General features: G+C 64.4%; 110 protein-coding genes (2 of these 110 only partly in view). 61 read left to right on the top strand and 49 right to left on the bottom strand.

The window, feature by feature from the left end; translation table 11 throughout:
* The 3 genes from EOD29_RS04630 to uxuA all read right to left on the bottom strand — a co-directional run.
* Nucleotides 1-172, bottom strand: partial view of an MFS transporter gene (locus EOD29_RS04630; protein ID WP_067326274.1) — the start only. 1,073 nt of this gene lie to the left of the window's left edge; only the first 172 of its 1,245 coding nucleotides appear in the window; its start codon is at nt 170-172; its stop codon lies off the left edge, out of view.
* A gap of 139 nt (nt 173-311) precedes the next feature.
* Complete coding sequence (locus EOD29_RS37015; protein WP_206628220.1) at nt 312-449, bottom strand: MaoC/PaaZ C-terminal domain-containing protein; 138 nt, start codon at nt 447-449, stop codon at nt 312-314.
* A 71-nt stretch (nt 450-520) separates the two neighbouring features.
* Nucleotides 521-1,705, bottom strand: a complete 1,185-nt coding sequence (gene uxuA, locus EOD29_RS04640; RefSeq protein WP_127246029.1) for a mannonate dehydratase — start codon at nt 1,703-1,705, stop codon at nt 521-523.
* Nucleotides 1,706-1,895: 190 nt separating this feature from the next.
* Between uxuA and EOD29_RS04645 the strand changes: the two genes are divergently transcribed.
* The 4 genes from EOD29_RS04645 (at nt 1,896) to EOD29_RS04660 (ending at nt 5,995) form a co-directional block, all read left to right on the top strand.
* Nucleotides 1,896-2,627 carry an FCD domain-containing protein gene (locus tag EOD29_RS04645; RefSeq protein ID WP_066994028.1) on the top strand — a complete coding sequence of 244 codons (732 nt, stop codon included), beginning with the start codon at nt 1,896-1,898 and terminating at the stop codon, nt 2,625-2,627.
* A 17-nt stretch (nt 2,628-2,644) separates the two neighbouring features.
* A complete protein-coding gene (locus tag EOD29_RS04650; protein WP_095823341.1) occupies nt 2,645-3,430 on the top strand; it encodes an SDR family oxidoreductase in 786 nt (261 codons plus the stop codon).
* 661 nt (nt 3,431-4,091) lie between these two features.
* On the top strand, nt 4,092-4,772 hold the full coding sequence (locus tag EOD29_RS04655; RefSeq protein ID WP_245307597.1) for a WecB/TagA/CpsF family glycosyltransferase: 681 nt from the start codon (nt 4,092-4,094) through the stop codon (nt 4,770-4,772).
* Nucleotides 4,769-5,995, top strand: a complete 1,227-nt coding sequence (locus EOD29_RS04660; protein WP_127246030.1) for an NAD(P)/FAD-dependent oxidoreductase — start codon at nt 4,769-4,771, stop codon at nt 5,993-5,995. The genes EOD29_RS04655 and EOD29_RS04660 overlap by 4 nt, the downstream gene beginning before the upstream one ends.
* Nucleotides 5,996-6,094: 99 nt before the next feature.
* Here the strand turns inward: EOD29_RS04660 and EOD29_RS04665 are convergent, their stop codons facing one another.
* Entirely contained in the window at nt 6,095-7,126 is a 1,032-nt protein-coding gene (locus tag EOD29_RS04665; RefSeq protein ID WP_245475218.1) for a GNAT family N-acetyltransferase, read from the bottom strand.
* A gap of 406 nt (nt 7,127-7,532) precedes the next feature.
* Here EOD29_RS04665 and EOD29_RS04670 point away from each other — a divergent pair, with 406 nt between their 5' ends.
* On the top strand, nt 7,533-9,008 hold the full coding sequence (locus EOD29_RS04670; RefSeq protein ID WP_095823344.1) for a hypothetical protein: 1,476 nt from the start codon (nt 7,533-7,535) through the stop codon (nt 9,006-9,008).
* On the opposite strand, the gene EOD29_RS04675 is transcribed toward EOD29_RS04670, so the two are convergent.
* Nucleotides 8,994-10,088: a glycosyltransferase family 4 protein gene (locus tag EOD29_RS04675; protein WP_127246031.1), complete on the bottom strand. Its 1,095-nt coding sequence runs from the start codon at nt 10,086-10,088 to the stop codon at nt 8,994-8,996. The genes EOD29_RS04670 and EOD29_RS04675 overlap by 15 nt on opposite strands.
* Complete coding sequence (locus tag EOD29_RS04680; RefSeq protein ID WP_245475220.1) at nt 10,085-11,497, bottom strand: lipopolysaccharide biosynthesis protein; 1,413 nt, start codon at nt 11,495-11,497, stop codon at nt 10,085-10,087. Before EOD29_RS04680 ends, EOD29_RS04675 begins: the two co-directional genes overlap by 4 nt.
* A gap of 238 nt (nt 11,498-11,735) precedes the next feature.
* On the opposite strand from EOD29_RS04680, the gene EOD29_RS04685 reads away from it, so the two are divergent.
* From EOD29_RS04685 to EOD29_RS04695, 3 genes are all read left to right on the top strand, one after another.
* Entirely contained in the window at nt 11,736-13,886 is a 2,151-nt protein-coding gene (locus tag EOD29_RS04685) for a GumC family protein (RefSeq protein WP_127246032.1), read from the top strand.
* Between the two features lie 20 nt (nt 13,887-13,906).
* On the top strand, nt 13,907-15,013 hold the full coding sequence (locus EOD29_RS04690; protein WP_067326246.1) for a cellulase family glycosylhydrolase: 1,107 nt from the start codon (nt 13,907-13,909) through the stop codon (nt 15,011-15,013).
* 66 nt (nt 15,014-15,079) lie between these two features.
* Nucleotides 15,080-16,597, top strand: coding sequence for a hypothetical protein (locus EOD29_RS04695; protein ID WP_127246033.1), 1,518 nt, complete (start codon nt 15,080-15,082; stop codon nt 16,595-16,597).
* A 41-nt stretch (nt 16,598-16,638) separates the two neighbouring features.
* On the opposite strand, the gene EOD29_RS04700 is transcribed toward EOD29_RS04695, so the two are convergent.
* Nucleotides 16,639-17,523 carry a hypothetical protein gene (locus EOD29_RS04700; protein ID WP_245475222.1) on the bottom strand — a complete coding sequence of 295 codons (885 nt, stop codon included), beginning with the start codon at nt 17,521-17,523 and terminating at the stop codon, nt 16,639-16,641.
* Between the two features lie 512 nt (nt 17,524-18,035).
* On the opposite strand from EOD29_RS04700, the gene EOD29_RS04705 reads away from it, so the two are divergent.
* Genes EOD29_RS04705 through EOD29_RS04715 form a run of 3 tightly spaced genes read left to right on the top strand, consistent with a single transcriptional unit; the run spans nt 18,036 to nt 20,880 of the window.
* Complete coding sequence (locus tag EOD29_RS04705) at nt 18,036-18,590, top strand: MaoC family dehydratase (RefSeq protein ID WP_127215205.1); 555 nt, start codon at nt 18,036-18,038, stop codon at nt 18,588-18,590.
* Nucleotides 18,587-19,744 (top strand): CaiB/BaiF CoA-transferase family protein, encoded by a 1,158-nt coding sequence (locus EOD29_RS04710; RefSeq protein ID WP_127246034.1) that lies wholly within the window; start codon nt 18,587-18,589, stop codon nt 19,742-19,744. The genes EOD29_RS04705 and EOD29_RS04710 overlap by 4 nt, the downstream gene beginning before the upstream one ends.
* Nucleotides 19,745-19,758: 14 nt before the next feature.
* Nucleotides 19,759-20,880, top strand: a complete 1,122-nt coding sequence (locus EOD29_RS04715) for an extracellular solute-binding protein (protein WP_095800397.1) — start codon at nt 19,759-19,761, stop codon at nt 20,878-20,880.
* 25 nt (nt 20,881-20,905) lie between these two features.
* On the opposite strand, the gene EOD29_RS04720 is transcribed toward EOD29_RS04715, so the two are convergent.
* Both EOD29_RS04720 and EOD29_RS04725 read right to left on the bottom strand, forming a co-directional pair.
* Entirely contained in the window at nt 20,906-21,742 is an 837-nt protein-coding gene (locus EOD29_RS04720) for an amidohydrolase (protein ID WP_127217259.1), read from the bottom strand.
* Between the two features lie 120 nt (nt 21,743-21,862).
* On the bottom strand, nt 21,863-22,648 hold the full coding sequence (locus EOD29_RS04725) for an IclR family transcriptional regulator (protein ID WP_127246035.1): 786 nt from the start codon (nt 22,646-22,648) through the stop codon (nt 21,863-21,865).
* A 156-nt stretch (nt 22,649-22,804) separates the two neighbouring features.
* Between EOD29_RS04725 and EOD29_RS04730 the strand changes: the two genes are divergently transcribed.
* From EOD29_RS04730 to EOD29_RS04775, 10 genes are all read left to right on the top strand, one after another.
* Nucleotides 22,805-24,118: a sugar ABC transporter substrate-binding protein gene (locus tag EOD29_RS04730; RefSeq protein WP_127246036.1), complete on the top strand. Its 1,314-nt coding sequence runs from the start codon at nt 22,805-22,807 to the stop codon at nt 24,116-24,118.
* Nucleotides 24,119-24,217: 99 nt separating this feature from the next.
* Nucleotides 24,218-25,114 carry a sugar ABC transporter permease gene (locus EOD29_RS04735; protein ID WP_095777216.1) on the top strand — a complete coding sequence of 299 codons (897 nt, stop codon included), beginning with the start codon at nt 24,218-24,220 and terminating at the stop codon, nt 25,112-25,114.
* 2 nt (nt 25,115-25,116) lie between these two features.
* Nucleotides 25,117-25,983 (top strand): carbohydrate ABC transporter permease, encoded by an 867-nt coding sequence (locus EOD29_RS04740; RefSeq protein ID WP_127241884.1) that lies wholly within the window; start codon nt 25,117-25,119, stop codon nt 25,981-25,983.
* 4 nt (nt 25,984-25,987) lie between these two features.
* Nucleotides 25,988-27,085 (top strand): sn-glycerol-3-phosphate ABC transporter ATP-binding protein UgpC, encoded by a 1,098-nt coding sequence (gene ugpC, locus EOD29_RS04745; protein ID WP_095777214.1) that lies wholly within the window; start codon nt 25,988-25,990, stop codon nt 27,083-27,085.
* A gap of 2 nt (nt 27,086-27,087) precedes the next feature.
* Nucleotides 27,088-28,209: a mandelate racemase/muconate lactonizing enzyme family protein gene (locus EOD29_RS04750; RefSeq protein WP_127241883.1), complete on the top strand. Its 1,122-nt coding sequence runs from the start codon at nt 27,088-27,090 to the stop codon at nt 28,207-28,209.
* Nucleotides 28,210-28,211: 2 nt separating this feature from the next.
* Nucleotides 28,212-28,541: an L-rhamnose mutarotase gene (locus EOD29_RS04755; protein ID WP_095800403.1), complete on the top strand. Its 330-nt coding sequence runs from the start codon at nt 28,212-28,214 to the stop codon at nt 28,539-28,541.
* On the top strand, nt 28,534-29,607 hold the full coding sequence (locus tag EOD29_RS04760) for a Gfo/Idh/MocA family oxidoreductase (RefSeq protein WP_127246151.1): 1,074 nt from the start codon (nt 28,534-28,536) through the stop codon (nt 29,605-29,607). The genes EOD29_RS04755 and EOD29_RS04760 overlap by 8 nt, the downstream gene beginning before the upstream one ends.
* Nucleotides 29,608-29,615: 8 nt before the next feature.
* Nucleotides 29,616-30,068, top strand: coding sequence for a MaoC/PaaZ C-terminal domain-containing protein (locus EOD29_RS04765; protein ID WP_067326205.1), 453 nt, complete (start codon nt 29,616-29,618; stop codon nt 30,066-30,068).
* A 15-nt stretch (nt 30,069-30,083) separates the two neighbouring features.
* Complete coding sequence (locus tag EOD29_RS04770; RefSeq protein ID WP_095800405.1) at nt 30,084-30,815, top strand: SDR family oxidoreductase; 732 nt, start codon at nt 30,084-30,086, stop codon at nt 30,813-30,815.
* Between the two features lie 13 nt (nt 30,816-30,828).
* Entirely contained in the window at nt 30,829-32,106 is a 1,278-nt protein-coding gene (locus tag EOD29_RS04775; protein WP_127246037.1) for an L-fuconate dehydratase, read from the top strand.
* A gap of 61 nt (nt 32,107-32,167) precedes the next feature.
* On the opposite strand, the gene doeB is transcribed toward EOD29_RS04775, so the two are convergent.
* From doeB to EOD29_RS04825, 10 genes are all read right to left on the bottom strand, one after another.
* Nucleotides 32,168-33,169 carry a N(2)-acetyl-L-2,4-diaminobutanoate deacetylase DoeB gene (gene doeB / locus EOD29_RS04780; protein ID WP_127246038.1) on the bottom strand — a complete coding sequence of 334 codons (1,002 nt, stop codon included), beginning with the start codon at nt 33,167-33,169 and terminating at the stop codon, nt 32,168-32,170.
* A gap of 5 nt (nt 33,170-33,174) precedes the next feature.
* Nucleotides 33,175-34,353, bottom strand: a complete 1,179-nt coding sequence (doeA, locus tag EOD29_RS04785; protein WP_127246039.1) for an ectoine hydrolase DoeA — start codon at nt 34,351-34,353, stop codon at nt 33,175-33,177.
* A 37-nt stretch (nt 34,354-34,390) separates the two neighbouring features.
* Entirely contained in the window at nt 34,391-35,383 is a 993-nt protein-coding gene (locus EOD29_RS04790) for a cyclodeaminase (RefSeq protein ID WP_067326190.1), read from the bottom strand.
* Nucleotides 35,380-36,375, bottom strand: coding sequence for a hydroxyectoine utilization dehydratase EutB (gene eutB / locus EOD29_RS04795; protein WP_127246152.1), 996 nt, complete (start codon nt 36,373-36,375; stop codon nt 35,380-35,382). Before eutB ends, EOD29_RS04790 begins: the two co-directional genes overlap by 4 nt.
* A 12-nt stretch (nt 36,376-36,387) precedes the next feature.
* Nucleotides 36,388-37,164, bottom strand: a complete 777-nt coding sequence (eutA, locus tag EOD29_RS04800) for an ectoine utilization protein EutA (protein WP_067327080.1) — start codon at nt 37,162-37,164, stop codon at nt 36,388-36,390.
* Nucleotides 37,165-37,169: 5 nt separating this feature from the next.
* Nucleotides 37,170-37,829 (bottom strand): ectoine/hydroxyectoine ABC transporter permease subunit EhuD, encoded by a 660-nt coding sequence (gene ehuD / locus EOD29_RS04805; protein ID WP_067002307.1) that lies wholly within the window; start codon nt 37,827-37,829, stop codon nt 37,170-37,172.
* Between the two features lie 16 nt (nt 37,830-37,845).
* Complete coding sequence (gene ehuC / locus EOD29_RS04810; protein ID WP_095781183.1) at nt 37,846-38,505, bottom strand: ectoine/hydroxyectoine ABC transporter permease subunit EhuC; 660 nt, start codon at nt 38,503-38,505, stop codon at nt 37,846-37,848.
* A gap of 187 nt (nt 38,506-38,692) precedes the next feature.
* On the bottom strand, nt 38,693-39,544 hold the full coding sequence (gene ehuB / locus EOD29_RS04815) for an ectoine/hydroxyectoine ABC transporter substrate-binding protein EhuB (RefSeq protein WP_067326181.1): 852 nt from the start codon (nt 39,542-39,544) through the stop codon (nt 38,693-38,695).
* A 103-nt stretch (nt 39,545-39,647) separates the two neighbouring features.
* Entirely contained in the window at nt 39,648-40,433 is a 786-nt protein-coding gene (gene ehuA / locus EOD29_RS04820; protein ID WP_067326178.1) for an ectoine/hydroxyectoine ABC transporter ATP-binding protein EhuA, read from the bottom strand.
* A gap of 136 nt (nt 40,434-40,569) precedes the next feature.
* Entirely contained in the window at nt 40,570-41,955 is a 1,386-nt protein-coding gene (locus EOD29_RS04825; protein ID WP_127246040.1) for a PLP-dependent aminotransferase family protein, read from the bottom strand.
* Nucleotides 41,956-42,039: 84 nt separating this feature from the next.
* Here EOD29_RS04825 and EOD29_RS04830 point away from each other — a divergent pair, with 84 nt between their 5' ends.
* The 4 genes from EOD29_RS04830 (at nt 42,040) to EOD29_RS04845 (ending at nt 46,736) form a co-directional block, all read left to right on the top strand.
* Nucleotides 42,040-42,525, top strand: a complete 486-nt coding sequence (locus EOD29_RS04830) for an Lrp/AsnC family transcriptional regulator (RefSeq protein WP_127216188.1) — start codon at nt 42,040-42,042, stop codon at nt 42,523-42,525.
* Nucleotides 42,526-42,654: 129 nt separating this feature from the next.
* On the top strand, nt 42,655-44,148 hold the full coding sequence (locus EOD29_RS04835) for an NAD-dependent succinate-semialdehyde dehydrogenase (RefSeq protein WP_127246041.1): 1,494 nt from the start codon (nt 42,655-42,657) through the stop codon (nt 44,146-44,148).
* A 36-nt stretch (nt 44,149-44,184) separates the two neighbouring features.
* Entirely contained in the window at nt 44,185-45,564 is a 1,380-nt protein-coding gene (locus EOD29_RS04840; RefSeq protein ID WP_127246042.1) for an aspartate aminotransferase family protein, read from the top strand.
* Between the two features lie 68 nt (nt 45,565-45,632).
* Complete coding sequence (locus EOD29_RS04845; protein WP_095800413.1) at nt 45,633-46,736, top strand: alcohol dehydrogenase family protein; 1,104 nt, start codon at nt 45,633-45,635, stop codon at nt 46,734-46,736.
* Nucleotides 46,737-46,772: 36 nt separating this feature from the next.
* On the opposite strand, the gene EOD29_RS04850 is transcribed toward EOD29_RS04845, so the two are convergent.
* The 3 genes from EOD29_RS04850 to EOD29_RS04860 form a co-directional block, all read right to left on the bottom strand.
* Nucleotides 46,773-47,534: an SDR family NAD(P)-dependent oxidoreductase gene (locus EOD29_RS04850; RefSeq protein WP_127246043.1), complete on the bottom strand. Its 762-nt coding sequence runs from the start codon at nt 47,532-47,534 to the stop codon at nt 46,773-46,775.
* A gap of 34 nt (nt 47,535-47,568) precedes the next feature.
* The gene (locus tag EOD29_RS04855) at nt 47,569-48,339 is read right to left on the bottom strand and encodes an SDR family oxidoreductase (RefSeq protein ID WP_095800415.1); all 771 of its coding nucleotides are present in this window, start codon (nt 48,337-48,339) and stop codon (nt 47,569-47,571) included.
* 132 nt (nt 48,340-48,471) lie between these two features.
* Nucleotides 48,472-48,885 carry a hypothetical protein gene (locus EOD29_RS04860; RefSeq protein ID WP_127246044.1) on the bottom strand — a complete coding sequence of 138 codons (414 nt, stop codon included), beginning with the start codon at nt 48,883-48,885 and terminating at the stop codon, nt 48,472-48,474.
* 229 nt (nt 48,886-49,114) lie between these two features.
* Between EOD29_RS04860 and EOD29_RS04865 the strand changes: the two genes are divergently transcribed.
* Complete coding sequence (locus EOD29_RS04865) at nt 49,115-49,981, top strand: hypothetical protein (RefSeq protein ID WP_095800417.1); 867 nt, start codon at nt 49,115-49,117, stop codon at nt 49,979-49,981.
* Between the two features lie 189 nt (nt 49,982-50,170).
* Here EOD29_RS04865 and EOD29_RS04870 read toward each other — a convergent pair whose 3' ends face one another.
* From EOD29_RS04870 to EOD29_RS04920, 11 genes are all read right to left on the bottom strand, one after another.
* On the bottom strand, nt 50,171-51,685 hold the full coding sequence (locus EOD29_RS04870) for an aldehyde dehydrogenase family protein (protein WP_127246045.1): 1,515 nt from the start codon (nt 51,683-51,685) through the stop codon (nt 50,171-50,173).
* 184 nt (nt 51,686-51,869) lie between these two features.
* Nucleotides 51,870-53,144, bottom strand: coding sequence for an RNA polymerase sigma factor (locus EOD29_RS04875; protein WP_095800418.1), 1,275 nt, complete (start codon nt 53,142-53,144; stop codon nt 51,870-51,872).
* The gene (locus EOD29_RS04880; protein ID WP_067002334.1) at nt 53,141-53,515 is read right to left on the bottom strand and encodes a YciI family protein; all 375 of its coding nucleotides are present in this window, start codon (nt 53,513-53,515) and stop codon (nt 53,141-53,143) included. Before EOD29_RS04880 ends, EOD29_RS04875 begins: the two co-directional genes overlap by 4 nt.
* A 106-nt stretch (nt 53,516-53,621) precedes the next feature.
* Entirely contained in the window at nt 53,622-54,713 is a 1,092-nt protein-coding gene (locus EOD29_RS04885) for a DNA topoisomerase IB (protein ID WP_127246046.1), read from the bottom strand.
* Nucleotides 54,714-54,787: 74 nt separating this feature from the next.
* On the bottom strand, nt 54,788-55,531 hold the full coding sequence (locus EOD29_RS04890) for a hypothetical protein (RefSeq protein WP_127246047.1): 744 nt from the start codon (nt 55,529-55,531) through the stop codon (nt 54,788-54,790).
* Nucleotides 55,528-56,400, bottom strand: coding sequence for a glycosyltransferase (locus tag EOD29_RS04895; protein ID WP_127246048.1), 873 nt, complete (start codon nt 56,398-56,400; stop codon nt 55,528-55,530). The genes EOD29_RS04890 and EOD29_RS04895 overlap by 4 nt, the downstream gene beginning before the upstream one ends.
* Nucleotides 56,400-57,335, bottom strand: a complete 936-nt coding sequence (locus tag EOD29_RS04900) for a glycosyltransferase family 2 protein (protein WP_127216947.1) — start codon at nt 57,333-57,335, stop codon at nt 56,400-56,402. The genes EOD29_RS04895 and EOD29_RS04900 overlap by 1 nt, the downstream gene beginning before the upstream one ends.
* A gap of 105 nt (nt 57,336-57,440) precedes the next feature.
* The gene (locus tag EOD29_RS04905) at nt 57,441-58,316 is read right to left on the bottom strand and encodes a transglutaminase family protein (RefSeq protein ID WP_067326134.1); all 876 of its coding nucleotides are present in this window, start codon (nt 58,314-58,316) and stop codon (nt 57,441-57,443) included.
* Entirely contained in the window at nt 58,317-60,728 is a 2,412-nt protein-coding gene (locus EOD29_RS04910) for a circularly permuted type 2 ATP-grasp protein (protein WP_127246049.1), read from the bottom strand.
* Between the two features lie 6 nt (nt 60,729-60,734).
* Nucleotides 60,735-64,094: a transglutaminase family protein gene (locus EOD29_RS04915; RefSeq protein WP_127246050.1), complete on the bottom strand. Its 3,360-nt coding sequence runs from the start codon at nt 64,092-64,094 to the stop codon at nt 60,735-60,737.
* Between the two features lie 105 nt (nt 64,095-64,199).
* Nucleotides 64,200-65,390 (bottom strand): acyl-CoA dehydrogenase, encoded by a 1,191-nt coding sequence (locus tag EOD29_RS04920; protein WP_067002729.1) that lies wholly within the window; start codon nt 65,388-65,390, stop codon nt 64,200-64,202.
* A gap of 106 nt (nt 65,391-65,496) precedes the next feature.
* Here EOD29_RS04920 and EOD29_RS04925 point away from each other — a divergent pair, with 106 nt between their 5' ends.
* Nucleotides 65,497-66,408, top strand: coding sequence for a LysR family transcriptional regulator (locus tag EOD29_RS04925; RefSeq protein ID WP_067326124.1), 912 nt, complete (start codon nt 65,497-65,499; stop codon nt 66,406-66,408).
* Here EOD29_RS04925 and EOD29_RS04930 read toward each other — a convergent pair whose 3' ends face one another.
* The 8 genes from EOD29_RS04930 to EOD29_RS04965 all read right to left on the bottom strand — a co-directional run bounded on the left by EOD29_RS04930 (nt 66,409) and on the right by EOD29_RS04965 (nt 77,055).
* Nucleotides 66,409-68,730 (bottom strand): Tex family protein, encoded by a 2,322-nt coding sequence (locus EOD29_RS04930; RefSeq protein WP_127246051.1) that lies wholly within the window; start codon nt 68,728-68,730, stop codon nt 66,409-66,411.
* A gap of 123 nt (nt 68,731-68,853) precedes the next feature.
* On the bottom strand, nt 68,854-70,032 hold the full coding sequence (locus EOD29_RS04935) for a serine hydrolase (RefSeq protein ID WP_127246052.1): 1,179 nt from the start codon (nt 70,030-70,032) through the stop codon (nt 68,854-68,856).
* 30 nt (nt 70,033-70,062) lie between these two features.
* Entirely contained in the window at nt 70,063-71,259 is a 1,197-nt protein-coding gene (locus tag EOD29_RS04940; RefSeq protein ID WP_127246053.1) for a serine hydrolase, read from the bottom strand.
* Nucleotides 71,260-71,324: 65 nt separating this feature from the next.
* A complete protein-coding gene (locus EOD29_RS04945; RefSeq protein ID WP_164763689.1) occupies nt 71,325-72,353 on the bottom strand; it encodes an extracellular solute-binding protein in 1,029 nt (342 codons plus the stop codon).
* 47 nt (nt 72,354-72,400) lie between these two features.
* On the bottom strand, nt 72,401-73,213 hold the full coding sequence (locus EOD29_RS04950) for an ABC transporter permease (protein WP_095777180.1): 813 nt from the start codon (nt 73,211-73,213) through the stop codon (nt 72,401-72,403).
* Complete coding sequence (locus EOD29_RS04955; protein ID WP_082953946.1) at nt 73,206-74,153, bottom strand: ABC transporter permease; 948 nt, start codon at nt 74,151-74,153, stop codon at nt 73,206-73,208. The genes EOD29_RS04950 and EOD29_RS04955 overlap by 8 nt, the downstream gene beginning before the upstream one ends.
* Nucleotides 74,153-75,253, bottom strand: a complete 1,101-nt coding sequence (locus EOD29_RS04960; protein ID WP_127246054.1) for an ABC transporter ATP-binding protein — start codon at nt 75,251-75,253, stop codon at nt 74,153-74,155. The genes EOD29_RS04955 and EOD29_RS04960 overlap by 1 nt, the downstream gene beginning before the upstream one ends.
* Nucleotides 75,254-75,396: 143 nt before the next feature.
* Nucleotides 75,397-77,055: an amidohydrolase gene (locus EOD29_RS04965; protein ID WP_127246153.1), complete on the bottom strand. Its 1,659-nt coding sequence runs from the start codon at nt 77,053-77,055 to the stop codon at nt 75,397-75,399.
* A gap of 169 nt (nt 77,056-77,224) precedes the next feature.
* On the opposite strand from EOD29_RS04965, the gene EOD29_RS04970 reads away from it, so the two are divergent.
* From EOD29_RS04970 to EOD29_RS04980, 3 genes are all read left to right on the top strand, one after another.
* Nucleotides 77,225-78,256, top strand: coding sequence for a histone deacetylase family protein (locus EOD29_RS04970; protein WP_095800428.1), 1,032 nt, complete (start codon nt 77,225-77,227; stop codon nt 78,254-78,256).
* Between the two features lie 427 nt (nt 78,257-78,683).
* A complete protein-coding gene (locus EOD29_RS04975; RefSeq protein ID WP_127215190.1) occupies nt 78,684-79,394 on the top strand; it encodes a helix-turn-helix transcriptional regulator in 711 nt (236 codons plus the stop codon).
* Nucleotides 79,391-80,161, top strand: a complete 771-nt coding sequence (locus tag EOD29_RS04980) for a helix-turn-helix transcriptional regulator (protein WP_095800429.1) — start codon at nt 79,391-79,393, stop codon at nt 80,159-80,161. The genes EOD29_RS04975 and EOD29_RS04980 overlap by 4 nt, the downstream gene beginning before the upstream one ends.
* Before the next feature lie 35 nt (nt 80,162-80,196).
* Here the strand turns inward: EOD29_RS04980 and EOD29_RS04985 are convergent, their stop codons facing one another.
* From EOD29_RS04985 to motA, 6 genes are read right to left on the bottom strand one after another with little or no spacing between them, the layout of a single operon-like run.
* Nucleotides 80,197-80,634: a hypothetical protein gene (locus tag EOD29_RS04985; protein WP_067002370.1), complete on the bottom strand. Its 438-nt coding sequence runs from the start codon at nt 80,632-80,634 to the stop codon at nt 80,197-80,199.
* A 19-nt stretch (nt 80,635-80,653) separates the two neighbouring features.
* Nucleotides 80,654-81,736: a flagellar biosynthesis protein FlhB gene (flhB, locus tag EOD29_RS04990; RefSeq protein ID WP_095800430.1), complete on the bottom strand. Its 1,083-nt coding sequence runs from the start codon at nt 81,734-81,736 to the stop codon at nt 80,654-80,656.
* Nucleotides 81,737-81,760: 24 nt separating this feature from the next.
* A complete protein-coding gene (locus EOD29_RS04995) occupies nt 81,761-82,777 on the bottom strand; it encodes a flagellar motor switch protein FliG (RefSeq protein ID WP_067326099.1) in 1,017 nt (338 codons plus the stop codon).
* Between the two features lie 43 nt (nt 82,778-82,820).
* Nucleotides 82,821-83,207, bottom strand: coding sequence for a flagellar motor switch protein FliN (gene fliN / locus EOD29_RS05000; RefSeq protein ID WP_095800432.1), 387 nt, complete (start codon nt 83,205-83,207; stop codon nt 82,821-82,823).
* 30 nt (nt 83,208-83,237) lie between these two features.
* Entirely contained in the window at nt 83,238-84,173 is a 936-nt protein-coding gene (locus tag EOD29_RS05005) for a FliM/FliN family flagellar motor switch protein (RefSeq protein ID WP_095800433.1), read from the bottom strand.
* 34 nt (nt 84,174-84,207) lie between these two features.
* Nucleotides 84,208-85,083, bottom strand: coding sequence for a flagellar motor stator protein MotA (gene motA, locus EOD29_RS05010; RefSeq protein WP_095781161.1), 876 nt, complete (start codon nt 85,081-85,083; stop codon nt 84,208-84,210).
* A 144-nt stretch (nt 85,084-85,227) separates the two neighbouring features.
* On the opposite strand from motA, the gene EOD29_RS05015 reads away from it, so the two are divergent.
* The 31 genes from EOD29_RS05015 (at nt 85,228) to EOD29_RS05165 (ending at nt 112,777) form a co-directional block, all read left to right on the top strand.
* Nucleotides 85,228-86,004, top strand: coding sequence for a DUF1217 domain-containing protein (locus tag EOD29_RS05015; RefSeq protein WP_067326092.1), 777 nt, complete (start codon nt 85,228-85,230; stop codon nt 86,002-86,004).
* A gap of 7 nt (nt 86,005-86,011) precedes the next feature.
* Entirely contained in the window at nt 86,012-86,734 is a 723-nt protein-coding gene (gene flgF, locus EOD29_RS05020; protein WP_067002386.1) for a flagellar basal-body rod protein FlgF, read from the top strand.
* Between the two features lie 4 nt (nt 86,735-86,738).
* A complete protein-coding gene (fliI, locus tag EOD29_RS05025; protein WP_127246055.1) occupies nt 86,739-88,145 on the top strand; it encodes a flagellar protein export ATPase FliI in 1,407 nt (468 codons plus the stop codon).
* Entirely contained in the window at nt 88,126-88,785 is a 660-nt protein-coding gene (locus tag EOD29_RS05030; RefSeq protein ID WP_095830734.1) for a hypothetical protein, read from the top strand. The genes fliI and EOD29_RS05030 overlap by 20 nt, the downstream gene beginning before the upstream one ends.
* An 89-nt stretch (nt 88,786-88,874) precedes the next feature.
* Entirely contained in the window at nt 88,875-89,255 is a 381-nt protein-coding gene (gene flgB, locus EOD29_RS05035; RefSeq protein WP_095823386.1) for a flagellar basal body rod protein FlgB, read from the top strand.
* A 2-nt stretch (nt 89,256-89,257) separates the two neighbouring features.
* Complete coding sequence (flgC, locus tag EOD29_RS05040; protein ID WP_067326083.1) at nt 89,258-89,674, top strand: flagellar basal body rod protein FlgC; 417 nt, start codon at nt 89,258-89,260, stop codon at nt 89,672-89,674.
* On the top strand, nt 89,674-90,003 hold the full coding sequence (locus EOD29_RS05045) for a flagellar hook-basal body complex protein FliE (RefSeq protein ID WP_095800438.1): 330 nt from the start codon (nt 89,674-89,676) through the stop codon (nt 90,001-90,003). The genes flgC and EOD29_RS05045 overlap by 1 nt, the downstream gene beginning before the upstream one ends.
* A gap of 9 nt (nt 90,004-90,012) precedes the next feature.
* Nucleotides 90,013-90,801, top strand: coding sequence for a flagellar basal-body rod protein FlgG (flgG, locus tag EOD29_RS05050; RefSeq protein ID WP_067002397.1), 789 nt, complete (start codon nt 90,013-90,015; stop codon nt 90,799-90,801).
* A 6-nt stretch (nt 90,802-90,807) separates the two neighbouring features.
* Nucleotides 90,808-91,350, top strand: coding sequence for a flagellar basal body P-ring formation chaperone FlgA (gene flgA / locus EOD29_RS05055; RefSeq protein ID WP_127246056.1), 543 nt, complete (start codon nt 90,808-90,810; stop codon nt 91,348-91,350).
* The gene (locus EOD29_RS05060) at nt 91,347-92,588 is read left to right on the top strand and encodes a flagellar basal body P-ring protein FlgI (protein ID WP_127216564.1); all 1,242 of its coding nucleotides are present in this window, start codon (nt 91,347-91,349) and stop codon (nt 92,586-92,588) included. The genes flgA and EOD29_RS05060 overlap by 4 nt, the downstream gene beginning before the upstream one ends.
* A gap of 62 nt (nt 92,589-92,650) precedes the next feature.
* Nucleotides 92,651-93,184 carry a MotE family protein gene (locus EOD29_RS05065; RefSeq protein ID WP_245457146.1) on the top strand — a complete coding sequence of 178 codons (534 nt, stop codon included), beginning with the start codon at nt 92,651-92,653 and terminating at the stop codon, nt 93,182-93,184.
* Nucleotides 93,181-93,885 (top strand): flagellar basal body L-ring protein FlgH, encoded by a 705-nt coding sequence (gene flgH / locus EOD29_RS05070; protein WP_067002405.1) that lies wholly within the window; start codon nt 93,181-93,183, stop codon nt 93,883-93,885. Before EOD29_RS05065 ends, flgH begins: the two co-directional genes overlap by 4 nt.
* A gap of 17 nt (nt 93,886-93,902) precedes the next feature.
* Nucleotides 93,903-94,397: a flagellar basal body-associated FliL family protein gene (locus EOD29_RS05075; RefSeq protein ID WP_127216562.1), complete on the top strand. Its 495-nt coding sequence runs from the start codon at nt 93,903-93,905 to the stop codon at nt 94,395-94,397.
* Nucleotides 94,394-95,125, top strand: a complete 732-nt coding sequence (gene fliP / locus EOD29_RS05080; RefSeq protein WP_095777164.1) for a flagellar type III secretion system pore protein FliP — start codon at nt 94,394-94,396, stop codon at nt 95,123-95,125. Before EOD29_RS05075 ends, fliP begins: the two co-directional genes overlap by 4 nt.
* 228 nt (nt 95,126-95,353) lie before the next feature.
* Entirely contained in the window at nt 95,354-96,238 is an 885-nt protein-coding gene (locus EOD29_RS05085) for a flagellin (protein ID WP_067002410.1), read from the top strand.
* Nucleotides 96,239-96,519: 281 nt separating this feature from the next.
* On the top strand, nt 96,520-97,404 hold the full coding sequence (locus tag EOD29_RS05090) for a flagellin (RefSeq protein WP_067002412.1): 885 nt from the start codon (nt 96,520-96,522) through the stop codon (nt 97,402-97,404).
* Nucleotides 97,405-97,591: 187 nt separating this feature from the next.
* Nucleotides 97,592-99,250 carry a flagellar basal-body MS-ring/collar protein FliF gene (gene fliF, locus EOD29_RS05095; protein ID WP_095823391.1) on the top strand — a complete coding sequence of 553 codons (1,659 nt, stop codon included), beginning with the start codon at nt 97,592-97,594 and terminating at the stop codon, nt 99,248-99,250.
* A 3-nt stretch (nt 99,251-99,253) separates the two neighbouring features.
* Nucleotides 99,254-99,880 carry a hypothetical protein gene (locus EOD29_RS05100; RefSeq protein ID WP_127241319.1) on the top strand — a complete coding sequence of 209 codons (627 nt, stop codon included), beginning with the start codon at nt 99,254-99,256 and terminating at the stop codon, nt 99,878-99,880.
* A complete protein-coding gene (locus EOD29_RS05105; protein ID WP_127246057.1) occupies nt 99,877-101,322 on the top strand; it encodes a MotB family protein in 1,446 nt (481 codons plus the stop codon). The genes EOD29_RS05100 and EOD29_RS05105 overlap by 4 nt, the downstream gene beginning before the upstream one ends.
* On the top strand, nt 101,319-102,731 hold the full coding sequence (locus EOD29_RS05110) for a chemotaxis protein MotC (protein WP_127246058.1): 1,413 nt from the start codon (nt 101,319-101,321) through the stop codon (nt 102,729-102,731). Before EOD29_RS05105 ends, EOD29_RS05110 begins: the two co-directional genes overlap by 4 nt.
* Nucleotides 102,728-104,125 carry a flagellar hook-length control protein FliK gene (locus EOD29_RS05115; RefSeq protein ID WP_127246059.1) on the top strand — a complete coding sequence of 466 codons (1,398 nt, stop codon included), beginning with the start codon at nt 102,728-102,730 and terminating at the stop codon, nt 104,123-104,125. The genes EOD29_RS05110 and EOD29_RS05115 overlap by 4 nt, the downstream gene beginning before the upstream one ends.
* Nucleotides 104,055-104,645: a transglycosylase SLT domain-containing protein gene (locus tag EOD29_RS05120; RefSeq protein WP_245475224.1), complete on the top strand. Its 591-nt coding sequence runs from the start codon at nt 104,055-104,057 to the stop codon at nt 104,643-104,645. Before EOD29_RS05115 ends, EOD29_RS05120 begins: the two co-directional genes overlap by 71 nt.
* 223 nt (nt 104,646-104,868) lie before the next feature.
* A complete protein-coding gene (locus tag EOD29_RS05125) occupies nt 104,869-105,537 on the top strand; it encodes a response regulator transcription factor (RefSeq protein ID WP_067002421.1) in 669 nt (222 codons plus the stop codon).
* A gap of 91 nt (nt 105,538-105,628) precedes the next feature.
* Nucleotides 105,629-106,885 (top strand): flagellar hook protein FlgE, encoded by a 1,257-nt coding sequence (locus EOD29_RS05130; protein ID WP_067002423.1) that lies wholly within the window; start codon nt 105,629-105,631, stop codon nt 106,883-106,885.
* A 32-nt stretch (nt 106,886-106,917) separates the two neighbouring features.
* Nucleotides 106,918-108,372: a flagellar hook-associated protein FlgK gene (gene flgK / locus EOD29_RS05135; protein WP_127246060.1), complete on the top strand. Its 1,455-nt coding sequence runs from the start codon at nt 106,918-106,920 to the stop codon at nt 108,370-108,372.
* Between the two features lie 3 nt (nt 108,373-108,375).
* The gene (locus EOD29_RS05140) at nt 108,376-109,425 is read left to right on the top strand and encodes a flagellar hook-associated family protein (RefSeq protein ID WP_095823399.1); all 1,050 of its coding nucleotides are present in this window, start codon (nt 108,376-108,378) and stop codon (nt 109,423-109,425) included.
* Between the two features lie 31 nt (nt 109,426-109,456).
* On the top strand, nt 109,457-109,804 hold the full coding sequence (gene flaF, locus EOD29_RS05145) for a flagellar biosynthesis regulator FlaF (protein WP_127246061.1): 348 nt from the start codon (nt 109,457-109,459) through the stop codon (nt 109,802-109,804).
* Nucleotides 109,801-110,238, top strand: a complete 438-nt coding sequence (flbT, locus tag EOD29_RS05150; protein ID WP_095800447.1) for a flagellar biosynthesis repressor FlbT — start codon at nt 109,801-109,803, stop codon at nt 110,236-110,238. The genes flaF and flbT overlap by 4 nt, the downstream gene beginning before the upstream one ends.
* 2 nt (nt 110,239-110,240) lie before the next feature.
* Entirely contained in the window at nt 110,241-110,651 is a 411-nt protein-coding gene (gene flgD, locus EOD29_RS05155; protein ID WP_095800448.1) for a flagellar hook assembly protein FlgD, read from the top strand.
* A 21-nt stretch (nt 110,652-110,672) separates the two neighbouring features.
* Nucleotides 110,673-110,939 (top strand): flagellar biosynthesis protein FliQ, encoded by a 267-nt coding sequence (gene fliQ / locus EOD29_RS05160; protein WP_027165133.1) that lies wholly within the window; start codon nt 110,673-110,675, stop codon nt 110,937-110,939.
* Nucleotides 110,940-111,136: 197 nt separating this feature from the next.
* Complete coding sequence (locus EOD29_RS05165) at nt 111,137-112,777, top strand: MFS transporter (RefSeq protein WP_127246062.1); 1,641 nt, start codon at nt 111,137-111,139, stop codon at nt 112,775-112,777.
* 34 nt (nt 112,778-112,811) lie between these two features.
* Here EOD29_RS05165 and EOD29_RS05170 read toward each other — a convergent pair whose 3' ends face one another.
* Entirely contained in the window at nt 112,812-113,168 is a 357-nt protein-coding gene (locus EOD29_RS05170; RefSeq protein WP_164763690.1) for a cupin domain-containing protein, read from the bottom strand.
* 105 nt (nt 113,169-113,273) lie between these two features.
* Nucleotides 113,274-113,706 carry the final stretch of an FAD-binding oxidoreductase gene (locus tag EOD29_RS05175; RefSeq protein ID WP_067326030.1) on the bottom strand. Its footprint extends 953 nt past the window's final position, so only the last 433 of its 1,386 coding nucleotides appear in the window; the start codon falls outside the window, past its right edge; it ends in the stop codon at nt 113,274-113,276.

Consider the following 113,706-nt stretch of genomic DNA (forward strand, 5'->3'; position numbering starts at 1 on the left):
AGGCCTCCCCGCCGGCGCCGAGCGCAAGCTCCTGCCTCAGTTCGGGCAGGATGGCGGTCGCCGAAAACCAGGTGGTCAGCGACAGAACGACCGCCAGGCAAAGCAGCGACAGCACGCGCCAGCGGCCGCTGTCGGCGGCCATGCCAAGCGGGCTGCCGCTCACCGCGCTCATGCGCCTTGCAGCGGGACGGTCAACACGGTCGCCGCGCCGGTGGGACAAAGCTCCCCTGGCCGTTGCGTAGGCTGGTCTCGATCTTGCAGATCGGCTTGTCGGGGCGCAACTTCTTGACCTCCACGCGTCCGATGATCGCCTACTCAACGCCGACCGCCTTGACGAACTTCCATGCGATTTCGAGAAAGACGGTCCCGGGCCCGGGCAAATCCTCCGCGACCAGGGCATTGAGAATACCAGAACTGACGCCGCCGTGGAGGATCGGCTTGCCGAACACCGATTCTCGGCCAGCGCGGTCATTATGCAGCGAATTGCGCTCGCCGGTAATGTGGGTGGAGAGTTTCGATTCTATGCCAGCCCGAACCGTTCGACGGCCCGCATGATGCCGCGCAGTTCGGCGAGGCCCTTCAGCCTGCCGATCAGCGAATAACCGGGATTGATCCTGGTCTTGCCGATGTCGTCGGCGAGCAGATGTCCGTGATCGGGTCGCATCGGAATGCGCCAGTCGGCGCGGCCTTCCTTTCGACGGCGCGCTTCCTCCTGCATCAGGGCGAGGATGACATGCGCCATGTCGGTGCCGCCCTCGAGATGCTCGGCCTCATAGAAGGAGCCGTCATCCTCGATGGTGACGTTGCGCAGATGGACGAAATGGATGCGGCCCGCGAACTCCTTGACCATGGCGACGATGTCGTTGTCGGCGCGCGTGCCGTAGGAGCCGGTGCAGAATGTCAGCCCGTTTGCCGGGCTGTCCACGGCATTGAGGATGAATCGCGCATCGTCAGCTGTCGAAACGATGCGCGGCAGGCCGTAGAGCGAGAAGGGCGGATCGTCGGGATGGATGCACATGCGCACCCCTTCCTGTTCGGCGACCGGAATAATCTCGCGCAGGAACCAGGCGAGATTGTCGCGCAATTCCCTTGGCCCAATCGAATCGTACTCGGCCAAGGCCTCGCGAAAAGTGTCCCGGTTGTAGCTGCGCTCGGTGGCGGGCAGTCCGGCGATAAGGTTACGCTCGATCCGGTCGATTTTCTCGTCGCTGAGCTCTTTCAATCGCACTTCCGCTTCGGCGATGCGCGCGGCGCTGTAGCCGGCCTCGGCATTCCGTCGCTTCAGCACGAACAGGTCGTAGGCCGCGAAATCGATCGCGTCGAAACGCAATGCATAACCCGTCGTCGGAAGGCGATACGCCAGATCGGTGCGGGTCCAGTCGACCACAGGCATGAAATTGTAGCAGATCGTCGCGATGCCGGCCTTCGCCAGCGCTCGGATCGTATCCTTGTAAAAGCCGACATAGCGCAGCCGTTCCGGCGAGCCGATCTTGATCGAGTTGTGGACGGGGATGCTCTCGACGACCGACCAGGTCAGCCCCGCCGCCTCGATGATCCGCTTGCGCTCCAGGATGTTTTCTAGCGGCCAGGCGCGCCCGTCATAGATGTCGTGCAGCGCCGAGACGACGCCCGTCGCCCCGGCCTGCTTGACGTGATCCAGCGTCACCGGATCGTCCGGGCCATACCAACGCCAGCACTGCTCCATTTGCTGCCTTCCTTTGAGAGAGAGCGGAAACTTATTGTTGGACCAGGATGAGAGTCAATCGACAATTTCGGCTTTCTCGAACGCCTGACGGCCGACAGGTAGCGCGGTAAACTGATCGAAACGGCGTCCAACTCGATTGTTTTCCCGGAATCTTGGGATATCCTGGTCCAACAATTTGGGAGATTCGTCATTGGAAAATTCTCATGCCGCGCGCGAGAGCGGCGCCCGCCGCCACGCCGGCGGCAGCTCGGCGGTCGATGCCGCGGCCGGGCGGATCCTCGATCTCATCCGCTCGCGGCAGCTGAATGTCGGCGACGTGCTGCCGACAGAGCGCGAGCTCAGCGAGATCACCGGCGCCAGTCGCAACACCGTGCGCGAGGCTTTGCGCGCTATCCGGACCTACGGGCTGATCGAACCGAAACCCCGCGTCGGGGCTGTGCTCGCGGACGGGCATAGCATCGCCATCCAGAATTTCTTTGCCGCGCATATGGATGTCTCGCGCTCCTCCTTCGCCGACATTCAGGGCTTCAGGCGCATCATCGAAGTCGGCATCGGCGACCACATCGTGCTCAACGCCACCAACGAGCAGATCGAAGCGCTCGACGCGGTCAACGCGCGGATCGTCGAGAGCCGCTCGATCCAGGAGGCCGCCGAGAATGATTTCGATTTCCACATGGCGTTGATCGGGCTGGCGGACAACCGCATGCTGTCGGACATGTATTCCTTCCTTTCCCCGGTGATCCTGCGGATCATGACCATCGGCAAGGAGATGCGCCCGGTCCTGGCCGACACCCGCGCCGCGCATGGCGAGATCGTCGCCGCCCTGCGCGCGCGCGACAGAGTGGCCTACGCCTACCTGATGAGCCGCCATCTGGATTTCGCCCTGCGATTCCTGCCGGAAGAGCCGGGTTCCGACACGTGACTGAAGGAGTTCCCGCAATGAAGGATTTTGTTGGCAAGGTCGCCCTGGTGACGGGGACGACGGGAATCGGTCTGGCAACCGCCAGGCGCCTCGCCGCAGGGGGTGCTGCGATCATCGCCTGCGGCATCGACCGCTCGGCCAATGCGGCAATGAGAGCGGAGCTGGAAAGTTCCGAAGCCGGCGCGCTGGTCGTCGACACCGACGTCTCCGTGGCGGACCAGGTCCGCGATGCCGTCGCTGCCGGGGTCGCACGGTTCTGCGGCCTCGACGTGATCGTCAATTCGGCGGCCGTCCATCCCTACGGAACCGCGACCACGACCGACTGGGAAACATGGAACAAGGCCATGACGGTCAATGTCGGCTCGATCTACCTGACGGCGCATTACGGCATCCCCGAAATGATCCGCCGCGGTGGCGGCGCCATCGTCAATGTCGCCTCGGTGCAGGGTTTCGCCTGTCAGCAGAACGTCGCCGCCTATGCCACGACCAAGGGCGCAATCCATACGCTGACGCGTTCGCTGGCGCTGGATTACGCGGCGGCTGGCATCCGGGTCAATTCGGTCAGCCCAGGCTCGATCCGCACACCGATCCTGGAGAAGGCCGCGCGTGGCGAAACCGGCAGCGATGCCGATGTCGAGGAAGCGTACAGGCGCTTCGGTGCGGCGCATCCGCTTGGCCGCATCGGCGAACCAGAAGAAGTGGCCGAACTCATCGCCTTTCTGTGCTCCTCCAGAGCGAGCTTCTGCACCGGCGCGGATTACAAGATAGACGGCGGCCTGACCGCCGGCATCGGTGTGAAATAGAGGCATGAAGATCGGTCTTGGCCTTTGCCGGAGTAGCTGACGCCGGACGATTTCCGCTTTGCCCGTCAGGCGGCGCCATGAATGTCGCTCCCCGCCTCACAACTGATTTTCGTGGCCCCGACGATCACCCAGGATAGATCAGGAGCTCGTTGGCATTGCAATGTGGTCGCACCAGTGGCGATCGCATCGCATTCGTGTTGAAAACGCAGGTTCAAAATCACCCAAAAGCAAGTGAAGTCGAGGTCAAAAGGTTTAAACTGATTTATATTTCGATTCAAATTGTCCATATTAACTAACTATTAACATGTCGCTTAACTTTTTGATTTTTTTACGTATGGTGCCATGAAGGAGGTAGTTCGAACTACCGGAGAATGGGGCGACTTCTCCTATGCGAAAAGTTTTAGAAACTTCAAAAAGAGATTTTGAACAACACAGCGTTACGACCGGCGGATCGGATCCGCTCCACTCCAGCCAACATCTGAACCATGAGACCTCTCGTTTTCCGCGGCTGCAGCACCAGACTTCGACCGGACGTCCAAGCGTGACCGCCGTGGCAGCGCTGGAAGCAGCCCCTTCCCGGCAGGACCTGCCTGCATTGCCGACGGTGCAGCTTGGCGGGCTGCCTGTCACCGTGATCGATCGGCAGGGCGCCGCCCGCCTGATGCTCGCGGCGGCGCGGCAGCACCGCCATGGCAGCCGTCCCTACTACTTCACCTCCGCCAACGGCGACGTCATCGCCCAGGTTCGCGCGAAATCTGAGATCGCCGCCCTCTTCCGCGAAGCCGACCAGATCTTCGCCGACGGCCAGCCGCTTGTTCTCGCCTCGCGCCTATTGTGCCGCACGCGGTTGCCGGAACGGGTGGCCACCACCGATCTGTTCCACGATGTGGCGAAGCTCGCCGAGAACGAGGCCGCGACCTTCTATCTGCTTGGATCGACTGAGGCCGGGAACGCCAAGGCCGTGACCGCCATCAAAGCCAGCTATCCGCGCCTGCGCATCGTCGGCCATAGCCATGGCTACCTCACCGGCGAAGCGCTCGAGAAAAAGCTCGAAGAGATCGACGCGCTTGCACCGGACATATTGTGGCTCGGCCTCGGCGTGCCGCGCGAGCAGATCTTTGTCCGCGATTTTGGCTCGCGGCTCTCGAATGTCGGTGTGATCAAGACTTCCGGAGGGCTGTTCGACCATATTGCCGGCAAGGTCCGGCGCGCGCCCCTCTGGGTCCAGAAGGCGGGTTTCGAATGGCTGTGGCGCATGTTGATGGAGCCGCGCCGGCTGTTCTGGCGCTACTTCACCACCAATCCGCGTGCCCTTTATGCCCTGTTGAGGTATTCCCAATGACAGCCGAACATTCGCTTCGTCCGCTGCCGGAGGGAACCGACACGGAGATCGCTGTCGTCGGCGGCGGGCTCTCCGGGACACTTGCCGCGACTCTCCTCGGCCGGTCGGGCTACCGTGTCACATTGATCGACCGCCACCCCGTTTTTCCGCGCGAGTTCCGTGTCGAGAAGATCGCCGGCGACCAAATCGACAAGCTGCGCCGGATCGGCCTCCTCGACAGTCTTTCCACGGCGGCCGCGGCATTCGACGAGATCGTCAACGTGCGCAAGGGGCGAGTACTCGACCGCACGCGAGCCCGCCACTACGGCATTTTTTACGACGACCTCGTCGCGGCGATGCGGGCCGAACTGCCCAAGGCCGTACGCTTCGTCGCCGGCAGGGTGAGCGCTGTGGAGGCCGGCCCAGAGCGGCAGCGTGTGTCGATCATCGGGCAGCCGGATGTGACGGCTCGCCTGCTTGTGCTCGCCACCGGCATGGGCGACATCCTGCGGCGCGACGTCGGCATCGAGCGCCGGTTCGTCCACCAGCGCCAATCGCTGACTTTCGGTTTCAATGTCCGGCCGGCGGGAGCAAGCGCGTTCAAGCATCCGGCGTTGACCTATTACGGCGAACGCGTTTCGGACGGCATCGATTACCTCAACTTCTTCCCGGCCGGCGGCGTTACCCGCGCCAACCTCTTTGTTTTCCGGGAGCATACCGACCCGTGGGTCAAGGCGCTGCGCGACCGCCCGCGCGAAACGCTCATTGAAACGCTTCCGGGACTCCTCAAGACCTTTGGCGATTTCGAGGTCATCGACCGCGTTTCGAGCTGGCTCACCGACATCACCGTCGCCGAAAATTGCAAGCGCGACGGCGTCGTCCTGATCGGAGACGCTTATCAGACATCCTGTCCGGCCGCCGGAACAGGCGTCAGCCGCCTCCTCACCGATGTGGAGCGCCTGTGCATGGTGCACGTGCCGCAGTGGATGGCCTCGCCCGGCATGGCGGCGGCGAAGATCGCCACCTTCTATGATGATCCCACGAAGCAGGCGATGGATGAACGGGGGCTCGAGTTGGCGAATTTCCGCCGCAGCTTGACCATCGACACGGACCTGCGCTGGCGCGCGCGCCGGCAGGTTCATTTCAGCCGTCGCCGCATCCTGCACGAGATCGACAAGTTCAGCCCGAGCTTTGCCGCGCGGCTGCGCGGTCTCAAGCGGCCGCAAGTGGAAGCCGTGACCTGATTGCGGGTAAGCCGGCGCATTTCGTTCAAAGTACGCTTCGGCATAGGCGTGCGCGACCGCCTGAAGCTAGCGTAAGGCGTCCGAACCGACCCGCTTCAACTAGGACGACTCGGCGGCTTCATCGGCAGCCGGCGGCACGATGACAGCCGAAGGCTTGGCCTTCTTGACATGCGCGGCCTCAAGGATATGCCGCGCCAGCGCCTTGGCCGCCGGCAATTTCTGCACCGTTAGATGCGCCGCATAGCCGAGCGGACTCCCTGCGCGGTAGATTTGCCACATCGGTGAAGGCCGGCCGCCGAACACGCGCTTGTAGGGCTCGTCGCCGATGGTGAAATCGAGGTGTTGATCGCCGCGCTCGATGCAATCGCGGGCGATCTGCTCGAACATCAGGCTGCCGATCGACTGCTTCCGGTAGCCGGCCTCGTCGAAACCGCCGAGGATGACCAGGAGCGAGCCGCGGTGCTCGAGCCCGAGCGCGCCGGCGATCGGCTGGCCGTTCATCCAGAATGCATAGGTGCGGGCGAAGCCGCCGCACCCTTCATTGGCCACGGCCAGGTAGAAATCGAAATAGGAAGGCAGCTGCAAAAGGTCGGCCGGACCGTTGCTGCCGTCGAAGCGTTTGCCGCGATAGAGCTTGAGGGCATCGAATGTCGTGCGGACCGCGGCCGGGCCGTCAACGCATTCGAAGCGCGCCTCCCCGATGCGGTTGAGCTGCCGGGATTTCTTGTCCAGCTCCTTGCGATAGGACTGGTCCAGCCGCTGCTCGCGCCAGCCGGCGAATGTCGGCTCCAGCTTGCTGGAATAGGCGCTCATGCCCATGCTGTCGCGCTTGTCGACGCCAAGCAGGCGCTCCATCGCCAAGGAGCGGTCCGCCAGCTTGCCGATGCGCAGGAGATCGTATGGCCGCAGATGCTTGCGGATGGCGGCGACGGTGCGGGCGTCGGCAAGAATGCGGGAGAAGGTCTCCTCGTCGGCGACGGGCGAGACATAGTCCGAAACCCGCATATCCGCGAATTCCACGACCTTCAGCAGCGTGTAGCGGCGCCTCACCAGCGGCAGGACCATCGCGAGCCTTCCGCTCGCACGCACGCGGACGACGATGATCAGTGGCGTGGCGGCGCCTCGCCGCACGAGCCTCTCATAAAGTTGCGCGAGCCAAATCGGATGCTGAAAAGCGGTTGCCGCCGAGCTGGCGAAGAGCTCGGCGTACTCCGTCGAACGGAAATCGAACGCATCCTCGGCAGTGACTTCAAACATGTGATCCGAACCGGCAGGGACAGCGGCTATCCACGACTTCTTACGTTCCAGGTCAAGACCGGTCGCCGCGATTGTTGGAATCTTGGTATATGCCGAAACCGCTAATCTTGCGTTGCATGGCAGGCCGGGCGGACGACCACAACCGCTTCGGGATCGCAAGTCGAAAATCATGCCGAAAAAGTAGAAATCCGGTTTTGCGTGTAACGCCGATGTAAGTATTTTCGGCCAGTCTCTCGTTCCTCATTGTTGGAAATCCGAGCAGGACATAGTCGCGCAAGACATGCTGGCGATCGAGGTCATCGTTCCGCAATCGGCGCCCCGCCATTGGCAGCAGCTCGCCATAGAGCGGCTGGAGGCGGACGGCCACGATGTCGCGGTGGCGCATCAGCCCGGGCCGTCGACCTGGCCGGCCGCGGCAAAAGCCGCCTTCCAGTTCGAGCAACGTCTTTTCCGCCGGCGCGGACCCCTTCTCGGCTCCGCGCTGCAAGCAATCCCGGCACGGCCCGGCGGGCGCCCCGCCGCGCTGAGGCTCGATCTTGCCGGCGATGCGGCCTTGTCGAATGTCCCCACCATCGGCCTTCGCTTCGACGGATCCAGCGCCGATCTGTCGGCTGCAATCGCCGTCGCGGCCGGCAGGCTCCCGGTGATCGAGGCCGTGCTCGACAGGAAGACGGTAGTCGGCCAGGCGCGGCCCATGGTCGACAAGCGGGAATCCACCGCACTCGGCACCGAGGACGTGTTCGCCCGCGCCATTACTCTGGTTCAGTCGGTCACCCGCGCGTTCGCGGCGGACCGGCTGCCACGAGAGGCCGTGGCTGAAATCCATGGTCGTGGCGAGCGAGGCGGGTTCACATCCGCCTATCTCGGCGCGGCGCTGCCGCGGCTCGGCCGGGAAGCGCTTCGGCGCGCGCGCTTCCGCCACGCGCATTGGCGTGTCGGCTATCGCTTTACCGATGCCCTGGGCGTCGCCGATACCGGCAAGCTCGGCACCGGCTGGTCGGTGCTGCCGGACCCGGGCGATCATTTCTATGCCGACCCGTTCCCCTTCTGGTGGCAGGGTCAGCCCTTTGTGTTCGTCGAGGACTATCCGCACGCGACCGGAAAGGCGGTCATTTCCGTTGTCCCGTTCGACGCGGATGGCGTTCCTGGCGAGCCTCGGGTCGTGCTGGAGGAGGCTCACCACCTCTCCTACCCGCAGGTATTCGAGCGCGACGGCGCGATCTGGATGCTGCCGGAGGCGAGCGCCGGCGGCAAGCTCACACTCTACCGCGCGTCGGGCTTCCCGGACAGCTGGCTTGCCGAGACCGTGCTGGTCGAAGGCGAGATTTCCGATGCCACCTTGTTCGAGCATGAAGGCATGCTCTGGCTGTTCGCCACGGATCGTGACGGCCATGGAAGCACTTCCGACACGCTGGTGATTTTCTCCGCCCCCGCGCTTGCCGGTCCGTGGCGGCCGCATCCGGCGAACCCGATCCTGATCGACCACCGCATGGCCCGCCCCGGCGGAGCCTTCGTGCGCAACCGCGACGGCCGCGTGCTTCTTCCGGTCCAGGACGGAACGCTGGGCTATGGCGGCGGGCTGGGCCTGTCGAAGCTGCTGGAGCTCAACCAGCAGACGGTGCGGCTGTCGCCGCCGCGGCCGATCGATGCGGCTGGCGACTTTCCTTATCCGAAAATCCACACACTCAATCGGGCCGGGCGCCTGGAAGTGATCGACGGGATCGCCGCCGTGCGCAAGCGGTCAGGCAAGCAGTAGCGCCTCGTAGCCCGCGCACATCCTGGCCGGCGAATACTTATCCCGCAGCTGCCGTCCCGCCTCTGAAAGCCTGGCCTTGGCTTCCGGCCGCGCAAACAGATCGCCAAGGCCCCTGGCCATGCCGGCAGCGTCGGCCTCGACGAAGAGTGCGGCGGGAGAGCCGTCCTCCGCGGTCAGCACCTCGCGCAAGACGTCGAGGTTGCTGGCCACAACCGGCAGCCCGGAAATGGCTGCTTCGACGCAGGCGAGGCCGAAGGTCTCCGTCATCGAGGCAAACGCATAGGCATCCCCGGCCGCGAGGAATTCGAAGATGCGCGTCGGCGGAACCTCGCCCACGAGATGCAGGCGGTCGGCAACGCCGCGGCTTTCGGCAAAGGCGACGAGCGCTTCGCGCTCCGGCCCCGCGCCTGCCAGCGCGACATGGACGTCGGGCAGTCGATCGAGCGCGCCGACAAGCGCGATCTGGTTCTTCATCCGCGTCAGTCGGCCCGATGATACGGCCAGCCAAACGTCCTGCGGCAGGCCGAAGGCGGCGCGCGCCGCTGCCTTGTCGAATTCCTCGCCCGGCGCGGGTACGCCGTGATCGATGCGACGCATGCGCCGCCGATAGGAGCGCGGATAGCGATCGAACTGCGCTTGAGTCCAGCCGGAATTGACGACATTCGCCTGGTAAAGGCCGACCGTGCCCATCAGCTTGTCGATTTGGGAGAGCAGCCCCATGACGCCCATGCTTTGCGGGGCGCCGCTTTGGTTTGCGACGATGTGCCTGACGCCGGCCAGCCGGGCGCCGATCGTGCCGAAGATATTGCCATAGTGTTGGTAAGTGATGACTGCGTCGGGGCCTGCCGCGCGCAGATATCGCGCCAAGCCGACGGTCGCCCGGATCTGCCCGGGCAATCCGCGCGGTCTGTCCGTCAGGACGAAATCCACATTGGGATCGCGGTCATAGGCTTCGGTCTTGCGGTACATGAAGACGGTGCGCACCTCGTGCCCGCGCGCCCGCAAGCCCTCGCCCACCATGTCGGAGATGCGCTGCGCCCCCGCTGCTTCCGCCTGGGTCTGCACTTGGACGATCTTCACGTGCGCCCCTTCAGGAGGGCATGAGGCACCAGCCCGATCCTGTCCAGGGACAAGCCGAGGATCGACGGGTTGATGCCGATTCTGCGCCGGGCGATCAATACCCCGAAAGCCGTCCATGCGATGACGGTTCCGGCAATGCTGAGGGCCGCTCCTATGGACCCGAGGTAGTAAGTTGCCACGGCCGTCACGCAAAGTCCGACAACGTTGACGATGACCAGCACCTTGAAGAGCGCATGCTGCAGACCCGTCAACTGCAACAGGACTTCGATCGGGCCGCAAGCGGTGCCGAACGTTGCCCCGATGCCGAAGATGACGAGCGTCGCCCTCATGGTCGGCGTCGCATAGGCCGGATTGAAGATGGACAGGATGAAGTCGCCGAATATCCAGAAGGACGCCAGCACGCACAGCGCAATGGCCGAGCCGCCAAGCGCGGCGAGGCTGGTGATGCGCTGCACGTGAGCCCTGTCGCCGCTGTAGAAGGCCGCCGATATCTGCGGCGCCAGCGCCTGGTTGATGCCGTTGAGGGCAAGGGTCACGAAGCGCGTGGTCCGGTCCGCCACGAAGATCGCGCCTGCCGCCTCTGGCCCCAGGATCATCGCCACGAGCAGGGTGCTGACCTGGCCGAGCGCGGGCGGCAGCGAGGTGACGCCCCACAGGCCAAGCGTCACCGTCTTGAATTCCTGCTTTTGCCCTTCCGTGAGACCACCGCGATCTGCCCGCGCCGTGTCGCGCAACAGCACAATTGTTTGCGGGACGACCGACAGGATGAGCAGCAGCGCCGTCAGATATGTCGCCGCGATCGCATCGATCTTCACTTGCATGAAGTGCAGCGCCGCAACGGCGGCGATTGTCGCCGCGCGCCAAATGATGTCCCGCGGCAGCAGGCCCGATATCAGCGCGTTCTTGGCCCGGAAGGCGCCCGAGGTAAACTCCGACCAGCCGAGCGAGAACGACAGCACCGCCGCCGCCACGCATAGCGGCAGCCATTCCGGCGTTCCCCTGCCGACGAAGGGCAGGTATCCCACCACGATGATGAGCAGGCTGGTGCCGACAAGCCCGGCCAGCGCCACGAGAATGGCACGCGCCATCAGCCCGTGAGCCGAGCCGAGATCGCCCAGCCCGGCATATTGAGGCCAGAACCTGAGCACGGTGCTCTGCTGGCCCACCGAAGCGAAGAAGGAAACCAGGCTCGCGCCGGCATAGGTAGCGCTGTAAAGACCGAACTCGCGTTCGTTCGTCACCATCGCCACGGCCACGAACATCAGGAAGGACAGGCCCGCGCTGGCAAGCTTGATGATGCCGGCCACGGCGCCGCTCTTGGCAAGCGCCGTGACCGACATGCGCATGTCGGTCGCCGGGCTGGCCCCTGCCCCGGGGGCGGCCTCGCGGTTCCCTTTAGTGTCCTTCAACCTCGCCTCCTGAGACGATCGGCGATGGGCTACCCGCACCTACGACGACGCTCAAAACCCGATCCTGCATAAGCAAAATGCCGCAACCGCGCCAGCGCGAACGCTTCGCATGGTTACCGGCATCGCCAGCGCCGAGCGCATCGTCACGCCGCCAAGCTTAACGGATGGCTAACGATAATCCTTAATACTGTGGAGACGAGTGAGGTCGTGAAGTCGCGGCTCTCGACGAGGAAAATCGATGAAGCCAGCCAGTATCGACGAGCGCACTCTTACGCCGTTGTTCGACATAGGTGCAGTGTGGGCCATCCTTTGGGCGCGACGCGTGATGGTGCTTGCCATCGCCGGCGCGGCAGTGCTGCTGGCGCTCTCCTATCTTGCGGTGACCAAACCAAGCTATACCGCAACGGCCTCGATACTGATCGACCCCCGCGACACGCGCGCGACCAATTTCAACAACGTGCTTCCGGGGATCGGCTCCGACAGCGCCGCTATCGCCAGCCAAGTCTTCGTCATCCAGTCGCCAGACCTGCTCGGCGCCGTCTTCAAAAGCCAGAAGCTCGACAGCGATCCGGAATTCGCCGGCGGCGGCCTTGCTTCACGTCTGTTCGGAGCCGGCGCCAGCGCGCCGCAGGACGCCGCCTTCAAGCGCTTCCAGAGCAAGGTTTCTGTCGAGCGCGAAGGGCTGACCTACGTCATCAATGTCAGCTTCACGTCGCCGTCGCCGGAAAAGGCCGCGCGCATCGCCAATGCCATCGTCGATCAGTACCGGGCAGGCCTGGTGGGAGAACGCGAGAGCGCCAACAGCGACGTGAATACGCTGCTCACGGACAGGATCTCCGGCCTGCAAAAGGACGTCAGCGACGCCGAGCGGACGGTCGAAGACTTCAAGACGAAACACAATATCGTCAATTCGACGGACGGCGGCACGCTGCAGTCGCAGCTCGATCAGCTGACGACGCAGCTGATCGCCGCCCAGGGCGACGCCGACCAGGCCAAGGACCGCTACAATCAGGCGCTGGCTGCGGGCAGTTCGCCGGCCGGGCTCGCCAAGCTTGCGGATATTCTTACCTCCACCTCGGCCATCAAATTGCGCGACGACTACAACCAGCGCGCCACCGAGCTTGCCAGCCTGCAAACCATGTACGGGCCGCGCCACCCGACCATCGGGCGGCTGCAGTCCGAGCTGGAGCGGTTGAAGCGGCTGATGTCCGCCGAGGCGGATCGCATAAGGCAGCAGTTGAAGGCCAGCTATGATCTCGCCGTGCAGAATGTCGGCAAGCTGCAGGACAAGCTCGAAGCCCTGCGCCAACAGTCGACGAACTCGAACATCGCGCAGGTACAGCTGCGGCAGCTGGAATCGAAAGCCCAGGCGGCCCGTGCCGTGCTCGACGACTATCTCAAGCGTGCACAGGAAACGTCGCAGATGCAGGGCGTGCAGACTTCCGAAGCGCGCAAGATCGGCGTGGCTTCGCCGCCTGTCCAGCCGACATGGCCGAAGCCGGTCCTGCTTCTCTTGGTGAGCGCCGTTCTGGGGCTCCTCGCCGGATGCGGCCTCGCTCTGGCGCTTGGTCCGGTCCCGCAGCCGCAAGAGGACCCGCAGGCGCCGAAGGCGGCCGTGCCGGAGCCGGTCGTGGACCGTAAGGACAGCGCGCCGGTCAGCCCCCGGCCATTGCCGATGCCAGCCAATTTCGGCGAGTACCGTCTGCCCGGCGTCGCCGGTGGGACCGCCTACTCAAACATCAAGGCGATCAGGAAACAGCTCTTCCAGACCGGAAACGAAACGCTGTCGCTCGCCGTCCTGAAGATCATGCGGCAGATGGTCTTGCACCTGAACGACCACGGCAAACCGTTCGTCATCCTCGTGTCTTCGATCCACAGCAGTTTCGAGGCAAGGATTGCGGGCGCGATGCTGGGCATCGGAATGCAACGAGCCGATCAGAACGTGCTGATGGTGGAAATTGGCGATCGTCTGTCCAGCGCGACGACAGACGGAGCCGGATTGTTCATCGATGGCGCGACCGGTCTGCAGACTGTCGTGTGCAGCTCAGTGGCGGAAAAAAGTCCTGGCGTTGCCGATCGCAACTCGTTCCGTGGCATTCTGGCCGAAGCCGGGAGCGCGTTCGATTTCGTCGTCGTGATCACGCCCTCGCTCAATGAGAACGGCTGGAATCCGGAGCTCTTCGCCAAAGCCGATCTTGCGCTTCTGGCGCTCAGCCCCTCCGAGCAGCCTTCGGAAGCCGCCAGGCTGCTCGCGCAAAAATTCGGTGCCGGCCAGATCGGCCGCAGTGGCACTCTTGTCGTCGCGGCGGAAAGCGCGCGGCCAGCCACGGCGATCGACAGTCCGCGAGCGGCCGGCGAGCAGCGCCGCAGCGCCACCGTTCGGGGCTAGACCGTGGAGGCGGTGCATCGATGACATCGCCGCCCAAGGTGTCGAGGCGACAGGCGCTGGCCTTTGCCGCCGGAGCCGTTTTCGCCGCCTCCCCTCTGCCGCAATCCGCTGCGCTCGCGACGGCCGGCCAAGTTCCGTCGCGCGGCTTCAACCTTCCCGGATGGCTCGACCGAAACGATGGGCTTGCTCCCGCCACGGCCACGCTTGAGAAGCTGCGCCAATCAGGCTTCGAAACGATCCGGCTGCCGGTCAACGGCGATCTCGTCTCCAGCGGCGACCCGGCAACGCTTCGCCGCATCCAGAACGGGATCAGGGATCTTGTCGGGCTGGGCTTTTCGGTCCTCCTCGACATGCATCCTTCTGGCGAGCTTGTAGGAGTTTTTCGAAACGATCCCGAGGCGGCTGCAGGAAGAGTGCTTCAGGCCTGGACGGCGTTGCGTGCCGTCGTTGCCGATCTGCCTGCGGAGTGGGTCTATCCCGAGCTGCTGAACGAGCCACCGATGGAACGGAGCGCCTGGCTGGCGCTGCGGGAACGGATCGCCGCGGCGCTGCGGGCGAAATGTCCGCGCCACACGCTGGTCTGGGGACCGGCACGGTTTCAGGGCATCTGGGAAATCGCCGACGCGCCGCCGCTCGCCGACGACAACCAGATTGCCGCCGTTCACTATTACGCCCCCTTGGCCTTCACCCACCAGTGCGAGACCTGGGATGCCTCGCCGCTCGCCCGCATCGCGGACCTGCCCTTTCCCGCAAGCAAGGGAATGGCCCAGGTGAGCCGGCTTATCTCCAAACTGCGGTCGGCCGGCGACGAAGAAGCCGCCAACCTCGTTGAAGAGGAATTGTCGGCGCCTTGGACGGCCGCGCGGATCGGCTCCGATTTTGCCGATCTGGCGCGCTGGTCCACCACCAACGGCTGCCCGGTCATGCTGAACGAATTCGGTGTGCTCAACTTCTGCGTGGATGCTGAAAGCCGCGCCTCCTGGGTGCGCGCCGTGCGCAAGGCGGCTGAAGCGAACCATGTGGCATGGACCTATTGGGAGCTCGATCAGGGCTTCGGCTTCATCAGGAGCAGGCAGAGCGTCGAGGGCTTCGACGGCTCGATGATTGCCGCGCTCCTTGGAGGTTAGGCCGGAAATGGACGACAGGCGCCGTCTACGCTTGCTGGGACAAGTGACGAGCGGAGCGGATCAGCGATGAGCACGATGCAGGTCTCTTCGCCCGTCAGACTGGGTTTGCCGGGCAGGGATACGCCCGAAACCTTGCTGCATGTCGGCACGGCCTTGCTTGTCGTTGCGCTCGCCGTCTCCGCATTTGCCGTGTGGACGCCGTTCGGGATTGCCGCAACATTCGTGCTGACGCTGATCGTTTCGAACGCGATGCCGGCGGGCGTTCCGGTGCTGATCATCTGCGCCTTTCTCTTTCAGAACCTCGTGGTCGCCTGGTTCACCCCCTACATTCCCGACAACGACACGTTCGACGCGCTGCGCGGCACCAACTTCATCATCCTGATGACAGCGTTCGGCATTTTCCTGGCCGCCTCATTTCAGTACCGCGTCCGCGCGCTGACCGAGTTGCGCCCGTGGCTGCTGCTGAGCATGGTCCTGTGCGGAACGATTTGTTTCTATTTCGCTCTCGGCGTCGTGCATGGCGACCCCAAGGACGCGGTCGTCTATTTCCGCAACACGATCACGCCGCTCGCCTGCTTCCACGTCGCGGTCCTCGCCGCCAGCCTTTATCCCGTCGATCTGCGCAAGAGCATGCTGTGGCTCGGCGCCGGCGCGATCGTCTATGGCTATGCGGAACTGACCTTCACCATGGATTTCCTCGGACTGTTCCACGGCGACCAATATGTCGAGCGCAGCATCTCGCGGCAGGTCGAGACCGGCGTGTGGGAAAAAGCGCTTCAGGAAACCGGTTTCGTTTACCGTGGGATCGAAGACGTGATGACCACGACCTTCTTCAACACGCCCCTGTTCAACGACATCCTGCCAAGCGTCTTCCGCATCGGCGGCCCGAACTTCCATCCGATCAGCTATGCTTACGCCTTAAGCATCATTTCGGCCTGGCTGCTCTTCAAAGGACGATGGGTGCTGCCTCTCGCGGCTCTGCCGCTGCTGCTCGTCATCGGCTCCAAGGGCGCGACCTTCATGCTTTTCGTCGCAATTGCCGTGCGGCTGATCTACAGTCCCTCCCGCGCCGGTCTGGCGCTCATGGCCGCGATGGCCCTGGCCGTGGTCTGGACGACGGCGGCGATCGGCTATGGCGCCACCCATGGCGACTATCACGTCCTCGGTCTGATTGCCGGCATGCGCGATTTCCTGGCCGATCCGCTCGGCCAGGGCTTGGGTCTCGGCGGCAACCTGTCGAGCACCAGCATCAATCTCAACTGGCAAACCGCCCAGGCCGAAGGCGCCGCCTCCGTGCCGGTCGAGAGCGCGGTCGGTGTCATGCTTTACCAGATGGGCGTGGGGAGCCTCGTCTTCTTCGGCTTCCTGGCGGCGCTGGCCGTGGCATTGCGACGGCAGCTTATCCAGACCGGCGACCCGGATTTCCTGTTCGGCTTTGTCGGCATCGTCACCATTTCGGCCAATGCCGTATTACAGGAGGAGGCTTTCTACTCCCCTCTTGCCCTCGCCTTCTGTCTGCTGCTCGTGGGCGTCTCGCTGGGAACACGCTGGCGCATGGCGGCAAGAGCCGAAGCGGCGGACTGACTTCGGATCGGCTGGGCTCCAGACCGGCTTCACGATTTCGTTCAGGAACCGAACAGCACCATTTCGGTGAACGTCAGGTCTCCCGGAGAAGGCGATTTCGGACCCTTGAAATACTTGATCCCCTTGTTCGGAAAATACCTGCCGGACAGACCGGGAACCGGGCCCATCGCATCGACGAGGCAAAGCAGCTGTCCGCGCCGCAGGAGAAAGCGGCCCACGACCCCGGCGCACCTGACCAGATCCGCGTGGGATCGGCAGTAGACGACCTGGCAGCACGACACGTGCCCATGCAATATCCGGCGCGGCTTCAGCACAAGCGGCAACGCCAGACCGTCGCAGACGCAGATCAGCGAAAGACAGCCCAACGCGGCGTGCTCGAGCAATATGTATCTTTCGTTGTCGGTGAGTTCAGCCATTTCGGCGAGGTCCGCATGGGCTTCCAACACCTGGTCCGGACGCGGCATACCATTCAGAATGGGCAAGAAGGCGATCTGTCCGCCGGAAAACAGGCGAAAACCGAAGGCTTTGTTGAGCCTCACTGTCCCGGGCGATGGAGAAATATTGGTGTAGACCACATCCTTGCGCAGGATAACCGTCGCGATCATCCGACTGGCATAGGGCCGGAATTCCGCGTCCACGGACCAGCTCGAGAGATTGCAGCGGATTTCATCGCCTTCCAGGCTTCTGTGTTTGGCATAGAGCGTAAGCACTGCGCCGACGATCCGGCCCGACTTCTCCAGGACGAACCCATATCGCGGAAAATCGACGACCGCTGGCCGCTGCGCCAGGCGGGTCAGCGCTTCTATCCAATAGCTCCTGCTGCGCTCCGGAAACCCCCGGTGCAGGCAATCCGCCACGCCTCCCCAATCCCTCTCGTCGAAGGGCCGGCAGCCGATACCGGGAGGGAATGCGCCGAGAACCGCCATAATCGACTCAAGAAAAAGGCACCAAATATGTCGAGGTCCGGGTTATCCTGACGATCGATTACTAACGAATTACACCGCTATCGAAGCTAATTTTATTGGCCGGATTTGACGGGATCGTGCAGTGCTCCTCCGCCTACAATTTATCGTCGCATTACCCTTAGGCGGGTTACAATTGTGGAATTGACTAAAACAATCATTGGTTTTGTATGATTCGGGCCGGTGGCGGTCCTTCCTGGCAGAAGCGCCTCGCCATCCCGGCCGGCACAGCGGCGTTCGCCGTGACCCGGAAGTCCGCTGGCAACTGCCGGAAGTAGCCGCGCCTGGCGCTGTGCCTGCTGCATCCAAGGCAACTCCGAGTTCGATCGTGCAGGCAAAATTTCACCGGACCGGCTTGTGCGCAAATCTCATATGTGAATATAGTATTCACAAAAGAAGATTTGGAGGATCGATCGCGTCCGACTCCGGCTTGCCGGAGCGGTGCGGCCATTCTCCCGGAGCGGACGAACAGCGCAATGACCAGCTTCCCGCCCACCGTCGGCGTCGCTTCGACCTGCCCTGCCGACATGCCGCCCGATCACGCCTTGCTGCCGGTATGGAATGCCGAAAACTGGTTCTATGAAGATTGGCCAATCGGCCAGAAAATCCGCTCGCTCCGGCGCACTATGGCCGAAGGCGACAGTCATCTCTTCAACACCCTGGTGCTCGACATCCACCCTTATGTGCAGGACCAGATGTTCGCCGAGCGCGAAGGTATCTTCGGCAAGCGCCTCGTGGCGGGCGCGTTCGTTTTCTCGGCCGGGCTCGGTCTAGTCGCCACCAACTGCGTCAATGCCTTTTCCTACGGCTATGACAAGCTCCGCTTCATAAAGCCGGTCTTCATCGGCGACACCATCTATTCGATCCGCACCAACATGGAAAAGAAGCCCCGCTACAAGGAAATGGGGCTGATCCGCGCCAGCTATGAAGTGTTCAAGGGCGAAGGCGAGCTGGTGCTCTACTGCGAGCATCTGCAGACGGTGAAATACAAGGACCCGGCCGACTTCGCCGGCAAGACGGAGAAGCAATGATGGCCGCCGACCTGCCGCTGTCCGGCCTTGTCGTCGTCGACATGAGCCAGTTCCTGTCGGGACCTTACTGCTCGCTGAGGCTCCTCGACCTCGGTGCCCGCGTCATCAAGATCGAGCGGCCCGATGGTGGCGACCTGTCGCGCCGGCTCTATCTCAGCGACACCGAGATCGGTGGTGATTCCACCATCTTCCACGCCATCAACCGTGCCAAGGAAAGCTTTGCGGTCGATCTGAAGAACGAGGACGACCTTAAAGCGCTGCGCGGGCTGCTCGCCAAGGCCGACGTGCTGATCCAGAACTTCCGGCCCGGCGTCATCGAGCGGCTCGGCCTCGATTACGAGCATGTGCGGACGCTCAATCCGCGCCTGGTCTACGCCTCGATCAGCGGCTATGGCGAGGAAGGCCCGTGGGTAAAGCGTCCGGGTCAGGACCTGCTTGCCCAGGCGCGCTCCGGCGTCATGTGGCTGAACGGCGACGAAGATCAGGGTCCGGTGCCGTTCGGCCTGGCAATCGCCGACATGCTGGCCGGCGCGGCCTGCGCGCAAGGCATCCTTGCAGCACTGGTCCGGCGCGGCATCACCGGCGCGGGCGGCCATATCGAGACCAGCCTCTTCGAGGCGCTGATCGACCTCCAGTTCGAGGTGCTGACGACGCATCTCAATGACGGCCGGCGGCTGCCGCGCCGTTCGTCGTTCCATAGCGCCCACGCCTATCTGGCGGCGCCCTACGGAGTCTATCCGGCCAAGGACGGCTTCCTGGCGATCGCCATGACGCCGATCCCGAAGCTCGCCGACCTGCTCGAGATCGAGGGGCTGGCGCCCTATCGCGACAAGCCGGCGACCTGGTTCACGGCGCGCGACGAGATCAAGGCGATCATCGCGCAGCGCATCGCGCAGAAGTCGGTCGACGAATGGCTGGCGATCCTCGAGCCCGCCGACATCTGGTGCGCGAAGGTGCTGAACTGGAAAGAGGTGCTGGAAAGCGACGGCTTCAAGGCGCTCGACCTGCTGCAGACCGTGACGCGCGAGGACGGTGTTTCGATCGACACCACCCGGTCACCGCTCAGGATCGACGGCATGCGTGCCAAAGTCGAGCATGCGGCGCCGCGCGTCGGCGAGCACAGCGCAAAAATCCGCAAGGAGTTCGGCCTGTGACGACACTCAAGGGCATGACCTGGAACCATCCGCGCGGCTATGATCCGATGGTCGCCTGCTCCCGGCTTTGGCGGGAAAAGACCGGAGTCTCTATCGAGTGGGAGAAGCGCTCGCTGCAGGACTTCGAGTCCTTCTCTGTCGAAGAACTCGCCCGCGCCTACGACCTGATCGTCATCGATCATCCGCATGTCGGCCAGATCACCGCCGAGAAGTGCCTGGCCCCGCTCGACGTGCCCGGCCGCGAGGCGGAGCGCGAAGCGCTGGCGAAGGCAAGCGTCGGCCGGTCCTATCCGAGCTACACTTGGCAGGACCGGCAATGGGCCTTTCCGATCGACGCCGCGACGCAGGTGCAGGCCTGGCGACCCGATTTGATAGACGCCGCGCCGAAGATCTGGACCGAAGTGCTGGAGCTTGCCCAGCGTAGCCGCGTGCTCTTGCCGCTCAGGCCGCCGCACTCGCTGATGTGCTTCTTCACGCTTGCCGCCGATCTCGGCCGGCCATGTGCAGTCGAAAGCCCGAGCGATCTGATCGATCCCGATACCGGCGAGACCGTCTTCGAAATGCTGCGTGAGATCGCGGCACTCCTCGATCCCGAGTGCCTGACGATGGATCCGATTGCGGTGTTCGAAAAGATGGCCGAGGCCGGCTCGCGCATCGCCTGCGCGCCGCTGATCTACGGCTACGTGCCCTATGCCGCTGCAGGCTTCCGGCCGAACCGGCTCTTCTTTTGTGACATGCCGACTGTGGGCGGCAACGGCCCGGTCGGCTCCGCGCTCGGCGGCACCGGCATCGCCGTCTCCGCCTTTTCCGCTGCCGGCGAGGAAGCGATCGACTTCGCCTACTGGATCGCCAGCGGCGACGTGCAGCGCGGCCTCTATGCCGCCGCCGGCGGCCAGCCCGGCCATGCCGCCGCCTGGGAGGACGAAGCCGTGAATGTCGCGACGGGCGACTTCTACCGCGGCACGCGGGCGACGCTGGAAGGCGCCTGGGTGCGCCCGCGCCACGACGGCTATATGGCGTTTCAGCAGGCGGCGTCCGATCGCCTCAACGAGGGTCTTGCCGGCCGGCAGGACGCCCCCCGCGTCGTCGCCGACATCAATCGCCTGTTCCGGCAGAGCTTCGCGGCGCCCGGCTAATACAGTCGGGCATCGGCCTTGCGGCTCACAGCCGCCAGAGCTTCTTCGCGTTGCCGGAGAGCAGTTTCGCGCGCTCGGTTTCGCTCGCCCCGGCAAGGAGCGCGTGCGTCGCCGCTACCCAGCCGAGCAGCCCGCCACCGAGCGTGCAGACCGGCCAGTCGCTGCCCCACACGACGCGATCCCAGCCGAAGCTGCCGATCGTGTGCTCGACATAAGGCCGCAGGGTCTCGACGGTCCAGCTCGCCGGATCGGCATAGGCGACGACGCCGGAGATCTTGCCGACGACATTGGGGCGCCGGGCGATCTCGGCGATCTGCTCGCGCCAGGGATGCTCGGCCTTGCCCTGGATGTCGGGCACGCCGCAATGATCGAGAACGAATTGCACGTCAGGCGCCAGATCGACCAGCGCGATCGCTTGGCTCATCTGTCGCGGCAGGACGCAAAGATCGAAGGTCAGCCCGCTGCCGGCGATGCGCCCGACGTTCTCGCGGAACAGGGCGCCCTCGGAGACGTCGTCGGGCACGACATGCAGCACGCGGCGGAATCCTTTGACAAATGGATCGGCCTTCACCTTGTCCAGCCAGGCGGCGAAGCCAGGTTCTTCCGGCCGGCACGACACGATCGCGCCCCGCACCAGGCTGCCCGGCTTCTTCGACAGTCCTTCGACAAGGGCTGTCTCAGCCGCGATATCTGCCGGGTGGACGTCGACCTCCATATGGAGCGCCAATTCTATGCCCGCGCGGCGCGCCTCGGTGGCGTATTCGTCGTGGGAAAAATCGCGGTCGAGGGCCGGCACGCCGGACAGCCAGGGATAGCGTAGCGCCGCCCTGTCGATGAGATGCAGGTGGGTATCGACGATCATGGCTTCCTCCCTTGTCGCGCTATCCACGTGGCCCGAATTGCGCAGCGGCTTTTGCGCAAACGACATGCTTCAGACATGGACTCGATCATCTCACCTGAGAATTCGCCATTCAAATAAGAATTATTCCTTTGACCTGACATCCGACCCGGCGAGTTGCGACAGGCGGGCCGCTGCTGCCTGGAGCAGCGTGATGGTCCTGGTGATATCGGGCGCTGCCGGCGCGTTGACCAGAGTGATATAGGGTATGGTGAGCGCGGCGATGCCGTGCCCGTCGGAACCGAGCACCGGCGCCGACAGATTGTAGACGCCGGCCGTCTGCAACGAAGCCATCATCTCGTAGCCACGATCGCGCACCTGGTCGAGGCGGGCGAAGAAGTCGGGCGACAACTTCATCTCCTCGTTGCTGCGCAAATGCTCGGCGATCATCATCTCGCGCTCTTCCGGCGAGCGGAAGGCCAGCAGCACATGTCCCGAGCCGGTGTCGAACAGGCTGATATGCGAGCCGACGCGGATCGAGATGCCCCAGTATCGCGGCGCTTCCTGCTGGGCAATGACCACGGCGCTGCCACGGTCGAACACGACGAGCTGGTTTGCCTGCCAGGAGGTCTCGGCCAGCTCGCGCATGATCGAGGTGGCGTAGGAGACCAGCCTGCGCACCGGTGCATGCAGCTGGCCAAGCCCGAAGAGCTTCAGCGTCAGCGAATAGCGGTCGCCGTCTGACCGGGTGACGTAGCCGCGTTTCACCAGACGGTCGAGCATCCGGTAAAATTCGTTCGGGCTGCGGTCGAGCCGCTTGGCTATCTCGGCCTGGGTCAGGCCGCCATCGACGCTGGCGAGCAGTTCCAGAATGTCCAGCCCTTTGTCCAGTGCCGGCGCGCGATAGCGGTCTTCCTCGTCGTCCTGCACCCGATGCCCTCTGGTGAATTCTGATCTTCATATACGCAAGACAGCCTTCATAGGGAAGAAGTTTCGGCTTGACGACTTATGAATAATTTGTTTGCATATGAATGAAGCATGGAGCTTCAGCCACGACGGCCTACAGCCGTTCCAGGGAGGATATTCATGAACAGACTGCTTTCCGGCGTCGCCGCCGGCGCATTGCTCATGGCATCGGGTGCGGTCTTTGCTGCCGACCTGCCGGGCAAGTTCACCGGCGTCACGATCGACGCCAAGCTGATCGGCGGCCAGCAATACGAAAAACTCTACGCGCGCATCGGCGAGTGGGAGAAAGCGACTGGCGCCAAGGTCAACGTCGTATCCAAGAAGAACCACTTCGATCTCGACAAGGAGATCAAGTCGGACATCGCCTCCAACTCGATCACCTGGTGCGTCGGCTCCAACCACACCTCGTTCGCGCCGCAATATCCGGGCATCTACACCGACCTCGCCAAGCTGCTGCCGAAGGAGGAGATCGACGCTTTCGTCCCGGCCAACATCGCCGCCGGCACGCTCGACGGCAAGCTGGTGATGCTGCCGCGCGCGCAGTTCGACGTCTCGGCGCTCTACTACCAGAAGAGCCTCTACCAGGACGAAGCCAAGAAGAAGGCCTACAAGGAGAAATACGGCGAGGAGCTCGCCCCGCCGGACACCTTCGACGAGATGGCCCAGCAGGCGGAATTCTTCGCCAACCCGCCCGACTTCTACGGTACGCAATATGCCGGCAAGGAAGAGGCGATCAACGGCCGCTTTTACGAGATGCTGATCGCCGACGGCGGCGAATATCTCGACAAGGACGGCAAGCCTGCCTTCAACTCCGAGGCCGGCGTCAAGGCGCTCGACTGGTTCGTCAAGCTCTACAAGGCCAAGGCTGTGCCCGCCGGCACGACCAACTATTTGTGGGATGATCTCGGCCAGGGGTTCGCGTCCGGCACGGTGGCGCTCAATCTCGACTGGCCGGGCTGGGCCGGCTTCTTCAACGACCCGAAGTCGTCCAAGGTCGCCGGCAATGTCGGCGTCAAGGTGCAGCCGAAAGGCTTGTCCGGCAAGCGCTCGGGCTGGTCCGGCGCGCATGGCTTCTCGGTGACCGAAAACTGCGCCAACAAGGAGGCCGCCGCCTCGCTCGTCTGGTGGCTGACCAACGAGGACAGTCAGAAGCTGGAAGCCGCGGCCGGCCCGCTGCCCACCCGCACCAAGGTGTGGGAATGGGACCTCGAGCAGGCCAAGTCCGATCCTTACAAAACCGAAGTGCTGCAGGCATTCCAGGAAGCCGCCAAGAACGCCTTCCCGGTGCCGCAGACGCCGGAATGGATCGAGATCTCCAACGCGGTCTATCCCGAACTTCAGGCCGCCATCCTCGGCGACAAGACTTCCAAGCAGGCGCTCGACGACGCTGCCGCCAAGGCGACGCAGATCCTCGAGGACGCCGGCAAGCTCTAAGGGACTATCCTCCCAGCGGCGTCGGTCTTCGCGACCGGCGCCGCTTTGACCGAGGCGGCCGCCCCATCGCCGGCCGTGCAAACAATTTTGGGACTTTGCATGACGGCCAAGCGGCTTTCCGCGCCAACGCTTCTTCTGCTGCCGGCCGTGCTCGTTCTGGCGGCCGTGGTGGTCGTGCCGCTCTGCCTGTCATTCTATTCAAGCTTCACGCCGTTCAGGCTGACACGGCCGGAAACCTTCTTCACCTTCATCGGCCTGCGCAACTATCGCAACATTCTGTCCGACGCGAATTTCTGGTGGGCCTTCGGCCGCACCGTGCTCCTGCTCACCATCGCGCTCAATCTCGAAATGCTGCTCGGTCTCGGCCTCGCGCTGCTGGTCGAGAAGGCTAGCCGCGGCCAGCGGTTGCTGCGTACCATCATGATGTTCCCGATGATGTTTTCGCCGATCCTGGTCGGCTTCCAGTTCAAGTTCATGTTCAACGACAATATCGGCTTGGTGAACAACGCGCTGCAGTCGCTAGGCATCACGCGGGACGCCATTCCCTGGCTGATCGAAGGCCATCTCGCCTTCATCGCCATTTCAGTCGCGGAGATCTGGTCGTCGACCTCGATCTTCGCGATCCTGATCCTCGCCGGCCTGCTCGCCATGCCGAAGGAGCCGGTCGAAGCGGCGCGCGTCGACGGCTGCACGCCGTGGCAAACCTTCCGCTATGTGACCTGGCCCTTCATCATGCCCTTCGCCTATATCGCCATGACCATCCGCTCGCTCGACGTTGCGCGCGCCTACGACATCGTCAAGATCATGACCGATGGCGGCCCAGCCGGCCGCACGGAACTGTTGTGGACGCTGGTCGCGCGCACCGCCTACAGTGACGCGCGCATGGGCGTGGCCAATGCGATGGCCTATTTTTCGATCCTGCTGTCGATCGTCTTCACCGTCTATTTCTTTAAGAAGCTCGCCGCGGCACGGACCCAGATCGGCGCGGAGTGGTGAGGATGGACGCCAACACATCCGCCCGCCTGAAGCGCCGCGCCGGCGTCGTCGCCCACCGCGTCGGCCTGTTCCTCGCCATGCTTTTGATCTGTCTGCCCGGCATCTGGATCGTGCTGTCCTCGCTGCGGCCGACGGTCGAGATCCTGGCCAAGCCGCCGGTCTGGATCCCGCAGCAGGTCTCGCTCGATGCCTACGTCGCCATGTTCAGCGGTGTCGGCAAGGGCGGCATCCCCGTCTTCGACTATTTCCGCAATTCCCTGATCATCTCGGTGACCTCGACCGTCATTGCCATCGCCATCGGCATGGCCGGTGGCTACGCTTTCGCGCGCTACCGTTTCCGCGGCAAGTCGGCGATGTTCCTCGGCCTGATGCTGACCCGCACCGTGCCCGGCATCGCGCTGTCGCTGCCGCTGTTTTTCGTCTATGCGCGGCTCGACATCATCGACACGCATTTCGGCCTGATCCTCGCCTATGTCGCGCTCAATGTGCCGTTCACCATCTGGCTGATCGACGGCTTCTTCCGCCAAGTGCCGAAGGATCTCGCCGAGGCCGCGCAAATCGACGGCTGCACGCGCTGGCAGGCCTTCTGGCAGGTCGAGTTTCCACTCGCCGGGCCAGGCATCGCGTCGGCCGGCATCTTCGCCTTCCTTACCTCTTGGAACGAATTCGCGCTCGCCTCGCAGCTGACGCGCTCGATCAATTCCAAGACGCTCCCCGTCGGGCTGCTCGACTACACCGCCGAATTCACCATCGACTGGCGCGGCATGTGCGCGCTGGCGGTGGTGATGATCATCCCGGCGCTGCTCCTTACCTTCATCGTCCAGAAACACCTCGTCGGCGGCCTGACTTCCGGCGCGGTGAAAGGTTGATCCGATGGCGATTGTCTCGCTCAAGAAACTGACCAAGCGTTACGGCAACATGGAGATCGTGCACGGCATCGACCTCGATGTCGCCGACCGCGAATTCATCGCGCTGGTCGGGCCGTCCGGCTGCGGCAAGTCGACCACGCTGCGCATGATCGCCGGGCTGGAAGACATCTCCGGCGGCACGATCGAGATCGGCGACCGCATCGTCAACGATCTGCCGCCGCGTTCGCGCAACATCTCGATGGTGTTCCAATCCTACGCGCTTTATCCGCACATGACGGTCCGCGAAAATCTCGGCTTCTCGCTGAAGATCGCCGGCGCGCCCAAGGAAGAGATGGACCGTCGCGTCGCCGAGGCCTCGGCCATTCTCGGCCTCGACGCGCTGCTCGAGCGCCGCCCCTCCCAGCTTTCCGGCGGCCAACGCCAGCGCGTCGCCATGGGCCGCGCCATCGTGCGCGATCCGGACGTCTTCCTGTTCGACGAGCCGCTCAGCAATCTCGACGCCAAGCTGCGCACGCAGATGCGTACCGAGATCAAGAAGCTGCACGCCAAGGTGAAGTCCACCGTCATCTACGTCACTCACGACCAGGTCGAAGCGATGACGCTCGCCGACCGCATCGTCATCATGCGCGACGGCAACATCGAGCAGGTCGGCACGCCGGACGAGGTCTTCCAGCGGCCGGCGACGCGCTTCGTGGCGGGCTTCATCGGCTCGCCGCCGATGAACCTGCAGGAGGCGACCGTGGACGACGGCAAGATCGTCTTTTCCGGCGGACAGAGCCTGCCGCTGCCCGGCCGCTTCAAGGCCAAGGTGAACGCCGGCGACAAGGTAGTGTTCGGCCTGCGTCCCGACGACCTCTACCCCGTGGGCCACGGCCTGCATTCGGGCGATGCCGCTGACGTCCACGAGATCGAGCTGCCGGTGACGGTGACCGAGCCGCTCGGCAACGAGACGCTGGTGTTCGCCGAATTCGACCGCCGCGACTGGGTTTCGCGGATGCTGAACCCGAGGCCATTGCGGGCGGGCGATCGCGTGGCGATGAGCTTCGACCTGTCGCAGGCGCATCTCTTTTCCGCGGAAACCGGCAAATCCTTGAGGGCCTGACGATGGCGAAGATCGAGAAAGTCGAGCTTGCAATGGTTGATCTGGTGCCGAAGGTGAAGCGCACCGACGCCATCCAGAGTTTCGTCAGCCAGGAGACGCCGATCGTCACCATCACCGACGTCGACGGGGCGGTCGGCATCGGCTACAGCTACACGATCGGCACCGGCGGCTCTTCGGTGATGCGGCTTCTGGCCGACCACCTCGCGCCGCGCCTGATCGGTGAGGATGCCGACCGGATCGAGGCCATCTGGCACGATCTCGAATTCGCCACGCACGCCACCACCATCGGCGCCATCACGGCCATCGCGCTCGCCGCCATCGACACTGCGCTCTGGGACCTTCGGGCGAAGAAGCAGAAGCTGCCGCTCTGGAAGCTCGCCGGCGGCGCCAAGGACCGCTGTCCGCTTTACACCACCGAAGGCGGCTGGCTGCACATCGAGACTGACGCGCTTGTCGAAGATGCGCTGGCCGCCAAGGCGAAAGGCTTCACCGGCTCGAAGGTCAAGATCGGCAAGCCGCACGGCGCCGAGGATTTTGCCCGGTTGTCGGCCGTGCGCAAAGCGGTCGGCGACGGCTATGAGATCATGACCGACTGCAACCAGGGTTTTACCGTCGACGAAGCCATCCGGCGCGCCGAGCGGCTGCGCGATCTCGATCTCGCCTGGATGGAGGAACCGCTGCCGGCCGACGACATAGACGGCCATGTGCGGCTATCGAATTCGACGGCGACGCCTATCGCCGTCGGCGAGTCGCTCTATTCGATCCGCCATTTCCGCGAATATATGCAGAAGGGCGGCTGCAGCATCGTCCAGGTCGATGTCGGCCGCATCGGCGGCATCACGCCCTGGCTGAAGGTGGCGCATATGGCGGAAGCCTTCGACATGCCGATCTGCCCGCATTTCCTGATGGAACTGCATGTCAGCCTGGCCTGCGCGGTGCCGAACGGCAAATATGTGGAATATATTCCGCAGCTGGATGAGTTGACGGGCAAGAAGATGGTGATCGAAAACGGCCACGCGCTGGCGCCGGACGAGCCGGGCCTCGGCATCGACTGGGATTTCGATGCGATCAGGGCCCTGAGCATCGCCGAATTCAGCGTCACCGTCACGGAACGGAGGAACTGAGAATGCAGCGAATGGGCATGGTGCTTGGCCTGAAGCCGGAAAAGGTCGAGGAATATGTGCGCCTGCACGCCGCCGTCTGGCCGGACGTGCTCGAGATGATCGCCGCCTGCAACATCAAGAACTACTCGATCTACCTCAAGCGGCCGGAGAACCTGCTGTTCTCCTATTTCGAGTATCACGGCACCGACTATGCCGCCGACATGGCCAAGATGGCCGCCGATCCGAAGACCCAGGAATGGTGGTCGGTCTGCATGCCATGCCAGGAACCCTTGCCGACAAGGCAGGAGGGCGAGTGGTGGGCGACGATGGATGAAGTCTTCCACCATGACTGATGCCTTCGATCCCGCCTCGCTGGCGCAATCCTGGCCGATGCCTGCAAAGCCGCGTCCGATCGTCACCTTCGGCGCCGGCTCGATCGTTGGCGATGCGCATTTCCCGGCCTATCGCAAGGCTGGTTTTCCAGTGGTGGGTCTCTACGATCCGGACCAGGCCAAGGCTCGGAAACTGGCCGAACAATGGGGCGTGACGGCATTCGGCTCGGTGGACGAAGCGGCTGCCGTCAAGGATGCGATCTTCGATCTCGCAACGCCGCCCGGCCGGCACGCCGAGGTGCTGAAGGCCCTGCCCGACGACGCGGTCGCATTGATCCAGAAGCCGATGGGCAACTACCTTGGCGAGGCAACCGAGATCCTTGAAATCTGTCGCGCCAAGAAGCTCAAGGCTGCAGCGAATTTCCAGCTTCGCTTCGCGCCGATGATGCTGGCGCTGAAGGACGCGATCGCCAAGGGCTGGCTTGGCGAGGTCGTCGACTTCGATGCCTGGCTGGCGCTCGCAACGCCGTGGCAGCTCTGGGAATTCCTGCTCGCGGCGCCGCGTGTCGAGATCGCCATGCATTCGATCCACTATCTCGACCTGATCCGGCAGCTTCTCGGCGACCCGAAGGGCGTGCATGCCAAGACGCTCGGCCATCCCAATCACAAGGTCGCGCAGACCCGGACAAACGCCATCCTCGACTATGGCGACACGGTGCGCTGCGCGCTCTCGATCAATCACGATCATAAGTTCGGACGGCGGCATCAGGCCTGCGAGTTCCGTATCTGCGGCACCGAGGGCGCCGCCTACGTCAAGCTTGGCCTCAATCTCGACTATCCGCGCGGTGAGCCCGACGTGCTGGAAATCCACCCTAAAGGCGGCTCCGATTGGGTCGGCGTGCCGCTCACCGGCGAATGGTTCCCCGACGCCTTTGTCGGGCGCATGGCCAATGTGCAGCGCTTCGCCTCCGGGGAAGACAAAGAGCTGGTCAGCTCCGTCGAAGATGCCTGGAACACCATGGCACTGGTGGAAGCCGCCTATCGTTCGAGCGCCGCGCCGGCGACGCCGCTCACCGCAAATCCGTAAGGAACGGCATGGAACAGGTCACCTATTTCGACGACTACGAGATCGGTTCGTCGCGGCTGACCAGCGGCCGCACCATCACCGAGACCGACTTTGTCGTCCATGCCGGCCACACCGGCGATTTCTTTCCGCATCACATGGACGCCGAGTTCATGAAGACGACGCCCTTCGGCCAACGCATCGCGCATGGCACGCTGGTGTTCTCGGTCGGCGTCGGCCTGACCGCGAGCGTCATCAACCCGGTCGCCTTCTCCTACGGTTATGACAGGCTGCGCTTCATCAGGCCGGTCTTCATCGGCGACACGATCCGCACGCGCACGACGATCGCCGCGAAGGAAGACGATCCGAAGCGGCCCGCCTCCGGGCGCGTCATCGAACGCGTCGAGGTTTTGAACCAGCGCGACGAAGTCGTGCTGGCCGCCGATCACATCTATATCGTCGAGCGGCGCCCCCGGCTCGGCTGAAGATGGAGACACAACATGGCTGATCTGACAGGCAAGGTGGTGGTCGTAACGGCCGCTGCGCAAGGCATCGGTCGGGCTAGCGCGTTGGCTTTCGCCAAGGCTGGCGCGATCGTCCACGCCACCGACATCAATGAAGCGGCGCTGGCCGATCTCGGCGGCCACAAAGGCATCGTCAGTCGCAAGCTCGACGTGCTGAACGACGACGCCGTGAAGGCCGCCTTCGCCGAAATCGGCCGCGTCGATGTGCTTTTCAACTGCGCCGGCTTCGTCCACTCCGGCTCGATCCTGGAGATGAAGGACGAGGACCTCGACTTTGCCTTCAACCTCAATGTGCGCGCCATGATCCGCACTATCCGCGCCGTGCTGCCCGGCATGCTGGAGCGCGGCGATGGTTCGATCATCAACATGGCATCGGTCGCCGGCGCCCCGAAAGGCGTGCCCAACCGCTTCGCCTATGGCGTGACCAAGGCGGCCGTGATCGGGCTGACCAAGTCGATCGCCGCCGACTATGTCGGCACAGGCATTCGCTGCAACGCGATCTGCCCCGGCACGGTGGAGAGCCCCTCGCTCGAAAGCCGCATGCGGGCGCAAGGCGACTATGAGGCCGCCCGTGCCGCCTTCATCGCCCGCCAGCCAATGGGAAGGTTGGGCACGGCGGAGGAGATCGCCGACCTTGCCGTCTATCTCGCCGGCGCCACCTATACCACCGGGCAGGCCTATAATATCGACGGCGGCTGGTCGATCTGATGAGGCACCGAGCATGACCCGCATTACCGATCTTCGCGTCTTCGATCTGCGCTTCCCGACGTCGCAGAGCCTCGACGGGTCGGACGCGATGAATCCGGACCCCGATTATTCGGCCGCCTATGTCATCCTCGACACCGATAGCGAGGGGCTTAGCGGCCACGGGCTCACCTTCACCATCGGCCGCGGCAACGAGATCTGCTGCGCGGCGATCGAGGCACTGCGCCATCTCGTCGTCGGGATCGACCTCGACTGGGTGAAGCACGATCCCGGCCGCTTCTGGCACCACGTGACCGGCGACAGCCAATTGCGTTGGATCGGCCCGGACAAGGGCGCCATGCACCTCGCCGTCGGCGCGGTTGTCAATGCGGTCTGGGATCTTTGGGCCAAGGAAGCCGGCAAGCCGGTCTGGCGCCTTGTCGCCGAGATGAGCCCGGAAGAGATCGTGCGCATCGTCGACTTCCGCTATCTCACCGATGCGATCACGCCGGCCGAAGCGCTGGAGATCCTGAGGAAGGCCGAGGCCGGCAAGGCCGAGCGCATCGCCAGCCTCGAGCGCGAAGGCTATGCCTGCTATACCACATCGGCCGGCTGGCTCGGCTATCCCGACGACAAGCTGAGGCGCCTCTGCCAGGAAGCAGTCGACGAGGGGTTCAATCACATCAAGCTGAAGGTCGGCCGCGATCGCGCCGACGACATCCGCCGCCTCAGGATCGCCCGCGAGGTGATCGGTCCGGACCGTTACCTGATGATCGACGCCAATCAGGTCTGGGAGGTCGACCAGGCGATCGACTGGCTGCGCCATCTTGCCTTCGCCAAGCCCTCCTTCATTGAGGAGCCGACCAGCCCGGACGATGTCGCCGGCCATGCCAAGATCCGCAAGGCGGTGGCGCCGATCAAGGTTGCGACCGGCGAGATGTGCCAGAACCGCATCATGTTCAAGCAGTTCATCGCCGGCGGCGCGATCGACGTCGTGCAGATCGATTCCTGCCGCATGGGCGGCCTGAACGAGGTGCTGGCCGTGCTTTTGATCGCCGCCAAGTTCGGCTTGCCGGTCTGGCCGCATGCCGGCGGCGTCGGCCTGTGCGAATATGTCCAGCATCTGTCGATGATCGACTATATCGCGGTGTCGGGCACCAAGGATGGACGGGTGATCGAGTATGTCGATCACCTGCACGAGCATTTCCTCGAGCCCTGTGTCATTGAGAATGCGGCCTACATGCCGCCGACGGCGCCGGGCTTCTCGATCGAGATGAAGCCGGACTCGATTGCCGCCTACCTATTCCACAGTTGAATGCGAGCCGTAACGCAGGTGGCCTTGGCGGCGTTACGGCGTCGCTTCTACCTGGCGCGCTTCAGTCAACCTCGACGGCAAGCACCGCAACACAATCGCCGGCCTTGACCAGGCCGGGGAAATGGCGCGCGGCCAGGAGCCCTGACATCCTGGCCTTGATCTCCTTGGGCGCGGTGCCGGTGCGACCGGTCGAATGGATGCGCGCCACGACCTGGCCTTCCTCCACCTTCTCGCCGAGATCGATCATGGTCTCGATCATGCCCTCGTCCTCGGCAAACGCAAAGCAGTCCCCCGAGGGCATGTCGAGCCATTGAGTTCGATTTTTCTCGATAGCACCATCAACGATGCTGGCATGGCGAAGCACATTGAGGATGCCACGGCGAGCGATGCGCACCGTCTCGGCCCGGGCCGTGCCGCCACCGCCGAGCTCGGTAGTGACGAAGACCTTGCCCATCTGCTCGGCCGCGGTGTCATACATGCCAACGGTATCGATCTCGGTCATGCGCATCGAGAACGGAGCCGCGAAGGCCTCGACCGCGGCGAAGGCCTTTTCCTCCTGCTCCTTGTCCAGCAGCGTATGCGCGGCGCAGAACGGCACGAAGTCCAGCGTCTTTCCGCCGGAGTGGAAGTCGAACACGATGTCCGCCCGCGGCAACAATTCGCGCTGGAAATAGTCGGCGATCTTTTCCGTCACGCTACCGTCCGGCCGGCCAGGAAAGCTGCGGTTCATGTTGCCCTTGTCGATCGGCGAGGTGCGGCTGCCGGCGCGGAACGCCGGATAGTTCATCGCCGGCACGATGATGACGGTACCGGTGACATCCTTCGGGTCGAGCGTGCGGGCGAGCTCGTAGAGCGCCAGCGGGCCTTCATATTCGTCGCCGTGATTTCCCCCGGTGAGCAGCGCCGTCTGCCCCTTGCCGTTACGGACGACACAGATCGGAATCATCACCGACCCCCAGGCGGAATCGTCGCGGCTGTAGGGCAGGCGCAGGAAGCCGTGCTGGACACCGTCGCGCTCGAAATCGACCGTCGGCGTGATCGGCGATGGAGGCAGAGCTGACATCGGGCTCAATCCTTGACGAACAGCTTGCGCGGCACATTGGCCAGGCACTCGACGCCGGTCTCGGTGATCAGGATCGATTCGGTGATTTCAAGTCCCATTGTCTCGAGCCACAGACCCGTCATGAAATGGAAGGTCATGCCGGGCTTGAGCTCGGTGCGATCGCCGGGGCGCAGGCTCATCGTGCGCTCGCCCCAATCCGGCGGATAGGAAAGACCGATCGAGTAGCCGGTGCGGTTGTCCTTGACGATGCCGTACTTCTTCAGCACGGCGAAGAAGGCATTGGCGATGTCCTCGCAGGCATTGCCCGGCTTGGCGGCGGCAAGGCCCGCCTCCATGCCCTCGAGCGTCGCCTTCTCGGCGTCGAGGAAGGCTTGCGTCGGCTTGCCAAGGAAGACGGTGCGCGACAGCGGGCAGTGGTAGCGGTTGTAGCAGCCGGCGATCTCGAAGAAGGTGCCCTCGCCCGCCTTCATCGGCTGGTCGTCCCAGGTGAGATGCGGCGCCGAGGCGTCGGCGCCCGATGGCAAGAGCGGCACGATCGCCGGATAGTCGCCACCGATGCCCTCAACGCCGCGCGTGCCGGCATCATAGATCTCGGCGACCAGATCGCATTTGCGCATGCCGACCTCGATCTTGTCGACGATACGCTGATGCATGGCCTCGACGATGCGGGCGGCCTTGCGCATATAGTCGATCTCGGTCGGGCTCTTCACGGCGCGCCGCCAGTTGACCAGAGCGGTGGCGTCGACGAAGCGGGCGTTGGGCAGGTGCTTCTGCAGCGAGGCGAAGGCCGCCGCCGAGAACCAATAGTTGTCCATCTCGACGCCGATGGTCAGCTTGTCCCAGCGGCGATCGGCAAGCACGCTGGCGAGATAGTCCATCGGGTGCCGCTCGGTCGACTGCACGTAGTGGTCGGCGTAGCCAATGATGTTGTCATGCGCGAGATAGGCGGTGCGCTTGGCGCCGTTGGCGTCCTGGCCGCGGCCATACCAGACCGGCTCGCCCGAAGGCGGCACGATGACCGCCTGATGCACATAGAAGGACCAGCCGTCATAGCCGGTCAGCCAGGCCATGTTGGAGGGATCGCTGACGATCAGCAGATCGACCCGCTTGGCCTCCATGGCTTTCCGCGTCTTGGCAAGGCGATCGGCAAATTCGCTTCGCGAGAATTTCAGGTTTGGCTGCATTTTGTTGGTCCTCGTTTGTTGGGCCTCGCGGCCATATTCAGCTTTCGAAAATCGTTCCCGCTTTCGCTGCCCGCGCGCGGTCGCGGGCTAAAGTGGCGATCGCGGTGTCCTGCACGCCGGTGCCAGTGAGATCGGCGAGGGTGATGTCACCGGCCGATCGTCGTCCGTGCTTTTTCCCGGCGATGATCTGGCCGAGCTCGGTGACTTCCGCGTCGGCCGCCATCGCCCCTGCCTCGATGGCGTGGTGAAGCTCGCCCAAGCGCCGCGTCTGCTTCGCGCTGTCTGCGACATAGAGATCTGCCAGGCGAAGGATCGCCGGCGCGATCTCGTTCTTGTGCTCGGCATCCGAGCCCATCGCGGTGATGTGCTGGCCGGCCGAGACGAACCCGGCCTTGATCAGCGGCTCGGTCGAAGGCGTGGTGGTGACGATGATGTCGGCGCCCGCTGCCGTCCTCGCCGCATCCGGCTCGGCACGCACCATGATGCCCAGTCTCTCGCGCAAGCGGGCCGCGGTCGCCTCGGCCTTGGCCGCATCGCGCGCCCAGACGCGCGCCTCCGCGATCGGCCTGACGAGACGCAGCGCTTCCAATTGCAGGCCGGCCTGCAAACCGGCGCCGAAGATCGCCGCTATGCTGGAGTCTTCGCGCGACAGATGCTTGGCCGCGACTGCGCCGGCTGCGGCGGTGCGCACATCGGTCAGATAGCCATTGTCGAGCAGCAGCGCCTCGACCACACCGGTCTTGGCCGAAAGCAGCACTATCATGCCGCCGCCGCTCGGCAGGCCGAGCTTCGGATTGTCGAAGAAGCCGGAGCTTATCTTGACGGCGAAGCCATCTATGCCGGGCACGTAGGCGGACTTCACGTCGACCTCGCCGCGATGCTCGTGAATGTCGAGCCTCAAGATTGGCGGCATCGCCACCGGCATTGTCGCCAAAGCCCGAAAGGCGTTCTCGACGCAGGCGACCGCATCCAGATCGAGCGTCACGACCTTGCGCAGGTCTGTTTCGGTGAGGATGGTCATGCGGCTCATCTGGGGCGCTCCGTCAGTGCAGCGTCGCCGCAGACGATGCGGCGATGCAGGCTCATGTCGATGTTGCGGCCAGACAGGATGGCCACCACCGGTCCTTTCGCAGTGACCTTCCCAGCAAGCAGCGCGCCGATGCCGACCGCGCCTGCGCCTTCGACGATCTCGCGCTCTTCCTCATAGGCATGCCGGATGCCGGCGGCGATCTCGTCCTCGGAAAGCAGGATGACGTCGTCGAGCAGCTCACGGCACATGGCAAAGGTCAGCCGGTTATCGAGGCCGATGCCGCCGCCGAGTGAGTCCGCAAGCGTCGGCAATTCCTCGACCTGCACGGGGCGGCCGGCATCGAGACTCGCCTTCATCGCGGCACCGCGCGCCATCGAGACGCCGACGACTTTGGTGGCCGGGCTCACCCCCTTGACCGCCGCGGCAACGCCGGCCGCCAGGCCGCCGCCGGAGAGCGGCACCAGCACACTTGCTGCTTCCGGAACCTGCTCCAAGATCTCCAGCCCCAGCGTGCCCTGCCCGGCGACGATGTCCGGATGGTCGAAGGGCGGCAGCATGACCAGCCCCTCCTCCGCAACCAGCCTGTCCACCTCCTGCTGGGCATCGTCCTGGCTGTTGCCGACGATGCGAATATCCGCGCCAAGGCGGCGGATTGCATCGAGCTTGTTTTCGGGCACCAGCTTCGACAAGCAGATCACCGCGCGCATGCCCTCGAGCTTCGCCGCATGGGCCAGCGCGCGGCCGTGATTGCCGGTCGATGCCGCGACCACCCCGCGCAATCTTTCTCGCGGACTCAACGCGGCGATCGCGTTGGACGCGCCGCGCAGCTTGAACGCGCCGGTCGTCTGGTGATGTTCCAGCTTGAGGTGAACGGGATGGCCCGCCCGATCCGAGAGGCTTTGCGACAACACAGTCGGCGTCCGCTCGACCTTTCCGGCAATGCGTTCGCGCGCAGCGCGGATATGCTGAAGCGTGACTTCCGTTTTGGTCATTGGCATGCCCGCTCACCGGGCCAATGGCTTCGTCATCAGCCGGCCGAACTGCGGCCGCGCCGTGTCGTCGCCGCAAAGCCGCAGGCAGTTCCAGGCGCTCGCCTGGTTGCTGGTGACGACCGGGCGGCCGATTGCCTCCTCCATGCCTGGAACGGCGAGCGCCGCGCGTAGCGCGGTGCATGAAACGAACAGCGCATCCGCCTGCGCATGCGTCGCCTTGCGCGCCAGATCGACGAGCGAGGTAGGCTCGATGCGTGCCATCTCCCGATCGTCCTCGAAGCCGAGGCAGGTGACGCTCTCGATGTCGAAGCCGTGCGCGGCGAAATAGGCGGCCATCGGCCGGCTGGTCTCGACAGTGTAAGGGGTGAGAATGCTGATCCGCTTCACGCCAAAAGCGTTGAGGCCGCGCACGCCGGCCATGGGCGGCGTGACCACGGGAACATTCGGCTTGGCCGCCTGGATCGCCTGCTCGATCTCGGCGTCGCCGATCACCACGGAAGCAGACGTGCAGGAATAGCAGACGGCATCGAGCGTCTCGTCCGGCAGGATCAGTGCCGCGCCCGCCGAAAGCGAGGGCTGCATCTTGCGCAGATTGTCCGGCGTCGTCGGATTGGCGTAGGGGATGCGCGCGACATAGACGCCGATCCGCTCGCTCGCCACCATGCGGCGGAAGTCGACCTCGCTGGTATGATCGGTGGCCAAAGCAATCAGCCCGACGCGCTTTTCGAGCGGACGCGCATCGAGTGCGGGCCGGGTCGATGCCAGCTCGATTTCGGGCAACAGTTTCATGACTTTCATCTCTCGATCCTGCCGTAACGACGCTCCAGCCAGCGCAACAGCACGACGGAGCAGAGGCTGATGACGAGGAAGAAGGCGCCAACCAGCGTCATCGGCTCGATGTAGCGGTAATAGGTATTGGCGACGCTCTTGGCTTGGTTCATCAGCTCCAGCACGGTGATCGCCGAAAGCAGCGGCGTCTCCTTGAACATGGCGATGAAGTAGTTGGCCAAGGCCGGGATCATCGGCGGGATCGCCTGCGGCAGGATGACATGCGTCCAGGTGTGGCGGCCGTTAAGATTGCAGGCCTTGGCAGCCTCCCACTGGCCGCGCGGCACATTGTCGATTCCGGCGCGATAGACCTCGGCCGTATAGGTGCCGTAGTGCAGTCCAAGCCCGATGACGCCCGCCACCAAGGGCGGCAGCAGGATGCCGATATCGGGCAGCACGTAGAAGATGAAATAGAGCTGCACCAGAAGCGGCGTGCCGCGGATGAATTCGGCGAACCAGCCGACGCTGCGCGACACCGTGCGGTTAGGCGAGCGCCGCGCCAGCGCGATCGCCAGACCGACGATCCCGGCCAAGATCGAGCCGAGCACGGTCGCCAGGATCGTGATCTTCACCCCCTGGATCAGGGTCGGCATGATCTCCCAGACAAAGTTCCAATCCCATTCCATTAGCGGGCCCATTCCATCAGACACGCACTCCGTCGAGACCGCGCGCCATGCGGCGCTCCAGCGAGCGCACGCCCCAGGAGATGATCAGCGCGAGCGCGAAATAGATGACGAGAACGGAGACGAAGGGCATCAGCGTGCTGCCGGTCTGCGAGCGAACCACCTGCGCCTGGAAGGTGAGATCGGCAAGCGAGATCAGCGATACGACCGAGGTCGCCTTGAGCAGCTCGATCGCGTTGTTGCCGAAGGTTGGCAGCATGATGAGCAGCGCCTGCGGCAGGATGACGTGGCGCATGCCTTGCCAGCGGCCGAGATTAAGCGCGGTGCAGGCCTCATATTGCTCACGGCCGATCGACAGGATGGCGCCGCGCACAACTTCCGCCGCATAGGCCCCGACATTGAGCCCCAGCGCCAGCACGCCGGCCTGCAAAGGCGTCAGCGACAGACCGGCGAAGGGCAGCACGAAATAGGCCCAGAACAGCTGCACGAAGATCGAGGTGCCGCGGAAGAACTCGATATAGGTCGTGGCAATCGCGCGCACGATGAAGAAGCGCGATACGCGTCCCATGCCGGCGAGAAAGGCCATGACGAGCGCGAGCACCGACCCCATCAGCGTCAGCTCGATGGTGACAAGCGCTCCCTGCAATATCAGGCCGAGATAGCCGGACCACTGGGTCATTGAGTCTCAAATTTTCCTAACGTTTTGCAGTTGTTGCGAGACGGCTGCGACAGCCCCTTCTCCCCGTTCACGGGGAGAAGATGCCGGCAGGCAGATGAGGGGCAGCGCTGACCTTGAAATGCTGGCGCGCCGCCCCCTCATCCGGCTCTTCGAGTGACCTTCTCGCCGCAAGCGGGAAGAAGGGAGATTACTTCGCCGCGCAGAGCTTCTCGCGCGTCGTCGACATCGCCGCCTTGGCCGAGAAGCCGTAAGGCTCGATGATCTTGGCGAACTCGCCGGATTTCTTCATCTTGGCGAGCTCGACGTCATAGGCATCGCGCAGCGCCTCGTCGCCCTTCTTGAAGGCGGCGCCGTCGCAATAGACCGGCGCGCCCTGCACCGGCGCGATCACTTCGAGGTTCGGATCATTGGCCTTCTTGATGAGGTCGTTGATCGACAGAACGGGCAGCGAATAGGCATCGATGCGGCCATCCTGCACCATCTTCAGACCGCTCTGGCCGTCCGGCACGACGATGACGCGGTCGCGCGGCACGCCGGCATTGAGCGCCAGCTTCTCCTCGGTGCCGCCGCCCGGCGCGCCGATAGTGGCCGACGTGTCCTTGGCGACGTCCTCATAGCTCTTGAAACCCTTGGGGTTGCCCTTCTTCACCAGCATCGCTTCCGCATCGCACAGCACCGGCTCGGAATAGGCGACTGCCGCGCAGCGCTCGGGCTTCATGAACAGGCCGGCGGTGACGACGTCGAAGCGGCCGGCCTGCAGGCCGGGGATCATGGCGCCGTATTCGGAGATGGAGGCGACGATATCGTTGACGCCGAGGCGCTTGAAGATCTCGCGCGCTACGTCGGGTGCAGCGCCCGAGACCTTGCCGTCCGCGGCGACCGCCGTGTAAGGCGGCTCGTTGGCAATGGCGACGCGGGCGAAGCCCTGCTGCTTGAGCTGCTCGAGCTTTGCGTCGTCTGCCGAACGCGCGCCGGAGGCGAGCAGCATGGTGCTTACGGCGAGACCGGCGACGCCAGCCAGGATGCCAAGTTTCTTCATCGTTCCCAACTCCTTGTTTCTCTTCTTGGTTCGCTCGGTTCGGATGGCGTCCTTGCCACCCGTTTCTGGCTTTCGGGACGGCTTCGCCGCCCTGGCATGACGGTCAGACGCGATGGCCGGCCGCGATGATCTTCTTCAGGAAGCCCTGCGTTCGTTCCTGCTTGGGATGGCGGAAAATCTCATCGGGCTTGCCCTCCTCGACGATCCTGCCGCGATCGAAGAACAGCACGCGATCGGCAAAGTCGTGGGCAAAGCCCATCTCATGAGTGACGAGCAGCATCGTCATGTCGGTTTCGGCGGCGAGCTTGCGCATGACGTTGAGCACCTCCTCGACAAGCTCAGGGTCGAGCGCCGACGTGACCTCGTCGAACAGCATGATCTTGGGCGACAGCGCCAGCGCGCGGGCGATCGCGACGCGCTGCTTCTGGCCGCCGGAAAGCTGTGCCGGCATGCTCTTCGCCTTATCGGCGAGGCCCACCATGTCGAGCAGCTCCATCGCCCGTTTTTCGGCGGCGGCTCGCGCCACGCCCTTGGTCAGCATCGGCGCCAGCGTGACGTTGTCCATGACGCATTTGTGCGGGAACAGATTGAAGAGCTGGAAGACCATGCCGATCTTCTGGCGCATCTTGGCCAGGTGCCGCTCGTCGGCCGGCACCAGCTGCCCGTTGCGCTCCATGTGATAGAGCTGCTCGCCGTCGATCTGGATATGGCCGCCGTCGATCTTTTCCAGCGTCATCAGGATGCGCAGGATCGTCGTCTTGCCCGATCCGGATGGGCCGATCAGCGCCAGCTTCTCGCCTGGCATGACCTGCATCGACAAGCCGTCCAGCACCTTGAAGGCGCCGAAGCTCTTCGAAATGGCGTCGACCTTGATGATGGGCGCGGGCAATCCATTTCCCCGTTCTGAAACGGCCTATGCTCCTAACGATGCGAAACGCGCTAAATCATGTCAATTAGGAAAATAATATCATGACAATTTTTCGAGCGCTGCACAATTTCAGGGCAATTGGCGATCCGCTTTTGCATCAGATGGCGAGCAGAAGATGCTCCGGATCGCCCAGCAGGAGCTTGGCGACAACGCTCAAGCCCGAGCGCAGTTCCCCTTCGGTGGTCGAGCCGAGCGAGATGCGCACGGCCGGATGCCACGGCGTGTCGGCGATGCGGAACGACGTGCCCGGGGCAATCGCCACGCCGCGCAGGCGCGCCTGCGCAACGAAGCTCTCCTCGGCGCGGTCGCCCGGCAATTCGAGCCACAGATGCAGCCCGTCGCGATGGGAGCGATAGTCGACGCCGGCCAGCATTTCGGCTGCGATTTCCTGCCGGCGTCTCAACGCCCCGCGTTGCCAGTCGACCAACTCAAAAGCCGTGCCGTCATTCACCCACCGCGTCGCGATTTCCGCCACTATCGGCGTCGCCATCCAGTTCGAGACGAGATGGCGGTTGGCGACCGCCGCGACATAGCGGTCGGGCACGGCGAGATAGCCGATCCGCAGGCCGGGCACGGTTATCTTGGTGAAGGAGGTGACGTAGAGCGTCCGCTCGGGCGCGAAGGCGGCAACCGCCGGAGGCCGGCCTTCGACGAGCGGCCCGAGCACGTCGTTCTCGATGATGGCGATGTCATGTTTGCGCGCGACCGCGGCGATCTGCTCGCGCCGGCTGTCGTCCATCAAGCTCGCCGTCGGGTTGATGACCGAAGGTTGGACGAAAACAGCGCGAATGTCGGAGAGACGGCAGGCCTCGTCCAACGCTTCCGGGATCAGGCCGTTGCCGTCGATCGGCAGGCCTTCGAGGTTGAAGCCGAGATAGCGGGCGAGCGGCACCAGCGTGTGGTGGCCGATCGCCTCGGTGGCGACCGTCGAACCGGGCGGTGCGACGCTCATCAGCGCTACCGTCATGCCGGCGGTGGCGCCGTTGGTGAGGCTGATGTTCTGCGGTGAGGCGTCGAGGCCGCAGAGCTTCAGCCATTCGACCGCCACCGTGCGATGACGCGGGAACACCATGTTCGGCCGGAACGACAGCGCCGAACTCGACGGCAGGTTCTCGGCCAGCCACCCCAACGCCTGCTTCAGCTTCTCCAGATGCATCGGCTCGCAGACCGGCTTCAGGATCGAGAGGTCGATGACCTCGCCCAACCGTTCCGGGAGGTAGGGCGGCTCCGGCTCGCGGCGCTGCGTCTGCACGAAGCTGCCGCGCCCGACCTCGCCGGCAATCAGACCGCGGCGGATCAGTTCCTCATAGGCGCGGCTGACCGTCTGGACCGAAAGTTTCAGGTCGTCGGCAAGCCGCCGGTGCGTCGGCAGTCGCGCGCCATTGGCGAGCTTTCCGTCATGGATGGCGCGCGCGAACTGATCGGCCAGCGAGAGGTAGGCCGGGCGGCGGATGAGCGCAGGATCTGGCTGCCATAATGTCATGACTTTATTAGAGATCGAAATCAGTACAATTGACAATCGAAATAATGCATCGTCATGGTGTCCGGAACAAAAACTGGAGCCGGCATGGCGGCAGCAAAACTCGATCCGATCGACCTCAAGATCCTTGACGCCATCCAGCGCGACGGGCGCATCACCAAGCTGGCGCTGGCCGAGAAGGTCGGCCTGTCGCCGACGCCTTGCTGGATGCGGCTGCGCAAGCTGGAGAAGGCCGGCATTGTCTCCGGCTACCACGCCGCAATCACCATGCGCGCGATCGCGCCGGTGGCGACCGTGCTGATGGAGGTGACACTGGCCAGCCACCGGCAGGCCGATTTCGACCGTTTCGAGCGGGTCATCCGCGACGTACCCGAGATCGTCGCCTGCTGGTCGGTCGGCGGCGGCGTCGACTATGTGCTTAAAGTGATGGCGCGGGACATCGACGCCTATCAGCGGCTTGTCGACGCCCTTCTGGAACGCGAGATCGGCATCGACCGCTACTTCACCTACATCGTCACCAAGACGGTGAAGGAGGAGTCCGTGGTGCCTGTCGCCGACCTGTTGCCAGGCTGAAGCCGGAGAGATCGTCTGGCCCGGCGGGCCATGGGAGACAATCTCTCTCCTGGCGGCTGCCGAAAAAGCCTCTCTGTCTCGGTCGCGCGGCTAATCTCTCCGCATCGCCTTGGCACCGGGAGACAAACGATGTCCGCGCATTTTGCACGCCCACACCGCCACGAAGCACTGGATCGTCTCGCCGATCGCCGGCTGCTGCGCGATCTCGGCTATATCGGGGGCCATTGGACCGCCGGCGACTCGGCTGCGAGCTTCGCAGTCACCGATCCGGCCACCGGCGCCACAGTCGCCTTCGTTGCCGCCCTCGGCGCAAGCCAAACGGCGGAGGCTGTCGACGCGGCAGCGCGTGCCCTGCCGGCCTGGCGCTCCGCGCTGCCGCAGGAGCGCTCCGGAATCTTGCGAAAATGGTTCGAGCTGATCGTCGCCGCCAAGGACGACCTGGCGCTGCTGATGACGCTTGAACAGGGCAAGCCGCTAAAGGAATCGCTGGGCGAGATCGACTACGCCGCCTCCTTCGTCGAGTGGTATGCCGAGGAAGCAAAGCGCCTCAATGCCGAAAGCGTCACCAGCCATTTGCCGAATGCTCAGATGACCGTTCGCCGCGAGCCGCTCGGCGTCGTCGGCGTCGTCACCCCATGGAACTTTCCGTCGGCCATGCTCACCCGCAAGGCCGCTGCGGCGCTTGCCGCCGGCTGCACCGTGGTGGCGCATCCGTCCTCGGAAACGCCGCTTTCGGCGCTGGCGCTGGCCGAGCTCGGCGAGCGTGCCGGCCTGCCCGCCGGCGTCTTCAACGTTGTCACCGGGGATGCGCGCACCATCGTCGGCGCGATGTGCGCTGACGCCCGGGTGCGCGCCATGAGCTTCACCGGTTCGACCGACGTCGGCCGGCTGATTGCCGCGCAGAGCGCGCCGACGATGAAGCGACTGGTCATGGAGCTCGGCGGCCATGCGCCGCTGATCGTCTTCGGTGATGCCGATATCGAAAAGGCGGTGACGATCGCCCTCGACGCCAAATTCGCCACCTCCGGCCAGGATTGTCTTGCCGCCAACCGCATCTATGTGCAGCGCCAGATCTATGACCGCTTCTGCGCCGCCCTCGCCCGTCGCATCGAGCGTCTGCGCACCGGCAACGGGCTTTCCCCCGACGCCGATATCGGCCCGCTGATGCATGAGCGCGCCGTCAAGAAGGTGGAGGAGCAGGTCGCAGACGCGCTGGCTCGCGGCGCGCGCTGCCTCATCGGCGGCAAGCGCCATGCGGCCGGGCCGCTGTTCTATCAGCCAACGCTGCTCGTCGATGTGCCGGACGAGGCGCTGATCATGCATGAGGAAACCTTCGGCCCGGTCGCCGCCGTCACCCCGTTCGACGAGGAACGGGAAGTCGTCGCCCGCGCCAATGCTACCGAATATGGCCTCGTCGCCTATGTCGTGACCGAGAACGGCGCGCGCCAGGCGCGCATGGGTCGCGCGCTGGAATACGGTATGGTCGCGATCAACCGGGTGAAGATCACCGGCGCGCCGATCCCGTTCGGCGGCGTCAAGCAGTCCGGCATCGGCCGCGAAGGCTCGCGCCATGGCCTCGAAGCCTTCACCGATCTGAAATACCTTTGTCTGGACGTCGCCTAGCGCACGCCGGAAGAATTCCCTGCAAGGAGAAAAAAGATGCTCGAACAGTCCAACGAACTTTCGGCCTGGGATCGCGACCACTTCTTCCATCCCTCGACGCATATGGGCACGCATGCGCGGGGCGAGTCCCCGGCACGCATCATGGCCGGCGGCGAAGGCGTCACCGTCTGGGACAACACCGGCAAGAAGAGCATCGATGCCTTTGCCGGCCTCTATTGCGTCAATGTCGGCTATGGCCGCCACAAGATCGCCGATGCCATTGCTGATCAGGCCAAGAACCTCGCTTATTATCACGCCTATGTCGGGCACGGCACCGAGGCCTCGATTACGCTCGCCAAGATGATCATCGACCGCGCGCCGAAGGGCATGTCGAGGGTCTATTTCGGCCTCTCCGGCTCCGACGCCAACGAGACCAACATCAAGCTGATCTGGTATTACAACAACGTTCTCGGTCGGCCGGAGAAGAAGAAGATCATCTCGCGCTGGCGCGGCTACCACGGCTCCGGCGTCATGACAGGATCGCTGACCGGGCTCGAGCTGTTCCACAACGCCTTCGACCTGCCGCGCGCGCCGATCATGCACACCGAGGCCCCCTATTATTTCCGCCGCGCCGACCGCTCGATGAGCGAGGAGCAGTTTTCGCAATATTGCGCCGACAAGCTCGAGGAGATGATCCTTGCCGAGGGCCCGGACACCGTCGCGGCCTTTATCGGCGAGCCGATCCTCGGCACCGGCGGCATCGTGCCGCCGCCCGCCGGCTATTGGGAAAAGATCCAGGCAGTGCTGAACAAATACGACGTGCTGCTTGTCGCCGACGAGGTGGTGACCGGCTTCGGCCGTCTCGGCACCATGTTCGGCTCCGACCATTACGGCATCAAGCCGGACCTGATCACCATCGCGAAGGGCCTGACGTCTGCCTATGCGCCGCTTTCCGGCGTCATCGTCTCCGACAAGGTCTGGCAGGTGCTGGTCAGGGGTTCCGACAAGCTGGGCTCGCTGGGCCACGGCTGGACCTATTCGGCGCATCCCATCTGCGTCGCCGCGGGCGTCGCCAATCTCGAACTGATCGACGAGATGGATCTGGTGAGGAATGCCGGCGAGACCGGCGCCTATTTCCTCGCCGAGCTGGCCAAGGCCGTCGGCGGCCACAGAAACGTCGGCGAGGTCCGCGGCGACGGCATGCTGGCTGCGGTCGAGTTCGTCAGGGATCGCGACGATCGCGTCTTCTTCGATCCGGCGCTCAAAGTGGGCCCGCAGATCGCCACGACGCTCGCGGCAAGCGGCGTCATCGGCCGCGCCATGCCGCAGGGCGACATCCTCGGCTTCGCGCCGCCGCTTTGCCTGACGCGCGAGGAGGCCGACACCATCGTCGCCAAGACCGCCGACGCCGTGAACAGCGTGTTTGCCAGCCTCTGAGGCAATCCAAGAAAGGTGTGAAACGGTTTTCCGTGGGGAATTGCGCGAAGGCAAAGGAACAGATTGACATGAATGCCATGACCAGAACCGTCCCGGCCACGATGGCCGCCGTGCAGCTCACCGGCCACGGCGGCCTGGAAAAACTCGTCTACCGCACCGATGTGAAGGTGCCGTCGCCGGCTGCCGGCGAGGTGCTGGTCAAGGTCAGCGCCTGCGGCATGAACAACACCGACGTGTGGGTGCGCCAGGGCGCCTATGGCACGGAAGAAGATGCGGCCGCGGTATCGACCTGGCGCCGGCAAGGCAACACGCTGACCTTTCCTCGCATCCAGGGCACCGATACGGTCGGCACCATCGTCGCCGTCGGTGACGGCGTACCCGCCGAGCGCATCGGCGAACGCGTCATGGTCGACTTCTCCATCTACAACCGTGACGACGATTCGCTTGCCGACATCGACTATATGGGCCACGGCCGTGACGGCGGCTATGCCGAATACCAGGCGCTGCCGGCCGAGAACGCGCATGTCGTCAATACCGATTTGAGCGATGTCGAGCTCGCCACCTTCTGCTGCGCCTATCTCACCGGCGAGCAGATGCTGGAACGTGCAGGCTTGAAGGCCGGCGAACGGGTGCTGGTCACCGGCGCCTCCGGCGGTGTCGGCTCCGGCATCGTGCAGCTGGCGCGGGCGCGGGGCGCCATTCCCTATGCCGTGGTCGGCAAGGGCAAGGAGCAAGCGGTGCTCGACATCGGCGCCGAGAAAGTGATCACGCGCGGCGTGGCCGACCTGCCTGCCGCCGTCAACGAAGCGACCGCTGGCCAACCCATCGACGTGGTCGCCGATCTTGTCGGCGGCGCCATCTTCAATGATCTGCTGCGCATCCTGCGGCCCGAGGGACGCTACACCACCGCAGGCGCCATCGCTGGGCCGGTGGTGCAGCTGGACCTGCGCACCATGTATCTGAAGCAGCTTCAGCTGCACGGATCGAGCCAGGGCACCAGGGCCGATTTCCGCCGCATCGTGCGCTACATCGAGGAGAAGAAAATCCGCCCGCTGGTCGGCGGCGTCTACAAGCTGTCGGACTTCCACCGCGCCCAGACCGACTTCATGGCCAAGGACTTCGTCGGCAAGCTGGTGGTGGTGCCGGACGCGATTGCCGACACGAACAAGTAACGGCCGATGGCGGCGGCCGACGGTTGACCTTCGCGGTCAGCCCTTGCGCTCCTGAAGGATGTTGCCGCCATCCACGACGAGGACGGCCCCGTTGACATAGCTGGCGCCGTCGGACGCCAGGAACAGCACAGCCGCAGCGACCTCCTCCGGAGTGCCGGCGCGTCCAAGCGGCGTGTTTTGCGCCGCGACGAGCTCTTCCGGCGTCGAGGCGCCCGTCGCGATCCAGCCCGGCGCCACGGCGTTGACGGTGACGCCGCTGCGGCCGACCTCCAGCGCAAGCGCATGCGTCAGCCCGACCATGCCTGCCTTGGCGGCGGAATAAGCGGCCTCGCCTTCGTTGGAGACGTAAGGGCCGGTGACCGAGGCCATGTTCACCACGCGTCCATGACCGCGCTCTACCATGCCGGCCAGAAATGTGCGTGTGGCAAGGAATGTGGTCTTCAGGCTGACATCGATGCCGCGGTCCCAGTCGCGCTCGCTGAGATCGAGAAATCGCCGCTGCAGCGCCGGCTGAGCGACCGTTCCCATCCCGGCATTGTTGACGAGGATATCGATCTCGCCGACCTCCGAGCAGAGCCGCTCGACATCCGCTGCACGCGTCAGATCGGCCACCACCGCACGAACGTCGAGCCCCTCCGCCCGCAGCTCTTCAGCGCGCTGCTCGACGCGATGCGACGAGGCGGTGATCGCGACCGCAAGCCCGGCGTCGCCGAGTGCGCGCGCCACCGCGACGCCGATGCCGTCGGCGGCGCCCGCGCCGGTCACCAGCGCCGTGCGGGATTTGCGAAACGTGGTCATGAGCCCTCCAAGGCGATGACGCCAATGCCGCGAGTCAGTATCCGGCGCTGATGCCGAAATCGATCGAAAGCGCGGCCCCGGTGATCGGCGCCGCGCCGGGCTGGCAAAGATAATGGATGAAGGAGGCGATCTCTTCCACGCCGATGAACCGTGCTCTTTCCCCTTGTGGGTAGTGCCCAAGGAGCCGGCGCTTGTAGCCGTCCGGGTCATCTCCGCCATAGGTCCTTGCCTGATACTCGATCATCGGCGTCGCCGTGTCGCCAGGACAGACGGCGTTGACCCTGATGCCGTGCGGCGCAAGCTCCAGGGCGAGAGCCTTGGTCAGCATCACCAGCCCGCCTTTGGAGGCGCAATAGACCGCCGCGCCGCTGTTGCCGACGATGCCCGCGTCGGAGGCGATATTGATGATAACGCCCTGCGCCGCCGACAGGTGCGGAATGGCGGCCGAGATCAGGAAGAAGGCGCCTTTGAGATTGACATCCAGCACCAGGTCCCATTGCTCTTCGCGGACCTCGCTTGCCGCTCCCTCGAGCCAGACGCCGGCGGCGTTGACGAGAATGTCCAGGCCGCCTCCCCACTCGCGGGCCTTGTCCACAACCTCCCGGCAGGCGGCGACGGAACGGATATCGAGCGGCAGACCGATCGCGTTCGCACCGGTCGCGGCAATCCTTGACACGGCCTCGTCGAGTTTCGCGCCGGGAAGGTCGGCGAGCACGATCCGCTCACCGTCAGCCGCAAGGCGCAGTCCCGTCGCAAGACCCATTCCCCCGGCGCCGCCCGCGATCAGGACGGTTCTTGCAGCCATTCGATAACCTCCGCTGTGCGATGAGCGTTGCGGCGAGACACAGTCCGGCATCCGAACCACGTCGGAGAGACATCTCGCATGCGCCACGCCGGACAAACAATGATCACAGCACCGAAGCCATTCGCTTCGCGATCACCCCAGCTCCAGCGTCGTGATGCCGAAAACCTTCGACGGCACATTGCCTGGTTTGCCGCCCCGATACATGCGGGTCGTCGTGAATCCGGGGACCATGCCGACAGCCTGAAGCACGGCGGTGAAGCCGATCTGGGTGGCCGGCACGTCGATATGCAGCGCCTCGCCTGCCGTCCTTCCCGTCAGTTCCGCCATCAAAGCCAGGGCTGTCTCCATGTCGTCCGCGAACAGCGGACCGATCTTGAAACCTTCGCGGCATCGGCGCGCCACGCCGTAGCCGGCAAGGCCGGTCGAGCCAGTGGACATCATCGCGATCCGGGGCGGCTGCAGCCATGCCCGCAGGAAGGCCTCCCGAGGCGCCGGGAAGCACTGGCGGTCATAGGCCAGGATCTCGGACGTTGCCGACCTGTCCACGCCACGAAGCCCAAGCGTCGATGCTCCTTCGCCGATTCGGCGAAGAGACCGCCCATTGAACGCTAGACCGTCGAGCGAATTATTATCCGGGTTTTTCGAATCGATGCAAAGGGTTAGCAAGAACGCGCCGAAACATCAGCTGTTGTTCCAATGGGCAACTGGACACGACCGTCGAAGGCGGGGAATCTTCTTTGGTCGTTGCTTCGAATTGAATGGAGTGCCCGAGGAAATGCCCCTGAGCGCCGAAGAAATCGCCAGTCATCCGGCAGCTCTGCGCGGTGTCAAGGAGCAGTCGCGCGCGCTCATCCATATCTACGAAACCAGCCCGCGCCTTGCCGCCGTTTTTGCCACCCAGCAGCGCTGGCTGCTCGGCCATGTCGGACTTGCGCTGCATTTCAGGCGCGACCCCGATGACCGCCGCACCGAAATGACCGTAGCGCGTTTCATCGAGGTCGTGCGCCGCAATTCAGTCGCCAGCCGCAACACCGCCGAAGCGTTCGTCAAGGAAATGCTCCGTTACAACGTCGCCGAATATATTTCGTCGCGTGGCGATGGCCGGGCTCATCCGTTGCGGGTGACCGCGGCCACCATCGAGACCTTTACCGGCTGGATCCATGCCCATTTGCGAACGCTCGACCGCATCGATGGCGGAGCCCGGCTGACGACTTTCCTCGGACACCCCGATATGCTGGCCAAGCTGCAGCCATTGATCTGCGACGGATTGCTCGCATCCATTCCGGTGCGGGAACCCCAGCAAACCTTCTCGTTGTTCATCTGGCTCAACAACGGCGGCATCGTCATGGACTGGCTGATGTCGGGTATCGATCCGGAGGACGCCAGCCTCGAGAAGATTCCGACCGGCGTCATCTCGATCAGCGAATTTGCGCATTGGCTGAAGCTGTCGCGCACGCATCTGGCGCGCAAGCTCCGCGACGCCGAGGCGCTCGGCAGCATCGGCTGGGTCGGCCAGCGCGGACATTCCGTCATGTGGGTGTCGCGGCAGTTCTTCGACGAATACATGGCCGTCCAGGCAGCCAAGCTCGCCATCGTCGACGCAGCCTTCGAGGCGAGTTTTTCCGGCGCGAGCGAAGGCTGAGCGCCGCGGCGCCTGCTCCGAGCTTGCCGTGACGGCGCGCAAAGAGACGCGCCGTTGAGCCGCTTCGACCATGACGCGGCGCTCAGAGCAATTCCAGGAAAGTGTGAAACGGTCTTCCGTCCGGAATTGTCAAATCAAAGAGCTAGGGAGGCTTGCCGTTTCCGTGGAACGGTGAACCGCTCTATGTCCTCAGTCGATGTCGAACGACACGCCTTGCGCCAAGGGCAGGGCCTTGGAGAAGTTCACCGTGTTGGTGGCGCGCCGCATATAGGCCTTCCAGGCGTCCGAGCCGCTCTCCCGGCCGCCGCCGGTTTCCTTCTCGCCGCCGAATGCGCCGCCGATCTCGGCGCCCGACGTGCCGATATTGACATTGGCGATGCCGCAGTCCGAACCGTCGACGCCGAGAAAGCGCTCCGATTCCTGCAGGTCACGGGTAAAGATCGAGGATGACAGGCCTGCGCCGACCGCATTGTGCAGGTCGAGCGCCTCGTCGAAATCGGCATATTTCATCACATAGAGGATCGGCGCGAAGGTCTCTTCCGTCACCGGCGAAACCTGCTTCGGCATTTCGACGAGCGCCGGATGCACATAGTAGGCCTCGGGATGGCCGTTCTCGAACCGCTTGCCCCCGGTCACCTTGCCGCCATGCGCTTCCGCTTCGTTCAACGCCTTCTGCATATTGTCGAAGGCGGCCTTGTCGATCAGCGGACCGACCAGCGCCGAGGTCTCCAGCGGATTGCCGACCGAAACGCTCTGATAGGCCTTCTTCAGGCGCGGCAGCAGCGCGTCATAGACGCTCTCGTGCACGAACAACCGCCTGAGCGTCGTGCAGCGCTGGCCGGCGGTGCCCATGGCGCCGAACGCAATGGCGCGCAGCGCCATGTCGAGATCGGCGCTCGGGCATACGATGCCGGCATTGTTGCCGCCGAGCTCGAGCACCGCGCGTGCAAAACGCTTGGCCAGCCGCGGACCGACCTCGCGGCCCATGCGGGTCGAGCCCGTGGCCGAGACCAGCGGCACCTTCGGATGGTCGACCAGCACCTCGCCGACGGCGCGGTCGCCGATCAGCACCTGGAGTAGTCCTTCCGGCGCATCGGCGCCGAAACGCCTGGCGGCGCGCTCGAAGATCGCCCCGCAGGCAAGCGCCGTCAGCGGCGTCTTTTCCGACGGCTTCCACACCACCGCGTCACCGCACACGAGTGCAAGTGCCGCGTTCCACGACCACACCGCGACGGGGAAGTTGAAGGCCGAGATCACGCCGACGACGCCGAGCGGATGCCAGGTTTCCATCATGCGGTGTCCAGGGCGCTCGGTGGCGATGGTCAGGCCGTAGAGCTGGCGGGAAAGACCGACCGCGAAATCGCAGATGTCGATCATCTCCTGTACTTCGCCAAGACCCTCGGACGGGATCTTGCCGACCTCGATCGACACCAGCCGGCCGAGCTCCGCCTTGTGAGCACGCAACTCCTCGCCGAGCAGGCGCACCAGTTCGCCCCGCTTCGGCCCCGGCACCAGCCGCCAGGCCTGGAAGGCCTTGTGCGCGACATCGATAGCCTTGCCGGCATCGACCGCCGAGATCGACTTCAGTGCCGCGATCTGCTCGCCCGTCACCGGGCTGCGCACGATGAGGTCGCCGCCGGAAAGCGTATCCTTGGCGACGCCAAGTTTCTCCAGAAGTGAGGCCGTTTCCTTCGCAATCGTCATGTTTGTTCCTTTTCAGATCTCGCCTTGGATATGGCGAGCGTCGAAGCCTTGCGCCACGTCTTGTCGCCGCCCTGAGGCACGACGGCGCTTTCATGGCGTGGCATTACTCGTTTCAGGGAAAAACCGCCACCCCGGGATGGTCCAACCCCCGGCGCGCAAAATTGGGCCAGCAGTGAAAATGGGATCAGCGCGCCTTCTTGGCCTGCGACTTCTCGGTGCTTTCCTTGATCAGCCGGTCGATATGCATGCGGATATGAGCGGCTTCGGCGGCGGTGTTGGCTAAAGCGATCGCGCGGTCGAAGGCCACGCGCGCCTCCTCGCCACGGCCGAGCTGCATCAGCAGGCCGCCCTTCAGGCCGAAGAAGTGGAAATAGCCTGCCAGCCGATCTTCGAGCGGCTCGATCATCGCCAGCGCCGCTTCGGGGCCGCGCACCTTGCTCACCGCAACCGCGCGGTTCAGCGTCACTACCGGCGACGGCTGCATCTGCTCGAGCAAGCCGTAGAGCAGGTCGATCTCGGTCCAGTCCGTATCCTCGGGTGTTGCCGCCCGCGCATGCAATGCCGCGATCGCCGCTTGCACCTGGTATGGGCCAGGCTTGCGATGACGCAGCGCCTTGTCGACCAGCGCCAGGCCCTCGTCGATCATCTTGCGGCTCCAGAGCGACCGGTCCTGATCCTCGAGCAGCACGATCTCGCCATGCGCGTCGAAGCGCGCCGGCGCGCGTGCATGCTGGAGAAGCAGCAGCGCCGTCAGGCCCATGATCTCCGGTTCCTGCTGAAACAGCCTGAGCAGCAGCCGGGCGAGCCGGATCGCCTCCTCGCAAAGCGGCGCGCGGGCCGGCGCCTCGCCGCCATTGGTCGAATAGCCCTCGTTGAAGATCAGATAGATCATGGCCGCGACCGCCGCCAAGCGCTCGGAACGCTCGACCGCGCCTGGCGTCTCGAACGGCACGCCGGCATCGGCGATGCGCGCCTTGGCCCGGGTGATGCGCTGCTCCATGGCGCTCTCGCCGACGAGAAAGGCGCGCGCGATCTGCTTGACGGTCAGGCCGGAGACGATGCGCAGCGCGACCGCGATCTGCTGCGTCGCCGGCAGGTCCGGATGGCAGCAGATGAACAGGAGCCGCAGGATATCGTCGCGATAATGCGCGCCGTCCAGCCGCTCGGCCATATCGCCTTCGGCATCCTCGAGATCGGAGATCTGGTCCTCTTCCGGCATCGGCGCCTGCTTGGCGCGCTTGCGCACCGCGTCGATGCCGCTGTTGCGGCCGACGAAGATCAGCCAGGCCGCCGGATCGCGCGGCGGCCCGTTTTTCGGCCAGTTCTTCAGCGCCCTCAGGCATGCATCCTGGAAAGCTTCTTCCGCGGCGTCGAGGTCGCGGAAATAGCGCAGCAGCGCGCCCATCGCCTGCGGACGGGCGGTGCTGATCGCGTTGCTGATCCAGGCAAGCTCGGTCATGCGGGAACCTTTGTCGGATTGAAGACCGAGATCGGCCTGATCTCGTAGGAACCACCGCTCGGATTGACCTCGGAGAGTTCGCGAGCGAACTCGACGGCTTCGTCCAGGTGATTGCATTCGAGCGTGTAGAAGCCGAGGAACTGCTCCTTGGTCTCGGCGAACGGGCCGTCGAGCACCACCGATTCGCCCTTGACCTTGCGAAGCGTCGTCGCGGCTGTGGTCGGCAGCAGGCGCGCCACCGGCCCCAGCCGGCCTGCCCTGGCGTATTTGTCCTGTACGTTGAGGAGCTTTGCCATGACCTCCTCGTCCTGTTCCTTGCTCCAGGAGCAGACGACGTCTTCGGAGGCATAGCAGAGGATGGCATAAAGCATGGCGCGTCCTTTCCGTATCAAAGGACGCAACAGTAGGACCCTTCCCGACACAAGGTCGACAAAAAAGTTGTAGGGCTATCGAGGGTTTACGCTATCCTCCTGGTGGTCAGGCTTCGCGCGCCTGCAGCCATCTCAGCACCAGCGTCTCCTCCTCGTCGAGGCCCGGTATAAGGCGCTTTCGTTTGTTGGCTTCGGCCATTTCGCCGAGCAGCTTCCCTTCGGCCCACGCCTCGAAGACGAGCGGATGGATATAGCACCGGCGGCAGACGGCTCGCGTATTGCCGAGTCGTTCGGCGACCTTGTCGACGATACTGTTCATCACGCGGTTTTTCTGGGTCATGCTCTCGGGCAACTTCGCCTGCGCGAACAGGGATGCCGCATGGATGGTGCCGCCCCAGGTGCGAAAATGCTTGGAGCTGAACTCCGGGCCAGATGCCTCGCGAATATAGCGATTGACGTCCTCCGACCGCAGCGGCCGGCGTGTTCCCTCGTCATCAAGATACTGAAACAGCTTCTGGCCAGGCAGGTCCTGCGCGCCGCGCACGATTTTGGCGATGCGTTGGTCGACGAGCTTCAGCTTCCATTCCTTGCCGGACTTGCCCGTGAAGGAGAAGCGCAGGCTGGAACCGGTGATTTCGACATGGCGGTCGCGCAGCGTGGTCAGGCCGAAACTCTTGTTGTCGCGGGCATAGGCGGCATTGCCGACACGGATCATGGTGTTGTCGAGCAGCCAGACGACAGAGGCGACAACGCGCTCCAGCGGAAGTCCATGACGGCGCAGGTCGGCATCGACCTGGCGCCTCAAGGAGGGCAGGCTTTGCGCGAAAGCAACGAGGCTGGAGTATTTGACGCCGTCCCGTTCCTCGGTCCACTGCGGATGATAGCGGTACTGCTTGCGTCCGCGCTGATCCCGGCCGGTCGCCTGGATATGGCCGTTCGGGTCGGGCGAGATCCATACATCCGTCCACGCGGGCGGAATGACGATCGCCTTGATACGGTCAAGGGTGGCCGCGGTGACCGCACTCCCGTTCGGGCCGACATAGGAAAATCCCTTGCCTTTTCTCAGGCGCCGGATGCCCGGATCGGCATCGCTGACATAGCTGAGCGCGGCGCGCTCGGCGGAACTCTGCGCGCCGTTCCCTTGTATTTCCAGACCACCCGCCAGGCGGCCGAAGGACGATTGTGCTCGTTGCAGCATGGTAACTCCACGGAACTGGTCCGTAGATAAGCCGCGCGACAGCGGCTGGTTCCGCCGTCCCCAGAGGGCGTCCTTCAGCTCCGCCGGTCGGCGGACACCTCAGCCATCCAAAGCCTGCCGTCGTCGAGATGGGTGGGAAAGTAGTCTCGCCCGGCCGGTATCGCTTCCAGAACCGCTCCCGACTCGTCCGTCAGATAGTCGTAGCCGATCTGCTGCAAACGTTGCTCCGGATCGAGATGATTGTAGAGGTCGCGACGTGCCACGCGCCGTTTCGGCTCGATCATCTTCAAATGATAAAGGTTAAGGCCGCTGTCCCGAAGCTCGAAGCGCAGATCTTCGGGGAACCAGGCCTCATGCAGCCCTTGCGACCGGCTCAGATCCGGGTGATAGGCGGGGAAAAGCCTGTGCTGCATCTTTTGGCCCCAGACGCCGTCGATGCGATAGCTTGCCGGCGTATACATCTCCCTTAGGCGAAATCCCCAGGCATTGCGCCTGGACCCGCTGGTCAGTTGGCCTATCCGGCTTGCCACGGCATCTTCCAGCCTTTCGTCCGGATCGATTGCCAGAAGCCAATCGGCACCCGCCTCATAGGCCGCGGCAATAAGCGCGCGCCGCCTCTGCGGTTCATTGCTGAAGACCGCATCCGCCGAGCGATCGTCATAGGCGATCCAGCCATCGACGATTGCGTCGAGATTGGCGAGGAGGTCTGGCACCAGATGTGCGTCGTAGCGATAGCTGAAAATGGCGACGATCCTTTGCCGCGCCCAAAGCCATCGACCGCGCCGCCGGCGCGGCTGCTTCATCTCCAGGGTGATCATGGCCGCGTGCCTGTCCTATCGCCATGCGTTACGCCGACGGCTGCCCCCAGCGATTTTGCGAACAATGCAGCCCATACGATCGGCAGCGATAACATCGCGAAACGTCTATCCTCTTCGGCCAGGCCTTCTTTTGCGAACTTGCCGACATTGCGCCGGTCCCGAAACACCCCTTTGAAAATCCGCAATGGCTTTCGGTGCCCAACGGATTTGAGGTAGGTCCCATATCGGTATCCGCGCAGATACTGGTCGACAATCACTCGGATCAGCCGTGTCTCGTTGCGATGGACGGTAAGCACCGCCGGCTCCCATAGCGGCACGATCGCCTTCGGCAGCCTTTCCAGGAATTCCGTGTCTTCTCCCGTCGCCATTTGTTCGTCGAATAGGCCATACCGATCGAACAATTTTCGGTCGAAAGAAACGCCGTAACGAAGTGCCTTATGAGCGGGAAGACCTGGCAGGCGCCGCATATAGGTAACGAGATGGGCCGCGCACGCGACCAGATTGCGCGGATGACTGTTGGCGATGGCGCTTGCCACGGCCGCGACGCCTTCCCGGTGATGGCGCAGCCGGACCTCTGCCCATCGCGGGTATGCCAGGCAATCATCCGCGAGAAAGGCGATGAAAGGAGCTTTCGTCGCCGCTATGCCGCGATTTCTCGCGGCCCCGGCAAAGAGCCTTTCTTCGCACTCGATGACTGGCACGTCGAGTCCGGCATTGGCCAGAAGCGCCTGGGCATTCCCGCCGCCGGAATTCACGACCACCACCTCGAGCGGGATGTTCTGGCCGAGCACCGACCTGACCGCCGCGACCAGATCGGTCGGAGCCCGAAAACCTATCACCACGACTGCAAGTTCCGGCCCGTCGGCCATCAGGCACTTTGCAGCTGGACGCGATGAGCCGGGAACCGGCGCCGCGCCGCGATTTTGAGCCGATAGCGCATGCAACGCCAGATGTCGGTGGAAACCTTGGGCGCGGCTTCGGCAACCGCCAGGAATTTTGCCGCCGTTTCGAGATCGCCGCGGGCGTAGTGAACGCGGGCGATCTTGAGCGCCACAAGCCCTTCCCTCGCTTTCAACGACGATTTCGCAATGCCGCAGTCGGCGAGTTCGCGCAACGCCAGGCGCCATTCGAGGAAGCGTCGCGCAGGCTTTATCGCGAAGCGGTCATCCGAACGGTCCGACGATACGAAGTAGATCATGATCGGTTGCCTCACGACCGCGAGCGATGCCTTGCTCATAACCCGCGCCCAGAACAATGTGTCCTCGTCGTAGGCAAGACCGGTCGGGAAGCGCGTGTCGCCGACCGTATGCCGCGACACCAGCGCGCTGCCGACGGCAATCGACCGTATCCTGCCTTCCACATAGGCGGAGGCATTGGCGAGCCCGGCAGTCATGTAGCCGGCCGGCGTTTTGAACTGTCGGTCCCGGCCATCGGTCCGCCGGCGGTAGGCGCCGACCACCATGTCGGCGCCTGGCTTGGTCCTGGTCTTGGACAGCAGCGTCCGCAACCCACCCTCGATATGCAGATCGTCGGCGTCGATCATGTAAATCCAGGGGAAGCGCGCCTCGGCCAGCGCAAGATTGCGGGAGCCGCCCGCGTCTCGACAATTGGACCGGATGATCCGGAACGGCAGCGCCAGCCGCGAGGCTGCGTCCGCGGCCACGGCCGCCGTGTTGTCCGTCGAGGAATCGTCGACCAGTATCACTTCGCCGATGATCTCGGCTTCCGAGCGCAAGGTTGCCAACGTGTCTGCAACGGTTGCCGACGCGTTGTGTGCTGGAATGATGATGCTGACCGATGTCAACAATTGAACTCCGCGCAAGTGCCCGGCAGGCCGGTCCACGGTCCGGCGGCAAGATAGCGGCGGGATCGCGATTTGAGAAGCAGCCGCATCACCGATCGTGCGCCTTCAGGCAGCGACCGGGATGACATCGACCGCCTGCTCGCCGATCTGCTCGCCGGTGGTTTTCAGGACGCCGACAATCGGCGCCACGTCGGAATAGTCGCGGCCGTATCCCACCGTGATATGGTCGTTGCTCGCCCGCATGCCGTTGGTCGGATCGAATTCCTGCCAGCCGGCATCGCGCCCGCACCAGGCCTTGACCCAGGCATGCATGGCGTCGGCGCCTTCGAGCCTCGGCTTACCCTTGGGCGGGATCGTGCGCAGGAAGCCGCTGACATAGCCGGCGGGGATGCCAAGCCCGCGCAGCCCGGCGATCATGATGTGCGAGAAATCCTGGCAAACTCCACGCTGAAGCGCAAAGGCATCGCTGGCGCGCGTCTGCACGGTAGTTGCCTTGCCGTCATAGGTGAAATCGCGGTGGATCCGATTGCAGAGATCGACCGCCGTGGCGATCGCCGAACCGGCGAGGCTTTCCCGCGCATAGTCCGTGATTACCGGATCGATGCTGGCGTGGTCGCTGGCGGCGAGGAAGTGATGCGGCGCGTCGGGGGACAGCGAACGCACCGCGTCGAGTTCCGCCCTCAAGCCGTGAATGTCGGGCGAGACGTCGAGGCCGGCTTCCGGCCGCGATACCGACACACGGGCGCTCATCCTGACGTGGAGCTCCTCATGCGCGTCGCGAACGGCGATCGCAGTGACGTTGTTGCCGAAGAAATCGGAAAAATCCGCGCGCTCGGCCGGATTCGGCTGGAACGACAGCGAGGCGGCGATAACCCGCTGCACGCCGGCGATCGTCTGTGGCAGCACGCGCACCTGGTGCCTGCCGCCGCCGGCTGCGGCCGCATAGCCGTAATGAAGATGGAGCCTGATGTCGTAGAGCATTTATCCGAAATAGGCCCTGGCGAGACTGTTGTAGAGATCGCCGATCTGAATGGCGAGATCGTCCAGCACCTTCGCGGTCATGTCCTGAGGCTCCATCACGGCGAGCGCCGTGTTGAGCTGCAGGATTTCTTTCGCCGCGGGCGACATATGTCCCTCGCCCCCGACGGAAGGCAGCATGCCGATCTCGGCCTTGAGCCGCTCGAGCTGGAACAGGATCGAGCGCGGGTTGAGCGGATCGAGCGCCAAGAGGTCTATAACCGTGCGCCGGCCTGACTGAACCGGATATTGCCGGCGGTGGGTCATGACGCTGTCGCCGATCTCCAGCATCATGTCGAGTGCGCCGTCGGGCGCGTCTGCCTTTGTCAGCCTGGCTAGCGTGCGCGCGATCTGGATGCCACGTTCCAGTCGGCGGCCGATCTCCAGGAAGCGCCAACCGGTGAAGCGGTACATGTTCTCGTGCAGCAGCCCCGAGAAGCCCGCAAGCTTTCGCAGCATCACGGTCATCGCCCGCGTCGCGTCGTCGCCCGGAGCGACCGTCTCCGCGAATTTGTGGATGGTCTTCGACAGATCCTTCAGCGCCAGCCAGCCATCCGGCGAGAAGCGGTCGCGGATCTGGCCGGCGCTGTAGACGGCGCTGTCCAATGTGCCGATCAATCCAAGCGGGATCGCGGTTTCGACCTCGATGCCGAACGGTTCGAGATAGTCTCTGATGTCGGCGAGCAGCGGCATCTCGGGATCGGATGTCTCCGCCAGCCTGACGTGATAAGCGCGCAGCACCCGCACCGTGTCTTCCGAGCGCTCGATATAGCGGCCGAGCCAGGTCAGGTTTTCCGCGGCGCGGCTCGGCAGGCTGCCGGGCATGGTGCGGGTGAAGCCGTCGGTCTCCTGCGGCAGCAGCGTCTCCCGCTCGACAGGCCTGTCGCTGACCACCCAGACATCCGCCGCCTGACCGCCGCGCTGCATGGCCATCGCGGTCGGGTCGAGCGAGAAGCCGACGCGTGCAAAGCCGCCGGGCATCACCGTCCAGCCTTCGTGTGTTCGCGCCAGGTAGACGCGCAGGCTGGCGGGCCGCGGCTCCAAGCGGCCGCCGGCAAAGACCGGCGTAGTCGAGAGCGTGACCGCCTCCTGGCCGACGAAGCCAACCCCGTCGGCTTCGATCCGCGCGATAAGCTCCGCCCGCTCGCCGGCCGAAAGCGCCGAACCGAGCCTGGTCGCGCCATCGTCCTCGAAGGCAAGCCGTGTCGACAGCGCCGGGCCAACCACCATGCGGTCGATATTGGCCAGCACATGGTCGCGTTCGGCCTGCTGTCCGCACCACCAGGTCGCAATGTTCGGCAGCTTGAGTTCCTCGCCATGCAATTCCCGCGCGATCCGCGGCAGGAAAGAAAGCAGCGCCCGCGTTTCCGCCAAGCCGGAACCGAGCCCGTTGACGGCCGAGACGGTGCCGCGCCGGATCGCCTCGACCAGCCCCGGCGTGCCGATCTGCGAGTCCGGTTTGAGCTCCAGCGGATCGGCGAAAGCGGCATCGAGCCGCCGCCACAAAACGCCGATCGGCATCAGGCCCGAAACCGTGCGCACCATCAGCCGGCCGCCGGACACCGTCAGGTCCTCGCCTTCGAGCAGCATAATGCCGAGATAACGCGCGATATAGGCGTGCTCGTAATAGGTCTCGTTGAGCGGTCCGGGCGTCAGGATGGCGACGCGGCCGCCGGAATCCTTCGCCATGCCGTTCAGCGCATCACGGAAGCGGCGGAAGAAGCCGGCCAGGCGATGCACATGCAGCTCGCCATAGATGTCAGACAAGGCGCGCGTGGTGGCAACGCGGTTCTCCAACGCAAAGCCGGCGCCCGACGGCGCTTGCGTGCGGTCGCCCAGAACCCACCAGCGGCCGTCGGGGCCGCGGCCGAGCTCGAAGGCGACCATGTGCAGGAAATGGCCGCTGGCCGGACGGACGCCGACCACCGGGCGCAGATATTCCGGGCTCGCCGCAATCAGCCCCGCCGGCAGGATTCCCTTCTCGATCAGCCGGTTCGGCCCGTAAATGTCGGCCAGCATCGTCTCGAACAGGTCGGCGCGCTGGACGAGGCCGGCGCTGATCTCGGCCCATTCCTTCTCGTCGATCAGCAGCGGGACATGCGCCAGCGGCCATTCGCGCTCGTTGGCGCCGGCTTTGTCGTAGACGCGGTAGTAGACGCCGGCATCGCGCAGATATTGGTCGGCGCGGGCAAAGCGCTGTCCGAGCGCCTCAGCCCCCAGATCGTCCAGCGCTCCGATGAAGGACTGCCAGGCCGGGCGCGGATTGCCCGACGCGTCGACCATCTCGTCGACGACGCCTTCAATCGACCGGTAATGCTCCAACAGGCTCTGCGCCCGCGGCCTGCCGCCCGCCCGTTTCTGATTCCCCTTGGCCATGCTCGATCAGAATCTCGCCGGTCGCCTGAGGTCAAGGGTCATGGGAAACTCCTCAGAACCTTGTTCTTCACGCAGCACATAGGCACCCGGCGTATGGCCGCGCGGCTCGAAGCGGGCCAGCCGCCGCGCCTCCGCCTCGTTGCCGTTGACCGGGAAGGTCTCGTAGTTGCGGCCGCCCGGATGCGCGACATGATAGACGCAGCCTCCCAACGAGCGGCCCGACCAGCGGTCGTAGATGTCGAACACCAACGGCGTGTTGACCGGAAGGGCCGGATGCAGGCCGGAGGCCGGCTGCCAGGCCTTGAAGCGCACGCCTGCCACCGCGACCTCTCTGCTGTCGGTCGCCTTCATCGGTACGATGCGGCCGTTGCAGACGACCGCGTGACGCTCCGGATTGAGGCCTTCCGTCCTCACCTGCAGCCGCTCGACGGACGAATCGACGAAGCGGACCGTGCCGCCGATCGCGCCTTGCTCGCCCATCACATGCCAGGGCTCGAGCGCCTGCCTGAGCTCCAGCTTGACGCCGCCATGCTGCACCTCACCGCAGAACGGGAAGCGAAATTCGAGTTGGGCTGCGAACCATTCCGGGCGGAAGTCGAAGCCGTTGAGCTTCAGATCTTCCAGCACGTCGAGGAAATCCGCCCAGACATAATGCGGCAGCATGAAACGGTCATGCAGCGACGTGCCCCAGCGCGCGAAGCGGCCGTCCAGCGGCTTCTTCCAAGCCCGCGCGATGATAGCCCGGACCAGCAATTGCTGGGCGAGCGACATCCGGGCATTGGGTGGCATTTCGAAGCCGCGGAACTCGACCAAACCGAGCCGTCCTGTCGGACCGTCCGGCGAGAACAATTTGTCGATGCAGATTTCCGAACGGTGCGTGTTGCCGGTCACGTCGGTCAAGAGATTGCGGAACAGCCGGTCGACCAGCCACGGCAACGGCGCCTCGCCCTTGTCGGGATGCGGCACCTGGGCCAGCGCGATCTCGAGTTCATAGAGGGAATCATGCCGTGCCTCGTCGATGCGCGGCGCCTGGCTGGTGGGGCCGATGAACAGGCCGGAAAACAGATAGGAGAGCGATGGGTGCCGCTGCCATTGCAGCACCAGGCTCTTCAACAGGTCCGGCCGGCGCAGGAACGGACTATCGTTGGGCGTCGCGCCGCCGACAACGACATGATTGCCGCCGCCCGTGCCCGTGTGACGGCCGTCGATCATGAACTTGTCGGTGCCGAGCCGCGACTGCCTGGCTTCCTCATAGATCGCCGCGGTCGTCGCGACGCATTCCCGCCAGTCGGCGGCCGGGTGGATGTTTACCTCGATGACGCCGGGATCGGGCGCCACGCGGATGACGTTGAGGCGCGGGTCGTGCGGCGGCCCATAACCCTCTATATGCACCGGCAGTCCGATCGCCTTGGCTGCGTTCTCGGCAGCCGCCACCAGCTCCAGATAGTCCTCAAGCGCCTCGACCGGCGGCATGAACACGCAGAGCCGCCCGTCACGCGGTTCGACGGTGAGCGCCGTGCGCACCGCACCGCCGATCTCGGTGATCTCCTGCTCGACGCGGTCCTGCTGGCCCGTTGTCGCGGTGAAGGACGCTGCCAGCTGGCGGCGCGCCATTTCGTCGGGGCCCTCAAGTTCTGCTGGGGCAGGTTCCGGCAAGAGAGCGTCGCGCGCCGGCAGCGTAGCGCGCGGCAGCGACGGATCGACCGGCACGATATAGGGGTACTGCGCCGGCGGCACGTAAGGCAGCGCGCCGAGCGGCAGCCGATAACCGACCGGGGAATCGCCCGGCACCAGGAACAGCCGGCCGCGCCGCGTCTTCCACTTTTCCGAACGCCAGCGCTGCCCGGCGGCCTGGCTGTTCCAGCGCTGCACCGGCAGCACATAGCCTGACGGCTTGGTCAGGCCGCGCTCGAACACACGTGCCATGCGGCTGCGCTCTTCCGGATCCTCCAGCTTCGAGTTGGACGGGTCGACATTATCCGGCAGCTTGCCTTCCTTGAGCAGCCATTCGGCCGGATCCTCATAGGCCTCGCCGACCATCGCCTTGTCGATGCCGAGCTCGGCAGCGATCGCCGTGAGCAAGCTTGCGGCCTGCTCAGGCCCGACAGAGACGGTGCTCGTTTCGCGCGCGATCAGCGACGGGTCGCGCCAGACCGGCTCGCCATCGGTGCGCCAAAAGAGCGAGAAGGTCCAGCGCGGCAGGCTCTCGCCCGGATACCACTTGCCTTGCCCGTAGTGGAGGAAACCGCCCGGCGCGAAGCGCTCGCGCAGGCGCCGGATCAGCTGATCCGCCTTATCGCGCTTGGTCGGCCCGACGGCCGCCGTGTTCCATTCGGCAGCCTCGAAATCGTCGATCGACACGAAGGTCGGCTCGCCGCCCATGGTGAGCCGCACATCCTGTTCCCGCAAAACCGCGTCGACCTTGTTGCCCAAGGCGTCGAGCGCCTCCCAGCTTTCATCCGAGAACGGCTTGGTGATGCGCGGATGCTCGGCGATGCGATCGACGCGCATGTCGAAGCCGAAATCGACATTGGCGAAGCTCGCCATGCCGGAGATCGGCGCGGCATTGCGGAAGTGCGGCGTCGCCGCCAGCGGCACATGGCTTTCGCCGGTGAGCAAACCGGAAGTCGGGTCGAAGCCGATCCAGCCGGCGCCCGGAATATAGACTTCGCACCAGGCGTGCAGGTCGGTGAAATCGACCGAGGTTCCAGGCGGTCCGTCCAACGAGACGAGGTCCGGCTTCAACTGGATCAGGTAACCGGAGACAAAACGCGCCGCGATGCCGAGGTTGCGCAGGATCTGCACCAGCAGCCAGCTTGAATCCCGGCACGAGCCTTTGCCTGCGGCCAGCGTCTCCTCCGGCGAATAGACGCCGGTCTCCATGCGCACGATATAGGCGATCTCGCGCTGCAGCCGCGCGTTGAGGCCGACCAGGAAATTGACCGTGTTTGTCGGACTGCGGTCGATGGTTTTCAGGAAGGCCGACAGCAATGGGCCGGCCGGCTCGGGCGTGCGGTATATGGCGAGGTCTTGGCTGATCTCTTCCGGGTAATCGAACGGGAAATTCTCGGCCGATTCCTCGACGAAGAAATCGAACGGATTATAGACCGTCATATCTACGACGAGATCGACTTGGATCTTCAGTTCCGTCACCGGCTCCGGGAAGACGAAGCGGGCGAGGAAGTTGCCGTACGGGTCCTGCTGCAGGTTGACGAAATGGTTCTTCGGCTCGACCTTCAGCGAATGGCTGAGCACCTTGGTGCGCGAATGCGGCGCCGGCTGCAGCCTGATCACCTGAGGGCCGAGAACGACCGGCCGGTCGTATTTGTAATGGGTCAGGTGGTGGACGGCTGCCAGAATTGCCATGGTGCCCCGGGGAACGGCGTTTCAGTCGCCGAACCCTGACATAAGTGCTGGGCATTCTCCAAGCAGAGATGTTGCGTTGCACCTAATTTAAGCAGCGTTGCCGGCTTAGAAAAACGCCTGAAGCCCCGTCTGCGCCCTACCCAGTATCAGCGCATGCACGTCATGCGTGCCCTCATAGGTGTTGACCGTCTCCAGGTTCTGGGCATGACGCATCACGTGATAGCCGATCTGGATGCCGTTGCCGCCATGCATGTCGCGAGCCTGGCGGGCGATGTCGAGCGCCTTGCCGCAATTGTTGCGTTTGACGATCGAAATCATCTCCGGCGCCATCTTGCCTTCGTCCATCAGCCGGCCGACGCGCAGCGAACCCTGCAGGCCGAGCGCGATCTCGGTCTGCATGTCGGCGAGCTTCTTCTGGAAGAGCTGTGTGCCGGCGAGCGGCTTGCCGAACTGCTTGCGGTCGAGGCCGTACTGCCGCGCGCGGTGCCAGCAATCCTCGGCCGCGCCCATGGCGCCCCACGAGATGCCGTAGCGCGCGCGGTTGAGACAGCCGAAGGGTCCCTTCAGGCCCGAGACATTGGGCAGCAGCGCCTCCTCGCCGACCTCGACGCCTTCCATCACTACCTCGCCGGTGATTGAGGCTCGCAGCGAAAGCTTGCCGCCGATCTTCGGCGCCGACAGCCCCTTCAGGCCCTTTTCCAGCACGAAGCCGCGGATCTGGTTGTCATGCGCGGCCGACTTTGCCCAGACGACGAAGACGTCGGCGATCGGCGCGTTGGAAATCCACATCTTGGAGCCGGAAAGCCTGTAGCCGTTCGCCGTCTTCTCGGCCCGTGTCTTCATGCCGCCCGGATCGGAGCCGGCATCCGGCTCGGTGAGGCCGAAGCAGCCGATCCATTCGCCGGAGGCGAGCTTCGGCAGGTACTTCTTGCGCTGCTCTTCCGAGCCGTAGGCATGGATCGGATACATGACCAGCGACGACTGCACGCTCATCATCGAGCGGTAGCCGGAATCGATGCGTTCGACTTCGCGCGCCACCAGCCCGTAGGTGACGTAATTGGCGCCGAGCCCGCCATATTCCTCTGGAATGGTGATGCCGAGCAGGCCCGCCTCGCCCATCTCGCGGAAGATCGAGGGATCGGTTTTCTCATCGGCATAGGCTTCCTCGATGCGGGGCGCCAGCTTGTCGGCGGCGAACGCCGCTGCGCCGTCGCGCACCATCCGCTCGTCTTCGGAAAGCTGGTCCTCGATCAGGAAGGGATCGTTCCAGACGAAGGCGTTCTTCTCGGCGGCCATGAGGTGGGTCTCCCGGTAAAATCTTGGATGGCCCGGCTTATCCGCCTCCATCTGGAAAAAATCAAACGAAATTGCATCAAGCATCAATGAGCGATAGTAATAGGTCATGAACGTCCAGCGCCGCCTCTTGCCAAACATCAGCGCGCTTGCCGCCTTCGAGGCGGTGGCGCGTCTCGGCTCCTTCACCGCCGCGGCCCGCGAGCTCGATCTCACGCAAGGTGCCGTCAGCCGGCAGATCAATCTGCTGGAAGAGCAGTTCGGGCGCCGGCTTTTCGAACGCGACAGCCGCAATGTCAGGCTGTCCACGGCGGGCGAAATCTACGCCGGCGCGGTGCGCTCGGCACTCGCGCAGTTGCGCGATGCGGCGCTTGGATTGATGAGCAATCGGCATAGCGGTGTTCTCAACCTTGCCATCCTGCCGACCTTCGGCACGCGCTGGCTGATGCCGCTCATTCCGGATTTCGTCGCCCGTCATCCGGACATCACGATCAATTTCGCCACGCGCATTGGCCGCTTCGACTTCGCGCGCGAGCGGCTCGACGCCGCAATCCACCACGGCATGCCTGATTGGCCGGACGCTGATTGCACGCTTTTGATGCGCGAGACCGTGATGCCGGTCGCCGCGCCCGAATTCCTGGCGCAGCGGAAGGTCGCGACGCCGGCCGATATCGGCCGCCTGCCGTTGCTGCACATGGCAACGCGTCCCGACGCCTGGAGCGAATGGTTCGAGCATCAGGAGCTCGACGCGCCGACCGGCCCCGGCATGCAGTTCGAGCAGTTCGGTACGGTCGCGCAGGCCTGCATGGCGGGGCTCGGCGTGGCGCTGCTGCCGCAGATCCTGATCGCCGGAGAATTGCAGCGTGGCCAGTTGGCGCCGGCGCCGGGCAAGCCGATGCAGAGCCGCAGTGCCTATTATCTCGTCGTGCCGCACGCCAAGCGCGGCCATCCGCCGGTTGCCAGCTTTCGCGACTGGCTGCGGGGCCAGGTTGAGAAGGAGCCGGCTGTTCTGGCGTGGTAGCTATTTCCGCTTCATCGCCTCGGCGAGCGCCGCGCCGAACGCACCCTGTGACGGCTTTTCAGGCTGGCGCTGCGGCGCCGGCGAGCGCGGTACGGGCTTGCCGCCGCCGCTGTCGCGCTGGCCGACCCGAGGCGCCCCACCCTGGCCGCCATCCTTGCGCATCGAGAGGCCGATGCGATTGCGCTTGATGTCGACATCGACCACTCGAACTTTCACGACATCGCCGGCCTTTACCACCTCATGCGCGTCCTTGATGAAGCGGTCGGCCAGCTGCGAGACATGCACCAGCCCGTCCTGGTGCACGCCGATGTCCACGAAGGCGCCGAAGGCGGCGACATTGGTGACCGTGCCTTCGAGCAGCATGCCGGGCTTCAGGTCCTTGATGTCGTCGACGCCTTCGGCAAAGGTCGCCGTCTTGAAGCCCGGCCGCGGGTCGCGTCCGGGCTTTTCCAGTTCCGCGATGATGTCGCGTACCGTCGGCAGGCCGAAGCGCTCGTCGACGAAGACACGAGGGTCAAGTGCCTTGAGCGCGGCACTGTCGCCCATCAGCGCGCGCACGTCGCGGCCGCAGGCGGCGACGATCTTCTTTGCCACGCCATAGGCTTCCGGATGCACGGATGAAGCGTCGAGCGGCTCGGAGCCGTTCGGGATGCGCAGGAAGCCGGCGCACTGCTCGAACGCGCGCGGTCCAAGCCGCGCCACGTTCAGCAGATCGCGGCGCGTAGCGAACGGACCGCCGACGTCGCGATGCGCGACGATCGCTTCGGCAAGCGATGGCCCCAGTCCCGACACGCGCGCCAAGAGCGGCGCCGATGCCGTGTTGAGGTCGACGCCGACGGCATTGACCGCATCCTCCACCACCGCCTCCAGCGAGCGGCCGAGCCGGTACTGGTCGACATCGTGCTGATACTGGCCGACACCGATCGACTTCGGCTCGATCTTGACCAGCTCGGCGAGCGGGTCCTGCAGGCGCCTGGCGATCGACACCGCGCCGCGCAGCGACACGTCGAGGTCGGGAAACTCGGCGGCCGCCGTCGCCGAGGCCGAATAGACCGACGCGCCGGCTTCGCTGACGATCACCTTGATCGGCTTCGGCCCGCCGTCGGACGGCAGGCTGGCGAGCATGTCGGCCACCAGCTTCTCGGTCTCGCGGCTGCCGGTGCCGTTGCCGATCGAGATCAGCTCCACCTTGTGGAAGCGAATGAGCCTGGCAAGTTCCGCCTGCGTGCCGCGCACATCGTTCTTTGGCGGAAACGGATAGACGGTGGTCGTCGCCACCAGCTTGCCGGTACCGTCGACCACAGCCACCTTGACGCCGGTGCGGATGCCGGGATCGAGACCCATCGTGGGCCGGGAGCCGGCGGGCGCGGCGAGCAGCAGGTCCTTGAGGTTGCGGGCAAAGACATGGATGGCCTCGTCCTCGGCCCGCTCGCGCAGGTCGCGCATCAAATCAAGCGTCAGATGGAGCGATAGTTTTATCCGCCAGGTCCAGCCGGCCACTTCCATCAGCCAGCGGTCGCCCGGCAGGGTGCTACCAATCGCATAGGCGTTGGCGATCATCCGCTCGACCGGTTTCACCGGCGATTGATCGTCGGCATCGACTTCGATGTCGAGCGACAGCACCTCTTCGTTGCGGCCACGCAGCATGGCCAAGGCGCGATGGCTGGGCACGTTCGCCCAGCGCTCGACATGATCGAAATAGTCGGAGAATTTCGCGCCCGCCTCCTGCTTGCCGTCGACGACCCTGGCGCGCAGGAAGGCGCGCTCCTTCATATAGGCGCGCAGCTTCCCGACCAGATCGGCATTCTCGGCGAACTGCTCCGACAGGATGTCGCGTGCGCCTTCGAGCGCCGCCTTGGCGTCGGGAACCTCGTCTGTGCGATAGGCTAGCGCGAGTTCGGCAGGCACCGCCGAACGGTCGGCGAGGATCGCCTCGGCCAGCGGCCCCAGTCCACGTTCCCTGGCGATCTCGGCCTTGGTGCGGCGCTTCGGCTTGTATGGCAAGTAGATGTCTTCGAGCTCGGCCTTGGTGGTCGCCGCCGCGATTTTTGCCTCGAGGTCCTCGGTCAGCTTGCCCTGCTCACGGATCGAACCGAGGATGGTGTCGCGGCGCGCATCCAGCTCGCGCAGATAGGCAAGCCGCTCGGAAAGGTCGCGCAACTGCGTGTCGTCGAGGCCGCCGGTGACCTCCTTGCGGTAGCGCGCCACGAAAGGCACCGTTGCGCCCTCGTCCAGCAGCCCGATTGCGGCTGCCGCCTGCTCCGGCCGCGAGCCGATCTCGGCCGCGATGATTGCTGCGATGCGCTTGATGTCCGATGCCATGCTGGTTCCTGCCGAAAAGAGCGGCGACAATAGGCCGGGACGACGGCTGCGCCAACCGCGCTGTCTCCACCCGACAGGAAAGCTCCACAGGAAAGAGCTGCGAGGAAAGACCAGCCGAACGGCTCAAACCATCCGGCTCAGGGCCTCGAAGAAGGCGACTACATCGAGATCAAGCTGATCGTCGACCGGTTCCGGCTGCGACGACATCTTGGCGATGACCACCTCGTCGCTCGGGTTGACGTAGATCCACTGGCCGTGAATGCCGATGCCGCAGAAGGCGCCGCTTGGCGTGCCCATCTGGTACCATTTGTTGCGGTAGCGGCCCTTAGGGAAGAGGAACACCATCGTACCGCGCCGCCACGCTTCATGGCTGCCGCCGCTGGCAACCGTGTCATGCACCCAAGCCTCCGGCACGATGCGGCGGCCATTGGCCGTGCCGCCCTGTCGCATCATCTCGCCGATGCGGGCAAGGTCGCGCGGCGTCATCGACATGCCGCCGGCGGTACGCGCCGTGCCTTCCATGTCGACCGTCACTGACATCTCGCTCGCGGCGCCCAGCGGCAGCCACAGTTTCTCGCTGAGCAAGTCGCTGACGCGTTTGCCGGATGCCCGCTCCACCAGAATGCCCAGCATATCCGAATTGGGTGAGCGATAACGGTAGGTCTGCCCATGCGGCTCGGCGAGTCGCGGCAACGTCAACAGAAACGCAGCGAGGCTTTCCGACCCGCCGCCCGGATTCCACAGTGTCGCGCGGCGATAGCGGGCGAAGGCGCTTTCCGGATCGAGATAGGCCTCCTCGAAGTCGAGGCTGACCGTCATGTCGAGCACATTGCGCACGCTCGCATCGCCATAGGCCGAGCTCTTGGCTTCGGGGATGTATTCTGTCACCGGCGCTTCCGGGTCGAACACCCCCTCGCCTTGCAGGATGCCGGCGAGGATCGCCGTCACCGACTTGCTGATCGAAAAGATGATATGGCGCTGACCGAACGCCATATGCGGGGCCGACCAATCGCCGACCAGCCTGCCGCCCTTCAGGATCGTCAGCCCGTCAGTGTCGGAGCGCTTCAGGAAGGCTTCGACTGTTTCGGCGCCGCCGGCCAAGGTGACTTTCTCCTCGAGCAGCGCGCCGAGCGATTTCACCTCTTCCTCGCCGCCGGGCGCGGCGGCAACGTGGACGCTCGGCACCAGTTCGCCGACATTCTGGAACGACCATTGGCTGAACGGCCTCAGCCGCCAATTATCGAGCCGCACATCCTTGCGGGCAAAGCCGTATCTGGTCTCGAACGCGGTGTTGCCGGTCACGATTGTCTCCCGGTCGTCTATCTCTGACTTTCAGCCTAGCGCGGCGGCTATGGCGTGCACGGCCTTAAGCGTCGCCACCGAATAGGCGGCGTTGAGGAAATCCGGATAGGTCGAAAGCTTCACGACGACCATCCTGTGCTCCCAGCTGATATGGATCATCTGGCCGAACACGCCCTTGCACATCAGTGCGCGAGAGCGTGGATCCTCGATCCAGAACTGGTTGCGGTAGCTGCCGTCCGGAAGGCTCGGGCTGAAGTCCGGTCCGTGCTTGCCGCTGCGCGTCGCCTCGATCCACTCGGCAGGGATGACCCCGCCGCCATTGTCGAGGATCAACTGGCCGAAGCGGCCATAATCGCGCAGCGTCGCGTTGAAGCCGCCATCGGCCAGCGCATAGCCGGCGCTGTCGACTGTGAAACAGGCGCTCTCGTCGGCGCCGAGCTTTTGCCAGAGTTCTTCCGAGACCAGCTGCGCCAGGCGCTTGCCGCTCACCCGCTCCATGATGAAGGCAAGCACATCGGTCTCGATCGAGCGGTACTCGAAGGCCTCGCCATGTTCGCGCACCTTGTCCTTCAGGCGCAGGATCAGCTCGAACAGATGCGCGGGCCACCGGAAATCAGGATCGCTGCCCGGCGGGATCGGCTTCCAGCCGGTGGCGACATCGACCTGACCGATCTCGGAATAGCGATCCGTGTACTCTTCCGAGAAGCGCACGCCGGTCGTCATGTCGAGCACTTGCTGCACGGTGGCCCCGGTCCAGGCGCTCTCGCCGAGCTCCGGAAGATAATCCGTCACCAGCCTGGCCGGGTCGATCAGGCCGCGCCCGACCAGGATGCCGAACACCGATCCGGTGACCGACTTTGCCATCGACTGCGACAGATGCAGCGTGCGTTCGTCCATGCCGTTGAAGTAGCGCTCATAGGCGACCCTGCCGTCCTTCAACACCAGCAAACCGTCCGTGTAGGTCTCATCGAGCAGGCCCGCGAGCGTTGTCGGACGGCCCTCGCTATCCGCCACCGCCAGGTCATCGAGATCGACCTCGGCGCGATCGAGCCGACGGCGATGACCTTGGCCGCGCCAGACCTCGACGGTCGGCAAAAACTCACGCACGTGCTGGAAGGCCCAGCGGTTCCACGGTGGCCGATCCCAGTCGAGCTTCGGCAGAGCCATGGCCGGCGGCGAGCCCTGCATGATCGGCGGCCGCGGATCGGAGTTGCGGTAAGATGTCATCAATCCTCCCTGCACATAAGAAAGGGAGGCCGGAGCCTCCCCTCCCTTCATGCGTTCCCGCTCAGTTACTTGCGCAGGTTGGTCCAGATCTTGTTGTAGATCTCCACCACATCTGGCGGGCACGGCGGCACGAATTCCGGCGTCGGCGAGCCGGCTGGCGGGCTGATTTCCGGCGAGTTGGCGAACTCCGCCGGCAGGAATTTGTGGCTGCCGGCGATGCCGTTGTCGTAACCGGCATACTCGGAGATCAGCGCCGCGTTCTCAGGCGCCATGACGAAATCCTGGAAGAGCTTGGCGTTCTCCAGGTTCTTGGCGCCCTTCAGCACCGCGACATTGTCCATCCAGCCCTCGATGCCTTCCTTCGGATAGGCATATTTGATCGCCGGGATCTTCTGACGCGAGCGGTAGGCCGCACCATTCCACTGTTCGGTCACGATCACGTCGCCGGAAGTGATCTTGGTGATCGTGTCGTAGCTGAAGGTCTTCCATGACGGCTTGGCGGCCATCAGTATGTCGTTGATCTTTTTCAGGCCGGCCTTGTCTGCGCCGCAGCGCGGCACGCCGGCATAGCGCTCGGCCGCGTGCATGACGGTGTTGACGTCGTCGAGCACGTTGATCTGGCCCTTCAGTTCGTCCGGGGGGTTGAACAGGATGGCCAGCGTGTTGATGTCGCCCTTGAACTTATCCGTATTGACGGAGAACGCCGTCGTGCCGAATTGCCACGGCGCGGTGTAATGGCGTCCGGAGTCCCAGTAGATATCGAGGAAGCGTGGATCGATGTTCTTGCCGTTCGGCATCGCGTTGGGCTCGGTCTTTTCGAGCAGGTCCTCCTCGATCATGATCTTCACGGTGTAGTCGGACGGCACGACGATGTCGTAGCCCGAATTGCCGGCGCGCACCTTGGACAGCATGGTTTCGTTGGAATCGTAGTCGTCCAGCGTCACCTTGACGTTGTACTGCTTTTCGAACTTCTCGATCAGCTTGGGGTTGGTGTAGTCGCCCCAGTTGTAGATATGCAATTCGCCGTCGGCGAGCGCCGGAACGGCCCATAACAGCACGGCCGCGGAAACGGCCGCCATCAGTTTTCCAGACATTTAATGTTCTCCTTGCCTTCCCATTGTTTTGTGTTGGAGCTCACGGATCATTTGGCGCGTCGCCGCGCGATCAGGAACGAGACCGAGACGAACAGGATCGACACCAAAAGCAGGATGGTGGAGATGGCGTTGATCTCCGGCGTCATCGGCCGCCGGATCTGGTTCCAGATATAGAGGGGCAAAGTCGTCTGGCCGGGGCCGGCGACGAGCTGGGTGATGGTGAAATCGTCGAATGAGACGATGAAGGCGAGTGCTGCGCCCGACATGATGCCGGGAACAAGCAACGGCAGCGTGATGCGCTTGAAGGCCTTCCACGGCGTCGCGTAAAGGTCGGCGGCGGCATATTCCAGCGTCAGGTCCATGTCTTCCAGCCGCGCCCGGATCGGCATGTAGGCGAACGGAATGCAGAACACGGTGTGGGCGAGGATCAGATTGCCGATGCCGAAATTCAGCCCGAACGTGCCGGCGATCAGCGCGAAGAAGGAGAGCGTCGCCACCGCCGTGATGATTTCCGGCACCATCAGTGGCAGATTGATGACCATGAAGGCCGCCGCCAGCCCGCGCCACGGCTTCACTCTTGTCATGCCGATCGCCGCGAGCGTCGCGCACACGGTAGAGATTATCGTGGCGCTGATCGAGATGATCAGCGTGTTGCGGGCAGCGTTGTGGAATTCCTCGTTGCGCAATGCGCTGCCGTACCAGCCGAGCGTGACGCCCTCCCAATGCGTGACCAGCGAGCCGCTGTTCAGCGAGAAGATCATCAGGATCAGCACCGGCACGTAGAGCACCAGCAGGCAGATGACAGCAATCGAGCGGAAGCCCGGCTGCTCCTTGATGTCGATGCTGCGCGGCTCAGCCATGCTGCACCTTCCCTGACGTATTGCGGACGTAGAAGAACAGCGCCACCAGCACCGCGGCCATCAGGATCAGCGCCTGCGCGCAGCCGAGCGGCCAGTTGCGCCCCGATCCGAATTGCTGGGCGATGAGATCGCCGATCATCAGGTGGACGCCCCCGCCGAGGATCAGCGGCGTGACATAAGCGCCGAGCGCCGGGATGAAGACGAGCAGGCAGCCGGCGATGATGCCGGGCTTCGACAGCGGGATGATCACCCGCCACAACACCTGGCGGCGCGTCGCATAGAGGTCGTAGGCCGCCTCGATCAGCCGGAAATCGAGCTTCTCCAGGCTGGAATAGAGCGGCAGCACCATGAACGGCAGAAAGGCATAGAGCAGGCCGAGTTGGATTGCGAAATTGGTGTAGAGCATGGTGATCGGCTTATCGATCACGCCGAGCCCCAGCAGCGCGTTATTGATCAGCCCTTCGTCGCGGATGATGAACATGATCGCCAGCGTGCGGACCAAAAGGTTCGACCAGAACGGGATGGTGATCAGAAGCACCCACCAGTTGCGCTGCGCCGGCGGTCGCGTCGCCATGAAATAGGCGGTCGGAAATCCGAGCAGCAGGCAGATGATCGTCGTCACCACCGCGAACAGGAACGAGCGCAGATAGATGATCAGGAAGTCCGGCGTGAACTGCAGGGTGTCGTCGAAGATGTCGCGCTGGAACAGGAAGTTCAGATAGGCGTCGGTCGAGAACCGCCACTGCACGCCGCCATAGGGCGCGGCGGCCAGAAACGAATAGACGCAGATGATCAAAAGCGGGAGCACGCCGAAAATGCCGATGATGAGCAGCGCCGGCAGCGACAGCAGGCGGTTGCGTCGCGCGCCGGCTTTCACCGCCTGGGCTTCGAACAACGCGGCCTTGGAAGGCATGGTCGGGGAGAGCGTGGCTGTCGTCATCAGTCTTTCAGGACGCGCGCGGCGCCCTCCTCGAACTGGATGCCGACCTTGGCGCCGGTCTCGTAGGTCACCGGAGACGAGCGGCTGTTCTGATGGCGCACGATGAAGTTCTCACCGCCGTCGAGCCTCACGTGGTAATGCGTATCGGTGCCGAAATAGACGATGTTGGAAAGCGTTCCAGCGATCGTGCCCTTGGTCGGATCGGGCACCAGGTCGGCATGCTCGGGACGCACCACCAGCGTCACCTTGCCTGTCGGATCGAAGCCCTCCGGATAGCCGGCGGCGATCGTCGCGTTGCTGGCGAATTTGACCGTGGCCGCCCCTGGCTTCTTCGACAACACCGTGCCGGCCAAGAAATTCGTCTCGCCGATGAAATCGGCGACGAAGCGTTCCGCCGGCTTGTCGTAGATGTCGCGCGGCGTGCCGACCTGGAGGATCTTGCCGGCCGACATCACCGCGATCCGGTCTGACATGGTCAGCGCTTCTTCCTGGTCGTGGGTGACGAAGATGAAGGTGATGCCGGTCTCGTGCTGCAGCCGCTTCAGTTCGATCTGCATCTCCTTGCGCAGCTTGTAGTCGAGCGCCGAGAGCGGCTCGTCGAGCAAGAGCACCTTCGGCTGTGGCGCGAGCGCCCGGGCGAGCGCCACGCGCTGCTGCTGGCCGCCCGAGATCTGGCTGGTGCGGCGCGCCTTGAGCGCCTCCATCTTGACCAGTTTCAGCATCTGAGCGACCCGTGCCTCGATTTCGCCCTTGGGCTTGCCGAGCATCTCCAGACCGAAGCCGATGTTCTGCGCCACCGTCATGTGCGGGAAGAGCGCGTAGCTCTGGAAGACGGTGTTGACGGGTCGCTTGAACGGCGGCAGCGGCGCGATGTCCTGGCCGTGCAGCATGATTTCGCCGGCGCTTGGGAAATCGAAGCCGGCAATCAGTCTCAAAAGCGTCGTCTTTCCGCATCCGGACGGGCCGAGCAGCGTGAAAAACTCATTCTCGCGGATCGAGACGGACACCGTGTCGAGAGCGGCTACCTGGTTTTCACCGGTTCCAAATACTTTTCGTACGCCGCGAACTTCGATCGCGTTCTTACCCGGTTGTTCCGGCACGATTACCCCATTGAGAGAGCCTGCTCTTGGCGGCAGGTGCGTTCCTGTTTGATTGTCACCATAAGCCGACCGGCTTGGCAACTGCGGAGCTGCTACTCGTTTTTTTAACGCAATACCCATGCCAGCCTCAGGCCTAGTCAATCCTAAGCTTGGAAAGTGATCTTGCCGCCACAGATGGTGGTGACCGGCCGCACGGTGTGCAGCGCCTCCGGCGCCGTCTTCTCGATATCGGCCGACAAAACCACGATATCGGCGAGGTATCCGGGCTTCAGGCGCCCCTTGCGGTGTTCCATGAACTCGGCATAGGCGCCTTCGACCGTGTAGCCGGCAATCGCTTCATGCAGCGAGAAGCTCTGGTCCGGCAGGCCTTCTGCCCAAGGTTTGCGCAAGACCGCCGCCTGGATGCCCAGGATCGGGTCAACCGGCGAGACCGGCCAGTCGGATGCGAAGAGGACCCGCGCGCCGGCATTCTTCAAGGTGCGCCAGGCATAGCTCAGCGGCCACTTATCATGGCCAATGCGCGAGATCGTCGGCTCCAGCGGGAAATTCATCGCGCCCGGCGGATGCGGCGGCTGCATCGAGGCGAGCACGCCGAGCTCGGCGAAACGCGGCACATCGGACGGGGTGATCACTTCGATGTGCTCGATGCGGTGCCGGCTGTCGCGCCTGCCGTTTTTCTTCGCTGCCGCCTGGTAACCGTCGAGCACGGCGCGCACCGCTCCGTCTCCGATCGAATGAACGGCGATCTGCAGGCCGCGCCTGTCGGCTTCGACCGCAACCTCGGCGAAATGCTCGGGGGAAAAAAGCGGCTCGCCGCGCCAGCCCGGACGGTCGGCATAATCGTCGACCATCACCGCGGTCCAGGAATCCAGCACCCCGTCGTAGAAGACCTTGACCATGCCGGACGACAGCCACTCGGAATTGTACGCCGCCGCCATGCGCGAGGCTTTTTCCAGCATGTCCAGCTTCATGAAATTCTTGAAGTGGAACGGGATCTTGGTGCGGCAGATGAGCCGTCCTTCCTCTTGCAGCCCGGCGAGCAGCTCGAGCTGGTAGAGGTTGCCGTCCATGTTCTGGATCGAAGTGATGCCGTGCTTTGCGCACCACTCGAGCCCGCGGTGCATGAGATCGCCGTCGGCGGCAAGCTCCGCTGCCGACGGATAGGGATCCGGCTCCGCACCTTCGAGGCCGAGCCGCGTCCGGTTCGCGCCGAAATGGTCGAGCACGGGACCGAACGCCTCGCCTTCGCGCAACTCGCCGGCGGCAAGTCCGTCCGCGCCCATGACGATTTCGTTGCCTGGTCCCACCTGCTTGCCATGCAGCAGGCCGGCCTCTTCCAGCGCCTTGGTGTTTGCCCACATCGTGTGATGGTCGGAGGCCGACATGGCGAAGGGCCGGTCGGGAATGATACGGTCGAGGTGATGGCGGGTCACCGGCTCGGGCAGGATCGCATAGTCTACACCGGCGCCGAGCAGCAGCCCGGCTTTCGGACGCTTCGCCGCAAAGCCCCGGATCGCGTCGCGAAGCGCGTCGAAGCCCTGCACGCCTGCCAGATGCAGATTGTCGAGCTCGGCCGCGCCGCCGAACAAATGCATGTGCGCTTCGATGAAGCCCGGCAGGACGGAGCCGCCCTGAGCATCGACGACACGAGTGGCAGGGCCTTTGCAGTCGCGGACGCTATCGCGATCTGCGATCGCAATTATCTTATCACCTTTGATGGCAATGGCCTGGGCGGCGGGGGTATCCGGATCCATCGTCAATATGCTGGCGTTCTCGACGATAAGATCGGCCGTTTGCGGCATCATTTTCTCCCGGTTTGCGCCTAGGCTAGCAGAGTATTGGCGTCTGGCAAGCCGTCCCATGCTGGCCCGAACGACAAACTGAAATGCCCCTTGGCGGCGCCGGAACTCTCTGCCACAAAGCTGTTTGAGGCCCCGAAACCAGAACTCGAACAGCGAGCCAACTCCCAAAATGAAGACAGTTTTTTCACCGCTTCACGCCGGTCACGCCGGCCAGATGGAATTGGTCACCTCGGCGATCGTGCCGGGTTTCGAGAAGCCCTCGCGGGCCGAATTCATCAAGGCAAGGGTGGAAAGCGAGAAGCTGGGGCCGATCATCGGGCCGGTCGAGCACGACCTTGCCGCCGCCAAGCGCGTGCATGAAGCGCACTACATCGATTTCCTGCCGACGGTTTGGCCGGAATGGGTCGCCGCCGGCTTCAAGGGCTCGGCGATGGGCTTCACCTGGCCGACGCGCGGCCTGCGCGGCGATGTCCCGCCGAAGCGCATCGACGCCCTGCTCGGCTACTATTCCTTCGATGCCGGCGCCACTTTCGTCGAAGGCACATGGAAGGCGATCAAGTCATCCTATGACGTCGCGCTGACGGCGGCCGCCCTGGTCAAGGGCGGCGAGCGGACCGCCTTCGCGCTCTGCCGCCCGCCCGGCCACCACGCCGGCGCTGCCTTCATGGGCGGCTACTGCTTCATCAACAACGCCGCCGTCGTCGCGCAATGGTTCCGCGACCAGGGCGCAAGCCGTGTCTCGATCCTCGATGTCGATTACCACCACGGCAATGGCACGCAGGAGATTTTCTATCGCCGCGGCGACGTCCAGGTGCTCAACCTGCATGGCGATCCGATGGTCGAGTACCCCTTCTTCCTCGGCCATGCCGACGAGCGCGGCGAGGATGAAGGCGAAGGCTTCAACGTCAACTACCCGATGCCCTTCGGCACCAACTGGGACGGCTGGAACGCAGCGCTGGAAGACGCCTGTGCCAAGCTTGCCGCCTATGCGCCGGACGTGGTCGTGGTCTCGCTCGGCGTCGACACCTTCGAGAAGGATCCGATCAGCCAGTTCAAGCTGAAGAGCGAAGACTATCCCAAGATCGGCCGCCGCATCGCCAAGCTCGGCCTGCCGACGCTGTTCGTCATGGAAGGCGGCTACGCGGTTGAGGAAATCGGCATCAACGCCGTCGGCGTGCTGACCGGCTTCGAGGACCGCTGAGCCATATCTGATCAAACGGACGCGCTCCACCTGCAACGGAGCGTTATTTTTTCGATTTCACCGGGAAATCGTCGGCTCGATGCAGCTCTGAAGCCACCCCAAGCAACGCGATGAGCAGCCGCTGAGTCGCAACACGAGTCCAGCGGATTCGATTTTGTCAAATCGCGTTTGATGTCGGATTCATCTGCGGGTAGATTAGACCCGAATCAGCCGGTCCACGGGGGGCGCGGCGACCACCCAAAGTCTCAAGTTCCGGCGTCCTGCCGGTACCAGACGCGGACGGCTTCGCGTTCCCTGTAAGGATTCGGCTCGGTTGGGCGCTGTGCGCGCCCGTGGGTGTGTCTTCGTAAACGTGACGCGTTTCGGGTCCGAGCGCTGGCCAATGCCAGCACCGGGCGCAAGGATCGATTCCGGTCAGAATATCAAAATGAGCAGTCCCGCCGCGCTTCTTCATTCCGACGCTTCAGGCTCGCGCCTGGCGTCGCGCGGCGATCTCACCAGTTTCTTCATGCAGCTTTCAGCCGATATCGGCGCCGACAGCTATATGTTGGTCGCCATGGTGCACGATCAGGATCGAAACGACGCGCGTATCGTGTCGTCGAACTGGATTTTCGACGCCATCGAGCTGATCGGCAAGCGGCTGATTGCCAATCTCGCGCTCGGCCCGCTGACGGCAGCGCCGGGCGTGCGCCCGAAGCCATTGGTCGCGGCGCATGCGCCCGACGCCGGCGCGCTACTGAGCGGCGAGGAAGCGCGGCTGCTCGATGTGCTCGGCCACGCCGAGATCTATTCGCTGAGGTTGAATGTTGGCCGCCAGCGCCTTTTCGTGCTGTTTTCCGCCGCCGAGCCCGGCAAGATCGACCTTACGGCCTTGATGAAGGCGCAGCTGAAATGCTGCTACGCGTTATCCAGCATCCCGCAATTGATCGCCGCGGCATCCATGCAGGATCCGCTGTCGGACCGCGAGCGCGAATGCCTGTTCTGGGTATCGGAGGGCAAGACCACCGACGAGGTGGCCCTCATCCTTGGCGTCTCGTCGAACACCGTCAACAGCTACATCACGCATGCCATCCAGAAATTCGCGGCTTCGAACCGCGCGATGGCGATTGCGACCGCTATCAGGAGCGGCATCATTTGAAGCACGCACAGATCAAAGAGGCCGCTGCCGCCCTTTTCAACGAGCAGCGCAATCCGTTCGGCGCCTTCTCGCTCGGATCGGAGACGCATCACGCGGTGACCATTCCGGACGCCGTGCGCCGCTGCCGCTGGATCGCGGTCGATATCAACGCTTCTGGTTTCGGACTGTTCTTCGTCAGCCCCTCGCTGGAGCGAGCGCGCCTCGTCGCCTGCTTCGATTCGGATTATCCGTCGACCGGCCTCACCACCAAATTCATCTCGGGCGCCAGCGGCGAGGAAATGGTGCGCCACAGCCGCATCTCGACGACGCCGCGCTGGTGGGCCGACAGCGGCATGGCCGTTTCGCAGCAGAGGTTGGAGAGCCTGGCATGGTCCGAACCGACCGCGCCGCTCGCGCCCGGCACCGACGGCATCGCCTTTCCGGTGCATGCGGAGCGCGGCCAGTGCGGGCTACTCGTCTTCCTGGGGCCGGACATGACCCTTTCGGACGACACGCTATGTGAAATCCACGCGCGCTGCTTTGCCCTGTTCGCGTCGGTCGCCCGCATCCGTCCAAGCGAAACCGGCAGGACGCGCGCCATTTCCAAGCGCGAACTCGAATGCCTGAAGCTGACCGCCAACGGCAACACCAGCGAGGAGATCGCGAAGCTCCTGAAACTGTCGGTGCACACCGCCAACCAGTATCTCACCCAGTCGACGCAGAAGCTCAACGCTGTCAACCGCAACCAGGCGGTCGCGAAGGCGCTGCGCCTTGGCCTGATCGAGTAGCTCGCCCAGGCCAGGCGCCGAGACCTGAAACATCGTCAGGGAAAAGCGAGCGGCTCGGTCCTCCGGATGCGCGCCTCGTCGATCGCGTCCTCGAGCAGGGCGGTGTTGTGCTCCGGCGTCTCGCCCGGCTTCTCGAAAGAGACGTAATTGACGATCACGGACGTGCCCTGCCCGGTCAGCATCAGCTGGAAATAGACGGTTACGCCGCGCGGCCGAAGCTCGAGATCGAGCACGATGCGCGGGCTGCCGCTCCAGTCGACATGCGCTTCGCCGCCATGACCGAGCCTGAGCGTGCCCGGCTGGAAATAGAGCTCCGCAGCCGAGTCCACCAGGTCCGACAGGCAGGCGAAATGCTCCAGCCGGATGAAGGCGATATAGTCAGCGACCTCGATCAGGCGCAGCTCGCCCACCACGTCCTGGATGGCATTGGCGACGATCTGCTCGCGTGAATTGGCGTGTGGTTGCCGGTTCATGGATAGAAACAGCGTCCGATCATTGGGTTACTTTTCGCTCGGCCTTCTTCGAGTAGACGATCCGCACCAATTCGGCGACGGCCTGGTAGAATTGCGACGGGATCACGCTATCAACTGAAACTTGCTTGTACATGGAGCGGGCAAGCGCCACATCCTCGAAGATCGGGATGTTGTTCTCTCTCGCGATCTCGCGGATTTTCAGCGCCACCAGATCCTGGCCCTTGGCGAGCACCAGCGGAGCGGAGTCCTCTTCGCGCACATATTTCAGCGCGATGGAATAGTGGGTCGGATTGGCGATGACGAGCGTCGCGCGCGGCACCGCCGTCATCATGCGCCGCCGCGCCCGGTCACGCGCCAGCGAGCGCAGGCGTGACTTCACGATCGGATCGCCTTCCGACTGCTTCAGCTCGTCTTTCACTTCCTGCTTGGTCATGCGCAGGTCGCGCCGCCAGTGGAAGCGCGACCAGACGATATCGGCGACCGCGACCGCCCCCATGACGAAGACGATCGCCACCAATATGTCGACGAAGATGCCGCGGATGACCATGCCGAACGACACCGGGTTGGTGATCATGCCGGCGAGCAGCCTGCGGTGATCTTCCGACAGCGTGAAGGCGAGCACGGCGATGGCGAAGGCAAGCTTGGCCAGCGACTTGGCGAATTCGACAAAGCCCTGCACGCCGAACAGGCGGCTCCAGCCCTTGGCGATCGAAATGCGCGACAGCTGCGGCCGGATCCGTTCGCCGACGAATTGCGGGATGTTCTGGAACACCGAAGCGCCGACGCCGGCGACCACCAGCAGCACCAGCAGGCTGACGACGGCGCGGCCGATTTCGAACAGCACGGTCTTGTAGAGCTCGATGACGTCGGTCTCGGTGTCCATCGGCCAGGCTTCCGGCTTTTCCAGGAACATGGCGAGGAACATGCCGAGATTGACGATGGCGTCCTTGGCGTAAAAGACGCTGAACACCAGTATGGCGAGGAAGGAAGCGAAGATCGCCGTCTCGCGCGAGTGAGGCAGCTTGCCCTGCTCGATCGTGTCGCGGATCTTCTTTTCTGTGGCTTCCTCGGTTTTGGAATCCTTGTCGACCGCGTCAGCCATGGTGCCCTGACCGCATCGCTATCGTCAGGCGGCTTCGGCGGTGGTCTGCGTCGAGGGAAGCTCGAACGCTCCCTGCCGCGAGAGACGAATGGTCGCCACGGCGATCGTCTTTCGCGCCGCCATGATGTCGGCCAGCGCGATACCTTCCGATCCCTGTCCGAGCTCGGATTCGATCATGCGGCGCGAGCGAGCGCCGATCGCCGACAGCACGGATTCGGTTAGCTCCGCCGGCGCGCCGCGCAAAGCCAGTGTGACGAGCTCCGTCGACAGCCCGTCGAACAGAAGCACGCGCGCCTTCTGGGCGAGCAGCGGCAAGTCGTCGAAGGCAAACAGCCGCGACCTGACCCCGGCCAGATCGGGCGTGCCCGCTTCCTCCAGATCCTGCATGAGTTCGTCGAGCTCGGGCTTGGCCATCTCGTTGAGCACGCTGGCGACGCGCTCCTGGCCGACCGAGGTGTCCCTGGTCGCTTTTTGCGAAAGCACGCTGGCGCGCAACTGGTTCTCGACGATCCTGGCTGCCGCATCCGGAATGTTGGCCATCGTCACCATGCGCTTGATGATCTGGCTGCGTATCGGCTTTTCCATCGTCAGCAGCACATTGGCCGCGGTCTGCGGCGCAAGCTTCGACAGCACCATGGCGGACGTTTGCGGGTGTTCGCCGGCGAGGAAGGTGCCCAGGCGCGTCGGCTCGAGCTTTTCCAGATCCGGCCAGATCGGCGGCGGTCCCTCAGGAGCGGGCTCGAACTTCTTCTCGCCCATGATCGCGCTCATTTCCTCCGGCGACAGCGATTCGTTGAGGATCGTGTCCATCCGGTCCGCCGAATCGAGCAGGCCTGCGCCCTCGGTGAACTCGGCCTCGAATTCCGCAACGATGCGCTCCAGGTCGGTTTGCGGAATGGTGCGCAGCAGCCGCGCGCCCTCGATCAACGCCTTCAGCTCCTCCTGCTTGAAGAATTTGAGCAGCCGGCTGGCCGAGGGCTTGCCCATCGCCACCAGGATGGCGGCGGCCTTTTGCGGGCGCGTCAGCGTCAACGACGTCATTGGGCCTGGCTCCGCTGCCGGTGAATGCTCTCGCCGTCCATGCTCAGGCGCTCTTGGTAGCAGCGTTGATTTCGGTAAGCCTGATGCCGAAGCGCGACGGATCGTGTTCCAGCACCGTGATCTCGCCACGCGCGATTCTGCGGCCGTTGACCACCACGTCGACCGGCTCGCCTATGCGGCGGTTGAGCGCTACCGTCGAGCCCTTCTGCAGCGCCATTAGCTCCGACACCGGCATTTCGGTGCTGCCCAGAATGATCTGCACATCGACCGGAATCGTCATGATGATCGAGGAATTGGCGCCGGCCTGCAGGGCAGCGTCGGGGCGGTTCTCCTCCTCCCGCAGCACGCCGCGCAATTCCTCGATGGCGCGGTCGAGCTGCTCGTCCGGCTGGTCGGCTTCGGGTTCGGCTTCCAAGTTGGTCTTTGCCATGCCTCGTCTCCAATAATCCCAAGCCAGGCCTCAGCCCGGCACCAATCCGTCGATGAAACCCTGCCCGCCATCGTGGGGATGCCGGATGCGGACCGTGTAGTTCTGTCCGAGCTTGCCGAACTCGCAGACAAACAGCGTCTTGTCGCGCGCGCTGAGCTTTGCCTGCAGTTGCGCATCTTCCTCGAACTCGATCACCTGTCCGGGCTGGAAGGCGGCGAGATCGCCAAGCGACAGCCGGGCGAGCGGCATGGTGGCCTCGAGCCGCACGGCCGAGCGCATCACTTCTTCCGAAAAGCGGGCTCGCCAGTCGAATTCCGTCGTCTGGTCGCCGCCGTGATCTGCGGTGGCGCCGCGGGTCGCCAAAAGGATTCGCTGCGGGATCATCACCGTCACCGTGCCGGTGTCGGTCGGCGTCGAGATGCCATAGATGATGCGAACCGCCGCCCCGTCGCGCAGCACGCGCCGTTTCGCCTCGTTGCCGGACATCGCCCTCGGGACAGGCTGGCGCAGCTCGAGAGAACGCCGGCCCGATCCGTTCAGCGCCATCGCAACCTCTTGGAAGACGGTGGTGGCGACGTCGGTCTCGATCTGTGACAGGTCGCGCTCGATCGGCGCCACCGGCTGATCCGGGTCCCCGCCGAACAGCGCCTGGACCATGACGGCGATCGCCGGCGCGTCCATGACGAGCGTCATGGCGTCGGCCGACGTCGGCGACGGAACGATGGTCATGGCGAAGGTTTCGCCCGCGCGCATACGCGCATCGGGGACACGTCCCACTTCGACCGCCTGCAGGTCGACGGTGACCGGCGCGCCAAGCTCTCCGGAAAGGGCTTTCTGCAGCAGCGGGAGCGAGCGCTCGGCCATGCCGCGGCCGACGCCGATCACCTGCGCGGCCTCGCCGCTGTCGCCGACGAGACGCTCGATGATGAGAGCCCGGGTTTGCGACGGACTTGCCGGACTGGTCATGACGGCAAGCGGCCCCGGCTGAAGTTCTGCATGCTCAGGCCGCCTTCTTCTCGGCGGTGCCGGTGCTCATCGTGCTCTGCTCGACGGCATCGATCGTCGGACGCTCATAGGACGAGATGGTCTTGCGGCCGAACTCGATCGCGACCTGCGGCAAGGCGCCGTTCATGTAAGCGAGCAGCGTCTGCTTGACGATGATATAGAGGCGGTTCTTCTTCTCGCGCACCGTCTTGATCTTGGTGGCGACCGGACCGACCACGGCATAGGACAGGAAGATGCCGAGGAAGGTTCCGACGAGCGCAGCACCAATCAGCCCGCCGAGAATTTCCGGCGATTGGTCGAGCGCGCCCATCGCCTTCACCACGCCGAGCACGGCCGCGACGATGCCGAGCGCCGGCAGGCCATCGCCGACCGCGACCATCGCGTGATAGGCCTTCAGCTTGTCGGTGCGGATCGTCTGGATCTCCTCATCCATCAGCGCCTCGATCTCGTGCGAGCGCGCATTGCCGATGATGATGATGCGGCAATAGTCGCAGATAAAATGCGTCAGGTCGTGGTTCTTGAGCACGGTCGGGAACGCCTGGAAGATTGCCGACTCTTCCGGATTGTCGATATGCGCCTCGACCTCGCTGCGCGACTTCGATCGCAACTCGCGCATCAGGCTGTGCAGGACGCCAAGCGTTTCGAGATAGTCGCGCTCCTTCGGCACGGCCTGCTTGAAGGCCTCGAGAATGCCCTTGCCGGTGTCCTTGACCGTCTTCATCGGATTGGCGACGAGGAAAGTGCCGAGCGCTGCGCCGCAGATGACCACCGCTTCCCAAGGCTGGATCAGCACATGCAGATGCCCACCCATGGCCATGAAGCCACCGAGCACGCAGCCAAGCGTCACCACAAGTCCGATCAGAATACCCACGACAGGTCCTTCCGCATGTCACGTCGGGGATCAGGGATAGTCCTCGTGCCTTGTGTGAGGCTTGAATCGCGATGCGGAAACCGATTCAGCCTCGCACAAGGAAGCATCGCTATCGTCACCGGAAAGCTTCGGCCGGAGGCGCAGATGTTGAACACCTATACGAGCTATCAGCTCATCGCCAAGGACATCCCAAAGGCAATCGACCAGGTCGAGTCGCAGCCCGTCGTGAAGCGTGACACCGACTACTATTTGGCCAATATCGGCAACGTCAAAAGCATCGACGATTTCGTCAACAACACTCGGCTGTTCAACTACGCGATGAAGGCGTACGGGCTGGAAGACATGGCCTATGCCAAGGCCTTCATGGTCAAGGCGCTCAAGGAAGGCGTGTCCGACTCCGACAGCTTCGCCAACAAGCTGAGCGACAAACGTTACGCCGACTTCGTCAAAGCGTTCAACTTTGCGGCTTACGGCTCGACCGCCACGCTCTATCCTTCCGCCCAGCAAGGCGCGGTCGACAAATACATGCGCCAGACGCTGGAGGAGAATGCCGGCGAGACCAATCAGGGCGTGCGGCTGGCGCTCTATTTCCAGCGTAAGGCGCCTGACATCAACAGCTGGTATGACGTGCTCGCCGACACGGCCCTTTCGAGCGTGGTGCGCACGGCTCTCGGCCTGCCCGACTCCATCGCCTCCGCCGACATCGACAAGCAGGCGCAGATGTTCGAGCAGAAGCTCGATATCGCCGACTTCAAGGATCCCGACAAGCTGAACACCTTCCTTACCCGCTTCACCAGCCTGTGGGAGATCAACAACCCGACGACCACTGCCGTGACCTCGGTCAGCGTGCTGTTCGCGCAACCGACGACAGTCGGCATCTCGACCGATCTGATGATGGCCATGCAGAAGCTGAAGTTCTGAGAACACCATGCAGGACAGTCTCTACGTCGCCCTCTCCTCGCAGATTGCGCTCGAACGCCGTCTCGACACCATCGCCGACAACGTCGCCAACGCTTCGACCATCGGCTTTCGCGCCACCGGCGTGAAATTCGAGGACGTAGTCTCCGGCACCGGGCCGAAGTCGGTATCCTTCGCATCCTCCGGCAAGACCTATCTTTCCAGCGCGCACGGCTCGCTGACCGAAACCGGCAATCCTTTCGATTTCGCCATCCAAGGCGACGCCTGGTTCGCCATCGAGACGCCGGCCGGCACGGTGATGACCCGCGACGGCCGTTTCTCCATGAACGAGAACGGCGAGCTGATGTCGATCGAAGGCTATCCGGTGCTGGACAGCGGCGGCGCGCCGATCCAGCTCGATCCGCGCAACGGTCCGCCCAAGGCCGGCGCCGATGGCTCGCTACGCCAAAACGACCAGCTCGTCGGCGCCATCGGCCTCTACGATTTCGACCCCGGCGCCAATTTCGTCCGCTACGGCAATTCGGGCATCGTTCCCGCGCGGACCCCGGAACCGGTCACCGACCGCTCCGATGTCGGCGTAGCTCAAGGGTTTCTCGAGGAATCCAACGTCAATCCGGTGCTGGAGATGACCCGGCTGATCCAGGTGCAGCGCGCCTTCGAGAATACGGCTGCGCTGATCCGGCAGAGTGCTTCGTCCACCGACGATGCGATTAAGACGCTCGGCGACAAGTAACGGGATGGCGAACGGCTCGTCCCTGCTCCGCGCGCCTGAGAAGCTTGCAGACGCCGGTCCCACGGATCGGCTGGCCGCGCTCGAACGCATCTGGCGGCGGTTCGACAACCCGGAAACGCTGCTCAGCCGCGGCGGCCGCGTCGTCGAGATCTCGCCCACTCACTACAAGGTGCGCGGCCTTTCGGACATTGCCAGGCTCGGCGACATCGTCGAGCAGCGCGGCAAGACCGGCACGCGCCGCGGCGAGATCGTCAGGATAGGCCGCGACGAGGTGGTGGTCGCGCCGTTCGAGCGCCACGCCGATGCCGGCATCGGCGACACCGTTTTCCGGCGCGGCCCACTCGCGGTCGCGCCGGATGTTTCCTGGCGCGGGCGCGCCATCGACGCTTTGACTCGCGTCATCGACGGCGGCCCGCCGCTGGTCAGGCCGAATGCCGCCGGCAGCGCCGACACATTGACGCCCGGCGCCATGTCGCGGCAGCGGGTCGACACCGGCTTTCTGACCGGAGTGCGGGTGATCGACATCTTCACGCCGCTCTGCTTCGGCCAGCGGCTCGGCATCTTCGCCGGCTCAGGCGTCGGCAAGTCGACGCTGCTTGCCATGCTCGCCGGCGCCGAGGCCTTCGACACGGTGGTCGTGGCGCTGATCGGCGAGCGCGGCCGCGAGGTACGCGAATTCCTCGAGGACACCATCGGCGCCGACAGCATGGCCAAGACCGTCGCGGTCGTCGCCACCAGCGACGAGAGCGCCATGATGCGCCGGCGCGCGCCCGACACAGCCATGCGCGTGGCCGAGCATTTCCGCGACCAGGGCCATCGCGTGCTCCTGGTGCTGGATTCGATCACCCGCTTTGCCCATGCGCTGCGCGAGGTGGCGACGGGCACCGGCGAGCCGCCGGTCGCGCGCGGCTACCCGGCATCGGTCTTCACCGATCTGCCGAAGCTGCTCGAGCGCGCCGGACCAGGCGCCGAGGGCAAAGGCTCGATCACCGCCATCATCTCGGTGCTGGTGGACGGCGACGACCACAACGATCCGGTGGCCGATTCGGTGCGCGGCATCCTCGATGGCCACGTCGTGCTCGACCGCGCGATCGCCGAGCAGGGACGCTACCCGCCGGTCAATCCGCTGTCGTCGATCTCACGTCTCGCCGACAAGGCCTGGAGCGCCGAGCAGCGCATGCTGGTGACAAGGCTGAAAGCGATGATCGCGCGCTTCGAGGACACGCGCGACATCCGTCTGCTCGGCGCCTATCAGGGGGGCGCCGACGCCGAGCTCGACATCGCCGTGCGCCAGGTGCCGCTGATCTACGAGGCGCTCACGCAGTCGCCGAGGGACCGCGCATCGGCCGATCCGTTCACCGATCTCGCCCGCCATCTCAAGGGGAAGCAGAATGGCGATCAAGGAGACTGACCTGCAACAGACCGAGCGCATGCTGCGTGAGATGATTGCCGAGGCCAAGGCCGCCGAGGAGGCCGACGCCAGCCGCGACTCGCTCATCAACGGCCTGTTCCCGAAAAAGGTGGAGTGGCCGCAGCCGCCGCCGGCCCAGTTCCCCCGCCTGGCCAACAGGAAAGCGGACCGGCGCAGCGATTTCGTCGTCGCAGCGCTCGGCATCACGCTCGGCCTGATCTGCGCGCTGTTTCCCTGGTATATCTTTTTCAACCAGGAGCAGTTCGGCGTCCAGACCATCAAGTTCGGCGGCAGCGGCAGCAATTCCGGACGCGAGGGCGGCGGCGTCGCGGCCGAACGCAGCGGACCGCTGACGGCCAAGGACGTTCCCAACGCCGATATCGACCTCCTTGCCACTGGAACGGTGCAGGACGAACCCCCGCCGGCGCCTGGCGACCAGCCGTTCCCTGCGGCCGCGGCGGAATTCAGGATGGTGCATGTTGCCAATGGCCGCGCAATGATCGAGGACGACACCGGCCTGTGGATCGTCCAGCGCGGCTCCGTCCTGCCGGACTCCAGCCGCGTCGCCGCGATCGAGCAGCGCGGTGGCAAGTGGGTGATCGTCACCGATGCCAACAAGGTGATCCAGCTTTCCAGGTAATGGCCTCGTAACGGGCCGCGGGCTCGCTCCGCGCAAGGTCCGCGCAAGACTGGCGGCCTAGTCTTGTGCGTACTCGCCCGGAGAGTCCCATGGAACCCGTCAACCTCTTTGACCTCGCCACCCGGCAGTCGCAATGGCTAGCCGTGCGCCAGTCGGCGATCGCATCCAACATCGCCAATGCCAACACGCCGGGCTACACGGCAAACGACGTCGAACCGTTCGAAAAGGTCCTCGACCGGACTGCGGTGACGCTGGCGGCCACCCAGACCGGCCATTTGGGCCCCGAGGGGACCAATGCCGGCTTCAATCTCAAGCCGGAGGATGTCACGGGCTCGATAATGCCGTCGAAGAACACGGTGGTGCTCGAGGACGAGTTGATGAAGGCCGGCGAAGTGCGCCGCTCCTTCGAGCTCAACACGGCGATCGTCAAAGCCTTCCACTCGATGATGACGATGGTGGTGAAGAGCTGACCATGGACGCCCTGACCGCAGCCCTTAAAGTCGCGGCATCCGGCCTTGGCGCCCAGTCGGAGCGTCTGCGTGTGGTGTCGGAGAACCTCGCCAATGCGCAATCGACGGGCAACACGCCTGGCGCCGATCCCTATCGCCGCAAGACGATCAGCTTCCAGTCCGAGCTCGACCGGACGAGCGGTGGTTCGCTGGTCGAGGTGAGCTCGATCGCGCGCGACCCGTCGGACTTCCCGATCGAGTTCCAGCCCGGCAACGAGGCCGCCGACGCAAAAGGGTACGTGAAGATGCCCAACGTCAATGTGCTGGTCGAAATGGCCGACATGAGCGAGGCCAACCGCTCCTATGAGGCCAACCTGCAGGTCATCAAGCAGGCTCGCGATCTGATTTCCATGACCATCGACCTGATGAGGAACCAGTAATGATCGGCGGTATCGGGGCACTACAGTTCAAACCGGCAATCGACGGCACGGAGGCCGCCTCGCCGGGCCTGCTTCAGGGCGGTGTCGGCACCAAAGCAGGCGAAGGCGTCGGCAGCAGCTTTGCGGAGGCTCTCAGCCAGGCTGCGACCAAGACCGTCAACACGCTGCAGAACGCCGAGCAGATGTCGATCCAGGCGCTCAAAGGCGACGCCGACACCCGCCAAGTGGCCGATGCGGTGCTGAGCGCCCAGCAGGCCCTGCAGACGACGATCGCCATCCGCGACAAGGTCGTCTCGGCCTATCTCGAAATCAGCCGCATGAGTATCTAGGACCGCGTCATGAAAGCCCTTGCCATCGCCGCGACCGGCATGAACGCCCAGCAAACCAATCTGGAAGTCATCGCCAACAACATCGCCAACATCAACACCACCGGCTACAAGCGGGCGCGCGCCGAATTCTCCGACCTGCTCTACCAGGTCGATCGCACCCAAGGGGTGCCCAACCGCTCCAACACCTCGCTTGTGCCCGAGGGCGTTTCGATCGGCCTCGGCGTCAAGACGACGGCCGTGCGCAACGTCCATACACAGGGCGAGCTGACCAGCACGGGCAACAGCTTCGACCTGGCGCTGACCGGCCGCGGCTGGTTCCAGATCGAGGGCGCCGACGGCAGCACGCTCTACTCCCGCGCCGGTGCCTTCAACACCAATGCCACCGGGCAGCTGGTCACCGCCGACGGCGCCACCGTCATTCCGGCGATCACCGTGCCGACCGACGCGGTCGAGGTCATCGTCAACAAGACCGGCCAGGTCTTTGCCCGTATCGACGGCCAGACCGACCTTCAGCTTCTCGGCCAGCTTCAGATCGCCAACTTCGCCAATGAGGCGGGCCTGGCGCCGCTCGGCGACAATCTGTTCCAGGAGACGGCGGCCTCTGGCCCGGCCAATGTCGGCGTTCCAGGCGATCCGGGCTTCGCCACCATCGAGCAGGGCTATCTGGAGTCCTCCAACGTCGATCCGGTCAAGGAAATCACCGAGCTGATCTCGGCGCAGCGCGCCTATGAAATGAACTCGAAGGTCATCCAGGCCGCCGACGACATGGCCTCGGTGGTCTCAAAGAACATCAGGTAACCGACGATGGCCATGCCGGCTTCCTGCCCTGCTTTTCGTCGCGCCGTGCTGGCCCTTGCGCTGGTGGTCGTCGGCGTGCCGGCGCTTGCGCAAGAGACGGGCCCATCTCCCTTGCGATCCGGGGAGTCGGCCAACCAGCTCGCCGCCAATCAAGCGGTCGGCGAAGCCGTGCTGATCCCCAACCGGGTCATCTATCCCGGCGAGACGATCGAGCTTGCGGCGCTGAAGCAGGTGACGCTTGTCCCGGGCAAGCACAAGCCGGACGGAATGGCGACGCGCTCCGAGGAACTTCGGGGCAAGGTCGCCAAGCGCACCCTCGTGCCCGGCCGCTACATTCCGGCGGCCGCGATCCGCGATGCCTGGCTGGTCGAGCAGGGTGCCTCGGTGCAGGTCTATTTCACCGCCGGAGCGCTGACCATCTCGGCCGCCGGCGTCACGCTGCAGCCGGGCGCCGCCGGCGACCTCATCAAAATTCGCAATGTCGACAGCGGCAAGATCATTTCCGGCACAGTAATGGCCGACGGCACGATTCGGGTCGGCGCATCGTGAGGCGCGTCTTTGCCCTTCTGCTGAGCGCCGCGATCGGTCTTCAGCCCGCATTGGCCGATGGGCTCACGTCCAAGGCCAAGCGCGAACTTGCGCAGAAAAATGGCGGCGTTTACGACGATCCGGAATACGATCCGGCCACCACCAACCGCATGTTCCGCGTCTCGACGGGACCGAGCACGCTGCCGCCCGGCCAGGTCGCCGCGCGCATCAAGGACATTGCCCAGCTGCAGAGCGCGCGCGACAACCAGCTCGTCGGCTACGGCCTGGTCATCGGCCTGGCGGGAACCGGCGACAGCCTGCGCAACTCGCCGTTCACCGAACAGTCGATCCGCGCCATGCTGGAGAACCTCGGCATCGCCACCGAAGGTGGCAGCGCGCGCGCCAAGAACGTCGCCGCCGTCATCGTCACCGCCAACATGCCGCCCTTCGTCCAGTCGGGCGCGCGCATCGACATCGACGTCTCCTCGATGGGAGATGCCACCTCGCTTGCCGGCGGCACGCTGGTGATGACGCCGCTCAAGGCCGCGGACGGCGAGATCTACGCCGTCGGCCAGGGCTCGGTGATCGTGGGCGGTTTCACCGCCCAGGGCCAGGCCGAGCAGCTGACGCAAGGCGTGCCCACCGCCGGCCGCGTGCCGAACGGCGCCATCGTCGAGCGCTCGGTGCCCGCCGAGTTCGACGACCAGGGCGTGCTGACGCTGCAATTGCGCAATCCCGATTTCTCGACCGCCATCCGCATCGCAGACGCCATCAACGACTACACCTCGCAGCGCTTCGGCATGCGCGTTGCGGCCGAGCGCGATGCCCGCACCGTGCAGATCAGACGGCCGAAGAACGTATCGGCCGCGCGCTTTTATGCCGAGATCGAAAACCTGGTCGTCGAGTCGGATGCGCCTGCCCGCGTCGTCATCGACGAGCGCACCGGCACCATCGTCATCGGCAACAACGTCAAGATCTCGCGCGTCGCCATCAGCCACGGCACTCTCACCGTGCGCATCACCGAGGCGCCGAAAGTGGTTCAGCCGGAGCCCTTCTCCAAGGGCGAGACGGCGGTCGAGCCCTTCACCGCCATCGAGGCCTCGCGACCCGACGCCCGCGTTGCCGTGCTCGACGGCCCCGACCTTGAAACGCTCGTTTCCGGTCTCAACCGTCTCGGCGTGAAGCCCGACGGCATCATCGCCATCCTGCAAGGCATCAAGTCGGCCGGCGCCCTGCAGGCCGACCTGGTTCTCCAATAGGCATGCCGATGATGGAGCTCTTCTCCTCAAACCCGCATCGTCGCCCGAGACTTCATACGACCATGAAGCTGATAGCCGCTGTCGCGATCGCTGCGCTGATGGGCGGCACTCCGGGTCGCGCGGAAGAAGTCCGCCAGGTGCTGCCCGGCGGACAGGCCCCGGCCCAGCCGGCTGATCTCGCGCGCGGGAAGGCGCGGGACGAGAGCGAGATCCAGCGCTTCTGCTCCAACATCGCCGATGCGGCTCGCGACCGCCGCTACGCGTTGCAGGCCGAGGAGCTGGAGCAGCTCCAGGCAGGCATCGACGAGCGCATGAAGGCGCTGGAGACAAAACGCGCCGAGTACGAGCAGTGGCTGAAGCGGCGCGAGGTATTCCTGGCGCGCGCCGAAGAGAGCGTCGTCAAGATCTATGCCGGCATGAAGCCAGACGCCGCGGCCGAGCGCCTGGCAATGGTCAACGCCGAGCTCGCTGCGGCCATCCTGATGAAGCTCGATGCGCGCAAGGCCGGTGTCATCCTCAACGAAATGGACCAGAAGGCGGCGGCGACGCTCACCGGCATCATGGCCAGCGCGGCGCGAAGGGTTGATCCGTCATGAAGTTGAAATTGCTCGTCCTTGTCGCGGTCGCGGCACTGTCCGGCTGCGGCACCGACCTCAAGGAAGTCGGCCGGGAGCCTGCGCTCTCACCGGTCGGCTCCGGCATCGGCAATGGCGGCGCTGCCCCCTACTCCTATCCGGAGCCGCCGGCGAGACCCGTCAAGAAATTCTCGCTTTGGGATGATCGCCAGAGCAGGCTTTTCACCGATCCGCGGGCGCTGCGCGAGGGCGATATCCTGACCGTCAACATCAAGCTCAACGACAAGGCCAATTTCAAGAACAAGAACGACCGCAGCCGCACCGCCGCGCGCAAGCTCGGCTACGACGTGACGCTCGGTTGGGACGGCAAGAGCACCAGCGGCAAGGGCGATGCCGGCTTGAGCTCCAGCACCGAGACCAACGCCGACGGCGAGATCAATCGCTCGGAGAATCTCGAGCTCAATGTCGCCGCCGTCGTCACCGAAGTGCTGCCCAACGGCAATCTGATGATCAGGGGCTCGCAGGAAGTGCGCGTCAATTACGAACTTCGGGTCCTCACCATCGCTGGCATGGTGCGTCCCTCCGATATCGGCGCCGAAAACACCATCCCCTACGAGCGCATCGCCGAGGCACGTATCTCCTATGGCGGACGCGGCCGCGTGAGCGAGGTCCAGCAGCCGGCCTACGGTCAGCAGATCCTCGACCAGGTTCTTCCTTTCTAGGACAGGAGCGCGCGGGCGTGGCAAATGTCGAGCAGATCCAGCCCAAGAAGGGACCTTCCCTTGTGGTCCAGCTCGCCATGCTCTTGGCCATGACGGGCGCGGCCGTCGGCATGGGCTGGTTCTCGGGCGGCTATCTCAAGCAGGGAGAAGCCCCGGCGCCTGTTCCTGCCGCACCTGAGAACGCCGGCAACCCGGAGAAGTCGGCCGAAGTGGGCAAACAGATCGCCGGACCGACGGTGGTCCAACTGGCGCCGATCACCACCAATCTCGCCGCACCTAGCGAAATCTGGATAAGGCTGGAGGCATCGGTGCTCTACGACGCGCCGCAGCCGCAGGAAATGACCGAGCAGATCCATCAGGACCTGCTGGCGTTCGTGCGCACGCTGAAGATGCATCAGATCGAAGGCGCCAGCGGCTACCAGCATCTCAAGGCCGATCTCGACGAGCGTGCGGCGCTGCGCAGCGGCGGCCACGTCAAACAGGTTCTCATCAGGACGATGCTGCTCGAATGAGAAAGTTCCTCATCGCCACGGCGCTCATCGTCGTCACCACCTCTGTCGCCGCGGCCCAGCAGCTCGATCTCGGCGGCATAGGCAAGGCCGACGGCACCACGGTCGGTTATCTCATCCAGATGTTCGGGCTGCTCACCGTGCTTTCGGTGGCGCCGGGCCTGCTGATCATGGTGACGAGCTTCACCCGCTTCGTCATCGCCTTCTCGATTCTGCGCGCCGGCATCGGCCTGCAGTCGACGCCGGCCAACCTGATCCTGATCTCGCTGTCGCTGTTCATGACCTTCTATGTCATGGCGCCGACCTTCGACCAGGCTTGGAACACCGGCGTCAAACCGCTGATGGACAACCAGATCACCCAGGCCGAGGCCTTCGAGAAGATCTCGGATCCGTTCCGCAGCTTCATGCTGCACAATGTGCGCGACAAGGATTTCGATCTTTTTGCCGATCTCGCCCGCGAGCGCGGCCAGACTGTCTCGCGCGACACCGTGGACCTGCGCATTCTGGTGCCCGCCTTCATGATCTCGGAAATCAGGCGCGGCTTCGAGATCGGTTTTCTGATCGTGCTGCCGTTCCTGGTGATCGATCTCATCGTCGCCACCGTGACCATGGCGATGGGCATGATGATGCTGCCGCCGACGGTGGTTTCCCTGCCGTTCAAGATCCTGTTTTTCGTGCTGATCGACGGCTGGAACCTTCTGGTCGGCAGCCTGGTGCGATCCTTTACCTGACCGCCCCGCCGGGATCGAGGACGACACTTAAGGCTTCGCCTGCTAAAGCCCGCGCGAATTATTTTGGATTAACCGTCCAGTTTAGCCGTTTGGTAGGAAGTTGCCCGCATAGTCCGCTCCAGATGGCGGGTGATCGGGTCTCAGCGATCATTGGCATGATGCCGCACCGTCATACCGGACAAGCCGGTATGTCAAAAAAATCCGTGTAAAAACCAAGGTACGAGTATCATGTCCAGTATCATGACCAATTCCGCTGCGCTGACCGCGCTGCAGAGCTTGAACAACACCAACAAGCAGCTCGAGACCACCCAGTCCCGCATTTCGACCGGTTACCGCGTCGCCACCGCCAGCGACAACGCCGCTTACTGGTCGATCGCCACCTCGATGAAGTCCGACAACAAGGCGCTCTCGGCCGTTCAGGACTCGCTCGGCCTCGGCGCCGGCAAGGTCGATACCGCCTACACCGCCATCAACGACGTCAAGGATCAGGTCGACCTGATCAAGACCAAGCTGGTTACCGCCCGCGGCGCCAGCCAGGAAGACCAGCAGAAGATCGCGACCGAAATCAAGGCCATCCAGGATCAGATCAAGTCGTCGGTCACCAACGCCAACTTCGCCGGCTCGAACCTGCTGCAGAACGACGGCACGGCTGCTTCCGATCTGAACATCGTTGCTTCGTACAACCGCACCGGCTCGACCGTCACCATCGACACCATCAAGGTGGCCTCTGCCGACACGCAGGTCCTCGACACGGCGGGCACCGGCGGCATCGTCGGCGGTCTGCTTGCGACGACCTTCTTCGATCCGAGCTCCGCCGCCGTCGCCGACACCGCCATCGACACCGCGCTCGGCACCGTTGAAACGGCGCTCGGCAAGCTGTCCACCGGCGCCGCCTCGCTCGGTGCCGCAAAGTCGCGCATCGATACCCAGCAGAGCTTCCTGTCGAACCTGTCGGACTCGATCGACAAGGGCGTCGGCGCTCTGGTCGACGCCGACATGAACAAGGAATCGACCCGCCTGCAGGCCCTCCAGGTGCAGCAGCAGCTCGGCATCCAGGCGCTGTCGATCGCCAACGGCAACTCGCAGCAGATCCTGTCGCTCTTCCGCGGCTGATCGCCCAGCGAACTTCAGGCATCTTTGTCGGGTCGCGCCACCAGCGCGGCCCGATTTTCATTTTTGATGCTGCTGCCCCTCCGAGGCGCGCCTCTTCCCTCGGGAAATATTACCGCACCGCGGTTTCAAGGCTGGCTTTTAACGCGCCGTTAACTGTGACGCGCTAGCTATGGTTAACCAATCGCTATGACGGGCCGACCGACGGTCGACAGGCATGACCGCCCCCGCCAGAGAGTTGACCGGCATGCGCGAGGCATGCCTGCTTTGAGAAGGGGTGTATCTTGGCAAGCATCATGACCAACGCCGCCGCGCTCACCGCGCTGCAGAGCCTCAACGCCACCAACAAGGCGCTTGAGACGACGCAGGGCCGCATCTCGACCGGCTACCGTGTCGCCACCGCTTCCGACAACGCCGCCTACTGGTCGATCGCCACCTCGATGCGGTCCGACAACAAGGCGCTCTCGGCCGTCCAGGACGCGCTCGGCCTCGGCGCCGGCAAGGTCGACACAGCTTACACCGCCATCACCGACATCAAGGACCAGGTCGACGCGATCAAGGCCAAGCTGGTCACCGCGCGCGGCGCCAGTCAGGACAACCAGCAGAAGATCGCGACCGAAATCAAGGCCATCCAGGACCAGATCAGGTCGTCGGTCACCAATGCCAGCTATGCCGGTTCGAACCTGCTGCAGAATGACGGAACGGCCGCCTCGGACCTGCATGTCGTGGCTTCGTACAACCGCACCGGCACGACTGTCTCCATCGACACCATCGACGTGGCAGCGACCGACACGCAGGTTCTTGACACCGCCGGCACGGGCGGCATCGTCGGCGGGCTGCTTGCGACGACCTTCTTCGATCCGAGTGCCGCGGCCGTTTCCGACACCGCCGTCGACACCGCGCTCGACAGCGTTGAAACCGCGCTTGCCAAGCTCTCCACCGGCGCTGCCTACCTTGGCGCCGCCAAGTCGCGCATCGACACCCAGCAGAGCTTCCTGTCGAACCTGTCCGATTCGATCGACAAGGGCGTCGGTGCCCTCGTCGATGCCGACATGAACAAGGAATCGACCCGCCTGCAGGCGCTCCAGGTGCAACAGCAGCTCGGCATCCAGGCGCTGTCGATCGCCAACGGCAACTCGCAGTCGATCCTGGCCTTGTTCAAGAGCTGATATTTCCGCTGAGGCAACCCCTCCATCGCAAGGCCGCGTCCTGAGCGCGGCCTTTTTCTTGCGCGTCGGACTGCTGCCTCCGGGCCGTTCGGGCCTCGCATAGCCCCTGGCCGCACGCACTATCATCCTCGCACAAGCTTCGCGGTCTAGTCTTCCGGCGGAAAGTCATGCTGGGAGCGGTTGAATCGTGCCGGAACAGATCCAGAGCCTCATCGCGAACCTCCGCGGCTTCGGCGTCAGGCGTCTCGCTCTCATGGGCGGCATCGCCGCGCTGGTCATGGCCGTCATCGGCGTCGGCTCGGTCTATCTCAACCGCCCGGCCTACGAGACGCTCTATGTCGGGCTCGACCGCAGCGACGTGAACCAGATCGGCCTGGTGCTGGGCGAGGCCGGCATCGGCTTCGATGTCGGCGCCGACGGAACATCGGTGCTGGTGCCGGCCGGCACCACCGCGCAGGCGCGCATGCTGCTGGCCGAAAAGGGCCTGCCGACCAGCGCCAACGCCGGCTACGAGCTGTTCGACAATGTCGGCTCGCTCGGCCTCACCTCGTTCATGCAGCAGATCACCCGCGTGCGTGCGCTGGAAGGCGAGATCGCGCGCACCATCCAGTCGATCGCCGGCGTCAAGGCGGCGCGCGTACACATCGTCATGTCCGAGCGCGCCAATTTCCGCCGCGACGAGCAGCAGCCCTCAGCCTCGGTGGTCATCCGCTATGCCGGCGTCGATGCCGAAAAGAGCGCCCAGTCGATCCGCCACCTCGTCGCCGCAGCGGTTCCCGGCCTGTCGGCCGACAAGGTGACCGTGCTCGATTCCAACGGCAATCTGCTCGCCGCCGGCGACGATACTTCCAACACAAGTGCTGCCCGCACGCTCGGCGTCGAGCAGACGGTCGAGGCGCAGATCGGTGACAACATCCGCCGCGCGCTGACGCCCTATCTCGGCCCCGACAATTTTCGCGCCAGCGTCAAGGCCGACGTCAATACCGACACCCGTCAGACCGAAGAAACGATCTTCGATCCCGAATCCCGCGTCGAGCGTTCGGTGCAGTCGGTGCGCACCAACGAGGCCAGCAACCAGAAGCAGGCCTCGAACCCGACCAGCGTCGAGCAGAACCTGCCCGAGACGCAGACGACCACGACTGAAGGGCCGCAGTCCTCCTCGCAGAACGACCGCAAGGAGGAGATCACCAACTACGAGATCAACTCCAAGAAGATCGCCACCGTTTCCAACGGCTACTCGGTGACCAAGATGTCGATCGCCGTCGTCGTCAACCAGGATCGGCTGAAGACCATCCTCGGCAAGGACGCCACCCCCGAGCAGATTGCCAAGCGCGTCGCCGATATCCAGAAGATGGTGGCCTCCGCCACTGGCTTTGAGGAGAAGCGCGGCGACGTCATCGATGTCTCGGCGGTCGAGTTCATCGACGGGCTGGACGGTGAGCCGATCGACCAGCCGGGCATCCTCGCCTCGATCGGCACATACACCGGCACGCTGATCAATGCCGGCGCCTTTATCGTCGTCGTGTTCCTGGTCGCCTTCTTCGGCCTGCGGCCGATGGCGGCCGCGCTGACGGCGTCGGCCAAGCCCGCGGCCCTCGCCGGCCCGAGCTTCGACGATGTCCAGCGCTCGCTGCCGACCCCCGACGCGCCGGTGGCCGCAATCGCAGCCGACACGGCCGTCGGCGCGCTGCCGGGCGCCCGGCCGGGCGCCACTCCGCTCGACGACCTGCGCCAGAAGATCAGGCCTGCGCCGCAGGAACGGCTAGCACGCATGGTCGACCTCAACGAGGAACGCACCGCCCAGATCCTGCGCAAATGGGCCGCCGCCCCGGAAGCCGCGGGTTAAGCCATGGCTTCGGCGGCCCTTTTCGATCTCCTGCCCGATTTCGGTTCGCGCGCCCCGCGCGCCGGCCAGGCACCGTCAGCGCCTGACATCGAGCGCAAGCCAGACATATCGCCACCGCAGGCCGACATCGGCGCGCTGATCGCCGAGGCGGTGGCCGATGCGGAAGCAGCACTCGGGGCGCGGCTCGCGGCCGCCCACGAGGCGGCCCTCGAGGCCGAACGCCAGGCCAATGACGATGCGGCAAAGGCGTTCCTCAAAAGCTTCGGCGGCGATCTGGGGGCGGCGGTCGCGACACGGATCGATGCCATGGAAGCGCGCGTGGCCGAGCTCACCGCCGCCACCGTCGCCCGCATCATCGGCGGCGTGGTCAGCGATGATCTGCAGGAGCGCTCGATCGAAGCTCTTGCCCGTACCGTAAGCGCCGCGATTGCCGACAGTGAGGCGGTGCGTATCGGCGTGCGCGGGCCGCTGTCGCTGTTCGAGCCGCTGAAGGCGTCGCTCGGAGATCGCGCGGCCAATCTCGATTTCACCGAGGCCGCCGGCTTCGACCTGACCGTGACCATCGATGAAACCGTCTTCGAGACGCGCATCGCCGAATGGTCGGCTTCCCTGTCGGAGGTCCTATCATGAGCGCCATCGACCACGGCGAGGCCAGGCACGAGATCATCATCGTCAAGCGGAACCACGACGGTCATGACGACGGCCATCATGGCGGCGTCTGGAAGATCGCCTTTGCCGACTTCATGACCGCCATGATGTGCTTCTTTCTCGTCATGTGGCTGATCAACGCCGCCAACGAGCAGACCAAGGCGGCGGTCGCCAGCTATTTCAACCCGGTCGAGCTGATCGATCGCAATTCCAGCCGCAAGGGCCTGGAAGACCTTGGCGACGGCCCGAGCAAGGTTGGCCTCACCGCCGACAATCCGCAGGATGGCGCGAGCAAGGCCGGCGAGGACGGCAAGGGCGGCGCCGGCTCCTCCGACCGCAGGCAGACGAAGGAGGCCTCGCAGAAATCCGATCTCTCCGACGAGCATCTGTTTGCCGATCCCTATGCCGTGCTGTCGGAGATCGCTACCGATACCGGCGTGATGCAGAATGTCAGCGCCAAGGGTGAAGGCGGCGCTCAGAACGCCGGTCCGGCGACCGGCGCTTCCGGCGGCGAATCCTATCGCGATCCTTTCGCGCCGGACTTCTGGTCGCAGCAGGTTGCGACACCCGGCGCCGAGGCCAGCGCCGAACGCAGGAGGATCGAAGGCGATCCGGCCAGGCCCGGCGAGAAGGTCGCCGAGACCGATGTTCCGAAAGTCAAGGCCGCTCCGCCGGCCCCGCCGCAGTTGGATGCGCCGCTCGAGCCGTTGGCCACACCGGAAAAACCCGGTGCCAAGGTGGTCGCCGGATCGAACGGTGACACGAAAGTCGGGAAGGCCGAAGGCAAGGCGGTCAAGGGCGAGAAAGCCCAAGCTGAAAAGGCAGAAGCCGAAAAGGCGGAGGCCGCTGCTACCGATGCTGCGATGCCGGGAGCCGCAGGGGCCGAAGCGGCGACGGCCGAGCCGGCAAAGGCGGAGCCGAAGCAAGCCTCGGAAAAGGGAGAGAATGTCCCGAGCAGCGCCGCCCTCAAGGCGGCCGCCGAAATCAAGCAGGAACTGGCCAAGACTTTTGCGCCCGGTGAAAAGCTGGCCGAGGGCGTCTCCGTCGAGGCAACCGGCAAGGGCGTCGTCATCTCGATCACCGATCAGCTCGACTTCGGCATGTTCGAGATCGGCTCGGCCGTGCCGCGCCGCGAGATGGTGCTGGCGATGGAGAAGATCGGCCGCATCGTCAACGAGAAGAAGGGCACCATCACCATCGGCGGCCATACCGATGCGCGGCCGTTCCGCAGCGACGCCTACGACAACTGGCGGCTGTCCACCGCCCGCGCCCACTCCGCCTATTACATGCTGGTGCGCGGCGGCGTCGACGAAAGCCGCATCACCGAGGTCGCGGGCTTCGCCGACCGCCAGCCCAAGATCGCGTCCGATCCGCTGGCCGCCGCCAACCGCCGCATCGAGATCCTGATGGCGACCGGCGGATGAGGGGCAGGACCGCCATCGGCCGCGCAGTCGGGCTGCTGCTGCTCGCCGCAGGATCGCCCGCTGCCGCTTTTGCACAGGATGACGGCCTGCAGCCTTATCAGCTGGTGCGCTCGCTGCAGTTGGTCCAGGACCGCATCGCCGGAGGCGATCATGCGGCGCTGCCGATGCAGGCCAAGCTGCTGGAAATGACCGATGCGAGGCTTCGCGCCGCCGATGCCGGCGATTTCAAGGACCCGAAGAATTTCCGCGCTCTGCTCGTCTATGGCATGAGCGGCGGCAATCCCGTCACAGTCGAGGCGGCAGCTTCGCGCGCGGCGACCGACCCGCAAAGCCTCGCCATCGCCAAAGGGGTCGTCGCCTATCTCAACGGCAGGCCGGCCGCGGCAATCGAAATCCTGAAGCCGATCGACCCGATGAGCGTGCCCGCCGACCTCGGCGCCTTCCTGGCGTTGGTCAAGGGCTCGCTGCTTGCGACCGATGAACCCGCAACGGCGCTGACGCTGCTGGACGAGGCCCGCCTGCTCAGCCCCGGCACACTGGTCGAGGAGGCAGCGCTTCGCCGCTCGGTCGGCCTCGCAGCGACACAAGGCGACGCCGCGCGCTTCGCGCTTGCCTCGACGCAATATGTCGCCGGCTATCTCTATTCCCCCTATGCCAGCCAGTTCGCCGATTCCTTCGTCTCCGGTGTGATTGCGCTGCACATGTCGATCAGCCAAGACAAGCTCGCCGACATCACCTCGATGATGGACCCCGAGCGCGAGAAGGTGATTTATCTGCGCATCGCGCGCCGCGCCGCGATCGACGGGCTGAGCGACCTCTCCGCCTTCGCCTCGGCCCGGGCCGAGCAGGGCCGCAACGGCAAAGGCAATCAGGACGACCCGCGCGCAGTGCTCTATTCGAGCCTCTCCACGGTGACATCGGCCACGATCGACGATGTGCGCGCGAGGCTCGGCACGATTGATCGCGGCAAGCTTTCGGAGAGCGACCGCGCTTTGCTCGATGCAGCGCAAGCCGTTGCCGGCGAGGTCGTCGCTCCCGTGCGTGCGGCCGCCATGAATGAGACGGAGGCCGCAGGTCCGGCAAAGAGCGATGCCGCGAAACCCGCTGAAACCGAGGCTGCGAGCCCGGCCGACGCCGAAGGGTTGCCACCGGTGGAGGGCGCGATGGCCGAGCAGCCGGCCCCGGTCAAGCCGGCGGACGCGCCGCCGGCTCCGCCGACGACGGCTCAGGCCGCGGCCGAGGCTCAAGCCCCCGCTCCTGCGCAGCCCGAAACGCCATCCGTGCTGCCTGCATCCGCGCCGGCGGCCGCAGCAAGCCTCGATCCGCACGATCCCACCGATGCCGCGATGCTCAAAGCGCGCCGCCAGCTCGAGCAGATCGACCAGCTACTCGGAGCCGCTCCCAAATGACCAGCGCCCAAATGAACAGCGTGAGCCAGGCCACGCCGGGACTTGCATCCGCCCAAGTCCAATCGCGGCAGCATCCTGCCGACGGCAAGGAAAACGGCGCGAATTTTGGCGAGATGGTGCATGGCGCCGGACAATCGGCGAGGGAGGCAAAGCATCCCGCCGAACCTGTGTCTTCCCATGCGCAGCCGGAGCGGCGCGCCCTCGCCGGTTCGCCCAAGCCACGACCCGATCAGGATGGCCAGAACAAGACTGCCGCGCCGAAGCCAGCGGCCGGAAAGGCCGCGAAGAATGGCGCCGAGGCCGACCATGTAAAGGCCACGGACGATGCCGATGCGGCGGCGCAATCGTCAGATAGCGCTCCGCTTCAGGACGGTTTGCCCTTGTTGATGGCGCTGGGGGACATCCGCCACTTCGCAACGTCGACAAATGCCGAGCGCGGTGGATCTTCTGTCGAGGGAGAGGCAGGAACCCAGCCCTCGATCGGCCAGGCCGCGTCTTCGCAGCTGGCGATCCGTCAAGGCAAACGCATGTTGGCCGACGCTTCCGAAGGCAGCGAGCCATTGCCGCGATCCGGTCGCGCGACGATGGCGGCCGAGAAGCCCGGACCCGATTTCGGACAGAAACCGGCCGGCGCTGGTCAGGGCCCGGACATGTCGATCCGCAAGGACGACATACTGTCTGGTACGCAAGGAGCCGCAACCGACGCAACGACGCCGCAAGGCTGGCGTCCGGCAGCCGCCCAGAAGGCCGCGCAAACGGCGCAAGCCCTCGCATCGAACAGTCAAGCCAGGCCATCCTCCGCCGCTGGGCGCTTGGATGTGGTCAGCCAGCAGAGCTTCCCCGCGCCGGCCCAAAACGCCTTCGGCCAGACGGTATCGGCGCTGGCCGAGGCGATCGCCTCGGACAGCGGCGTTCAGCAGGCCTACTCGAGCGGCCCGATCGGCTCGCACGCGACCAACTCTGTTGCCGTTTCGACACATGTCCTGAAGATCGAGCTCCACCCTGCTGAGCTTGGCATGGTCACCGCCAGCCTGCGTCTTTCCGGAGAGCAACTTTCGATCGAGATGAAGCCGGAAACGCACGAGGCGTATCGCCGTCTGACCGCCGACAGCGACACCATCGTCAAGTCGCTCCGCAGTCTTGGTTTCGACGTCGATCACGTCACCATCATGCAACCTGCCATAGCAGTCCATTCGGCCGGTCGCGTCGAAGCGAGCGGCGCGCCGCCGATGTCTACGGGCCGCGACCAGCCTTCGTTCCAGCCCGGGAACTCGGGCGGCAACAGCGCCGGCGGCGATCGGCAACCGGGAAGGAACAACGGCAATGGCGCACAGGAATTCGGCCGCGCTGCTTCGCCTCTTCGCGAGCGCGCTGGCGACGATATCTATATCTAGTCTGGCCGCGACCGTCGCCAAAGCCGCGCTCAATCCTTGCGAGCCGGAAATCCTGCGCGCCGCCGATCGCTATGGCGTGCCGGCCGGTATCCTTTACGCGGTCGGCCTGACCGAAACGGGAAAGAAGGGCAGCCTTCAGCCCAATGCTTTGAATGTAGAAGGAAAGGCTGTTTTTCCGCGCAGCAGGGGCGAAGCGCTGGCGACGTTCGAGAATGCCCGCCGCGAGGGCAAGACGCTGATCGATCTCGGCTGCATGCAGATCAATCATCGCTATCATGGCGCGCAGTTCCGCAGCGTCGAGGACATGCTAGACCCGCACCAGAACGTCGACTACGCCGCGCGCTTCCTGGCGAGCCTCCACGCGCGCCACATGACTTGGTCGATGGCCGTCGCCCGCTATCATGCCGGCCCCGACAACGACCCGGCGCAGAAGGTGTATGTCTGCCGCGTCATCGCCAACATGGTCGCCACCGGCTTCGGGAAATGGACGCCGAACGCCAGCGCGTTCTGCAACCAATAGTTGCTCAAGCATATGCCCTTTAGTCCGCCGCGATGGGGTTCACAGCGCCGCCGGCATCGCCCTCCATCCAGTACCGCGAATAGACCCTTCACGGCCGGCTTTATTACGGCTCCCAAAAAAACTCCCAAGAAAATAGCTACAAGAAATGACGGTTTTTCAGGATTCACCGCACCGGATACCGCTTTCCGCACGGGGCAAATGAGATGATTCGGAGGGCGGGCCGATGATCGTGATCGTTGATGAGCGCGAGCTCGTAACTGAGGGCTACAGCTCACTTTTCGATCGCGAGGGCGTCGCCACCGCCGGCTTCGCGCCAGGCGAGTTCGGCGAGTGGGTGAACTCTGCCGCCGACACGGATTTAAGATCGGTCAGGGCTTTCCTTATCGGCGACTGCCGCGAGGGCGCCATCTCGCCGCGCCAGATCCGCGACCGCACCGGGGCGCCGGTGATCGCGCTCAGTGAACAGCACTCGCTGGAACACACGCTCAGGCTCTTCGAGAGCGGCGTCGACGACGTCGTCCGCAAGCCCGTGCACATCCGCGAGATCCTCGCCCGCATCACCGCCATCCGCCGCCGCGCCCGCGAAGAGGCCGCCTACACCGAGGTCGGCTCGATGCGCATCTTCATGGATGGGCGCGACCCGGAGATCGACGGCGAGCCGCTGCCGCTGCCGCGTCGCGAGCGGCGCATCCTGGAGTATTTGGCCAGCAATCGCGGCCGGCGCGTGACCAAGACGCAGGTGTTCAACGCCATCTACGGCATCTTCGACGAGGAGGTCGAGGAGAACGTGGTGGAGAGCCACATCTCGAAGCTGCGCAAGAAATTGCGTGAGAAGCTCGGCCACGACCCGATCGATTCCAAGAGGTTCCTCGGCTACCGGCTAGTGTTTTGATGGTCGTCGCCGGCACATCCCGCGCCAGCCTCGCGCAAGACACGAGGCTTAGTTTTCTAGCCTCTCAGAAAGGCACCGAGGAGATGTATCGATGAGCCTCTACGGAATGATGCGCACCGGCGTCTCCGGTATGAACGCCCAGGCCAACCGCTTGTCCACGGTGGCCGACAACATCGCGAATTCCGACACCACCGGCTACAAGCGCTCCTCCGCCGAATTCTCGACGCTGATTATGCCCAGCACCGGCGGCGCCTATAATTCGGGTGGCGTCACGACGACGATCCGCTCGGCCGTCAGCTCGCAGGGTGTTCTGCAATACACCACTTCGGTCTCCGACCTAGCCGTCAACGGCGACGGCTTCTTCGTCGTGCAGGACCCGAGCGGAACGCCCTATCTCACCCGCGCCGGCGCCTTCGTTCCGGACGCTCAAGGACGCCTCGTCAACGCCGCCGGCTACCAGCTGATGGCCTACAGCTACGCCAATGGCGATCCGGCCGCCACCGCCAACGGCTTCGAAGGCCTCGTGCCGGTGCAGATTTCCGATCAGGAGATGACGGCGACGCCGAGCACGGAAGGGACATTCACCGGCAACCTGCCGGCTGGCGCCACCGCTGTCACCGCCGGCAACCTACCCACCGACAACAGCACCTCGTCACAATACACGTCGAAATCGTCGCTGGTCGCCTACGACAATCTCGGCAACAAGGTGTTGCTCGACGTCTACTTCACCAACACCGGCACCGGCACCTGGCAGGTTTCGGTATTCGATCAGTCGAAGGCCACGGCCGGCACGTCGTTCCCCTATGCGGGCGGCGCGCTGGGTTCGGCCAATCTCACCTTCGACACCACCACCGGCAAGCTCACCGGCGCGACCACCGGCGTGTCCTTCACGGTGCCGAACGGTTCGACTCTCAACCTCGACCTCTCCAAGCTGACGCAGCTCGGAACCGGCTTCACTGTCTCCGATGCCAACGTCAACGGCAATGCGCCGAGCACGATCGAAAAGATCCAGATCAGCCAGGACGGCGTCATCTACGCCCAATTCGAGGATGGCTCCACCAAGCCGCTCTACAAGATCCCGCTGGCCGACGTTCAGAGCCCCGACAACCTCACCGCGATGCCGGGCAACGTCTATGTGCAAAGCGCGGACTCAGGCGCTGTTCGCATCGGCTTTGCCAATGAAGGAAAGCTTGGCTCGGTCGTCTCGGGCGCGCTCGAAAATTCCAATGTCGATATCGCCGAGGAACTGACCAACATGATTGCGGCGCAGCGCAGCTACACCGCCAACTCGAAGGTCTTCCAGACCGGTTCCGACCTGATGGACGTCCTGGTCAACCTGAAGAGATAACCCCATCGGGCGCCAGCCCGTGAAAGACCCGCATGTCGCTTTCCACCGCATTAAGCATCGCCCAGTCGGCGCTCCTGGCCACATCCAAGCAAACCAGCGTCGTGTCGCGCAATGTGGCCGACGCGTCCAACCCGGACTATGCTCGTCGCGTCGCCGTCGTCACCAGCACGGCGCCCGGCGCGCGATCGGTGGAGATACAGCGCGCCGCCAATGATCTTCTGTTCCGGCAGAACCTTTCCGCGCTGTCGGCATGGAGCGGGCAGAGCGCGCTTTATAGCGGCATGGATCAGCTCGACCTATCGGTTAATGGAGTCGACAATGCGTCGTCTGCGTCGACTGCGATCGGCAATCTGCAGCAGGCGCTGCAGCTCTACGCCACCACGCCGTCGAACCAGAATCTCGGCGCCAGCGTCATCGACGCGGCCAAGCAGGTGGTGAGCTCACTGAACGACGGCACCACGGCGATCCAGGATTTCCGCAGCCAGACGGACGGCCAGATCGCCACCGCGGTCGACGACCTCAACTCGCTGCTCAGCCAGTTCCAGGACGCCAACAAGGCCGTCATCGCCGGCACGCGCTCCGGCACGGATGTGTCGGACGCGCTCGACCAGCGCGACGCGCTTCTCAAGAAGATCGCCGAATATGTCCCGGTCTCGACCTTCACGCGCGGCGACAACGACATGGTCATCACCACCAAGGACGGCACGACGCTGTTCGAGACGGTGCCGCGGTCGGTGACCTTCACGCCCTCGGCCGGCTACACCGCCGGCACGCCCGGCAACACGATCTATATCGACAATGTACCGCTTTCTGCAGGCACCGGCGACAATACCAGCGCCGACGGCAAGCTTGCCGGCATGCTGAAGCTGCGCGACGGCGTTGCCGCGACCATGCAGAGCCAGCTCGACGAGATCGCGCGCGGCCTGATCACGGCATTTGCCGAGACCGCGCCGTCTCAGCCCAACGCCGCAGGCCTGTTCACCTGGTCCGGCGCGCCGGCTATTCCCGCTGCCGGCACCCTGGTCGACGGCCTCGCCGGCTCGATCAGCGTCAACGCCGCGTTTGACCCGAGCGCCGGCGGCAGCGCGGCGCTGCTGCGCGACGGCGGCGCCAACGGCGCGGCCTATGTTTCCAACACCGGCGGCGGCGCCTCCTATTCTGACCTGCTGATCGCCTACGGCAACAGGCTCGACCAGCCGATGGCCTTCGACACCTCCGCCGGCATCACGGTCAGCTCCGGCGTCTCGGACTACGCGGCCAACACCATCGGCTGGTTCGAAGGCGTGCGCCAGCAGGCGTCGACCAACGCCGACGCGAAGGAAGCGCTGGCCACTCGCACCGCCGAAGCGCTGTCGAACGATACCGGCGTCAATGTCGACCAGGAAATGTCCCTGCTTCTCGACCTCGAGCATACCTATCAGGCGTCGGCGCGCATGATGAAGACCGTCGACGACATGCTGGACGCCTTGTTGGGCGCGGTGGGATAATCGATGAAAGCGACAGCCGTCTCCTCAGCCGCCATCTCCAACGCCCTGCGCTATCAGCAGATGCGCATGCAGGCCGATCTCGTCAAGGCGACCACGGAATCCCAGACCGGCAAGGTAGCGGATGTCGGCCTGGCGCTCGGCGGGCGCACGACACAGGCCGTCACCTTCCAGCGCGATCTCGACCGGTTGAACGGCATCGTCGATTCGAACTCGCTGGTCGCCGCACGCCTGACTTCGACACAGGATTCGCTGGGTCAGCTCTCCGATGTCGCGCAGGATCTGCTGACGGCGCTGACCAGCGCCGTGTCGGGCGACTCCTCGACCAGCATCACCCAGACCGCCGGCGCCACGGCGCTGCAGCAGATGACGGGCATCCTGAACACCAGCGTCAACGGCGAATACCTGTTTGCCGGGACCAACACCGACGTCAAGCCGATCGACGATTTCAGCGCCGCCGGCTCCCCCGCCAAGGCGGCGTTCGACGCCGCCTTCACCAGCTATTTCGGCTTCACCCAGAACGACCCGGCGGCCGCCAACATCACCGCCGCCCAGATGGACGACTTCATCACCACCGCGGTCGAGCCGCAGTTCCTGGGCTCCGGATGGCAGGCCAACTGGTCGAACGCCACCGACGACCAGATCACCAGCCGCATTTCATTGAACGAGACCACGCAGACATCGGTCAGCGCCAACGAGCAAGGCATCCGCAAGCTCGCCATGGCTGCCGCCATGGTCGGCACGCTCTTCGCCGGCAACATCAGCGAGGCCGGGCAGAATACGATCGTCAGCCGCGCGCAAAAGCTGGTCGGCGAAGCCATCGGCGGCATCGTCCAGGTGCAGTCCGAAGCCGGCCTCGCCCAGAAGCGCGTGTCCGACGCCAGCGATCGCATGAAGACCCAGGTCGATCTGTTCGAGAAGCATATCATCGACCTCGAAGGCGTCGATCCCTCGGAGGCCGCCACCCGCGTGGCCGACCTGACGCAGCATATAGAAACGTCCTTCGCCTTGACCGCGCGACTGCAGCAGCTGAGCCTGTTGAACTATCTCACCTGAACACTCTCACCGGAACGCCAGAGCTCCGACGATGTATCAATTCTCCTACGCCGACATCCAGACCGACTCCGTCGCCGACGCCAAGGACCGGGAGCGGCAGTTGCTGACCCGATCGATCGACATGTTGTCCACGGCTGCTTCCGTCGGGCCGGAGTCGATGGAGGCGGTCGAGGCGCTGCACTTCACCAACCGCATCTGGACCACCTTCGTCGAGGATCTCGGCTCCAGCGACAATGCGCTGCCCAAGGAACTGCGCGCCAATCTGATCTCGATCGGCCTGTGGCTGCTGCGCGAAACCGAAGACATCCGGCAGGGCCGCACCAACAATTTCGAAGGATTGATCGAGGTCTCCCAGATCATCCGAGACGGCATCCAATGAGCAACACGCTGAAGATCTCGCTGAAGCCGAACGAGAAGATTTACATCAACGGCGCCGTCATCCGGGTCGACCGCAAGGTCACGATCGAGCTGATGAACGACGTTCAGTTCCTGCTCGAAAGCCACGTCATCCAGGCCGAGCAGGCCTCGACGCCGCTCAGGCAGCTCTATTTCATCGTGCAGATCATGCTGATCAACCCGCCGGGAGCCTCCGAGGCCCGCGACATGTTCCGCCGCTCGCTGCCGATGCTGATCGCAAGCTTCGACAATCAGGAAATCTGCAGCGCGCTGAAGCAGATCGACCGCATGGTCGGCGAGGATCATATCTACGAGGCGCTGAAGGCGATCCGCGCGCTCTATCCGCTCGAGCGCCAGGCGCTTGGCGGCAATGACGACATTCCGGAAGCGCCGCGCGCGCTGGCTGTGGGAGCATAAAGATGGCCGTGGACATGACAACGACGATCCCGGTTGGCGCCACCCAGGCCAGCAGCCAGCAGACCTCGAAGACGGCGGTCGACTACCAGTCGTTCCTGAAGCTTCTGATCGCCGAGATGAAGAACCAGGATCCGACCAAGCCGATGGATTCGACGGAATATGTCGCGCAGCTCGCGACCTTCTCGCAGGTCGAGCAATCGGTGCAGACCAACAGCAAGCTCGACCAGATCATGCAATCCTCGGCGCTGTCGCAGGCGGACGCGCTGATCGGCCGTTCGATCACCGCCGCCGACGGCAAGACAACAGGGACCGTGGCTTCGGTGAAGCTCGCCAGCAGCGGCCTGATCGCGGTGTTGCAGGACGGCACCGAGATCCCTGTCGGCGCAGGCGTATCGATCAAGCCGGCCGCCTAGAGTTTTGTATAGAGTCTGCCCATGAACGAGGCCGATGCCCTCGATATCGTGCAATATGCGGTGTGGACGGTGCTTACCGCCTCCGCGCCGGTGGTGCTCGTGGCTATGGCCGTCGGCATCGGCATCGCGCTCATCCAGGCGCTGACCCAGATTCAGGAAATCACCCTCACTTTCGTGCCCAAGATCGTCGCCATCATGCTGGTGGTGGCGCTGACCGGCCCGTTCATCGGCAGCCAGATCTCGGCCTTCACCAACGTCATCTTCGAACGCATCGAGCACGGCTTCTGACCTGCGGTCGCGGGCATCCCGCCCGCGCGGACCAGCAAAAGTTTGGTCCACACCGGCAAGATGCTTGGCTTAAAGCTTCGCCGACGCATTTTCGCCTTTGCCTTCCTGTTGTTGGACCGGGATGCTTTGGCGAGTCGCCGGCGCGATAATGGCGTCGGGCGAGCGCAAGACAGCAAGATGAAGGCGGGACAGCGACCATGATCGACGAGCCGGAAAGCGAACGCGTCTCGGCGTTGGCGCCGTTCCGGCACGGCATCTTCCGTGCCGTCTGGTCGGCGAGCCTTGTGTCGAATTTCGGCGGCTTGATCCAGGGCGTGGGCGCCGCCTGGATGATGACGACGATCGCCACCTCATCCTACCAGGTGGCGCTGGTCCAGGCCTCGACCACCTTGCCGATCATGCTGTTCGCGCTTGTTGCCGGCGCCATTGCCGACAGCTTCAACCGCCGCAAGGTCATGCTGGTGGCGCAGAGTTTCATGCTGGTGGTCTCGGCACTGCTCACCGTATTCACCTGGTTCGGCTGGATGACGCCGTGGACGCTGCTTGCCTTCACCTTCCTGATCGACAGCGGCACGGCGCTGAACAGCCCGTCATGGCAGGCGTCGGTTGGCGACATGGTGCCGCGCGCCAAGGTGCCGGCGGCGATCGCGCTCAACTCAATGGGCTTCAACATCACGCGCAGCGTCGGCCCGGCGATCGGCGGCATCATCGTCGCCGCCGCAGGGGCGGCGGCGGCCTTCGCCGCCAACGCCATCAGCTATATCGGCCTGATCGTCGTGCTTTTCCGCTGGAAGCCGGAAGTGCCCGCGCCGACCCTGCCGCGGGAATCGCTCGGCGCCGCGATGGGAGCCGGCCTGCGCTACGTCGCCATGTCGCCGAACATCGGCAAGGTGCTGGCGAGAGGCTTCGCTTTCGGCTTCAGCGCCGGCGCGGTGCTGGCGCTGCTGCCCCTGGTGGCGCGCGATGTCGTCAAGGGCGACGCGCTGACCTACGGCATCATGCTTGGTGCCTTCGGTATCGGCGCGGTCGGCGGTGCGCTGATCAGCGTCAGGCTCAGACAATGGCTCTCCAGCGAAACGATGGTGCGCGCCGCCTTCGCCGGTTTCGCGCTATGCGCCTTCAACGCCGCCGTCAGCGACAATGCCTGGCAGACGTCGGCGGGCCTGCTCATCGGCGGTGCCTGCTGGGTGATCGCGCTCTCGCATTTCAACGTCACGGTGCAGATGTCGACGCCGCGCTGGGTGGTCGGGCGCGTGCTGTCGATCTACCAGACAGCAACCTTCGGCGGCATTGCGCTGGGCAGCTGGATCTGGGGCGTCGTCGCCGACGCCCATGGCGCGGAGACTGCATTGATGGTTGCCGCTGTCACCATGCTCGTCGGCGGCGCCATCGGCCTGATCCTGCCGCTGCCGCAGCACACCGCTCTCAACCTCGATCCGCTCAACCGGTTCAAGGAGCCGATGCTGGCGCTCGATTTGAAGCCGCGCAGCGGCCCGATCGCCATCATGATCGAATACATCATTCGCGAGGAGGACGTGCCGGAATTCCTCGCCACCATGGCCGAGCGTGGCCGCATCCGCCGCCGCGACGGCGCCCGCAACTGGACGCTCGCCCGCGATCTCGAAAATCCGGGCATCTGGATCGAGCACTACCACACGCCGACCTGGGTCGAGTATATCCGCCACAACCGGCGTGCCACTCATGCCGACGCCGTTGTCGGCGAGCGCATCCGCGCGCTGCACAGCGGCGAGAACCCGCCGCGTGTGCGCCGCATGATCGAACGCCCGACCACCGCCGGCACGGCGCTGGTCTCACCCAAGGGGCCGATCGATCACTAACCCGCGTCTATTGGCCCGGAATATCTGATTCCGATCAGCCAGCGCTGTGGATCATATATAGTTTGCGCGTCGTCTCATGAATAAGCCACTCGCCCTTCCAGCCCTTCGGCAGGACGAGCAGATCGCCAGGCCCCAGCTCACGCATCTCGCCGTCGGCGCGGCTCACTTCCACGCGACCGGAGATGATGTGGCAGATCTCGGATGAACCCGAGCGGTCGGCGGTGAAGCGGCCGGGCGTGCATTCCCAGATGCCGATATCGACGGTCCCGTCCGGCGATTGGAAGAACGAGCGCACCGCTTCGACCTGATCGCCTTCGATCGAGGTCGGCTTCGGTGAAAAGGCGCCGATATCGGCCGTGACGAGGTCGCGGAAGGTCGAAAGGTCGATCAAGATAGGCTCCAGTGTCAAAAGCAATTCCAGGAAAGTGCAATGGTTTTCCGTCCGGAATTGCGCGAAAACAAAGAGTTAGAGCGGTTCGGCGAACGCCGAACCGTCTCAGTGGCCTGTGATGCTGTCGGCCAGGGCGGCCAATTTCGAAGTGTAATTGAGCCCGGCGGCCTCGCGTTGGTCGGCGATGCGGTAGAGCTGGTACATCGAGTGGACGCCGAGCCAGCGGAACGGTTCCGGCTCCCAGGGTCTGACCTTGCGGTTGACCCAGGGCAGTCGCGTAAGATCCGTGTCATTGCCGAGGATCAGATCGGCAAGCGTGCGCCCGGAAAGGTTTGAGCTCGACACGCCCAGCCCGACATAACCGCCGGCCCAGCCTATGCGCGTCCTGGGGTCGAGGCCGACCGTCGTGCACCAGTCGCGCGGCACGCCGAGCACGCCGCACCAGGCGTGGTCGATGCGGCACCCGGCCGTCTGCGGCAACAGCGTCGTCAGGATCGTGTGTAGCTGGTCGATCGTCGCCTGCTGCGTCCGACCGTTG

Origin of the sequence: Mesorhizobium sp. M1A.T.Ca.IN.004.03.1.1 (genome assembly GCF_003997555.1) — a bacterium.
Taxonomy (GTDB): Bacteria; Pseudomonadota; Alphaproteobacteria; order Rhizobiales; family Rhizobiaceae; genus Mesorhizobium.

What these genes read in the sequence shown, in the direction of transcription:
- ehuD (WP_067002307.1), bottom strand. Translation starts at nt 37,829, where the DNA reads ATGGAATGGGATTGGAACTTTGTCTGGGAGATCATGCCGACCCTGATC.
- EOD29_RS04880 (WP_067002334.1), bottom strand. Translation starts at nt 53,515, where the DNA reads ATGCTTTATGCCATCCTCTGCTATGCCTCCGAAGACGTCGTCTGCTCC.
- EOD29_RS04950 (WP_095777180.1), bottom strand. Translation starts at nt 73,213, where the DNA reads ATGGCTGAGCCGCGCAGCATCGACATCAAGGAGCAGCCGGGCTTCCGC.
- EOD29_RS04965 (WP_127246153.1), bottom strand. Translation starts at nt 77,055, where the DNA reads ATGCCGCAAACGGCCGATCTTATCGTCGAGAACGCCAGCATATTGACG.
- EOD29_RS04925 (WP_067326124.1), top strand. Translation starts at nt 65,497, where the DNA reads ATGAACGTCCAGCGCCGCCTCTTGCCAAACATCAGCGCGCTTGCCGCC.
- uxuA (WP_127246029.1), bottom strand. Translation starts at nt 1,705, where the DNA reads ATGGAGCAGTGCTGGCGTTGGTATGGCCCGGACGATCCGGTGACGCTG.
- doeA (WP_127246039.1), bottom strand. Translation starts at nt 34,353, where the DNA reads ATGCAGCCAAACCTGAAATTCTCGCGAAGCGAATTTGCCGATCGCCTT.
- EOD29_RS04760 (WP_127246151.1), top strand. Translation starts at nt 28,534, where the DNA reads ATGACTGATGCCTTCGATCCCGCCTCGCTGGCGCAATCCTGGCCGATG.
- flgC (WP_067326083.1), top strand. Translation starts at nt 89,258, where the DNA reads ATGGACGCCCTGACCGCAGCCCTTAAAGTCGCGGCATCCGGCCTTGGC.
- EOD29_RS04955 (WP_082953946.1), bottom strand. Translation starts at nt 74,153, where the DNA reads ATGACGACAGCCACGCTCTCCCCGACCATGCCTTCCAAGGCCGCGTTG.
- EOD29_RS05005 (WP_095800433.1), bottom strand. Translation starts at nt 84,173, where the DNA reads ATGACCAGTCCGGCAAGTCCGTCGCAAACCCGGGCTCTCATCATCGAG.
- EOD29_RS04710 (WP_127246034.1), top strand. Translation starts at nt 18,587, where the DNA reads ATGATGGCCGCCGACCTGCCGCTGTCCGGCCTTGTCGTCGTCGACATG.
- fliN (WP_095800432.1), bottom strand. Translation starts at nt 83,207, where the DNA reads ATGGCAAAGACCAACTTGGAAGCCGAACCCGAAGCCGACCAGCCGGAC.
- flbT (WP_095800447.1), top strand. Translation starts at nt 109,801, where the DNA reads ATGAGCAACACGCTGAAGATCTCGCTGAAGCCGAACGAGAAGATTTAC.
- EOD29_RS04740 (WP_127241884.1), top strand. Translation starts at nt 25,117, where the DNA reads ATGGACGCCAACACATCCGCCCGCCTGAAGCGCCGCGCCGGCGTCGTC.
- EOD29_RS05110 (WP_127246058.1), top strand. Translation starts at nt 101,319, where the DNA reads ATGAGGGGCAGGACCGCCATCGGCCGCGCAGTCGGGCTGCTGCTGCTC.
- EOD29_RS05105 (WP_127246057.1), top strand. Translation starts at nt 99,877, where the DNA reads ATGAGCGCCATCGACCACGGCGAGGCCAGGCACGAGATCATCATCGTC.
- EOD29_RS04715 (WP_095800397.1), top strand. Translation starts at nt 19,759, where the DNA reads ATGACCTGGAACCATCCGCGCGGCTATGATCCGATGGTCGCCTGCTCC.
- EOD29_RS05030 (WP_095830734.1), top strand. Translation starts at nt 88,126, where the DNA reads ATGGCGATCAAGGAGACTGACCTGCAACAGACCGAGCGCATGCTGCGT.
- EOD29_RS04755 (WP_095800403.1), top strand. Translation starts at nt 28,212, where the DNA reads ATGCAGCGAATGGGCATGGTGCTTGGCCTGAAGCCGGAAAAGGTCGAG.
- EOD29_RS04930 (WP_127246051.1), bottom strand. Translation starts at nt 68,730, where the DNA reads ATGGCATCGGACATCAAGCGCATCGCAGCAATCATCGCGGCCGAGATC.
- flgB (WP_095823386.1), top strand. Translation starts at nt 88,875, where the DNA reads ATGGAACCCGTCAACCTCTTTGACCTCGCCACCCGGCAGTCGCAATGG.
- EOD29_RS04700 (WP_245475222.1), bottom strand. Translation starts at nt 17,523, where the DNA reads ATGGCGGTTCTCGGCGCATTCCCTCCCGGTATCGGCTGCCGGCCCTTC.
- EOD29_RS04690 (WP_067326246.1), top strand. Translation starts at nt 13,907, where the DNA reads ATGACATCGCCGCCCAAGGTGTCGAGGCGACAGGCGCTGGCCTTTGCC.
- EOD29_RS04885 (WP_127246046.1), bottom strand. Translation starts at nt 54,713, where the DNA reads ATGCTGCAACGAGCACAATCGTCCTTCGGCCGCCTGGCGGGTGGTCTG.
- doeB (WP_127246038.1), bottom strand. Translation starts at nt 33,169, where the DNA reads ATGTCAGCTCTGCCTCCATCGCCGATCACGCCGACGGTCGATTTCGAG.
- EOD29_RS04865 (WP_095800417.1), top strand. Translation starts at nt 49,115, where the DNA reads ATGCCCCTGAGCGCCGAAGAAATCGCCAGTCATCCGGCAGCTCTGCGC.
- EOD29_RS04830 (WP_127216188.1), top strand. Translation starts at nt 42,040, where the DNA reads ATGGCGGCAGCAAAACTCGATCCGATCGACCTCAAGATCCTTGACGCC.
- EOD29_RS04770 (WP_095800405.1), top strand. Translation starts at nt 30,084, where the DNA reads ATGGCTGATCTGACAGGCAAGGTGGTGGTCGTAACGGCCGCTGCGCAA.
- flgG (WP_067002397.1), top strand. Translation starts at nt 90,013, where the DNA reads ATGAAAGCCCTTGCCATCGCCGCGACCGGCATGAACGCCCAGCAAACC.
- flgA (WP_127246056.1), top strand. Translation starts at nt 90,808, where the DNA reads ATGGCCATGCCGGCTTCCTGCCCTGCTTTTCGTCGCGCCGTGCTGGCC.
- EOD29_RS04720 (WP_127217259.1), bottom strand. Translation starts at nt 21,742, where the DNA reads ATGATCGTCGATACCCACCTGCATCTCATCGACAGGGCGGCGCTACGC.
- flgK (WP_127246060.1), top strand. Translation starts at nt 106,918, where the DNA reads ATGTCGCTTTCCACCGCATTAAGCATCGCCCAGTCGGCGCTCCTGGCC.
- EOD29_RS05085 (WP_067002410.1), top strand. Translation starts at nt 95,354, where the DNA reads ATGTCCAGTATCATGACCAATTCCGCTGCGCTGACCGCGCTGCAGAGC.
- EOD29_RS04695 (WP_127246033.1), top strand. Translation starts at nt 15,080, where the DNA reads ATGAGCACGATGCAGGTCTCTTCGCCCGTCAGACTGGGTTTGCCGGGC.
- EOD29_RS04890 (WP_127246047.1), bottom strand. Translation starts at nt 55,531, where the DNA reads ATGATCACCCTGGAGATGAAGCAGCCGCGCCGGCGGCGCGGTCGATGG.
- flgD (WP_095800448.1), top strand. Translation starts at nt 110,241, where the DNA reads ATGGCCGTGGACATGACAACGACGATCCCGGTTGGCGCCACCCAGGCC.
- EOD29_RS04920 (WP_067002729.1), bottom strand. Translation starts at nt 65,390, where the DNA reads ATGGCCGCCGAGAAGAACGCCTTCGTCTGGAACGATCCCTTCCTGATC.
- EOD29_RS05045 (WP_095800438.1), top strand. Translation starts at nt 89,674, where the DNA reads ATGATCGGCGGTATCGGGGCACTACAGTTCAAACCGGCAATCGACGGC.
- EOD29_RS04660 (WP_127246030.1), top strand. Translation starts at nt 4,769, where the DNA reads ATGACAGCCGAACATTCGCTTCGTCCGCTGCCGGAGGGAACCGACACG.
- EOD29_RS04650 (WP_095823341.1), top strand. Translation starts at nt 2,645, where the DNA reads ATGAAGGATTTTGTTGGCAAGGTCGCCCTGGTGACGGGGACGACGGGA.
- EOD29_RS04730 (WP_127246036.1), top strand. Translation starts at nt 22,805, where the DNA reads ATGAACAGACTGCTTTCCGGCGTCGCCGCCGGCGCATTGCTCATGGCA.
- fliI (WP_127246055.1), top strand. Translation starts at nt 86,739, where the DNA reads ATGGCGAACGGCTCGTCCCTGCTCCGCGCGCCTGAGAAGCTTGCAGAC.
- EOD29_RS04970 (WP_095800428.1), top strand. Translation starts at nt 77,225, where the DNA reads ATGAAGACAGTTTTTTCACCGCTTCACGCCGGTCACGCCGGCCAGATG.
- EOD29_RS04735 (WP_095777216.1), top strand. Translation starts at nt 24,218, where the DNA reads ATGACGGCCAAGCGGCTTTCCGCGCCAACGCTTCTTCTGCTGCCGGCC.
- fliP (WP_095777164.1), top strand. Translation starts at nt 94,394, where the DNA reads ATGAGAAAGTTCCTCATCGCCACGGCGCTCATCGTCGTCACCACCTCT.
- EOD29_RS04705 (WP_127215205.1), top strand. Translation starts at nt 18,036, where the DNA reads ATGACCAGCTTCCCGCCCACCGTCGGCGTCGCTTCGACCTGCCCTGCC.
- EOD29_RS05140 (WP_095823399.1), top strand. Translation starts at nt 108,376, where the DNA reads ATGAAAGCGACAGCCGTCTCCTCAGCCGCCATCTCCAACGCCCTGCGC.
- EOD29_RS05130 (WP_067002423.1), top strand. Translation starts at nt 105,629, where the DNA reads ATGAGCCTCTACGGAATGATGCGCACCGGCGTCTCCGGTATGAACGCC.
- ehuB (WP_067326181.1), bottom strand. Translation starts at nt 39,544, where the DNA reads ATGAAGAAACTTGGCATCCTGGCTGGCGTCGCCGGTCTCGCCGTAAGC.
- EOD29_RS04765 (WP_067326205.1), top strand. Translation starts at nt 29,616, where the DNA reads ATGGAACAGGTCACCTATTTCGACGACTACGAGATCGGTTCGTCGCGG.
- ehuC (WP_095781183.1), bottom strand. Translation starts at nt 38,505, where the DNA reads ATGACCCAGTGGTCCGGCTATCTCGGCCTGATATTGCAGGGAGCGCTT.
- EOD29_RS04750 (WP_127241883.1), top strand. Translation starts at nt 27,088, where the DNA reads ATGGCGAAGATCGAGAAAGTCGAGCTTGCAATGGTTGATCTGGTGCCG.
- eutA (WP_067327080.1), bottom strand. Translation starts at nt 37,164, where the DNA reads ATGAAACTGTTGCCCGAAATCGAGCTGGCATCGACCCGGCCCGCACTC.
- EOD29_RS04945 (WP_164763689.1), bottom strand. Translation starts at nt 72,353, where the DNA reads ATGTCTGGAAAACTGATGGCGGCCGTTTCCGCGGCCGTGCTGTTATGG.
- EOD29_RS04940 (WP_127246053.1), bottom strand. Translation starts at nt 71,259, where the DNA reads ATGACATCTTACCGCAACTCCGATCCGCGGCCGCCGATCATGCAGGGC.
- EOD29_RS04895 (WP_127246048.1), bottom strand. Translation starts at nt 56,400, where the DNA reads ATGGCCGACGGGCCGGAACTTGCAGTCGTGGTGATAGGTTTTCGGGCT.
- EOD29_RS05100 (WP_127241319.1), top strand. Translation starts at nt 99,254, where the DNA reads ATGGCTTCGGCGGCCCTTTTCGATCTCCTGCCCGATTTCGGTTCGCGC.
- EOD29_RS04915 (WP_127246050.1), bottom strand. Translation starts at nt 64,094, where the DNA reads ATGGCAATTCTGGCAGCCGTCCACCACCTGACCCATTACAAATACGAC.
- EOD29_RS04855 (WP_095800415.1), bottom strand. Translation starts at nt 48,339, where the DNA reads ATGGCTGCAAGAACCGTCCTGATCGCGGGCGGCGCCGGGGGAATGGGT.
- EOD29_RS04850 (WP_127246043.1), bottom strand. Translation starts at nt 47,534, where the DNA reads ATGACCACGTTTCGCAAATCCCGCACGGCGCTGGTGACCGGCGCGGGC.
- EOD29_RS04975 (WP_127215190.1), top strand. Translation starts at nt 78,684, where the DNA reads ATGAGCAGTCCCGCCGCGCTTCTTCATTCCGACGCTTCAGGCTCGCGC.
- flaF (WP_127246061.1), top strand. Translation starts at nt 109,457, where the DNA reads ATGTATCAATTCTCCTACGCCGACATCCAGACCGACTCCGTCGCCGAC.
- EOD29_RS05015 (WP_067326092.1), top strand. Translation starts at nt 85,228, where the DNA reads ATGTTGAACACCTATACGAGCTATCAGCTCATCGCCAAGGACATCCCA.
- EOD29_RS04905 (WP_067326134.1), bottom strand. Translation starts at nt 58,316, where the DNA reads ATGCTCTACGACATCAGGCTCCATCTTCATTACGGCTATGCGGCCGCA.
- ugpC (WP_095777214.1), top strand. Translation starts at nt 25,988, where the DNA reads ATGGCGATTGTCTCGCTCAAGAAACTGACCAAGCGTTACGGCAACATG.
- EOD29_RS04910 (WP_127246049.1), bottom strand. Translation starts at nt 60,728, where the DNA reads ATGGCCAAGGGGAATCAGAAACGGGCGGGCGGCAGGCCGCGGGCGCAG.
- EOD29_RS04840 (WP_127246042.1), top strand. Translation starts at nt 44,185, where the DNA reads ATGCTCGAACAGTCCAACGAACTTTCGGCCTGGGATCGCGACCACTTC.
- EOD29_RS04790 (WP_067326190.1), bottom strand. Translation starts at nt 35,383, where the DNA reads ATGAGCCGCATGACCATCCTCACCGAAACAGACCTGCGCAAGGTCGTG.
- flgF (WP_067002386.1), top strand. Translation starts at nt 86,012, where the DNA reads ATGCAGGACAGTCTCTACGTCGCCCTCTCCTCGCAGATTGCGCTCGAA.
- EOD29_RS04655 (WP_245307597.1), top strand. Translation starts at nt 4,092, where the DNA reads ATGCTCGCGGCGGCGCGGCAGCACCGCCATGGCAGCCGTCCCTACTAC.
- EOD29_RS05115 (WP_127246059.1), top strand. Translation starts at nt 102,728, where the DNA reads ATGACCAGCGCCCAAATGAACAGCGTGAGCCAGGCCACGCCGGGACTT.
- EOD29_RS04835 (WP_127246041.1), top strand. Translation starts at nt 42,655, where the DNA reads ATGTCCGCGCATTTTGCACGCCCACACCGCCACGAAGCACTGGATCGT.
- EOD29_RS04685 (WP_127246032.1), top strand. Translation starts at nt 11,736, where the DNA reads ATGAAGCCAGCCAGTATCGACGAGCGCACTCTTACGCCGTTGTTCGAC.
- EOD29_RS04825 (WP_127246040.1), bottom strand. Translation starts at nt 41,955, where the DNA reads ATGACATTATGGCAGCCAGATCCTGCGCTCATCCGCCGCCCGGCCTAC.
- EOD29_RS04670 (WP_095823344.1), top strand. Translation starts at nt 7,533, where the DNA reads ATGCTGGCGATCGAGGTCATCGTTCCGCAATCGGCGCCCCGCCATTGG.
- fliQ (WP_027165133.1), top strand. Translation starts at nt 110,673, where the DNA reads ATGAACGAGGCCGATGCCCTCGATATCGTGCAATATGCGGTGTGGACG.
- EOD29_RS04845 (WP_095800413.1), top strand. Translation starts at nt 45,633, where the DNA reads ATGAATGCCATGACCAGAACCGTCCCGGCCACGATGGCCGCCGTGCAG.
- flhB (WP_095800430.1), bottom strand. Translation starts at nt 81,736, where the DNA reads ATGGCTGACGCGGTCGACAAGGATTCCAAAACCGAGGAAGCCACAGAA.
- EOD29_RS05125 (WP_067002421.1), top strand. Translation starts at nt 104,869, where the DNA reads ATGATCGTGATCGTTGATGAGCGCGAGCTCGTAACTGAGGGCTACAGC.
- EOD29_RS05065 (WP_245457146.1), top strand. Translation starts at nt 92,651, where the DNA reads ATGAAGCTGATAGCCGCTGTCGCGATCGCTGCGCTGATGGGCGGCACT.
- EOD29_RS05165 (WP_127246062.1), top strand. Translation starts at nt 111,137, where the DNA reads ATGATCGACGAGCCGGAAAGCGAACGCGTCTCGGCGTTGGCGCCGTTC.
- EOD29_RS04870 (WP_127246045.1), bottom strand. Translation starts at nt 51,685, where the DNA reads ATGACGATTGCGAAGGAAACGGCCTCACTTCTGGAGAAACTTGGCGTC.
- flgH (WP_067002405.1), top strand. Translation starts at nt 93,181, where the DNA reads ATGAAGTTGAAATTGCTCGTCCTTGTCGCGGTCGCGGCACTGTCCGGC.
- EOD29_RS04995 (WP_067326099.1), bottom strand. Translation starts at nt 82,777, where the DNA reads ATGACGTCGTTGACGCTGACGCGCCCGCAAAAGGCCGCCGCCATCCTG.
- EOD29_RS04985 (WP_067002370.1), bottom strand. Translation starts at nt 80,634, where the DNA reads ATGAACCGGCAACCACACGCCAATTCACGCGAGCAGATCGTCGCCAAT.
- EOD29_RS04775 (WP_127246037.1), top strand. Translation starts at nt 30,829, where the DNA reads ATGACCCGCATTACCGATCTTCGCGTCTTCGATCTGCGCTTCCCGACG.
- EOD29_RS05120 (WP_245475224.1), top strand. Translation starts at nt 104,055, where the DNA reads ATGGCGCACAGGAATTCGGCCGCGCTGCTTCGCCTCTTCGCGAGCGCG.
- EOD29_RS04875 (WP_095800418.1), bottom strand. Translation starts at nt 53,144, where the DNA reads ATGACCGAGCTTGCCTGGATCAGCAACGCGATCAGCACCGCCCGTCCG.
- eutB (WP_127246152.1), bottom strand. Translation starts at nt 36,375, where the DNA reads ATGACCAAAACGGAAGTCACGCTTCAGCATATCCGCGCTGCGCGCGAA.